General features: G+C 57.1%; 81 protein-coding genes and 27 pseudogenes (1 of these 108 only partly in view). 65 read left to right on the top strand and 43 right to left on the bottom strand.

Annotated features, from left to right (window positions below; genetic code table 11):
- The 4 genes and pseudogenes from P6U16_RS27825 to P6U16_RS27810 all read right to left on the bottom strand — a co-directional run.
- A protein-coding gene (locus P6U16_RS27825) for an MFS transporter (protein ID WP_277704902.1) crosses the window boundary here: on the bottom strand, positions 1-194 show its start. 1450 nt of this gene lie to the left of the window's left edge; only the first 194 of its 1644 coding nucleotides appear in the window; it begins with the start codon at positions 192-194; its stop codon lies beyond the left edge, outside the window.
- Between the two features lie 516 nt (positions 195-710).
- Complete coding sequence (locus P6U16_RS27820) at positions 711-1340, bottom strand: metallophosphoesterase (protein ID WP_277704901.1); 630 nt, start codon at positions 1338-1340, stop codon at positions 711-713.
- Positions 1337-2869 carry an alkaline phosphatase family protein gene (locus P6U16_RS27815; protein WP_277704900.1) on the bottom strand — a complete coding sequence of 511 codons (1533 nt, stop codon included), beginning with the start codon at positions 2867-2869 and terminating at the stop codon, positions 1337-1339. The genes P6U16_RS27820 and P6U16_RS27815 overlap by 4 nt, the downstream gene beginning before the upstream one ends.
- Positions 2859-3604: pseudogene (locus P6U16_RS27810) on the bottom strand (DeoR/GlpR family DNA-binding transcription regulator). The gene P6U16_RS27815 and the pseudogene P6U16_RS27810 overlap by 11 nt, the downstream one beginning before the upstream one ends.
- A 630-nt stretch (positions 3605-4234) precedes the next feature.
- Here P6U16_RS27810 and P6U16_RS27805 point away from each other — a divergent pair.
- The 22 genes and pseudogenes from P6U16_RS27805 to P6U16_RS27705 all read left to right on the top strand — a co-directional run bounded on the left by P6U16_RS27805 (position 4235) and on the right by P6U16_RS27705 (position 32028).
- Positions 4235-5323, top strand: a complete 1089-nt coding sequence (locus P6U16_RS27805) for an ABC transporter substrate-binding protein (RefSeq protein ID WP_349017771.1) — start codon at positions 4235-4237, stop codon at positions 5321-5323.
- 73 nt (positions 5324-5396) lie between these two features.
- Positions 5397-6256: pseudogene (locus P6U16_RS27800) on the top strand (ABC transporter permease subunit).
- Positions 6253-7046: pseudogene (locus P6U16_RS27795) on the top strand (ABC transporter permease). Before P6U16_RS27800 ends, P6U16_RS27795 begins: the two co-directional pseudogenes overlap by 4 nt.
- Complete coding sequence (locus tag P6U16_RS27790; RefSeq protein ID WP_277704898.1) at positions 7043-8134, top strand: ABC transporter ATP-binding protein; 1092 nt, start codon at positions 7043-7045, stop codon at positions 8132-8134. Before P6U16_RS27795 ends, P6U16_RS27790 begins: the two are co-directional and overlap by 4 nt.
- 671 nt (positions 8135-8805) lie before the next feature.
- Positions 8806-10932, top strand: a complete 2127-nt coding sequence (locus P6U16_RS27785; RefSeq protein WP_277704897.1) for a prolyl oligopeptidase family serine peptidase — start codon at positions 8806-8808, stop codon at positions 10930-10932.
- Between the two features lie 355 nt (positions 10933-11287).
- On the top strand, positions 11288-12886 hold the full coding sequence (locus tag P6U16_RS27780; protein WP_277705060.1) for an ABC transporter substrate-binding protein: 1599 nt from the start codon (positions 11288-11290) through the stop codon (positions 12884-12886).
- A 5-nt stretch (positions 12887-12891) separates the two neighbouring features.
- Positions 12892-13833, top strand: coding sequence for an ABC transporter permease (locus tag P6U16_RS27775; protein ID WP_277704896.1), 942 nt, complete (start codon positions 12892-12894; stop codon positions 13831-13833).
- 1 nt (position 13834) lies between these two features.
- A pseudogene (locus P6U16_RS27770) lies at positions 13835-14714 on the top strand (ABC transporter permease).
- A gap of 1 nt (position 14715) precedes the next feature.
- Positions 14716-15721: pseudogene (locus tag P6U16_RS27765) on the top strand (ABC transporter ATP-binding protein).
- Positions 15718-16710, top strand: a complete 993-nt coding sequence (locus tag P6U16_RS27760; protein WP_277704895.1) for an oligopeptide/dipeptide ABC transporter ATP-binding protein — start codon at positions 15718-15720, stop codon at positions 16708-16710. The pseudogene P6U16_RS27765 and the gene P6U16_RS27760 overlap by 4 nt, the downstream one beginning before the upstream one ends.
- Before the next feature lie 509 nt (positions 16711-17219).
- Positions 17220-18383 (top strand): M20 aminoacylase family protein, encoded by a 1164-nt coding sequence (locus P6U16_RS27755; protein ID WP_277704894.1) that lies wholly within the window; start codon positions 17220-17222, stop codon positions 18381-18383.
- Between the two features lie 71 nt (positions 18384-18454).
- The gene (locus P6U16_RS27750) at positions 18455-19327 is read left to right on the top strand and encodes an extracellular solute-binding protein (RefSeq protein WP_349017762.1); all 873 of its coding nucleotides are present in this window, start codon (positions 18455-18457) and stop codon (positions 19325-19327) included.
- Between the two features lie 98 nt (positions 19328-19425).
- The gene (locus tag P6U16_RS28645; RefSeq protein WP_349017761.1) at positions 19426-19557 is read left to right on the top strand and encodes a hypothetical protein; all 132 of its coding nucleotides are present in this window, start codon (positions 19426-19428) and stop codon (positions 19555-19557) included.
- Positions 19558-19646: 89 nt separating this feature from the next.
- Positions 19647-20769: pseudogene (locus P6U16_RS27745) on the top strand (ABC transporter ATP-binding protein).
- Between the two features lie 17 nt (positions 20770-20786).
- Entirely contained in the window at positions 20787-22562 is a 1776-nt protein-coding gene (locus P6U16_RS27740) for an ABC transporter permease subunit (RefSeq protein ID WP_277704893.1), read from the top strand.
- A 173-nt stretch (positions 22563-22735) separates the two neighbouring features.
- On the top strand, positions 22736-23950 hold the full coding sequence (locus P6U16_RS27735) for a Xaa-Pro peptidase family protein (RefSeq protein WP_277704892.1): 1215 nt from the start codon (positions 22736-22738) through the stop codon (positions 23948-23950).
- 75 nt (positions 23951-24025) lie between these two features.
- Positions 24026-25153 carry a DUF2817 domain-containing protein gene (locus P6U16_RS27730; RefSeq protein WP_277704891.1) on the top strand — a complete coding sequence of 376 codons (1128 nt, stop codon included), beginning with the start codon at positions 24026-24028 and terminating at the stop codon, positions 25151-25153.
- A gap of 91 nt (positions 25154-25244) precedes the next feature.
- Complete coding sequence (locus P6U16_RS27725; RefSeq protein ID WP_277704890.1) at positions 25245-25952, top strand: hypothetical protein; 708 nt, start codon at positions 25245-25247, stop codon at positions 25950-25952.
- 841 nt (positions 25953-26793) lie between these two features.
- Positions 26794-27965: pseudogene (locus P6U16_RS27720) on the top strand (Xaa-Pro peptidase family protein).
- A gap of 37 nt (positions 27966-28002) precedes the next feature.
- Entirely contained in the window at positions 28003-29436 is a 1434-nt protein-coding gene (locus P6U16_RS27715) for an amidohydrolase family protein (RefSeq protein ID WP_277704889.1), read from the top strand.
- 220 nt (positions 29437-29656) lie between these two features.
- Positions 29657-30583, top strand: coding sequence for a LysR family transcriptional regulator (locus P6U16_RS27710; RefSeq protein ID WP_277704888.1), 927 nt, complete (start codon positions 29657-29659; stop codon positions 30581-30583).
- A gap of 275 nt (positions 30584-30858) precedes the next feature.
- Positions 30859-32028, top strand: a complete 1170-nt coding sequence (locus tag P6U16_RS27705; RefSeq protein WP_277704887.1) for a M20 aminoacylase family protein — start codon at positions 30859-30861, stop codon at positions 32026-32028.
- Positions 32029-32264: 236 nt separating this feature from the next.
- Here P6U16_RS27705 and P6U16_RS27700 read toward each other — a convergent pair.
- The 4 genes and pseudogenes from P6U16_RS27700 to P6U16_RS27685 all read right to left on the bottom strand — a co-directional run bounded on the left by P6U16_RS27700 (position 32265) and on the right by P6U16_RS27685 (position 38449).
- Positions 32265-33636: pseudogene (locus P6U16_RS27700) on the bottom strand (CapA family protein).
- A 448-nt stretch (positions 33637-34084) separates the two neighbouring features.
- A complete protein-coding gene (locus P6U16_RS27695; protein ID WP_277704886.1) occupies positions 34085-35386 on the bottom strand; it encodes an aspartate ammonia-lyase in 1302 nt (433 codons plus the stop codon).
- 82 nt (positions 35387-35468) lie between these two features.
- Positions 35469-36877 (bottom strand): annotated as a pseudogene (locus P6U16_RS27690) (aldehyde dehydrogenase family protein).
- A 169-nt stretch (positions 36878-37046) separates the two neighbouring features.
- A pseudogene (locus P6U16_RS27685) lies at positions 37047-38449 on the bottom strand (aspartate aminotransferase family protein).
- 186 nt (positions 38450-38635) lie between these two features.
- Here P6U16_RS27685 and P6U16_RS27680 point away from each other — a divergent pair.
- Positions 38636-39100 carry an Lrp/AsnC family transcriptional regulator gene (locus tag P6U16_RS27680; protein ID WP_222054207.1) on the top strand — a complete coding sequence of 155 codons (465 nt, stop codon included), beginning with the start codon at positions 38636-38638 and terminating at the stop codon, positions 39098-39100.
- 288 nt (positions 39101-39388) lie between these two features.
- Here P6U16_RS27680 and P6U16_RS27675 read toward each other — a convergent pair whose 3' ends face one another.
- On the bottom strand, positions 39389-39850 hold the full coding sequence (locus tag P6U16_RS27675) for an Lrp/AsnC family transcriptional regulator (protein WP_277704885.1): 462 nt from the start codon (positions 39848-39850) through the stop codon (positions 39389-39391).
- A gap of 127 nt (positions 39851-39977) precedes the next feature.
- Here P6U16_RS27675 and alr point away from each other — a divergent pair, with 127 nt between their 5' ends.
- From alr to P6U16_RS27660, 3 genes and pseudogenes are all read left to right on the top strand, one after another.
- A complete protein-coding gene (gene alr, locus P6U16_RS27670) occupies positions 39978-41111 on the top strand; it encodes an alanine racemase (RefSeq protein WP_277705050.1) in 1134 nt (377 codons plus the stop codon).
- Positions 41112-41136: 25 nt separating this feature from the next.
- Complete coding sequence (locus P6U16_RS27665) at positions 41137-42387, top strand: D-amino acid dehydrogenase (RefSeq protein ID WP_277705049.1); 1251 nt, start codon at positions 41137-41139, stop codon at positions 42385-42387.
- A gap of 29 nt (positions 42388-42416) precedes the next feature.
- Positions 42417-42796 (top strand): annotated as a pseudogene (locus P6U16_RS27660) (RidA family protein).
- Positions 42797-43284: 488 nt separating this feature from the next.
- Here P6U16_RS27660 and trbI read toward each other — a convergent pair.
- The 12 genes and pseudogenes from trbI to traI form a co-directional block, all read right to left on the bottom strand.
- The gene (gene trbI, locus P6U16_RS27655) at positions 43285-44607 is read right to left on the bottom strand and encodes an IncP-type conjugal transfer protein TrbI (protein WP_277705048.1); all 1323 of its coding nucleotides are present in this window, start codon (positions 44605-44607) and stop codon (positions 43285-43287) included.
- Between the two features lie 11 nt (positions 44608-44618).
- Positions 44619-45095 carry a conjugal transfer protein TrbH gene (trbH, locus tag P6U16_RS27650; RefSeq protein WP_277705047.1) on the bottom strand — a complete coding sequence of 159 codons (477 nt, stop codon included), beginning with the start codon at positions 45093-45095 and terminating at the stop codon, positions 44619-44621.
- Positions 45096-45099: 4 nt separating this feature from the next.
- Positions 45100-45945 (bottom strand): annotated as a pseudogene (gene trbG, locus P6U16_RS27645) (P-type conjugative transfer protein TrbG); the annotation flags it as partial.
- 16 nt (positions 45946-45961) lie between these two features.
- Positions 45962-46624: a conjugal transfer protein TrbF gene (locus P6U16_RS27640; protein WP_277705046.1), complete on the bottom strand. Its 663-nt coding sequence runs from the start codon at positions 46622-46624 to the stop codon at positions 45962-45964.
- Positions 46625-46641: 17 nt separating this feature from the next.
- A pseudogene (gene trbL, locus P6U16_RS27635) lies at positions 46642-47829 on the bottom strand (P-type conjugative transfer protein TrbL).
- Positions 47823-48050 carry an entry exclusion protein TrbK gene (gene trbK / locus P6U16_RS27630; RefSeq protein WP_277705045.1) on the bottom strand — a complete coding sequence of 76 codons (228 nt, stop codon included), beginning with the start codon at positions 48048-48050 and terminating at the stop codon, positions 47823-47825. Before trbK ends, trbL begins: the two are co-directional and overlap by 7 nt.
- Positions 48047-48855 (bottom strand): annotated as a pseudogene (gene trbJ / locus P6U16_RS27625) (P-type conjugative transfer protein TrbJ). Before trbJ ends, trbK begins: the two are co-directional and overlap by 4 nt.
- Positions 48827-51293 (bottom strand): annotated as a pseudogene (locus P6U16_RS27620) (conjugal transfer protein TrbE). Before P6U16_RS27620 ends, trbJ begins: the two co-directional pseudogenes overlap by 29 nt.
- A 10-nt stretch (positions 51294-51303) precedes the next feature.
- Complete coding sequence (locus P6U16_RS27615) at positions 51304-51603, bottom strand: conjugal transfer protein TrbD (protein WP_277705059.1); 300 nt, start codon at positions 51601-51603, stop codon at positions 51304-51306.
- A 57-nt stretch (positions 51604-51660) separates the two neighbouring features.
- Positions 51661-51999: pseudogene (gene trbC, locus P6U16_RS27610) on the bottom strand (conjugal transfer pilin TrbC); the annotation flags it as partial.
- Positions 51989-52960: a P-type conjugative transfer ATPase TrbB gene (gene trbB / locus P6U16_RS27605; RefSeq protein WP_277705044.1), complete on the bottom strand. Its 972-nt coding sequence runs from the start codon at positions 52958-52960 to the stop codon at positions 51989-51991. The pseudogene trbC and the gene trbB, both read right to left, overlap by 11 nt.
- A pseudogene (gene traI, locus P6U16_RS27600) lies at positions 52957-53595 on the bottom strand (acyl-homoserine-lactone synthase TraI). The gene trbB and the pseudogene traI overlap by 4 nt, the downstream one beginning before the upstream one ends.
- A gap of 376 nt (positions 53596-53971) precedes the next feature.
- Here traI and repA point away from each other — a divergent pair.
- From repA to repC, 3 genes and pseudogenes are all read left to right on the top strand, one after another.
- A pseudogene (gene repA / locus P6U16_RS27595) lies at positions 53972-55161 on the top strand (plasmid partitioning protein RepA).
- Between the two features lie 84 nt (positions 55162-55245).
- A complete protein-coding gene (gene repB, locus P6U16_RS27590; RefSeq protein WP_277705043.1) occupies positions 55246-56241 on the top strand; it encodes a plasmid partitioning protein RepB in 996 nt (331 codons plus the stop codon).
- A 156-nt stretch (positions 56242-56397) separates the two neighbouring features.
- The gene (repC, locus tag P6U16_RS27585; RefSeq protein ID WP_277705042.1) at positions 56398-57627 is read left to right on the top strand and encodes a plasmid replication protein RepC; all 1230 of its coding nucleotides are present in this window, start codon (positions 56398-56400) and stop codon (positions 57625-57627) included.
- Positions 57628-58269: 642 nt separating this feature from the next.
- On the opposite strand, the gene P6U16_RS27580 is transcribed toward repC, so the two are convergent.
- The gene (locus P6U16_RS27580; protein ID WP_277705041.1) at positions 58270-59763 is read right to left on the bottom strand and encodes a hypothetical protein; all 1494 of its coding nucleotides are present in this window, start codon (positions 59761-59763) and stop codon (positions 58270-58272) included.
- 226 nt (positions 59764-59989) lie between these two features.
- Here P6U16_RS27580 and P6U16_RS27575 point away from each other — a divergent pair, with 226 nt between their 5' ends.
- Positions 59990-60364, top strand: a complete 375-nt coding sequence (locus tag P6U16_RS27575; protein ID WP_168300219.1) for a VOC family protein — start codon at positions 59990-59992, stop codon at positions 60362-60364.
- A 131-nt stretch (positions 60365-60495) separates the two neighbouring features.
- Here P6U16_RS27575 and P6U16_RS27570 read toward each other — a convergent pair.
- Positions 60496-61359 (bottom strand): annotated as a pseudogene (locus tag P6U16_RS27570) (site-specific integrase); the annotation flags it as partial.
- 139 nt (positions 61360-61498) lie between these two features.
- Between P6U16_RS27570 and P6U16_RS27565 the strand changes: the two are divergent.
- Together P6U16_RS27565 and P6U16_RS27560 are read left to right on the top strand one after the other, a co-directional pair.
- Positions 61499-62637: pseudogene (locus tag P6U16_RS27565) on the top strand (RHE_PE00001 family protein).
- Positions 62638-63110: 473 nt separating this feature from the next.
- Positions 63111-63740, top strand: coding sequence for a hypothetical protein (locus tag P6U16_RS27560; protein WP_277705040.1), 630 nt, complete (start codon positions 63111-63113; stop codon positions 63738-63740).
- Between the two features lie 526 nt (positions 63741-64266).
- Here the strand turns inward: P6U16_RS27560 and P6U16_RS27555 are convergent.
- Positions 64267-64731 (bottom strand): LuxR C-terminal-related transcriptional regulator, encoded by a 465-nt coding sequence (locus P6U16_RS27555; RefSeq protein WP_277705039.1) that lies wholly within the window; start codon positions 64729-64731, stop codon positions 64267-64269.
- 879 nt (positions 64732-65610) lie between these two features.
- Between P6U16_RS27555 and P6U16_RS27550 the strand changes: the two genes are divergently transcribed.
- The 3 genes from P6U16_RS27550 (at position 65611) to P6U16_RS27540 (ending at position 71010) form a co-directional block, all read left to right on the top strand.
- The gene (locus P6U16_RS27550) at positions 65611-66576 is read left to right on the top strand and encodes a hypothetical protein (RefSeq protein WP_277705038.1); all 966 of its coding nucleotides are present in this window, start codon (positions 65611-65613) and stop codon (positions 66574-66576) included.
- 166 nt (positions 66577-66742) lie between these two features.
- Positions 66743-67672, top strand: coding sequence for a PD-(D/E)XK nuclease family protein (locus tag P6U16_RS27545; protein ID WP_277705037.1), 930 nt, complete (start codon positions 66743-66745; stop codon positions 67670-67672).
- Positions 67669-71010 (top strand): UvrD-helicase domain-containing protein, encoded by a 3342-nt coding sequence (locus P6U16_RS27540; protein ID WP_277705036.1) that lies wholly within the window; start codon positions 67669-67671, stop codon positions 71008-71010. The genes P6U16_RS27545 and P6U16_RS27540 overlap by 4 nt, the downstream gene beginning before the upstream one ends.
- Here P6U16_RS27540 and P6U16_RS27535 read toward each other — a convergent pair.
- The 7 genes from P6U16_RS27535 to P6U16_RS27505 form a co-directional block, all read right to left on the bottom strand.
- Positions 70994-72412 (bottom strand): AAA family ATPase, encoded by a 1419-nt coding sequence (locus P6U16_RS27535; protein ID WP_277705035.1) that lies wholly within the window; start codon positions 72410-72412, stop codon positions 70994-70996. The two genes, P6U16_RS27540 and P6U16_RS27535, sit on opposite strands and share 17 nt — an antisense overlap.
- Positions 72399-73316 (bottom strand): AAA family ATPase, encoded by a 918-nt coding sequence (locus P6U16_RS27530; RefSeq protein ID WP_277705058.1) that lies wholly within the window; start codon positions 73314-73316, stop codon positions 72399-72401. Before P6U16_RS27530 ends, P6U16_RS27535 begins: the two co-directional genes overlap by 14 nt.
- Positions 73316-73477 carry a hypothetical protein gene (locus P6U16_RS27525; protein ID WP_277705034.1) on the bottom strand — a complete coding sequence of 54 codons (162 nt, stop codon included), beginning with the start codon at positions 73475-73477 and terminating at the stop codon, positions 73316-73318. The genes P6U16_RS27530 and P6U16_RS27525 overlap by 1 nt, the downstream gene beginning before the upstream one ends.
- Before the next feature lie 200 nt (positions 73478-73677).
- Positions 73678-74112 (bottom strand): AAA family ATPase, encoded by a 435-nt coding sequence (locus P6U16_RS27520; RefSeq protein ID WP_277705033.1) that lies wholly within the window; start codon positions 74110-74112, stop codon positions 73678-73680.
- A 198-nt stretch (positions 74113-74310) separates the two neighbouring features.
- The gene (locus P6U16_RS27515; protein ID WP_277705032.1) at positions 74311-74757 is read right to left on the bottom strand and encodes a GNAT family N-acetyltransferase; all 447 of its coding nucleotides are present in this window, start codon (positions 74755-74757) and stop codon (positions 74311-74313) included.
- A gap of 226 nt (positions 74758-74983) precedes the next feature.
- Positions 74984-75703 carry an RES family NAD+ phosphorylase gene (locus P6U16_RS27510; RefSeq protein ID WP_277705057.1) on the bottom strand — a complete coding sequence of 240 codons (720 nt, stop codon included), beginning with the start codon at positions 75701-75703 and terminating at the stop codon, positions 74984-74986.
- On the bottom strand, positions 75684-76073 hold the full coding sequence (locus tag P6U16_RS27505) for an MbcA/ParS/Xre antitoxin family protein (RefSeq protein ID WP_277705031.1): 390 nt from the start codon (positions 76071-76073) through the stop codon (positions 75684-75686). Before P6U16_RS27505 ends, P6U16_RS27510 begins: the two co-directional genes overlap by 20 nt.
- A 140-nt stretch (positions 76074-76213) precedes the next feature.
- Here P6U16_RS27505 and P6U16_RS27500 point away from each other — a divergent pair, with 140 nt between their 5' ends.
- From P6U16_RS27500 to P6U16_RS27485, 5 genes are read left to right on the top strand one after another with little or no spacing between them, the layout of a single operon-like run.
- Entirely contained in the window at positions 76214-76873 is a 660-nt protein-coding gene (locus P6U16_RS27500) for a multiubiquitin domain-containing protein (RefSeq protein ID WP_277705030.1), read from the top strand.
- Complete coding sequence (locus P6U16_RS28640; RefSeq protein ID WP_349017768.1) at positions 76833-77099, top strand: DUF6791 domain-containing protein; 267 nt, start codon at positions 76833-76835, stop codon at positions 77097-77099. Before P6U16_RS27500 ends, P6U16_RS28640 begins: the two co-directional genes overlap by 41 nt.
- On the top strand, positions 77006-77599 hold the full coding sequence (locus tag P6U16_RS27495) for a DUF6791 domain-containing protein (RefSeq protein ID WP_349017770.1): 594 nt from the start codon (positions 77006-77008) through the stop codon (positions 77597-77599). The genes P6U16_RS28640 and P6U16_RS27495 overlap by 94 nt, the downstream gene beginning before the upstream one ends.
- Entirely contained in the window at positions 77584-78033 is a 450-nt protein-coding gene (locus P6U16_RS27490; RefSeq protein ID WP_277705028.1) for a hypothetical protein, read from the top strand. The genes P6U16_RS27495 and P6U16_RS27490 overlap by 16 nt, the downstream gene beginning before the upstream one ends.
- Positions 78030-78434 (top strand): DUF6527 family protein, encoded by a 405-nt coding sequence (locus tag P6U16_RS27485; protein WP_277705027.1) that lies wholly within the window; start codon positions 78030-78032, stop codon positions 78432-78434. The genes P6U16_RS27490 and P6U16_RS27485 overlap by 4 nt, the downstream gene beginning before the upstream one ends.
- A gap of 235 nt (positions 78435-78669) precedes the next feature.
- Here P6U16_RS27485 and P6U16_RS27480 read toward each other — a convergent pair whose 3' ends face one another.
- Positions 78670-79413: a hypothetical protein gene (locus tag P6U16_RS27480; protein WP_277705026.1), complete on the bottom strand. Its 744-nt coding sequence runs from the start codon at positions 79411-79413 to the stop codon at positions 78670-78672.
- Between the two features lie 491 nt (positions 79414-79904).
- On the opposite strand from P6U16_RS27480, the gene P6U16_RS27475 reads away from it, so the two are divergent.
- Positions 79905-80147 (top strand): hypothetical protein, encoded by a 243-nt coding sequence (locus tag P6U16_RS27475; RefSeq protein ID WP_277705025.1) that lies wholly within the window; start codon positions 79905-79907, stop codon positions 80145-80147.
- Positions 80148-80165: 18 nt separating this feature from the next.
- Here P6U16_RS27475 and P6U16_RS27470 read toward each other — a convergent pair whose 3' ends face one another.
- On the bottom strand, positions 80166-80336 hold the full coding sequence (locus P6U16_RS27470) for a hypothetical protein (protein ID WP_277705024.1): 171 nt from the start codon (positions 80334-80336) through the stop codon (positions 80166-80168).
- Positions 80337-80525: 189 nt separating this feature from the next.
- Here P6U16_RS27470 and P6U16_RS27465 point away from each other — a divergent pair, with 189 nt between their 5' ends.
- Both P6U16_RS27465 and P6U16_RS27460 read left to right on the top strand, forming a co-directional pair.
- Positions 80526-81854 (top strand): DUF6602 domain-containing protein, encoded by a 1329-nt coding sequence (locus tag P6U16_RS27465; protein WP_277705023.1) that lies wholly within the window; start codon positions 80526-80528, stop codon positions 81852-81854.
- 679 nt (positions 81855-82533) lie between these two features.
- On the top strand, positions 82534-83700 hold the full coding sequence (locus P6U16_RS27460) for a hypothetical protein (protein WP_277705022.1): 1167 nt from the start codon (positions 82534-82536) through the stop codon (positions 83698-83700).
- Here P6U16_RS27460 and P6U16_RS27455 read toward each other — a convergent pair.
- Complete coding sequence (locus P6U16_RS27455) at positions 83678-83908, bottom strand: hypothetical protein (RefSeq protein WP_277705021.1); 231 nt, start codon at positions 83906-83908, stop codon at positions 83678-83680. The two genes, P6U16_RS27460 and P6U16_RS27455, sit on opposite strands and share 23 nt — an antisense overlap.
- An 18-nt stretch (positions 83909-83926) precedes the next feature.
- Between P6U16_RS27455 and P6U16_RS27450 the strand changes: the two genes are divergently transcribed.
- The 3 genes from P6U16_RS27450 to P6U16_RS27440 are packed head-to-tail and all read left to right on the top strand — an operon-like array spanning position 83927 to position 86936.
- Complete coding sequence (locus P6U16_RS27450) at positions 83927-85111, top strand: hypothetical protein (protein ID WP_277705020.1); 1185 nt, start codon at positions 83927-83929, stop codon at positions 85109-85111.
- Positions 85112-85131: 20 nt separating this feature from the next.
- Positions 85132-86022: a hypothetical protein gene (locus P6U16_RS27445; protein WP_277705019.1), complete on the top strand. Its 891-nt coding sequence runs from the start codon at positions 85132-85134 to the stop codon at positions 86020-86022.
- Positions 85989-86936 (top strand): hypothetical protein, encoded by a 948-nt coding sequence (locus P6U16_RS27440; protein WP_277705018.1) that lies wholly within the window; start codon positions 85989-85991, stop codon positions 86934-86936. The genes P6U16_RS27445 and P6U16_RS27440 overlap by 34 nt, the downstream gene beginning before the upstream one ends.
- 344 nt (positions 86937-87280) lie before the next feature.
- On the opposite strand, the gene P6U16_RS27435 is transcribed toward P6U16_RS27440, so the two are convergent.
- Positions 87281-87721 carry an RbsD/FucU domain-containing protein gene (locus P6U16_RS27435; RefSeq protein WP_277705056.1) on the bottom strand — a complete coding sequence of 147 codons (441 nt, stop codon included), beginning with the start codon at positions 87719-87721 and terminating at the stop codon, positions 87281-87283.
- Positions 87722-88081: 360 nt separating this feature from the next.
- Between P6U16_RS27435 and ugpC the strand changes: the two are divergent.
- The 10 genes and pseudogenes from ugpC (at position 88082) to P6U16_RS27385 (ending at position 99649) form a co-directional block, all read left to right on the top strand.
- A pseudogene (gene ugpC / locus P6U16_RS27430) lies at positions 88082-89142 on the top strand (sn-glycerol-3-phosphate ABC transporter ATP-binding protein UgpC).
- Positions 89143-89227: 85 nt separating this feature from the next.
- Positions 89228-90887 (top strand): annotated as a pseudogene (locus P6U16_RS27425) (sugar ABC transporter substrate-binding protein).
- 204 nt (positions 90888-91091) lie between these two features.
- Entirely contained in the window at positions 91092-92120 is a 1029-nt protein-coding gene (locus tag P6U16_RS27420; protein WP_277705055.1) for a sugar ABC transporter permease, read from the top strand.
- 80 nt (positions 92121-92200) lie between these two features.
- Entirely contained in the window at positions 92201-93061 is an 861-nt protein-coding gene (locus tag P6U16_RS27415; RefSeq protein WP_277705054.1) for a carbohydrate ABC transporter permease, read from the top strand.
- Between the two features lie 143 nt (positions 93062-93204).
- Entirely contained in the window at positions 93205-94185 is a 981-nt protein-coding gene (locus tag P6U16_RS27410) for a sugar phosphate isomerase/epimerase family protein (RefSeq protein WP_277705053.1), read from the top strand.
- A gap of 56 nt (positions 94186-94241) precedes the next feature.
- A complete protein-coding gene (locus P6U16_RS27405; protein WP_277705017.1) occupies positions 94242-95306 on the top strand; it encodes a substrate-binding domain-containing protein in 1065 nt (354 codons plus the stop codon).
- A 64-nt stretch (positions 95307-95370) separates the two neighbouring features.
- Positions 95371-96886 (top strand): annotated as a pseudogene (locus P6U16_RS27400) (sugar ABC transporter ATP-binding protein).
- Positions 96887-96912: 26 nt separating this feature from the next.
- Positions 96913-97893 (top strand): ABC transporter permease, encoded by a 981-nt coding sequence (locus P6U16_RS27395; protein ID WP_209856260.1) that lies wholly within the window; start codon positions 96913-96915, stop codon positions 97891-97893.
- Positions 97890-98765, top strand: a complete 876-nt coding sequence (locus P6U16_RS27390) for a MurR/RpiR family transcriptional regulator (RefSeq protein WP_037168216.1) — start codon at positions 97890-97892, stop codon at positions 98763-98765. Before P6U16_RS27395 ends, P6U16_RS27390 begins: the two co-directional genes overlap by 4 nt.
- Positions 98762-99649, top strand: a complete 888-nt coding sequence (locus P6U16_RS27385) for a ribokinase (RefSeq protein WP_209856263.1) — start codon at positions 98762-98764, stop codon at positions 99647-99649. The genes P6U16_RS27390 and P6U16_RS27385 overlap by 4 nt, the downstream gene beginning before the upstream one ends.
- Positions 99650-99975: 326 nt before the next feature.
- Here the strand turns inward: P6U16_RS27385 and P6U16_RS27380 are convergent, their stop codons facing one another.
- Complete coding sequence (locus P6U16_RS27380) at positions 99976-100788, bottom strand: NYN domain-containing protein (protein ID WP_277705016.1); 813 nt, start codon at positions 100786-100788, stop codon at positions 99976-99978.
- Between the two features lie 303 nt (positions 100789-101091).
- Entirely contained in the window at positions 101092-101295 is a 204-nt protein-coding gene (locus tag P6U16_RS27375) for a cold-shock protein (RefSeq protein WP_011654114.1), read from the bottom strand.
- Between the two features lie 164 nt (positions 101296-101459).
- On the opposite strand from P6U16_RS27375, the gene P6U16_RS27370 reads away from it, so the two are divergent.
- The gene (locus tag P6U16_RS27370; RefSeq protein ID WP_277705015.1) at positions 101460-101825 is read left to right on the top strand and encodes a type II toxin-antitoxin system RelE/ParE family toxin; all 366 of its coding nucleotides are present in this window, start codon (positions 101460-101462) and stop codon (positions 101823-101825) included.
- 30 nt (positions 101826-101855) lie between these two features.
- Here the strand turns inward: P6U16_RS27370 and P6U16_RS27365 are convergent, their stop codons facing one another.
- On the bottom strand, positions 101856-102179 hold the full coding sequence (locus P6U16_RS27365; protein ID WP_018480196.1) for an XRE family transcriptional regulator: 324 nt from the start codon (positions 102177-102179) through the stop codon (positions 101856-101858).
- 551 nt (positions 102180-102730) lie between these two features.
- On the opposite strand from P6U16_RS27365, the gene P6U16_RS27360 reads away from it, so the two are divergent.
- The 3 genes from P6U16_RS27360 to P6U16_RS27350 all read left to right on the top strand — a co-directional run bounded on the left by P6U16_RS27360 (position 102731) and on the right by P6U16_RS27350 (position 104893).
- A complete protein-coding gene (locus P6U16_RS27360; protein ID WP_077107123.1) occupies positions 102731-102910 on the top strand; it encodes a hypothetical protein in 180 nt (59 codons plus the stop codon).
- 24 nt (positions 102911-102934) lie between these two features.
- Positions 102935-103591, top strand: a complete 657-nt coding sequence (locus tag P6U16_RS27355; RefSeq protein ID WP_277705014.1) for a hypothetical protein — start codon at positions 102935-102937, stop codon at positions 103589-103591.
- Between the two features lie 345 nt (positions 103592-103936).
- Positions 103937-104893: a cysteine synthase family protein gene (locus P6U16_RS27350; protein ID WP_277705013.1), complete on the top strand. Its 957-nt coding sequence runs from the start codon at positions 103937-103939 to the stop codon at positions 104891-104893.
- A gap of 90 nt (positions 104894-104983) precedes the next feature.
- Here the strand turns inward: P6U16_RS27350 and P6U16_RS27345 are convergent, their stop codons facing one another.
- From P6U16_RS27345 to P6U16_RS27335, 3 genes and pseudogenes are all read right to left on the bottom strand, one after another.
- Complete coding sequence (locus P6U16_RS27345; protein WP_277705012.1) at positions 104984-105970, bottom strand: molybdopterin-dependent oxidoreductase; 987 nt, start codon at positions 105968-105970, stop codon at positions 104984-104986.
- Positions 105971-105974: 4 nt separating this feature from the next.
- Positions 105975-106996, bottom strand: a pseudogene (locus tag P6U16_RS27340) (carbon-nitrogen hydrolase family protein).
- Between the two features lie 64 nt (positions 106997-107060).
- Positions 107061-107444, bottom strand: coding sequence for a Rid family detoxifying hydrolase (locus P6U16_RS27335; RefSeq protein ID WP_277705052.1), 384 nt, complete (start codon positions 107442-107444; stop codon positions 107061-107063).
- Between the two features lie 179 nt (positions 107445-107623).
- Between P6U16_RS27335 and P6U16_RS27330 the strand changes: the two genes are divergently transcribed.
- The gene (locus tag P6U16_RS27330; RefSeq protein ID WP_277705011.1) at positions 107624-108544 is read left to right on the top strand and encodes a LysR family transcriptional regulator; all 921 of its coding nucleotides are present in this window, start codon (positions 107624-107626) and stop codon (positions 108542-108544) included.
- A 164-nt stretch (positions 108545-108708) separates the two neighbouring features.
- Positions 108709-109913, top strand: a pseudogene (locus P6U16_RS27325) (aminotransferase class V-fold PLP-dependent enzyme).
- 444 nt (positions 109914-110357) lie between these two features.
- Here the strand turns inward: P6U16_RS27325 and P6U16_RS27320 are convergent.
- Both P6U16_RS27320 and P6U16_RS27315 read right to left on the bottom strand, forming a co-directional pair.
- Entirely contained in the window at positions 110358-111980 is a 1623-nt protein-coding gene (locus tag P6U16_RS27320) for an FAD-dependent oxidoreductase (RefSeq protein ID WP_277705010.1), read from the bottom strand.
- Between the two features lie 106 nt (positions 111981-112086).
- A complete protein-coding gene (locus tag P6U16_RS27315) occupies positions 112087-112506 on the bottom strand; it encodes a MarR family transcriptional regulator (protein WP_209856445.1) in 420 nt (139 codons plus the stop codon).
- A 551-nt stretch (positions 112507-113057) separates the two neighbouring features.
- Here P6U16_RS27315 and P6U16_RS27310 point away from each other — a divergent pair.
- From P6U16_RS27310 to P6U16_RS27300, 3 genes and pseudogenes are all read left to right on the top strand, one after another.
- Positions 113058-113150, top strand: a pseudogene (locus tag P6U16_RS27310) (hypothetical protein); the annotation flags it as partial.
- A pseudogene (locus P6U16_RS27305) lies at positions 113135-114286 on the top strand (aminomethyl transferase family protein); the annotation flags it as partial. The pseudogenes P6U16_RS27310 and P6U16_RS27305, both read left to right, overlap by 16 nt.
- 134 nt (positions 114287-114420) lie before the next feature.
- Complete coding sequence (locus P6U16_RS27300; RefSeq protein WP_277705009.1) at positions 114421-115311, top strand: methylenetetrahydrofolate reductase; 891 nt, start codon at positions 114421-114423, stop codon at positions 115309-115311.
- The last annotated feature ends 32 nt before the right edge of the window (positions 115312-115343 follow it).

Raw genomic sequence — 115343 nt, 5'->3', positions numbered from 1 at the left:
GTCGACGCGGCCTGCACCAGGGCAACCATCAGGTCGGACGCCGAAATGGTCACCATCAGCCAACTGATGGCCACGGTTTGCACGAGCCATCCGAGACTGGATATTTGCGAGGCCGTCCAGATCGCGCGAAACGCGGGATTCCGGAGAGGAGCCAAGGTGGTCGAAACACCGGATTGCGGATCGGAATGCTGCATTTCGTCGTGTCTCTTTCAGACCCCTAGAATGTCCCTGGGACCCAGCAGAGTACCCGTCACCGGAGGGCGGATTTCGCCGTTTTCCACTCATTCGCCGCAGGAACTCTGCATAAAATGCCATAAATCTCCGCGATGGCTCGATAGTATGTTATAACATACCCGATAAGACACCTTATGGAAATTTTAGGTGTTTCAAACTCAACCGAAGGCGGGCTTGATCCGTGGTGGTCGTAGACGCAGATTATCCAACGCTCCAACGCTCCAACGCTCCAACGCTCCAACGCTCCAACGCTCCAACGCATCAAGCGACTTGTGTTGGATAATCACTTTTAACGGTGAGGAGGTAGCGAGTTTCTCCCTCTAGGATTACGCAATTGAGAACTCCGCGGGTGTAAATTTCCGTATCAACGTTGATTCTGTTCGGCAGGCTTTCTACTTTTTGAGCGGGGGTATGTCCGTGGACCACCACTTTCCCAAAATCTTTTCTTGACTCCAAGAATTTGTATCGAATCCAAGTCAGATCATGATCGGTCTGTTGATCGAGTGGGAGATCTGGATCGACGCCCGCGTGGGCAAAAAGTAGTCATCAAGTTCAAAGTGGCTCGGTAAAGAACGAAAGAACGCCATGTGTTCCGTTGGCAGGTGGTTTAAGAATTGACGACGGACATCTTCAGCAATCAAGGGGCTCTCGATGCCGGCTTCAATTTGCGACAAAGGCACCCCATAAGAGAGCAAAGTCTGTAGTCCTCCTTTTCGGCCCCAGAGAGGAAGAACGGTACTGTCTTGCGCAAAATCGATAAGCCACTGCTCATGGTTGCCCCTCAATAAAACACAGTCAAAATTACTGCTCTTGCGCAGTTCACAAAGCATTTCAACCACGAGCTTGGAATTTGGGCCACGGTCAATATAGTCGCCGAGAAATATAATTATGGGGTTTGCACTCGGAAATTCTGCCATATCTTCCCGAATCCTTCTCACCATAGAGTTGAGATGAGCATCATAGCCATGGATATCAGCGACTGCGTAGATCCGGCGAGAGGTCATTGGTGTTTGCGCTTTGATCCGAAAGTGCTCCCAATCCCCTCTCCCGAAAACCACTTCTAACGGTGTTCTGATGTTATGCGCGAGCACTTCGGCATTGGTCATTCGGCCACTCCGACACCAGCATTTGTCGTAGCGTCATTCGTCATAACACCTTTCTCAACGCTTGCTTCGTTCAGGTATATGCGGTCACCCAACTTGGAGACACTGAGCACGGTTGGTTTGATACTTCCCGACGATCGTATCTCCCTATTGGTGACATCGCTCAAGACAGACCTGTCTTCAGTAAGCTCTCTCAGGGGCCTCCCGGTCATTGATGCTGGGCATGGAATACCCAATAAGGTCAGGACAGTTGGAGCGATGTCTGTGATCGAGCTTGGCGTATCCGCTATGAGTCCCTTCGCCAATCCCGCTCCATAGGTGGCGAGAACTGCCGAGAGTTCCGCGCTGTGGAGCCCACCATGTGTCCCGCCGCCAAGTCGTAGGTCATAGTCTCCCGCGTCAAAATAGGCGCTACCAGGAATTCCCGCCACACTCGTGTCGTTTCTGCTCGCGAGATTGATAACTAGGTCGGGTGCGCGAGGGCCTCCGGCACCAATGAGTTCAAGCGCTAACGTGTTGGCCAAGGAACCATCTGCAGATCCCGGCTCAGTGGCAGGAGTGAATGCACCACCGAACCATTCTTGTTCAGCCACGAAGGCCAGGATGTCTTCGAGAAGTACAGGGTCAAATTTCCGCATCCAAATTCCCGCGGCGCGACCGGGTCTCACCAGAACATCGGTCGCGTCGTCTTCAAAGGACGAGTCTGCTGCAAAACCGGCGTTGCGGAGCTCCTGGGCAATCGATAACAACCCGCTTATGGTTACGTGTCCATGATCGGAGACGACGAAAATGCTGATCTCATCCCGTTCCGGCTGAGCGGCGTACCAATCGAGTAGCTCGCCAACCACATCATCGCAGTGCCTCATCTTCTCATAATGTTGGGGCGAGCCGAGCCCGTGCAAATGGGCGGCGCTATCGACTTCGGTGAACCACAAGATGGAGACGGCAGGCTGATAATTTGGCCATGCCTCTTTTCGAAAAACCTTAAAGGCGGTTTGCGGCCCATCAGCCGACATGCCGCCCGAGGGAATCTTGAGGCTTCGGTGAGTTTTCGCGGCGAAAGCATGGGGAAAGGATGTTTGGGGATGCTTTACGTTAAATCCGATCTGCCCGCGCTGTTGCCCCTTCCAGTTTAGCGCCGACAAGGCTCCAGGACCGCTGGAGGTGATGACTGCGAGCTTCCGTTGAGCGCCACTAAGGATATCTCCGAGTGATGTCGCTGTGACCAACCGCCCTCCAAGCCGATCATCGGCAGCATACCAATCATGTGTGGTTTCCGTGAAAATCTGGGTGCGATCGGCGTCTCTCACGTAAAACTGATTGCCAAAAATTCCGTTCGCCTCGGCATTCGCGCCTGTGACGAGAGCGGTCAATGCGCCTCGCGTCTCGCTTGGAAAAACGGTCCTATGTTTCGTACTCCAAGTTCCGTTTCGTCCCAATTGGGCAAGATTGGGCATCGTCTTGTCATTGACCATGTCCGGTCTCAAACCATCAATGCCAAGAATAACGACATGCTTTGATTCACTGCCCATTTGGTTCGGCCTCCGCATTGATAGGATATATCACTCTAGTGCCGAACTCTTTGAAAGCGCTTGCGAATTCCTTGGGCGGAGCAAGGTCCGTAACTATAGTTCCGATTTCAGACAGCGGGACGGAAACATAGGTGCCGGAGGCGCCAAACTTGCTGTGATCGGCAATAAAGATCCTGCGGCGGCTCCTCTGGCAGAGAAGGCGTTTGAGATGTTGATAGTATTTCTCCGCCTCTACCAATCCATGCACAGGATCGATTCCGTAAGTGCCAATAATGGCGGTATCGAATACACATTCGGAAATGGCCTCAAGCACCTGCTGGCCTACCAAGGTTCCGTCCGTGTGGTTGTATTCTCCACCGGTCAACACAACGCGATGCTTCGCCCCCCATGGAGGGCTTCCGCGATCGCAGGCATATTGGTCATCACGGAGATTGGCGGACCGTCATTGAGCGCTCGCGCCACGGATTGCGCCGTACTCCCTTGGGTCAGGAATATCCATTCATTTTTCTCGATCAATCCCGCCGTCAATGCTCCAATTGAGGCTTTCTCGGTGCTTAGGCTGTTGACCCGCACGTTGATGGGCGCCGATCGCACAGTCGGCATGGCGCCGCCGTGGACTCGGTGGACGAGTCCTTCCTTCTCCAGGGCTGCGAGATCGCGACGGATGGTTTCCATCGACACCGAATATTGTTCCGCGAGCCCGGCAATGCTGATGCTTTCTCCGGCATCGATCATTTCCGTTATTGCTTGCAATCGGCTAGCCGCAGGCAATTTGCCTATTCGTGGGCTTCGAACTTCTGTCATCGGCTAGACACCTTAATCAGAGTGTGATTATTTTTGAGAAATAATGATATTTTGAGGAGGCCATGTCAACACGTCGGACGCGACATGAAAGAGCTTCAGCGAAAGGCTCGGACGTCTTGGGTTTGCAAGGGCACAGGTCGCAAGATAGGTCAGAAACCGAAGATGCGCTTGGTGAAAGTTAACATTTGTCACGTTTTCAGGTCGTTGAATGGTGCCTTCCTCTTATAAGACCATATTTTATCACACAACCCGCTTCGCTTTTTTGAGATTGTGTGATCGCCAAATCTCGGATAACGCCGCCACGTAGAGCTTTCCTTCTGTTATAATGAACTTTTCTGCTCATTTCTCCGAGCGGCAGGTGTTTAAATGAGAATCAATTGGCAAGCCGAGCAATTTCTCTTGACGAATTCAAGTACACAAATTATCATTTTTACTCACAATACGTCACATTGGTGTCATGCGAAGTCAATAGCCTAGCTGTCGTCAAGGCGGCTTCATACGGGTGCCTACAGGCCGGTTTATTTGAACGAGAACTAGGAGAGAATGATGCTTGTGAACAGAATTGTATGCTTGCTCGCCAGTGCGGCGACGACGGCGCTGGCGGTCGTTCCCACCGCCTCGTTAGCACAGGATCTGGATGCCCTTGTCGCGGCTGCCAAAGCCGAAGGTCAGTTGACGGTTATCGCCGTTTCGCATGATTGGTGCGGTTATGGCGCCCTCATTCAGGGCTTCAAGGACAAGTACGGACTTGTCGTAAACGAGCTCAATCCGAACGCCGGCTCGGGTGAGGAACTGGCCACGATCAAGGCCAATATCGGCAACAAGGGACCGCAGGCGCCCGACGTGATCGACATCGGCGCGGTGTTCGGCCCCACCGGTATGGAAGAGGATCTGTTGCTGCCCTACAAGGTGAAGACTTGGGATTCGATTCCGGCAGCCGTCAAGGATAAAGACGGCCACTGGTACGGCGATTATTACGGTGTGCTGTCGTTTCTGGTGAACAAGAACGTTGTCAAGAAAAGCCCTGCCGATTGGGCGGACCTGCGCGACCCGATCTACAAGAAGAGCGTTTCGGTGCCAGCCGATCCGAGGACGGCGAACAATGCGATCCTGAGCATCTACGCGGCGGGACTGTCGACTGGCGCCAAACCGGGTGCCGATGCCGCCAAGGCGGGAATAGAATTCTACCGCCAACTCAACGAAGCCGGCAATCTTGTTCCGACCTTCGGCACCGCTGCCGCGATCGCAAAGGGCGAAGCGCCGATCACGACGCGTTGGGACTTCAACGGCATCACCTACAACGAGGGCTTCCACGGCAACCCACCGATCGAAACGATCGTCCCCAAGACGGTGACTGTTGCGGGCGTCTACGCTCAGGCGATCAGCAAGCATGCACCTCATCCCAATGCTGCGAAACTCTGGATGGAATATCTGTATTCCGACGAAGGACAGATCGGCTTCTTGAATGGCCTGTGCCATCCGATCCGTTTCGACCACATGCGCAAAACCGGCGTCATCACCGATGAAATGGTCGCCAAGCTTCCTCCCACCGGGGACAACCTCGTATTCCCTGAGCTTCAGCATCTGGTCGAAGCCGGCAAGGTTGTCGCTGAAAGCTGGACGACGACTATCAATGTCAAGAAGAACTGACGTGGACGGACCTGAGAGCGGACTTGTCGGGTCGGGGTATCCCCGACCCGACAAGCTGTCGGCCACCCTGAAAATGTTCGCGCAAAAACAACCAGACTGGTCCGCATTGATCGGAGTAGCACCGTTCTTTGCTTTCGCCGCTGTGATGATGATTGCACCAACAGTTGCGCTAGTCGCCGACGCCTTCGTTAACCGGCAAGGCCAGTTAACTCTGAAGAATTTTGTTGATCTGAACACGCCTGAGGTCGTCGCCGCGTTTGCGGAATCCATAAAAATATCCTCGGCGTCTGCCGTGCTCGGCGCGTTAATCGGCCTCGGTCTCGCTCTCGTCGTTGGGCGGGGTGTCAGCAATTCCCGGGTCCGTTCCATCGTGATGACCTTTTGCGGAGTGGCTTCCAATTTTTCTGGAGTTCCGCTTGCCTTTGCGTTCATCGCGACGCTCGGGCGTCTCGGCCTAGTCACGACGGCACTCAATACGATCGCGGGCGTTGACATTTATGATGCCGGTTTTGATCTGGCGAGCTTTTGGGGCCTGACGATCACCTATCTCTTTTTCCAGATTCCGATCACGATTACCATCATGATGCCCGCCATCGACGGACTGCGGCGCGAATGGCGCGAGGCTGCGGCAATTTTGGGCGCCAGATCCTGGCACTATTGGAGGTATATCGGCCTGCCCGTCCTGTGGCCCAGCCTGCTCGGGACACTGGCTCTCCTTTTGCGAATTCCTTCGGTGCCATTGCGACGGCCTACGCCCTCACCGGCTACGCGGTGAACATCGTGCCGATTTTGCTCTATGCTCAAATCCGTGGCGATGTGTTGCACAATGAAAGCCTTGGAGCTGCGCTGGCGCTCGGCATGATTGCGGTCATGGCGCTGGCTAACACGATCTATCTTGTCCTCCGCGCTCGCTCTGAACGATGGCTGAAATGAAGACAAATCTACGCCTCCTTCCTTGGATATGCCTGTCGCTGGGCGCTCTTTTTTCCTGTTGCCGCTGATTGCAACGGCAGAGTTCTCGCTGAGCCTTAGACGCGAGGGCTACAGTTTCGACGCGTATCGTTACGTATTCTCCGATCCGGATTTTGTTTCGAGCTTCGGCTATTCCGCGCTCATCGCGGCATGCACTATCGTCGTCGGTACCGTTCTCGTCTTGCCAACTGTCTATCTGGTGCGCCTGCGTCTTCCATGGCTTCGGCCGGTCGTCGAGTTCATTGTGCTGCTGCCTCTGATCGTTCCGCCGATCATATTGGTGTTCGGTTATCTCAGGATGTTCTCTTCGTCATCGCCCTTTCCACTCACGGGAACGGCGCGCGGGTCCGATATCTTATTGATTTGCGGCTACGTGACCTTGACTCTTCCTTATATGTATCGAGCCATCGACACAGGACTGCAAGCAATTGATGCCCGCACCCTCACCGAAGCTGCGACGATCCTTGGCGCCCGGCCGGCCACCATTCTCATTCGCGTTATTCTGCCGAACATATTGGTTTCGATAATGGCGGGCGCTTTCCTGACGTTTGCTGTCGTCATCGGCGAGTTCGTCATCGCAAGTCTTCTCACACGGCCCGCCTTCGGCCCCTATATTCAAAGGGTTGGCGTGGCCAAGGCCTACGAGCCGGCCGCGCTGGCGATTTTGTCATTCATCATTACCTGGATCGCCATGGGGTTGATCCAGTTGATGGCCCATTTTTCTCCCAATGTGCAAAGAGAAAATAGATGAATTTGATCGATCCAGCCGTCAGAGCCGGCGTGACCCTTCACCTTTCTCAGATTACGAAACGCTTCGGCAGGCACGAGGTGGTCAGCGATCTTGATCTGGAGGTGCGGAAGGGAGAGTTTATCTCTGTTCTTGGACCTTCCGGTTGCGGAAAAACCACTGCTTTGCGTATGATTGCAGGATTTGAGCATCCGACGACTGGTCGAATTCTGATTGATGGGAGAGATGTTTCCAGGTTGCGTCCAGACCAGCGCAACCTTGGAATGGTATTCCAATCTTACGCGTTGTTTCCGAATATGTCGGTTGCCGCCAATGTCGGTTTTGGTCTCAAAATCGCAGCCATGGCAGACCGAAACATTCAAAGGCGCGTTGCTGAAATGTTGGAACTCGTCGGCTTGACAGGTTTGGAGCGGCGCTTTCCTTATGAGCTTTCGGGCGGCCAGCAACAGCGCGTGGCTTTGGCACGAGCGTTGGCAACAAAACCAGCGATGCTCTTGCTTGATGAACCGCTCTCGGCGCTTGATGCAAAGATCCGTCTTTCTTTGCGGGAACAGATTCGAGACGTCCAAACTGAACTCGGTATTACTACGCTCTTCGTGACACACGACCAGGAAGAAGCATTGTCGATGTCTGATCGGGTTGCGGTCATGAACAGCGGAAGAGTTGAGCAGTTTGGCACGCCACTTGAGATTTACAATCGTCCTACCACGCGGTTTGTCGCATCATTCGTTGGAACGCTTTCTATTCTCAAGGCAAGGCTATTGGACCCTGCGAGAGGGGTGGTGGAGGTCGCAACCGCGACTTTCAAAAATCTGGAAATCCCACGGGGTGTAGCGCGGGGTGGCCATCTCTCACTGGCAGTCCGGCCAGAAGCAATACGCTTTGGGGTCTATAAAGGAGACGTCATACTGAGGGGCAAGGTCATAGGTGTTGGCTTTTATGGTTCCGTAATTCGGGTTCGCCTGATCGTTGGCAATGAGACAATTACGATTGACACCTTTAACACGCCGTTGTCCTCCCCGCCGTTGCGTGGGGAGGACGTTGATATTTCGATAGACCCCAAAAGCGTGTTCGTGATGCGAGCCGAATAATACGCGCTTGGGAATTGCCCAACTCCAAATGCGTTTCAGCACTACTCATCATCTGAGAATGTTGCACATGAAATTGTAGCAGGTGCGACCGACCGATCTTGATGTCGGCGATACAACCAGGACGTCGAGGAGTGTCTGGGTGTCCTTTGGGTGATGAAGGACGAAGCGATTGGAGTTACGCCAGATCCGATATTCCTGGCGGCTGCCCGCAATGTAGCTTCAGCGCGGCCCGCATGAGCTGCATGTCAGGAAGCCGATCATCAACGCAGGAGAATCAAGGAACTCGAAGACGAACTTGGCGTCTTCCTGTCTGATCGCTCGGCAAAGTGAGCGCGCGCGCCTGATCTTCGTGAGCTTTAACGCGCACGTCCAACGGGGACCCGCATGCGTTGCGCCCTCTATAAGCTCGCCGTTTCAGCAAATACCATCTGGCTTCTCGATGGCTGGAATATCGATTTGGTATTTGCCAAGTCTGAATTAGCTCTCCAATTTCTGGCAATGGACCAGTCCTAGGCTGCCCGGTCCCCAGCTCTACAACATCAGCAGATGCAGAGACCGCGAGCTAGGCCGGCTGAAGACTCGACGCTCAATGGAGACACATCAATGAAAACTGCGCACTATTTGCGTAAAGCCGGCGTCATCGTCGCCATACGTCTCATGTCGGGAGACGAATGATGGGAGAGCAAATTTTGCACCCGCCGCTTCCCCATGCCGAGGCGCGAATCCGCGTCCTTCATGAAGATGTCACAACTGATAAGTTCGGCTGGCTTCGCAATCGCGAAAACCCCGATGTGTTCCAGTATCTTGAGGCAGAGAACCTTTACGCGGAACAGGCGACAGCCCACTTAGCGGAGATCAAACAGCAACTGGTTGCCGAAATTGACGGGCGTAAAGCCGGCGGCGGTAGTCATCCTGTTTTGACAGTCGGTCCCTTTGAGTATTTCCGGATGCAGGAAGATGGCCTGCCTCATCCGGCATGGTGGCGCCGGCCAGTCGCGGGAGGCCCTGACGAACTTGTAATCGACCCTAATTCGATCCCGGGCGCGGCTGTCTTCTTCACGCTTGGCATTTTTGAACCAAGCGATGACGGACGCTATCTAGCGTATAGTTTCGATGTCGTTGGCAATGAGGGCTTCGAACTTAGAGTGCGGGACGTCTCTGGCGGCCAAGACGTGTGGCGAGGCCCGGCGCGGGTTGGTCAGGCAGTCTGGTCCGCCGACAGCCAATCACTCTTCTTCTCACAGGAGCGCAGTGACAGGCGTCAGCATGATCGGATCGTTCGTCTGGATGTGGAGGCCAGCAAATCCGAGGTTGTCTTCGAAGAATCCAACGAGCGGCTGGCAGTAGTTATTCGGCGATCGCACAGCGGCGCTTGGCTGTTTCTCAACGTGGTCCCCGGTTGTGACAACACGCTACGCGTTCAACGAGGTGCCGCTGAAGTGTGGTGTCTCGCGTCGAACGATCCGAGAGGGAAGTGGCGCCGGATTGTGACACGTGATCTGGGACACCAGGTTTATGCTGAACACTGGAACGACAGTTTCCTGTTTCGTGTAGACGACAACGGTCCGGACTGGCGAATGGTAAGCGCGCCGATAGCCGACCCATCGCCGGCGCATTGGAAAGAGATTGTCCCTCATCGAGCAGGAGTGACCCTGGAGGAGGTACACGTATTCGATCAGGATCTGGTTTCATTTGAGCGCGAAAGCCTCAGACCTCGGCTTGTCGTGTATGGCCGAAAGGGAGAGGTTAAATCCGTCATCGTTCCCGAGGAGACCACGTGCACTTTGAAGGTCGGAGTTTCGGCAGGAGGCTCCTACTCGGTGGCGCGGCATCGTTTCTACAGCTCACAGTTGGTGTACTCTGTCAGTTCGTTTATTAGGCCGGACACGTACACAGAGTACGATATGGCAAACGGCCGATCGACAATCGTTTATCAAGCCGATGTCCCCAGCTACGACCCCTCTCAATACGTTGTTACGATCGTCATGGCGAACGCAGACGACGGGGTTCAGGTGCCGATCTCATTGATCGCTCGCCGGGACCGGCAGCCCGGCGGCCCCGTTCTCCTGAACGTCTACGGCTGTTACGGCACGACAAGGTGGCCCTCATTCTTCTCCGCACCCTCATGCCTTCACGAGCGTTTGAGTCTTCTTGATCGAGGAATTGCATTTGGCATCGTGCACGTACGAGGGGGCGGAGAGTTCGGGCGTCGCTGGTATGATGTGGCCATTCGTGATCGAAAGACCGTCACTTACACAGATCTGATCAGATGTGCCGAGGCTCTCGTTGAACAGGGGTACGCTGGGCGCGACGGAATTGTCATTGAGGGAAAAAGTGCCGGCGGAGGTACCGTGTTGGCTACGGCCGCATTGCGACCTGATTTATTTCGGGCCGTGATCGCGGAAGTTCCAGTTGCCGACATCATCGACACCGAGCTGGATTTCAACATGCCCTTCGCGTTGGCGGAGACAGCAGAATACGGAGATCCGCGCGTTCCGGACGAGTACAGGTACATGCGCGCCTACGACCCATACTACAACCTTGACGCTAATAGACCACTCCCTCCAACTTACATTGACGCCGCGCTCGATGACAGTCAGGTACTCTTTCATCAACCCGCGAGGTACGTCGCACAGCGCCGCTCCTGCACGCCTAACCGCGACCCTGCGCTCGTCTTTAGGACCCGCATGCTCGGCGGTCACTCCGGATTTTCACACGGACCCGCGGTAGTGGAAGAAGCCGCATTCCGCCAGGCTTGGATCCTTTATCAACTCGATCGTGCAGCTAGCTCGGGGTGAAACGACATACGGGCCATGCGATACTGACGTCCTGTGTCTCGCCAGCGCCTTCACCGCATCTCAGTCGACTAAGGTATGCGGCTAGCGCTTTGTCATACGACGAAGTTTGGCTCGATACATTTCGACATTCATGATCGTCTTTCACCGCAAGCCTCTGAAAGATATCAGCGATCTGGTTTCGATATGACCACATATCGAAACTCTATTTGTCAATTCCATTCGGCATAGCCAGTTTGCTCGCCGGAGAGAGGCGCGCCATCAACACCGCTCAACGACACATAGTCCGCGTCGTTGCAGCTAGCGCAATTCAATCACGGACAAGATGAAATCAAAAACAAGTTGGGGAATTTTGACGATGAAAATCTCTCGTAGAAACGTAATGAAAGCGAGCATGGCTATCGGAGCGGCAGCGTCGTTCCCGTCCCTGCTCCGCGCGCAGGCATCGACTGGAGGAGAACCAGTGAAATGGTCCCACGGCGTGCCGCAGGCCTTCGATCCTTACACGACGACAGACGTAGATATCGGCGATTACGCCTTTGGTGTCTACGATATGCTCTTCGGCCTCGATTCAAAGCTCGTGCCACAGCCGCAAATGATCGGGGATTGGAGCGCTTCGGACGACAAGAGGACTTACACCTTCCAGCTTCGAGACGGACTGAGTTGGCACGACCACACAAAGGTTACGGCTGCGGATTGTGTTGCCTCAATTCGCCGTTGGTTCCAGACACCAGGTGGAAGTCTGGTACAGCAGCGGGCGCAGGATGTTTCCATAAAGGACGACAAAACCTTCGTCATCACCCTTAAAGAGCCACTTGGTTTGTTGATTGATCAACTGGCACAAGTCAGCACCTATCCGCTGTTCATCATGCGCGAAAAGGATGCAGATCGTCCGCCGAGTGAAGCGGTTACCACACACATCGGATCGGGGCCATTCAAGTTCAACGAGGAGCTTTTTGTACCCGGGGCTAACATTACGTTCGACAAGTTTGAAGAGTATGTTCCCCGCAGCGAGGCCCCCGACGGACTTGCAGGTGGCAAGATCGCCAGAGTCAATCGTGTCATCTGGAACGACTTTCCGGATCAGCAGACGGCCGTTTCGGCCTTGCAGGCCGGAGAGATCGACTTCCTAGGCGCGCCTCCAGCCGATCTTTACCCGGTGATCGAGAGTGATCCGAACCTTGTGCTCGAGGATCTGTACAAATCCGGTTACAACTATTTCCTCCGAATGAACTGCCTGCAAAAGCCGTTTAACAACGTCAAGGCGCGGCAGGCGATGCTGCATCTCATCAACCAGGAGGCGTTTCTTCGCATCATCAATCCATCGCCACAATACAGTCGTCCCGTCAAATCGCTGTTTGGTACCGGTACAGCTTATACCAATGAAGCGAACACCGATTGGTACAAAGAGGGTGGTGACGCGGAGGCGGCCAAGCGGCTTTTTGCGGAGGCCGGCTATGCTGGCGAAAAGGTCGTTATCCTCGATCCCACCGACTGGGGTGAAGCGCACAATGCTTCGCTGCTACTCGCATCGGAAATGCGCAAAATAGGGATCAATGCGGAGCTTGCATCGACTGACTGGGCTGGCCTTGTTACCAGAAGGGCAAAGAGGGTTTCTGTCGACGAAGGTGGCTGGAGTATTTTCATTTCCTCCGCCACAGATTTCCAGTTTGGCGATCCGACAACTGCGGCCTGGATGGCTATGAACGGAGAGGAAAGTTGGTTCGGCTGGCCTGAATCAGCCGAATACGAGGCGTTGCGTGCCAAATGGCCCGACGTCGAGACACTCGAAGAACGCCAAGCCCTCGCTCGCGAGATGCAGCAGGTTTGGTGGAATTACGCGAGCTTGATAAGCTTGGGCCAGGTTATATCACCCGTTGCACACAGGAAGGACTTGACCGGCCTTGTTGGTCTGAAGACCGGCAATGTTCCGATGTGGAATATGCAAAAGGGGTGAGTCTTTTGGTCTACTACATCCTTCGCAGGTTGATCTCGGCCATCGTCGTCATGGCGATGGTCGGGATATTCATCTTCCTTCTCATCAGGCTAACGCCTGGAGATCCAGCAGCCATCATTGCCGGGCCGACTGCTAGCGAGCAGATGGTCGCCAGCGTTCGAGAGCAACTGGGGTTAAACGAGCCGCTGCCAGTACAGTTCGGACAGTGGGCACAAAACACACTGCGCGGCGATTTCGGTACGTCGGTCTTCGCCGGGCGTCCGGTCGTTCAACTCATGAAACAGAGGATGGAACCGACGCTATCAGTGGCGCTTTTGACATTGTTCGTGTCAGTAGTGGGCGGAGTGACGTTTGGCATTCTTGCTGCTTGGCGCGCGGGAGGTGTCGTCGATCGCGCGCTAACCGTATTTTCGGCGCTCGGTTACTCTCTTCCGGTTTTCGTGGTCGGCTATTTCCTCATTTATGTGTTTGCTATCCAGACGCGACTGCTCCCGGTTCAAGGCTACGTGCCGATCGGCCAAGGCCTAGGGCCATGGTTCGCTCATCTCATCCTCCCGACTGTTGCGCTAAGTCTTCCCTATATCGCCTTCATTGCTCGAATCGCGCGGGCCAGCATGCTCGAGGTGTTGTCGGAGGATTACATGCGCACGGCCGCTGCCAAGGGGGCATCGCCATACTCCATGCTTTTTCGTCACGCTTTGAAAAACGCGGGGGCACCTATCGTCACTGTGATCGGTCTTAGTTTCGCCTATATGATTGGCGGGGTCGTACTCACCGAAACGGTGTTCAATATCCCGGGAATTGGCCGTCTCGTAGTCGATGCGATCAACAACCGAGATTACCCGGTCATTCAAAGCGTACTTATCGTCATCTCAGGAATATACGTCCTGATTAACTTGGCGGTCGATCTTGCTTACACGCTGATCGATCCCCGGATTCGGTACTGATATGTCTTTTGCAATTTCGTTACCAAACCCCGGGCAACGGGGTCGCTTTCGAGTCTCACACCTCGCCCGCCATGCTCGAAGACACCCGCTAGTTCTGATCGGCGGTGGTCTCCTGGTAATCCTGATCGCTCTGACGCTCGCAGCTCCACTTTATGCGGGAGATCCGTTGAAAATGGATCCGTTTGTCCGCCTGCAACCCCCTCGGCCGAATATTGGTTGGGGACGGATAACCTGGGTCGGGATGTGTTCGCTCGGACCGTTTACGGCGCGCGGATCTCTCTCACGGTCGGATTGGTATCGGCGCTAGTGGCCGCATCCGCCGGGCTTCTGATCGGTGTACTCGCCGGCTACATTCGAAGCTTCGACAACGTCATCATGCGCGTGATGGACGCTTTGATGTCGATCCCAACGTTCTTGCTTGCAATCGCGCTCATCTCGCTCACGGGGACGGGAATTGGCATTCTGATTATAGCGATCGCCATCCCACAAATTCCGAGCGTGACGAGAATGGTAAGGTCAGTGGTCCTAAGTGTGCGTGAACGCGCATATGTCGAAGCCGCTGTTTGCGGCGGAGCACGGCTGCCGAAGATTCTGTGGCGCCATATTCTTCCAAGCACTCTTCCACCGCTCATGGTCCAAACTGCGGTTGTTTGTGCGGACGCGATCATGACAGAAGCCGGGCTGAGCTTCTTAGGCGTTGGCGTACCCCCGAAATCTCAAGTTGGGGGAATATGATCTCCAGCTCTCGGCTGTACCTATCGATTGCTCCTTTCACCATATTCGCACCGGGTATCTTTCTTGCGATCACGGTTCTGGCGGTAAATCTGTTTGGGGACGGTCTCCGCGACTTGTTCGATCCTCGTGCGAAAAGGCGGAGCTGACATGCATATTCAGAAAGATTTTGATCGGGAGATCCTCCTTGATGTCCGGGATCTTGAAACGCACTTCTTCGGCGAAGAAAGCGTCACGCACGCTCTCGGCGGGGTTAGCTTTCAAGTAAAGAAGGGGAAACGCTCGGAGTAGTCGGCGAATCCGGTTGTGGCAAGAGCGTGACGGCGCTGTCCATTATGCGGCTACTGCCGAAGCTCTCCGCCAAGACGATGGGCGGTGAGGTCCTCTTTCACGGTCGCAATCTCTTGGATCTGCCCGACCGCGAGATGCGTAAGATCCGGGGGATAAAATCGCTATGATCTTCCAGGATCCTATGACGAGCCTGAATCCGGTCTACACTGTCGGTCGCCAGATTGCAGAGGCAGTCGAAATTCACACCGGTGCCTCCCGTTCTGAGGCCCTGGCAAGGGCCGTCGATATGCTGCGCCTCGTCCGCATTGCGGACCCCGAACGGCGGGTAAGCAATTATCCCCACGAGATGTCCGGCGGCATGCGCCAGCGTGCCATGATTGCCATGGCACTTGCCTGCTCACCTGAACTCTTGATTGCCGACGAACCGACAACGGCGCTCGACGTCACCATTCAGGCGCAGATCCTGCGGCTGATCGTCGATCTGAAGGAGCGCATGGGAACCTCGGTTATGTTCATCACCCATGACCTAGGCGTCGTGGCCGAGACCTGCCAGCGCGTCATAGTGATGTATGCTGGTCGGATCGTCGAGCAGGCAACGGTCACGGATCTCTTCGCGCGGCCCATGCATCCGTACACAAAAGCTCTCATGCGCTCGGTCCCAGACAGGCGGCGCGGGAAAGAGCGCCGTCTGCCGGAAATCCCAGGCATTGTGCCGAGCCTGCGGGAGCCTATCGTCGGGTGCAGCTTTGCGCCGCGTTGTTCGTTCGCGACCGAAGTCTGCCGGGAGAAAACGCCAGCTGTTAAAGAATACGGCGCGGATCACGCGGCCGCCTGCTGGCATGCAGAAGAGGTAGTGAGCGCATGAGTGGCCCTTTGTTGCAAGTCGAAAAACTGGTCAAACACTATCCGCTCGGTGGCGGGATCTTCAATAAAGTTCCACCAGTCGTGCGGGCGGTCGAGGATGTGTCCTTTACCGTCAACGCAGGCGAGACACTTTGCATTGTTGGCGAATCAGGATGCGGAAAGTCGACAATCGCACGGCTCTTGATGCGGCTTGTTGACCCGACAGGTGGCCGCGTCCTGCTCGAGGGAAACGATATTGCCAGTCTCAACAAGAACGAACTTCGGGACTGGCGCCGACGCATGCAGATGGTCTTCCAGGATCCCTACTCGTCGCTGAACCCGCGGCTAACGGCCGGTCAGATTATCACAGAACCGGTCGAGAATTTTGAGCGTCTGAACCGCAGAAAGCGTGAATACCTTGCGGCGGAGCTCCTGCGAAAGGTGGGCCTTGCGCCCGAGATCATGCATAGGCTTCCCTCGGAATTGTCGGGCGGTCAGCGCCAGCGGCTCGGAATTGCGCGCGCGTTGTCGCTCAAACCCTCAATCATCATCGCCGACGAGGCAGTCTCCGCTCTCGACGTCTCCGTGCAGGCGCAAATCCTCAATCTTCTCATGGACCTCCAAGAGGAAACGGGGATCGCCTTCGTGTTTATCTCGCACGATCTTGGTGTTGTGGAGCATATTGGTCATCGAGTAGCGGTCATGTATCTCGGGCGGATTGTCGAGTTGGCAACTTGCGAAGCGCTATTCGCCAACCCAATACATCCTTACACCGAGGCTCTAATAGCGGCCGCCCCTATACCAGATCCCACAAGGGTTCAGTTGGAGGCGCTAGTCGAGGGTGAAGTGCCGAGCCCGGTCAGCCCACCGAGCGGGTGTGCATTCCACCCGCGCTGCCCGCTCGTACAAGACCGCTGTCGTGTTGACGTGCCCCCGCTGGTGTCAATGCCCGATGGCCGCGCTGTCGCCTGTCACGTCCGCGCGCCAGCGGGCAAAATCGAGCACAATTAGCCTGGTACCCCTTAACTTGCCGGGGGCTTTGCGTAGCGTCGTTTCGACGAGGTCTTCGCAACTCGCCCAATCAGAATTAGCAGCCTGAAGAATCCCCAAGGATGTCTGGTCGATACTGCCGGGCATAGTGCTGCCGGTTGTGTAGCGATGGCGCACAGAGCCAGTCCGGGCGGAGCTTGTCTTCGACCTCGAAAAACTGGTGGTACCTCGGGAGGAGTGCGTCACACCCTCAGGCAAGGCCCCGACCGACTCCCTCCAGTAGCGTGCCATCTGGTTTCCAGATGGCACTTATATTGAGTCTCTATTTGCCTAGGACAGCCCGCGGAGGCACGTTGGTAAAAAAGGGAACCAAAATCGCGGGTATATGATCCGCCCAAGCCCACATGTCGCCTGGAGCCTGGAGCCTGGAGCCTGGAGCCTGGAGCCTGGAGCCTGTTCAGTGAACATCGTGGCGGATCCGCGGCCAAGGGATTTTTTCGTTTAACGATCCAAGATCAAAAGGATAAACGATGCGCGGCATCGAAAACTTCGAAAAACTTAGAGACGAAGCGACGGAATGGCGCCGGTATCTTCACGCGAATCCTGAGCTGGATTATGACGTCTACGACACCGCAAACTTCGTTGCCGAGAAGTTGGCTTCGTTCGGCATCAATCACATAGAAACCGGAATAGCGCAGACCGGTGTTGTTGCCGTAATCCAGGGAAACCTAGGTGACGGTCCGACAATCGGGCTGCGTGCCGACATGGACGCGCTACCAATATTGGAAGCCTCGGGCAAACCGTGGGCATCTAAAACTCCCGGAAAAATGCATGCATGTGGTCATGACGGCCATACTGCAATGCTTCTAGCGGCGGCGAAGTATCTGGCGGAGACGCGCAATTTCAAAGGCGCTGTCGCCCTTATATTTCAGCCAGCCGAGGAAGACGGCCGGGGTGCAGAGAAGATGGTGCAAGAAGGCATCATGGACCGCTTTGGCATCTCCAAGGTCTTCGGAATGCATAACTACCCCGGACTGGAGGTTGGCAAGTTCAGTATTTGCAGCGGCCCGATTCAGGCCGGGCTCGACGAATTTGACATAACGGTTCGGGGCAAAGGCGGCCACGCCGCCACGCCTCACAAAAACATCGATCCCATCGTCATCGGCGCCCAAATCGTTCTCGGCCTCCAGACTTTGGTTTCGAGGAACACCGATCCTCAGGAGGCCTTGGTCATCTCCGTGACCAAAATCCATGCTGGAGAAGCCTATAATATCATCCCACAGCACGCAGTTATTTGCGGGACTGTCCGGACACTTTCGCCGGCCCTCCGCGACTTTGCAGAGAAAGGGATTTTCGAAGCCGCCCAGGGTATCGCCGGCGGGTTTGGCGCGGATATCAATTTTGCGTATCGCCGTCTCGAACCTGTCACTGTGAACCACGAGGCCGAGACGAAGATAGCGGTTGACGCAGCACGCGATCTGGTTGGGCACGGATCAGTCAATGACCTCATCAAGCCAGGTATGGGATCGGAGGACTTTGCTTACATGCTGGAGGCGCGGCCAGGTTCTTACATCTTTCTTGGCAACGGTCCGACGGCCTCCGTCCACAACCCCGAATACGACTTCAACGACGATGCTTTGCCTTACGGCGTTGGCTACTGGGTGAACTTGGTTGAAAGGGTCCTGGCGCCGTAGCCAGACACTGCCTGCCGCAGAACTTCAGAACCTCGTCAATAGTGGCGGGGAAAAATAGAGGGTGAACGAAGATGAGCATTTTGATCAACCGCAGACGAATTATGCAGGCGTCCTTCGCCATCGCCGTCGCAACTTTGGCAACGCCTGTTGTTAACGCCTCGGCACAGACAGCCGGGGAGGTCCGAGTGCTGACCTACGGTGGGCAGCTCGGCAAATATGTGATCGAAGCCTACGCCAAACCATTTGAAGCTGAAACCGGCATCAAGGTTATCCCGGTGACACAAGACTTCGAGTTCGCACAGCTCGAGCTGATGCAAAAGACGAATAGCGTAACCATCGATGTCGGCCCTATGAGCCAAGGTGCGGCCCTGCAAGCTGCCGAGAAAGGCTATCTGGAGAAGATTGACTACTCGACTTTCAGAAAGGAAGATATCGAGGGCCTTGTCCCGAATGTGAAACAAGACTTCGGCGTCGGCTTTTTCTTCTACACCTACAACCTGGTTTACAACACCAAGAAATACCCCGCGGACAAAGCGAGGCCCACCAACTGGGCCGAGTTCTGGGATACCGAGAAGTTCCCAGGCGTCCGATACCTGGTGTCGGGTCAATATGGTTCGGAAGGTCCTTGGGAAGAAGCACTCCTGGCTGACGGCGTCGCTCCGGACAAGATCTATCCGATGGACATCGACCGGATCTTCGCCAGCCTTGACAAGATCAAGCCTCACGTCCGCAAGTGGTGGACGGCCGGATCTGAAATCCAACAGCTGATGCTGAGCGGAGCCGGCGACGTCATGATGTCTTATGACGGCCGCGCAGCATCCGCGATTGCCCAGGGCGCTGCATTGGAGCTCAATCGAAACCAGGCGAAAATGACTTGGGATTACTGGGTCATTCCAAAAACAGCCCAAATGCCGAAAATGCCCAGAAGTTCGTTGAATTCGTAAGCCGTGCTGAGAACCAGGCAGCTTTCGCTAAGCTCTATCCGGAAGGCCCCACCAACCGGAACGCATTTAAGCTAATATCCGAGGAGCTTGGTCTCACGTTGCCCAGCCATCCAAAGTATCTTGAGAAGGCGATCCTTCTGAATGGTGCCTGGTACTCGGAAGTTGGCCCCGATGGTCTCTCGAATATTCAGCGCCTTGTGCAGCGCTGGAGCGACTGGGTCATTCAGTAAGCAGCGCACGCTCGAAGCCAATGTGTCGCCCGGCGGCACATTGGCAACGCAACACAGGCGTCTTTGCGCCACGAATAGAGGATGGCAGCATGTCTCAGTCTGCTCACCTGCGGTCGGATGAATACCCCGTCGCGAAACTGCCAAAACAGGCAACTACCGAGGATCAGAAATTGGAAGACCGCGTACCCGCCCAAATTGAATTTCGTGACGTCACTGAAAATGTACGGCCCGATCGCAGCGGTCACCGAGCTTTCACTCACGGTACGGCGAGGCGAATTTCTGACCATTCTGGGTCCAAGCGGCTCGGGTAAAACCACGGCGCTGATGATGCTGGCGGGATTTGAGTCCCCGACGAAGGGCGACATTCTGATCTCAGGCAAGTCCGTTGCAGCCGTGCCTTCATACGGCCGAGACCAAGGCATCGTCTTTCAAAGTTACGCACTATTTCCGCACCTGACGGTCCGACGAAATCTTGAGTTCCCGCTTGAAATGCGGGGCGTGAAGGCGAGCGAGCGGGCTCCTTTGGTTGAACGCATGCTCAAGCGGGTTCACCTGGACGCATTTGGTGAGCGCATGCCCTCGCAACTCAGCGGCGGTCAGCAGCAGCGCGTCGCTCTTGCGCGCGCCCTTATTGCTGATCCTCCGATCCTTCTCTTGGATGAGCCACTTGGCGCCCTGGATAGAAACCTCAGAGAACAGATGCAGGGGGAGATCAAGGGTCTCCATCGCGAGTTTCAGAAAACCACCATTTGCGTCACGCATGACCAGGAAGAGGCGCTCACGCTTTCGGACCGAATTGTGGTGATGAGGGCGGGCAAAATCGAACAGCTGGACACGCCTGAAGCACTCTATGACCGGCCAGCTACTCGCTTCGTTGCCAACTTCTTGGGAGAAGCAAATGTTCTGGATTCACCGGAGCTCGGCTTCAACGATCAGAACTTCCGCGGAAAAGTGCCAATGGTTCGACCTGAGCGCGTGCGGATCTCTGCGGTAAATTCCCCTGCACCGGCTGAGCTTGGTCAGAGCCAGGTCGTCACCGGGATTGTAGAAGAAATGATCTACGCCGGCCCGCTGAGGAAATATCAGGTCCGTGTCGGAGACAAATCCTTGATCGTGCGCCAACACGTGGCGTCTGGCCAAGAGGTCTTTGCACCCGGTGGATCGGTGCGTCTCGACTGGCTTCGGGCGGACGTCCGTCTGCTCGATGAATGAACCGGGGAGGCACACAGATGCAAGTATTTCAAAGAATTGGCCGTGCTCCTATAATCCTCGTACTACCGGCTCTGGCCGTCCTGCTCATTGTGTTCGGCGTACCAACCGTCCAGCTTTTTCTTGAAAGCCTGAACGCACCTAATTTCAGCATTCAGAACTATTCTTCGTTCCTGGGGCAGTATGCCAACCTTCGGGTCTTGCTCCAGACGCTGGAAATCAGCGCAATAGCGACGGTCATCTGCTTGTTGGTCGGGTATCCTACGGCATACCTGATCTCGACAGCGTCTAAGCGCGCGCGCATGGTCCTGATCGTTCTCGTCGTTATTCCCTATCTAACAAGCGGTTTGGCGCGCACCTATTCCTGGGTCGTTATCCTCGGGGACAATGGCTTGATCAACAGCGCCCTCGTGAATTGGGGCCTCATATCCAGCCCTCTCCCTCTGATTTACAATCGCGCGGCTGTCTATGTCGGCATGGTCCATATCATGCTGCCGATGATGATACTGCCGCTCGTGAGCGTAATGCTCGGCATCAACACATCCTTGATTGCGGCTGCCAAAAGCATGGGTGCGAAGCCATCGACAGCCTTTTGGCGGGTTTATTTCCCGTTGAGCATGCCGGGTGTTCGAAGCGGAACGCTGCTGGTCTTCGTAATCTGCCTGGGCTTTTACATCACGCCAGCGGCGTTGGGTGGCTTAGGAGACGCTATGCTCTCAACCTTTATTGCCTCCCAGGTCTCGACCGGGTTCAATATGGGTTCAGTCAGCGCCTCTTCGTTCGTCCTTCTGGCGATTGCCGTAGTGATGCTCTCTGTATTCGGGCTGAATCTCTCGGGAACACAAGACAGTGCTCCGAAACTGAGAAAAGGTTTCATGGAACGGTTTAGCCTGCTTCGCGTGGTCAAGCAGTATCTGAATGAGCTTTCGGTCGCTTCAAGATCCAAGCAGTGGTCCAAGGCACTTTATCAGGCTCAAGGCGATGGCGGATGGTCGCGTTTTGCCGGCAGCCTCACCTTGACGCTCGTCATTTTTTTCCTGCTGTTTCCCGAAGTCGTCGTGATCATCATGTCGTTTAGCAGCGATGCGACGCTACAGTTTCCTCCGTCCGGTTTTTCGCTTCAGTGGTATGGCAGCTTCTTCGGTGATGAAGCCTGGTATGGCGCGGCCTGGACCAGCATCAAGATTGGTCTGGCCGTTGCGGCTCTGTCGACAGTCTTAGGGACCTTGGCAGCTTATGGCCTTAGCCGGATCGCGTCCGATTTTCGAGGTTGGCTGACGATGGCGATCCTCGCCCCAATCACAATACCCGTCATAGTCGTCGGCGTGGCGAGCTACTTCGGCCTGGTAAATCTAGGGATTATTGGAACTGAGACGGGGATCGTACTTGCCCATACGATTGGCGCAATCAGCTACGTCGTCGTTATTGTTTCCGCGACTCTCGCCAATTTCGACCGTCGCTTGGAGCAGGCGGCGAAAAGTATGGGAGCTAGACCTTTTACCGCTTTCATGCGGGTTACACTCCCTCTGATCAGACCGGGGATTATTGGCGGCGCGCTCTTCGCATTCATCCATTCGTTTGACGAAGTAGTCGTGACGTCCTTGGTCAGCGGATATTCGGTCCGAACGTTACCACTGAAAATGTGGGAGAACATTCGCAACGAAATCGATCCGACCGTGGCCGCCGTGGCGTCTCTGCTAACCCTTCTGCCGATCCTATGGATGATCGCGCTTTACGTTACTTGGTGGCGCGCCAGGAGCAGTTCTCAGAATACGGTCCTTGAGGCTAACGCTTAAGAAACAGGCCTCCGTGGCGGGAATAGTCTTGAATTCCCGCCACCAACCTCTCGCTCGTCTTGTTTCGCGGTGTTCGCCAAGCCTCTCGAGCGGCCGATAAATTCGAAGCTTTTCACCAGGGAGTGGAAGCAAATTTAGATCAAATGGAGCCAGTCTCTCGCTGCGAGAAGCGGATGACTGTTTCCAAGTCCGAGCCAACAGGAGCCGCTATGCCAGCCCTTTATTTCACCGAAACCGAGTACCAGGCGCGCCTTGCCGCTACAAAAGTGGAAATGCAGGCGTCAGGAGTTGATACCCTCATTCTTTCTGATCCGGCCAACATCTTTTATCTGACAGGCTTCGACGCATGGGCATTTTATGCGCCGCTGTTTCTTGTCGTCGCCGCCAACGAGGATCAACCAATCTGGATCGGCCGGTTCATGGACGCTGTTTCGGCTCGCGATACGACCTATATGCGCGATGAGAACATCTGCGCGTATCCAGACAGTTTTGTTCAATCGACCACCTCACATCCCGTTCAACCGGTATCGGAGATATTGAAGGAGCGGCGTCTCGACAAAGGTGTAATCGGCGTCGAGATGGGGGCGTATTATTATACTGCCCGTATCCACGCCGAGTTTGTCAATTACCTTCCGAACGCTCAGTTCCAGGATGCCGAACTCTTGGTCAATCGCGTACGGTTGGTGAAGAGCAGCGCAGAGCAGACCTACATGCGTCAGGCGGGTCAAATAGTAGATGCCGCGATGTCGGCGGCAGTCGAAAAATGCGCCCCAGGTGTGCGCGAGTGCGACGTGGTTGCAGAGATATACAAGGCGCAGATTTCTGGGCTTCCTGACGCCGGTGGCGTTTATACCACAAGCCCTCCGCATTTTTGTGCCGATGAACGCGTGCGAACCCCGCACGGCCTGTGGACGGATCGCCCTTTGAAGAGGGATGCGCCCCTCAACATCGAGATCGCGGGATCGCGCCTTCACTACCATTGCCCGATGACGCGCACAGTATTTCTGGGCCAGCCGCCGGACAGCTACCGCCGGCTTGCCGCGGCGGTGGTCGAGGGATTGAACACAACGATGAGCAGCATCCGTCCAGGCATGGCGGCCGAAGAGGTCGAATTGGTATGGCGCGGGTCGATCGCAAAGCACGGTTTCGAGAAGGAAGCACGCCTCGGCTATTCGATAGGTCTAGGTTTTCCGCCGACATGGGGCGAGCGTACGGTCAGCTTGCGTCCGGGAGACAAGACGGTCTTGCAGCCGGGCATGGCATTTCATTGCATGTCGGGGCTTTGGCTCGATGACACTGGCATTGCGATCACGCAATCCTTCCTGGTGACCGAGGAAGGAAATGAGCCTCTGACGCAGTTCGAGCGAGAGTTGGTTTCCATCTCGTAGCCTCGTGGAGTGAGGTTCTTGTCCAGCCGGAATGGAATGCTTCGCCTGCGCCATAGTGGTCGCGGATTTCTGAGCTTGCGCCACATCCTGTGGCGCCAGCGCACCCCACCCCATAGTGATAAAGACGCCATGAAGAACCTGTTTTCGGAAACCTATTTTGAAGCCCGCACGCGTTTTCTGGACGCTACAAAGGTCGAAACTTATCCATCGGGTTATCGTGGACCTGACGGCCAGCCACTATCTACGGATGTCGCCTATCTCGGCGACCCCGATGCAGACAACGTGCTTGTTTCTATCGCAGGCACGCATGGTGTGGAGGGCTATTGCGGATCCGCAGCGCAGTTGTCCCTTCTTCGGTCGCTGTTGGCGGATAGCCTCGGGGGATCTGTTGGCATTCTCTTAATTCACGCCTTGAACGCATATGGCTTTGCCTGGGATCGCCGCGTCACTGCCGAGGGATGCGACCTCAATCGGAATTTCGTCGATTTCTCCAAACCGCTGCCGGAAAATCCGGGCTATGACGAATTGGCAGATCATCTCGTCCCATCCGACCTCTCAGCCGAAAGTTTGGCAGTGGCAGAGCGAGCGATCGCCGAATTCCGGGCGACCCATGGCGAGACTGCGTTTCAGACCGCGCGGAAGAAAGGCCAATATTCCCGACCCGAAGGCATGTTTTTCGGAGGTAAGCACCCGTCAGAGCCGCGGCAAGTCCTTGAGAAAATCTGCATGGATTACAGGATTGCAGAGCGACAAAACGTGATCATCGTCGATTATCATACAGGGCTTGGGCCTTATGGTTACGGCGAGCTCCAAACCGAAACCTCCTCGGGTCTTGAAGGCTATCGTCGAGCCCTCGAGATCTTTGGACCATCTGTGACGTCGCCGGACCTCGGAACGTCATCGTCAGTCGCCATCACGGGTACGCAAGACGAGTTCTGGCAGGGTGAGCTGGGCAGCCGGCACACCTATGTGTGCCTGGAGTTTGGCACCTTCAGCCCGGACAAAGGCCGCGAAGTCCTCCGCAACGATCATTGGCTTTTCGCGTACCACCCCGATCAAGCCAACACCGAGATTGGGAAACGTATACGGAACGCCACGCGGGAACACTACAACCCCGCACGGCCGGACTGGCAGGAAATGGTCCAGTCTCGCTGCGACCAGGTCCATCGCCAGGCTCTTGCAGCGCTGACGCAGGCGAAATGATGCCACTGAATCCGTAGGTTTAGCCGCCAGTTGCCCGCGAAAATTGATCTCGCTCTAGGCAGAACGAAGTTCTCAGTTTTGGAGGTGGAAAGTGGAAAAGACCCTGGGTCTCCTTCTTTTAGAAAACCGGCCAATCACCCATGCCGGGGCGCTTTGCAATACGAATACATTTTCGTTTCCAACCCTGCAAACTGCTGTCCCAGGGGCCACGGTCAGAACTGTTATAGACGGGGATGAGGATATTCTTGACGCCTATATCCGTTGCGCTCGACAACTAGAGAAAGATGGCGTGTCCGCGATCACCTCAAATTGCGGTTTTACGGCGCTATTCCAAAGTGAGCTTGCAGGGGCTGTGAACGTTCCGGTCGCCCTGTCGAGCCTGTCCTTGGTGCCGTTCGCTGCGACAACTGTTCCCAAGGGCAAGAAAATCGGCATTCTTACCTATGATGCCACGCGGATGGGAGAAAAACACTTTGCCGCGGCGGGATGGTCATCGGCTCAGATCGATGTCGCCGTAGCCGGCATCGAAGGGTCTGAGACGTGGAGGCGATTGGCGGAGCCCATTCCGGACCTACCGGCTTCAGCCATCGTTGAAGATGTGTTGATAGCCACACGAGCACTGCTTCAGCGTGAGCCTGACGTTGCCGCACTTGTGTTTGAATGCGCTGCCTTCCCGCTGGCGGCCGACGCCGTGCGCCGTGAGACCGGCTTGATGATTGCAGACTATGTCAGTCTGGCGAAAATGCTCATTGAAGTCAGCCCAGTCAGGGATCGACACGGCGGCGATCAGTCCCCGTGACATCGCGGGTGCTCAATACCCTCACAAGCCACTGGTGCGAACATGTGTCAAGAACGAGCCTCAGTCAGCAACGGCATCCTTGGAATTCTGGATCTTGAGCCAGGATTTAACCCAAACGGCTCACCTGTGTCTGGGTCCTTGCATGACCCATCGATATTCGCGTTCCCGACCATTCGAGAGACCGTTTCCGGGGCATGGGCGGATGTTGTCGTTCGCGGTGATCCATCCCTGGAAGGACCTTACATCGCAGCAGCGCAGCGCCTTTTCGGCCGTGGATCTACAGCGATTACAGCAGACTGTGGCTTTTCCATTCGGCACCAGGCCGCAATTGCGGCTGCTGTTCCCGTTCCGGTTGCTGTGTCAGCCCTCTTGCTGACACCAATGATCGTTCGACAATTGTCCCGCGGAGCAAAGCTTGCCGTCCTGACTTTCGATTCCACTCACTTTGGGGCTGAACTGCTTGGCTTGTCTGATCCAGGTGACATTTCTCGGGTAGTTGTTGGCGGAATCGAAAACACACCAACTTGGGAAAACGAGATGAAAAGACCGCCGGTGCGGACAGACCTAAGTGTCCTGCGAGAGGATGTCTGCTCGTGCGTGGAGCGGTTGCGGGAGAAACATCCTGAAATCCAGGCATTATTGCTCGAGTGCACCATGTTCCCGCGTATTGCTCAGTCACTTCGCCAATCCACCGGGCTGCCAGTCTACGACGTCACGACTTTGAGCAGAATGCTCATGGAGTCCGTCACCCCGTGATCCTACGCTCGGGTGTGACTCGAAACGCTGGTCTTAAACGCGCGACTGATCTGTCAGCAAAAAGTTCATATAAAGGATGACCGTCATGACGATAAGCAAGGCACCACCGGCGTTCCCTCGGGACGAGTATCTGCGGCGTCTTACACTGGTGAAATCTGAAATGGCGCGGCGAGATGTCGAGGCGCTCGTTGTGTCCGATCAGCACAACATCACTTATCTCACCGGTTACACCGCTCGATCAGCCTATGTGCCACAAGCCTTAGTGGTTCTTGCGGCGGAGGAAGAGCCTGTATTCATTCTGCGACGGATGGATGCCCCGGCTGCTATGCACCAGTGCTTTATGGAGAGGGACAAAATAATTGCCTATCCAGAGGAGTTGATCGCTCACCCGGAAAAGGACGGATACGACGCTATTATCGACTACGTCCAGGAAGCGGGCTTTGCAGACAAACGGATCGGCATTGAGGAATTCAGCCTTTCCACCCTCACCGCCGAGAAATTCAAGAAACGGTTGCAGGCATCCAGGGTCGTCGACTGCACGAAAGCGGTCACCTGGATACGTCTCATCAAATCCGATCTTGAGATCGAAATTATGCGAGATGCGGCGGCAATTTCAGACGCAGCGATTGTCCGCGCAGCAGAGGTCATTCGGTCCGGAGTGCGCGAAGCCGATGCCTGCGCCGAAATCGCCTCCGTCCTGATCCGAGGCGTCAACGGAAAACCGGGCACGCGGCTCGAAGAAATAGCGATCTGCGCGACGCCACGAACGGGAACATGTCATATTCCCTGGACCGAAGACTCTTTCCGTCAAGGTTCGCAAATCAACATCGAACTTGCCGGATCCCGCCATGGCTACTGTGCTGCGCTCATGCGCACCTACTCAATTGGTACCCCATCAGATCGCCTCCGGAGGGTCCATGATATCCAGCTGGAAGGGCTTGATGCTGCGCTCGCGGCTGTTCGGCCAGGAGCGACCTGCAGCGACGTTGCGAACGCGTTTTATCGGACAATCGAGAAAAGGGGCTGAAGAAGGAATCCCGTTGCGGCTACGCCCATGGGATCGGCTGGACTGAACCGACAGCGAGCTTGCGCGACGGCGACATGACCGTGCTTCAACCAAACATGACCTTCCATTTAATGCTTGGAAACTGGATTGATGAAGAGTTCGGCTATGTGATCAGCGAAACATTTCGCGTCACCGGGACCGGCGTCGACGTCCTAACCACCGCTCCAAGAGAGATAATCCAGGTTTCGTGAACTGTAGGTCATGCATTGAAAAACGAGGAGGCTGCAAATGACAGAGCATCCAAAAGACCCGCACGCCGGCTCAACGACCGGAGGTCAGAAAACCGGTTCAAACAAGACCGGCTTGTATCATCTGGAGCACCTACCCTTATTCCTCTCAAGGCAGGAACCGGAATTTGCGGCAATATTCGAGGCAGTTGATGCGCTGCCGATTGACGACACGCATTGCCATGTCATCACCGATCAGGACGCGATTACGACGCCCAAGCGTTACCTGGAGCGCATCTCATTGGCAGGAATGCCGATGGCGGCATATTTTCCAAAGGGCGTCTACACCGAGTGGCTCAACGGGGACGAAGCCAGGAGGCATGATCTGAACAGAATGTATGACATTCAGGGCAAGGTAGATGCGGTAACGGGTGACATTTCCCAAGGGATTTTCATCAAGTTCTTGGTCAAGGAAATGGCCCAGTTCCTCGGCTGCGAGGCGACACTGGACGCAGTCATCGAGGCCCGGAATGACCGCGGCAAGAACTATTGGGCGTATGTGAACAGCCTTTTTCGCGACGTCAACTACGAAAACATCATGCTCGAAACCGGCTACCACGAGGACCGGGGAGGTGAAGCAATTTCCCGCTTCGAGGAGGCGATCTTACCCTGCCGGTCAAACCGGATCAGCCGCATTGAAGAGATTCAAAGGGAGTTTTTTCATCTCGACATTTCATTTGACGAGTTCGAGCAGCGCTACATCAAGAGGCTACACGAGACTTTAGATGGCAACGGCAACTTCGGGAAGAAATCATACGGGATGAAATCTTACCTCCTGCCGTTCATTGGTCTTATCCGGCCGCTGCACGACCGCAATCCTGCAAAGGTATCCTGGGAGGCGCTGAGAGGTTCTTTCAGCAAGTTGCCCGATATGGACCGCGAGTCTGCCGCAGAAATCACCAAGGATTTGCGCCGCTACACATTCACCCTCGCTCTTGAGGAGTGTCTCAAGCGAGACATGCCCATGCAGATTCACGCGGGTGACGGTGAAGCTCCTGACGTGGTCCTTCGCAATCAGGACCCGTTTTTCTTGGAAGAGGTTGTCCGGTTTGACCGCGACAACATGATGCGCATGCCTAAAATTATTCCGCTGCATGCCGGCTATCCCTCGGTCGGTAAGGCCGCGTGGCTCAGTCACCTTTACCCCAACTGCTATTTCGAACTCTCGATCATGACGCCTCACGTGCATCAGAACTTATATCAGCGATATATGCAGGTGATGGAGGTCGTCCCGCTCTCGAAGATCCTGTTTGCGAGCGATGCATACCATATCCCGGAATTGTATTGGCTTGCTGGTCGGTGGGGCAAACGATACCTGGCAAAGGCCCTCACTGATTATGTCGTCGGCGGAAGCCTGTCAGTGGAGGAAGCCATCGAGGCTGCCAGGATGATACTCTACAAGAACAATCGCAAGGTTTACGGACTCGACAAGTAGGCGGTGCTTGGGTCGTTATGGCCTCCCAACGATCGAAAGCTTCAGTAATCGTTTTTTCAGATGGACAATGGACAATGCGGCCTTTCGAGCCTCTGCCGCCATTGGAAAACTTCTGAAAGCTCGTATTTTTTGTGCGAGCGGAGAGAAAAATTCAGAAGTAACTTCCTATCCATCTCGTTTTGCGATACTAGTATCGCTCATCGAATGAAGGACGCCAGACGTGGATTTTAAGAAGTTAAAATACTTCGTTGGCATAGCCGAGGCAGGCGGCTTTACGCGAGCCGCGGAGCATATGAACGTCGCACAAAGCGCACTCAGCCTTCATGTCCGTGAGATGGAGGACAATTTAGGAACAAAACTCCTCGTACGCGAGCGCAGCGGCGTTACACTGACACCGGCTGGAACGCGATTGCTGCACCATGCGCGCATCATTTTGAACCAGGTAAGTATCGCTGAGGAGGAGCTCACAAGCAAACCGAAGATACCTGTGGGTGAGGTGTCCATCGCGCTACCATCCGGACCCGCGCGCTTTATGGCACCAGAGCTACTCAACATGGCGAACGAGCGATTTCCCAAAGTTTCGCTCAAGATTGTTGAGGGGATGAGCGGTTCGATTGAAGAAATGATGCTTGCCGGCCGATTCAACCTTGCCGTCTTCTACACCATGAAAGATGACGGTTCGTATTATGACGTCCTGGCCGAAGAGGAATTTTGTTTGATAATCCCTCCGGGCAGCCCTCCTTTCGAAAATACTATCTCCCTTGATCAGCTGAGCGCGTATCCCCTGGCTGTCCCCATGAATGTTACAAGCGTCCAGAGAGCTGTGACTGACGTAGCAAAAATGCACAACGTCCTGTTGGACGTCCGGTACGAGATAGATTCGCTCTCGACGATTATAGACATGGTGGCGGACGGCAAAGCTCACTCGATCTTGACGCCTTCGGCGGTCCAGCGCGAAACGTCGCTTGGCCTTGTACGAATGGCCAAGATCGTGAATCCCTCAATATCGAGGTCGGTGGTCCTTGCGGTGAATGCACGAGATGAGCGCTCGGCTGAAGTTGCTGCCATTCGAGGCCTGCTTCCGAAGGTAGTGCGGCAACTGATCAAGGATGGGAGGTGGCAGGCCAGACTGCCGCAATCACAGTGACTTTGTCAGGAACTGAACCATGATGTCGGCATCGACGAAGGGATATTTTTCTGGCTTTGCTGCAACAGGAACTGGTCAATCCGAAGCATCGATCGTAGCCGCGAAATGCCCACCCTCTCTACAGCTTCCGAAGCCGGGGCAACTTCAAGAGCCAGAACTCATCCATAACGGATCAAGATTTATTGTATCGAAAGTCTGAATTTGACGCGCTGCTTCGTTTGACGGAACCATGATCCGGCCGATCTCAGCGGTGAAGCAAGCCAAAGGAAATCACCATGCACGATCTTAAAACCTTCAGGCCCTTGGTGAAAGTGGCGACAAAATGGCGCCGCCACCTCCACCAGTATCCAGAACTGGATTATGATCTGCATTCAACCGCGGCTTTCCTGGAGGAGATGCTGCGATCGTTCGGCGTCGATCATATCGAGACCGGCCTTGCGGAGACCGGTTTGGTTGCACTGATTGAAGGAAATCATCGTGGTGGCCCGACGATTGGCTTAAGGGCGGAGATGGATGCCGTCCGAATCGAGGAAAGATCGAAGAAACCCTGGGCATCCAAAACGTCTGGAAAAATGCACGCGTGTGGACACGATGGCCATATGGCAATGTTGCTTGGCGCGGCGAAATTTCTCGCTGAAGCCCCAAATTTTGGCGGCACCGTTGCCTTGATCTTCCAGCCCGCTGAGGAAAACGCGCTCGGCGGGCAGCGCATGGTTCAAGAAGGCATCATGGATAGGTTTGGAATATCCCGCGTGTTCGCTATGGACAACTCGCCAGGCCTTGATGTTGGTAGGTTCGCAATCTGCGACGGCCCGTTCATGGCAGCGCTGGATGAATTTGATATCGTGATCAAGGGTCAGGGAGGACATGCTGCCAGCCCTCATCGAAACATTGATCCGATAGTGATTGCAGGCCAAATCATTGTGGGCCTCCAGCCGTTAGTCTCTCGATCGACGAACCCGCTCGAATCGTTGGTCGTCTCGATTACCAAGATGCACGCCGGCGAATCCTACAATGTAATACCGGAGACCGCGACTTTGTCCGGCACTGTCAGAACATTGAAGCATGAGCTTCGAGGCTTGGCTGAGACGCAAATTCCTGCCGTAGCGCGCGGGATAGCAAGCGGATATGGCGCGGAGATCGAATTTAAATACCGCAGGATCGATCCAATCATGACCAACTCTCCTGAGGAGACGAACCTTGCGATCAGCGCCGCGCGCAATCTGGTGGGTCCAATCTGCGTAGATGACCAGTTCGCACCGGTCATGGGATCGGAAGACTTCGCGTTCATGCTCGAAGCTCGACCCGGTGCTATGATTTTCATTGGCAACGGTTCGACGGCTTCCCTCCATAACCCAACATACGACTTCAACGATGAGGCTCTTCCCTACGGGATCGGATACTGGGCGAACCTTGTAAAGACAGTCTTACCAGCTCCCTTGTGATAGCGGAGCTCTTTTGCTGTAGCTCCGTGAGTTTGACTTTTAGATGAATCCTGTCGGCCAGATATACCGCTTGCCAAAAAGGACATCGAACGCGGCCACGCGCGGCCGTTCGTCGTGCAAGGACCTTCAGTTTGCAGGAGAGACACTAATGAACGAGCCATTCCGGTTCTGCTCCGTGACATATTGTGCGCCCCGTCTTTAAACAATCCTCTCTTGCCGTTGGTTCGGTGCGGGACTCACGGAGCGATCACTCCAACGCCGTTTTCTATTGTGATCTCAGTTCCAAATGGTTTCGATAGGTCCTGGAGACGCTCCAGAATTCGGCTTGCTTGCTGGCCAACAGCAAGGCGGGGAACACCGCGATTTGCAAATCTAAGTGCGTGCCCCCAGTTCAATCGGATAGAGCCGTAATTCGGCAAGCTGGTTGTCCTGAAACCGGCTCACTGCGATAACGCTTTCGTAGAATATCGGATCGGAAAAACCCGCATCCGTCTCATATCCTTCTGCCATTTCTGCCAGCGTCACTTCCGCATCGGTGTCGGTCCGCGGGTCCTTGCCGTATCCTGCGAACATGTCGGCACACACCGGTGTCCGGAGGTCGTCCATGATGAAGTTGCCGACGCTGTAGAAGATCGGCCGGCCCTTGTAGATCTCTATGCCCCTCAATTGGTGCGGTCCATGAACAATGTATGCATCGGCCCCTGCATCAATCATTTGACGTGCAAACGCTTGTTCGTAATCGGGAGGCTGATGGCTCCAATTGCCTGGCTCATGCCCATGATTGGTGACGATGCAGAAATCGGCGAACTGCTTTCCCTGCCGAGTGTTGCGCAGAATGTTGGCGACGTCGGTTGGGTTGGGTCGGTAGCTGTAACCGGCGTGGTTGCCGGTCATGTACGTCGCTCCAGCCAGCTTAAGGCGGGTTGGATCGCTTTGGCCAGGCCGATAATTTGGCAATGCATCACGTACTTGTCTTAGACTTTCAAACATTGCCGGAGGAACTACAATCTATTCTTCGAGACGAAGGGGATTAAGCCCAGGTCTGCCCGGGGCCTCACCGGCCGGATCGCATGCACGCGACATTGGCGTAAACGTTGAGGCACATGATACCAGCGCCACCCGACCTCGCGGGGTCTCCAGGAAACGGGCAGCACCAGCCTGTGCCAGGTTTTCGCCAACCCCAGCGTAAACAATTCCATTCTGATCGAGCGCTCGGCATGTCTCGCGCATGCCCTCAACTCCCCACTCGAATGAATGATTGTTGGCATAGCTCACCAGGTTGAAGCCCATGGACTTCAGATCAGGCCCGAGAGCGGGCAGGCTGATGTGATAGGCGCCACCGTGCTCCGCCTGTGGACTTCCTTTGAACGATCGGATGTCCAGGATGTTGGTTTCCATATTCCCGAAAGTAGCATCGGCCTTGCGAAGGATGTTGACGATCTCACTAAACCCGGGATGGTGTCCTGTTGTGAGTGGTCGCGTCACGATCAGGTCGCCAACTGCCACCAGCGTGAAGCCATCCGTAACATTTGTCTCAACGCAGCCATCTACGTCGTAGCGGCCCGGCTGAACCGGCCGATTATCATCATGCCCAGAATTAACCACCAGTTTTTCCGTCACGAATCTATCCTCAGTGCCGTTTATTGCGTTGAATTGAAAAAACGACCGACTATCTGAAGGCCAATCGGCAAGCCTACGTCGTTGTGGGCTAGCTTGCGCTGCTCGGTCTCCTCCGAGTTGTTCGAACCCACGTGGCGCTGTGACGGTTGCCGACCTTCAGTCGGCAAAAGGGAACGTCTGCTTGCGCTAGATGCGATGCAGTCCCCAGCCGCTCGCAAGGCCAGGTAAAAATCAAAATCAGCGCTCACCAAATTCTCCTTTTCACTCGTGCCCGCAGACCGGCTTTGCAAAATAACGCAGCCCCGCGAGTTTGCGCGAATCCCTGCCTTCGCTAAATCGTCAGGCCATCCGAAAAGAGGCTGCCGCCGAAGCAGATTCGACGACAGCCAATTTGCCCCGGGAGGGCGGGGAAACGCGGACGTACTCCTTGCAGGAGTCAACTCGCCAATCGTGCTTTTACGAGTTCGGCCGCTGCCTCGTAGCCAATCGAGGTCACGAGTTCTGTTGCGAACGCTGTGCTATTCTTCAAGTTGGCTTCGCATTGTGCGGCGTTGGCCTGAACCCCTTCGACGCATGTTCTCGTAAACGTTCTGATCGCTTGCTTGAGGAGCTCCATGGCGTTGTGGATACTGAAAATGATCACCGGCTCCATGGCGTTCAGCTGAAGCTGCCCTGCTTCGGCCGCCATGCCTACCGTCGCATCCATGCCATACACATAGAAGCAGACTTGGTTCATTGCTTCTGCAGCAACCGGGTTGACCTTCCCAGGCATCAAAGAAGAGCCCGGTTGAAGGGATGGCAGCACGATCTCGCCAATACCCCCGCGCGGACCGCTTGATAGCAGCCGAAAATCATTCGCGATCTTCGAAAGCTTTGCCGCGGTTCGCTTCAATAGCCCCATTTGAAGCATGAATGCACCCATGTCCCAACTTGCCTCCAGCAGGTCTTTTGATCCGACCACTGGCAATTGCATGTTGCAGGATAAATTCTCGATCGCGCGCAGTCGGTAGGATGGGGTGGCTGCGACTCCCGTTCCGATTGCTGTACCGCCGAGGTTGACCTCCAGGAACAACCGCTCTGTCTCATCGAGACGGTCACAGTCTTCCAGAAGCGTGGTCGCGAACGCTGCAAACTCCTGTCCCAGCATCATCGGAACAGCGTCCTGCAATTGTGTTCGTCCGAGCTTGCGGATATCTGCAAACTCTCTTGCCTTGGAGTTTAGGGCCGCGGCGAGATCGGCGAGGGCATCGCGCAGTTGGCGGCTAGCGGGAATCACGGAAAGCCGGACGGCGGTCGCGTAGGCATCGTTTGTTGATTGGGACCGGTTGACGTCGTCATTTGGATGAACCAAACGCCCCTCGCCCCTGACTCCGCCCAGCAATTCGCTCGCACGATTGGCCAATACCTCGTTCATGTTCATATTGGTGGAGGTGCCCGCCCCGCCTTGGAATACGTCGACGAGAAATTCGTCGTGGTGTTTACCCGCCAGCACTTCCTGGCAAGCCAGCACGATCGCGTCTCGCCTTTCGCTCGAAAGCAAACCCTCGTCACAATTTGCTTGTGCAGCAGCCATCTTTACGTGGGCGAGTGCCTGTATGACGGACGGCATGCTTTTGATGGGAATGCCCGAGATCGGGAAGTTAGCGAGTGCTCTGGCCGTCTGAGCGCCATAATATCGATCTGCCGGCACGCTGACCGCGCCAAGGGGATCGTGTTCGATACGAGTGTCATTAGACATTGTTGCCTCGATTGGTCAGGCGGCGTTGCCTCGGGAAGCTCAGGATCACGAAAAACTCAGCGCCAGTTCTAGCGCCAAAGTATCATCCCCGATTGATACAAACGACCTTTGGCTGGGTCATGTCCTCGTAGGCGAAGCGAACACCTTCGCGGCCCATGCTGCCGTATTTGAAACCGCCGAAGGGCATGGCATCGAAGCGGTAGTCAGAGCTATCGTTGATCATCACACCGCCTGCCTCAATCCTGTTCGCTGCGTCGAGCGCAACGTTGATATTGCTGGTGAAGATGCCGGCATGGAGGCTGTATTCGGGATCATTTGCCATCTCGATGGCTTCATCTATGGTGTCAAACGGAGCCAGCATGACAACGGGCGCGAACACTTCCTCACTCCATAGCCCGCATGCCCGGGGTGTGCCTTCAAGCACCGTTGGATGATAAAGAGAACCTTCACGACGATGACCGCAGAGCAGCGTGGCTCCCGCGGCAATCGCGTCATTGACAGCAGTTTCGGTGCGTTCGGCCGATTGCACCGAGATCATCGGGCCGACATCGGTGTCGCCGCGCAACGGATCGCCGGCCTTGAGTTTTTGGTCCCAGCGACGAAGGCGTCGCGGAAGCGTTCATAGAGAGCTGCCTGTACCAGTATGCGCTGGGCGCCAATGCAGTTTTGGCCAGCCGCCCAGAACGCGCCGGAGACGCAGCCCTCGACCGCCTTATCGAAGTTGCAGTCATTCATCACAATGACGGGGGCATTGCCGCCCAATTCCATCGCCAGCTTTTTCAACCCCGCCGCGCGGCTGATGGCTTCGCCGGTAGCAAATCCACCGGTAAACGACACCATGCGGACATCGCGGGATGTGATCAAGGCAGTGACGAGTTCCCTGTCACCGTGCGCAATGGTGATGACATCGCGCGGCAGACCAGCTTCCAAAAGGGCATCGACGAGATTGACGGCGGAGAACGGCGTCAAATTCGACGGCTTCAGTAGCACTGCGTTGCCGCCTGCGATCGCCGGACCGAGCTTGTGGGCGACCAGGTTCAGCGGATCGTTATAGGGCGTGATAGCGGTGATGATACCGAGCGGTTCCCGTGTGAACCAACCCTGGCGCTGTTCTGATCCGGCAAAGGCATCGAAGGGGATGATCTCGCCTGCGTTGCGTTTTGCTTCCTCGGCAGAGAGTTTTAGCGTATTGACGCAGCGACTGACCTCCTTGCGCGCCTGAACGATCGTCTTTCCGGCTTCGCGTACGATGGTCTCGGCAAAGGCATCGCAGCGGCGCTCGATAAGTTGTGCAGCACCTTCGAGGATGCTTGCCCGCTTGTGCCGCGGCAGGTTGCGCGAGAGTTCGGCCCCGCGACGGGCACAAGCGATGAGTTCGTCCACGTCGGATGCCTCCGTTGTGTCGATCGATCCGATCAGAGTGCCGTCAAACGGGCTGTAAACAGATACGGGCGGCAGGCCCGCTTTGATATGAAGTTTGGCAGCGGTCATAGGCCAACTTCCCTTTCTCTGATGAAGCGCCGGCATGAGCGGCGGGTATGGTCTTTGAGCAGGGTGAGGTTCATCCCTCTACCCTGTGCCCATTTGACGTGCTCAACGGCGACAATCTGATTGCAACTGGCTGTTCCGCGATGGCCCGGAAAGCACAAGTCGCTGACGTTCAGATCTTCTGGCCGTCGCGCACCAGTTCGTCCATGACCGAGCGCACGGCCTTCTCGGCAATCGAGACGATCTCGTCGATTTCTTCCTTGGTGGTGACCAATGGCGGTGCGAAGCCGAGGATGTCGCCATGCGGCATGGCACGGGCGATCAGGCCGCCGTCGCGAGCTGCCTTCGAGACGCGAGCACCAATCTTCAGCGACGAGTCGAAACGGGTCTTGTTTTCGCGGTCACCGACAAACTCGATGGCACCCATCAGGCCAACACCCCGCACCTCGCCGACGATTGGCAATTGCGCGAATTTTTCCTTGAGCTGCGCCTGGAAATAGGCGCCAACATCGCGGGCGTTCCCCGGCAGATCTTCCTTCTCGACAATGTCGAGTACGGCGTTGGCCGCAGCTGCGCCGATCGGATGGCCGGAATAGGTATAGCCATGCGAGAAGGCGCCGACCCTGTCGGCCCCGTCTTCCAGCACCTGATAGACCTTCTCGCCGACGATCGCGGCCGAGAGGGGAAGTAGGCAGACGTCAGGCCCTTGGCAACCGTGATCAGGTCCGGCTCGATGCCATAATGCTGCGAGCCAAACATGGAGCCGGTGCGGCCAAAACCGGTGATGACTTCGTCGGCGATCAGCAGCACGTCATGCTTCTTAAGGACGGCCTGGATGGCTTCCCAATAGCCTTCCGGGGGCGGCGTGATACCACCGGTACCAAGCACAGGTTCAGCGATGAAGCCGCCGACATTGTCAGGCCCAAGCTGTTCGATGAGCTGGTCGAGCTCAACAGCCCGGCGCGCGGAGAATTCCCGCTCGGTCTCGCCTGGATTGGCGCCCCAATAATGATGCGGCACTCCGGTATGGGTGATCTGCGGCAGCGGAAGGTCCATGTGATCATGGTAGAAGCTCATGCCGGTCATCGACCCGGAGACGACGCTGCAGCCGTGGTAGCCGCGCTCGCGTGAGATGATCTTCTTCTTCGTGGGCTTGCCGCGCAGATTGTTGTAGTACCAGACGAGCTTGGCCTGGGTCTCGTTGGCGTCCGAACCGGACATGCCGTAGAACACCTTGCTCATCTTGCCCGGCGCCATCTTTACCAGACGGTCTGACAGGATCGCCAACTCGTCGGTCGTGTGAGCGGCGTAAGAGTGGTAATAGGCAAGCCGGTAGGCTTGGCGGGAGATCGCGTCGGCTACTTCGGTTCGGCCATAGCCGACATTGACGCAGTAAAGGCCGGCAAAGCCATCAATGAGCTGATTGCCGTAGGCGTCCTGGATCCGGATGCCCTTACCCGTCTCGACAATCGTCGGCTCGCCAAGCTTGCCGCTGGCAAAGTCCTTCAGCTGCGTGAACGGATGCAGGACCGAGTTGCGGTCCTTCTCTGCGATGTCCTTAATGTTGATGGTCATTGTGAGCCCTTCCGTAGCAAGATGATGTGAAGCGGCTGAAGGCAGCGTGATATGCTCCGCTGATTTCCCGCATCTATATTCGATGGTGGCAATATGCTTCCAAATCGATGCAGATTGACGGCGGAACTGATGCCGTCTATGCAGAAAACCTGCGAATATGAACGCTAGCTGCAGGATTTCTCGCCCATGGAACTCGACCGCGCTGACATGGCGCTCCTAAACGCCGTCCAAAAGAACAACAAGCTCACGTCCGAGGAACTGGCCGAACGAGCGCACCTATCGCCGACTGCCTGCCAGCGCCGGCTCAAGCGCTTGCGCGCCGAGGGCGTTATCGAGGCTGATGTTTCAATCGTATCCCCGAAGGCAGTCGGCAGGCATGTAACGGTCGTTGTTCTGGTATCCCTTGAGCGAGAGCGGGCTGACATCATCGATCGCTTCAAAGCAGCAATCAAAAACACACGCGAAGTCATGATCGGCTACTACGTGACCGGCGACGCGGACTTCCTGCTTGTCGTTACGGCAAAAGACATGGAAGATTACGAGCAGTTCACGCGACGCTTTTTCTACGAGAACAATGATATCAAAGGGTTCAAAACAATGGTCGTGATGGACCGCGTGAAGGCCGGGTTTGCCTTTCCGATCGAAGACTAAGATTCTATGTTCCTAAGCGGTTCGAGATGCGGTCTTCTTGTCATGCGGCGTGCTTTTACAGACGACTATCTTCCATCTCGCCAAGTGAGGCCATGCCGCCGCTAATCCGCATTGCCAATGTCAGCGCGTCCATGTTGGAGTACCTGCACGGCTGTTCTTATAGTTCAAGGCTACGGGCAATCTGAGAGGAGCCGGTCAAACTCAGCCCCGACACTGCTGGCAAAAAGTTCGCTATGCCGTCGCGCTACGTCCATTACCCGCCCGGCGGATTACAGCTCGTAAATGCTATCATTTCTGCTTCGAGCGCGCCGCCAAAACATCTCGGATCGAGAAGCTCGAATGGATCCGCAGCACGCCAGGCAAGGTGGACAAAACCTCTTTGTGTATGCGCTCGAAGGCACCGGCATTCTCGACATCCACCCTTAGCATGTAGTCCGACCCACCGGTCATCAGGTAGCATTCCCTGATTTCGGGATGCCGGCGCACGGCTGCCTCGAACTTGTCGAGATACTCCTCCGTCTGCCGCTCAAGCGTGATGTTGATGATGACCGCAATGATCGATTCCGACTGCGTCGCGTCAATGAGCGCCGTGTAGCCACGAATTACACCCGCTTGCTCCATGAGCTTGATGCGCCTGAGACAAGCCGATGGAGAAAGGCCGACTTCCGCGGCAAGCTTTGCGTTGCTGGTCCGGGCGTCAATCCGAAGCAACCGCAGTATGTTGCGATCGACATTGTCCAAAGCCAACATGAAATAAACCTCCGAAATGTGATCGGATATGCCACCAGTGGGGCCTTTTTGAAACTATCCACTACAAATAGGCGGACAATTTCGCACGTTCTTGCATATCTTCGCTTCCACGAAAAGGGAGATGAATATGGGCAGCGTCGCTGTTTTGCCAGAGAAAGAAGTGAGGCCACCGATCGAGGGCGCGAGCGGCTATCTGACTGTCAATCTTTCAGCACTGGTACGCAACTACGCCAAGCTCTCGACACTTGTGGCGCCGGTGCAAGCTGCTGCCGTTGTAAAAGCCGATGCGTACGGTCTCGGTGCACAACGCGTATGCTCCACGCTCTATGAATCAGGCTGCCGTCACTTTTTCGTCGCCCAGTTTGACGAGGCTGTGGAACTGCGTCCGGCCTTGGCTGCGGATGCAAAAGTCTTTGTGCTCAATGGCTTGCAACCCGGCAATGAGGAAGCCTGTGCTCAACGCGACATTATCCCGGTTTTGAATTCGCTAGAGCAGTGGCGACGTTGGACAGCAACAGCAAGACGCCGGAAGTGGAATCTTCAAGCCGTACTACAATTCGATACAGGAATGTCGCGACTTGGCGTGCCACCCGAAGAGCGCAGCCCTTTGGCAGCTGAGCTCGCGGGTCAGGTAAGCATCGAGATCCTTTTCATCATGAGCCACCTAGCATCGGCCGACGAGTTAGACAGCGATCAGAATGATGATCAGCTTGTCGAGATGAAGCAAATTTCGAAGGAGTTTCCGTGTTTCGACATTTGCTTTGCAAACTCCGGCGGCATCTTCCTCGGGAAGGATTATCACGGTCAACTTGCACGCGCAGGAATCGCCCTTTACGGCGTTTCACCGAGCATCGGCATGCCAAATCCAGTTGAGCCAGTCGTTGAGCTTAACGTTGCAGTGGTTCAGACGCGTACCGTACCCGCCGGCGCGAAGGTCGGTTACAGCGGTGCTCACATCGCGGAGAGGGACACACGCCTTGCCACGATCGCTGCAGGCTATGCCGATGGTTTGCCGCGGAGCCTGAGCGGTCGCGGCGTGGTTTACTACCAGGGAAGGCGCCTGCCGATCGTAGGACGGGTGTCCATGGACAGCATCACGATCGACATTACTGCACTACCGGAGGGCACCCTGTCTTTAGGCAGCCTCGTCGAGGTGCTGGGCCCGCATCAGGCGCTTGAAGACCTGGCACGCGACGCCGGTACGATCTCCTATGAAATCCTTACCGGTCTCGGCAACCGCTACCATAGACAATATCGTTGAGAGCCGCAGGCTCATTGGGGACACTATGAAAGTTATCGTTCTGGGCGCCGGCATTGTCGGCGTCACCTCCGCATACCAGCTGGCAAAAGCCGGTCATACAGTCACCGTTGTCGACCGGCAGAAAGGTCCGGCACTTGAGACAAGCTTTGCTAATGCAGGCGAAGTCTCGTTCGGATACTGCTCGCCTTGGGCAGCACCAGGTATCCCTATAAAGGCTTTGAAATGGCTGTTCATGGAACACGCGCCGCTGATCCTTCGGCCAAAGATCGATGGCGCCATGCTGTCATGGCTCGTAAAGATGCTCTCGAACTGCACTTCCGAGCGCTATGCTATCAACAAGAGCCGCATGCTGAGGTTGGCTGACTACAGTCGTATCTCCCTCGCTGCCCTACGCAAAGAGACTGCTATCGAGTACGACCAACGTATGCAGGGCACGCTCCAACTCTTTCGTACGCAGGCACAACTCGATGTCTCCGGCAAGGACGTTAAGGCGCTTGCAGCCGACGGCATTCCCTACGAGGTTCTTGATCGTGACGGCTGCGTTCGCACTGAGCCGGCATTAGCACATGTCCGCGACAAGATCGTCGGCGGTCTGCTGACGCCAAAGGACGAAACTGGGGACTGCTTCAAATTCACCAACGAACTGGCCAAAAAGGCAGAGCAGCTTGGCGTCCGGTTTTCCTGGAGTACCGAGATTAACGGCTTGGATGTCGAGGCGGGCCGTGTGCGTGGCGTTGTGACGAAATGGGGAACCCTGCCAGCAGATGCGGTTGTCGTGGCACTTGGCAGCTACTCTCCTTTGCTTCTCAGACGCCACGGCATCAAGCTCCCTGTCTATCCGGTCAAGGGCTACTCCCTGACGATCCCTATCACTGACCCCAAGCGCGCGCCGGAATCGACGATCATGGACGAGACCTACAAGATCGCCATTACGCGCCTGGGCGACCGTATCCGCGTCGGGGGCATGGCGGAAATCTCCGGCTATACGAACGACCTGGGCCTAGCCCGCCGGAGCACCCTCGAGCATTCCGTCATGGATCTGTTTCCCGGTGGCGATGCAAAAGAGGCGACATTCTGGTCGGGTCTTCGCCCGATGACGCCGGATGGAACGCCGGTGATTGGTCCAACAAAGATTGCGGGCCTCTTTCTCAACACTGGACACGGCACGCTCGGCTGGACAATGAGTTCTGGCTCAGCCCGCGTCATCGCTGATCTCGTGTCCGGACGAAAGCCCGAAATCGATGCAACGGACCTGGCGGTCAGCCGATACGCCTAAACCATAACCAAGAACCTGGAGGACGAAACTTGATCGAACAAATATCCACGACCGACGCACCTGGAGCAGTCGGACCATACTCACAAGCAATCAAGGTCGGCGATCTGCTCTTTGTTTCGGGGCAACTGCCAATTGATCCGGCCACAAGCGAGTTCAATTCGGCCAATGCGGTCGAACAGGCCGAGCAGTGCCTTAGGAACCTTCAGGCGATCGCCAAGGCCGCCGGCACTGAATTGTCAAAGACGGTCAAGACGACGGTATTGCTCACCGATCTGGCTGACTTCACTGACGTCAATCGCGTTTACGCGAGCTTCTTCTCAACCCCTACCCAGCACGCGCGTGCTACGAGGTAAAGGCCCTGCCGAAAGGCGCGAAGGTCGAGATCGAAGCTGTCATTTCCCTGATTTGATGGACCGCGGCAGTTAAGTACCCAGCCGGAGCGATGATTAACATCGCTCCTTGGCTACGATGGCGGCGGTCGCCACCCGGGGGACTGTTGGGTTGGCGCATACGTCAAGATTGCGACGCATCACTGGTTCGACGAGCGTGGTGTCGCCGCAGTGGCGCAGCGGATATCGCCAACGCGCCACCGAGCAACTGGAAGGCCTCGGACTCGCCGCCGCGCTGCGTCTTTGCCCTCAACAGTTTGCCGCAGAATAGTCTGACCTCCCAAGCCTCTGCGAATAAAGGGCCGCTAGAAAACTCTAGCGGCTTTTTTCAGCTCTGCGTGACGGGAACGACCACAATGAAGCGCGCCACTCAAGTTTAATAAGCGTGACAGGCATAGTTTGTTGCCTAGTACATCCACCGTTCAACCGTTCAGGTGATAAGTAGCAGTCGAAGGGGCTGTCGTTTACTCTTATGGCCAATCCAATCTAACACTGTGGCTTGCTACAATCATGGCCGATAGTTGCCTGGAAAAATGATGTCCTGATCAACGAGCACATTGAACTTGTAGCCAGGCCGAATTTCGAGCGTCGGCTGAACATCCATGTTCCGCTGAATCGTCTGGTCAGCAACTCGGCCGAACGTTTCGGCAAAATTCCGTCGTGTCGCATCCGAGGCGGTGTCCTGGGTGGCGAGTGTCGAACTCTGTGGAACAGCCATGTCGATGCCTGTTCCGATCAGGGCGATGAGAACGGCTGAGCCAAATGTTCGGAAATAATGGTTGTTCACCTTATCATTGAAACCGCCATACCCTTGCGCATCCGTCCCCGACATGCCGCCAATCTGCAGTGTCGAGCCGTTCGGGAAAATGATGTCGGTCCACACGACCAGAACGCGTTTCTGCCCGAAGGACACCTTGCTGTCGTAACGACCGAAGAGTTTCGTTCCCTGCGGGATCAAGAGCCGATGGCCGGTGGCGCTATCATAGACGTTCTGGCTCACCTGCGCGGTGATCCGGCCGGGAAGATCGGAATTGATGCCAGTAATCAGTGTTGCAGGGATGACCGAGCCGCGCTTCAGCTCGAAGGGCGATTGTTGAGGCACGACACGGTTCGGCAGGTAGCCAAGCTCTTTCAGGTCGGCGTTGAAGAAGTCTTCCTTTGCGCCTTGCGCATTGGGATCGACGTTTTGACCACCGAGCCCTGCGCGAAGCGCGGCCGCATAGAGATCGGGTGTGTTTCCCGTGTTTGTCGATTTTGTCGTCGCCCTTTCTTCCGCGTCCGCAGTGGCATCATTCCTCTCCGCCCGCGCTTCCAGCTTGCTGCGATCGATGGCAAGCGGAGCATCGTAAGCCGCGTTGTTCGCCTGCAAGCGAGCCATGCGCTGGCGCTGCTGCTCCCGCAAGTACTGTTCCTGCTGTTCCCGCTTAAGCCGGGCACGCCAAACCTCTTCCGCTTCGAGGTCTTGACCGCGCTGTTGCACCTCGCGTTGCACCGGCTGCGGCGTGAAGGGATCGTTGTCCTTTTCATCGGCTTGTTTTGTCTCGACCGGCGTCGGCTGGAAGGTGGTCTGCTGCTGCGGCTCTCCGATAATACCATCGGTGACGCCGCGTTTGATCTGGTCGGCGAACGTTGATGCGGGATTTCCCGAAGTCGTGTCCAGGCCGTTGTCCTTGCCGAAGTATAGCCCGCGCGAGGCAAGCCCGTAAAAGATCACGCCAAGAAACGCGACCGCCAGAACGATAATGACGACGATCGGCAGGCGGTTGATCCGGCGAATGGCGGAGGCGGCTTGGCTGTTTTGCGCGCCGCCGAGATTGAGAGATTGCACCATAGGATTCTCCCTCACCCGCGCCGCATCAGCGAGAGTGCACTCGCTGGAGTCGCGCCACTCGCCGTTACGGAATAAGCGCGGCCGAGTTCGACGGTGTTTGTCGAAAGACGGGCGAGCACTTGACCGTCTACGGCCAAGATCACATAGGCGAGTGGGATGACTCTCGTACCGCTATCGGTTTTCTGATCGGTGACGACGGCGTAGCCCCATCCCTTCAGCGCCGCTTCCAGTGCCTGACCGAAGGGCGAGGTATCCGTTTTCAGCGCGACGGTCGCCTTCCCCGGACCGATCTGCTCGGCAAAGCGGCTCACCATATCGCCGGCGATGGCGCTTGCCGCCGGGCCGGAGATTTCTGGCGGTGCGCTGCTGGCCACGATGCCATCGGTTCCGATCGACTGGCATCCGGAAAGAAGGATGGCGAGGCTGCAGGCTGCAGTAAAACTGCGAATGGCTCGCAAGAGGCGCGAATGGGAGAGCACGACGTTCATTACCTCCTCCCCTTCTGATCGTCACTTTCTCCTGTTTCCAGCCGACGCCGGAGACAAGCACCGCGCGATCGACATGGTAGTCGACGACCATCATGTCGCCCTTCATCCGGTAGTTGACGATGCGGTTCTGCCCACCGGAGGTCACGAACAGAACAGGTGCATCCTGACCGGAAATCGAGCGTGGAAACTGGATGTAGGTTTTGAGCCCGTCGGAATAGACCCGGGTCGGCCGCCAGCCGGCCCTGCCCGAAACGGAGTAGCTGAAGTTCAACTGCTCGGCGGGTATCCCTGCACCCGGGATGGTGCTGGCCTCCAGCCGGGCATTGACGTCGGCGAGCTTTGTCGAAACATCCTCGGGATATTCGAAGCCGACACGCGCCATATACTGCGTCGAATGGGACTTGAGCTGAATGTGGTAGGTCCGCCTGGATGTCGTCACCACCATTGAGGTTACAAGACCTGGCTCCGAAGGCTTGACGATCAGATGGATGGCCTGACCGCCGGCAGCGCCCGAGGTCGCCGGTTCGACCTTCCAGCGCACCGTGTCGCCGACGAGCACGTCGCGGACCACCTCGCCGCCTTGCAGTTCGATATCGCAGACCTGAAGCGGCGAGCAGACAACGGATGGTTGGACCTCGCCATAGAGAAAAATCACCTTGCCGTCGGCGCCCTTGGTGACCAGACCTCGCGACGCGCGCCACTGGGTGGAGATGCCCATGCCTTTTGCTTCGTTGGCGGTGACGCCATCGGCTGCTGAAGCATGGAAGGGAATGTACAGTGAAGACGCTAACGTCGCCGAGGCGAGAGCGCTTGTCAGGATGGTCCGTGTTCTTTTGAGTGGGATGATCATGTTCGGGCCATGCCTTTCAAAGCTGTGCTGTCCAGTCGAAGTCGCGGAGATAGAGACCGATGGGGTTCACGCGGATGACGCCCTCGTCCTGCGGCGGAGTCAGGGTCACGGTGGCAATGCCGCGGAAACGGCGGACTGCGGTTTCCTTCCCGCGCCGGTCACGCTCGAATTCGGTCCAGTCCATCTGATAGCTTTGGTTCGACAGCGCGACGATATTGTTGACCTCGATGGCAACGGTCGAGCTCTTCGCTTTCTCGAAGGGCGAGTTCGAGCGGAACCAGGCATTGACCTTCTCGGTCGCCGGATCGGATGTCCTGAGCAAGCCATACGTTCGGTCGATATACTGTTTCTGCACGACCGCATCTGGTGTCACGCTCCGAAAGTTAGAGACGAAGCTGCCAAGGGTGGCGCGCACCACCCGCGGATCGGCATATTCGATCTGCTGCGGGAAGCCGGCATTGACGGCCGTGCCGAGCTTGTCGACTTCGACGATATAGGGAACGAGCTTCACCTGAGTGCTCTGGTACAGCGCGTAGCCAAAACCAATCACGGCCATGGTCATGCCGGTGATGCCGACTATCCGCCAGGTGGCAGCAGCCTTCACGTAGGAGCCGTAGCGCTCGTTCCATTCACTGCGCGCAGCCAAATAGGGGTTATCAAGCGGATCGTGTCCGGCCATGGATGATCGGCCTCCAGTTACTTGTTCTCGTTGATCGGCGGTGTTGGAAGAGTCGATGCGGTCCGACCCGACTGCTGGTCGAGTTTGGCATTGGCGAGCCCGAGCAGCGAGCCGGCATAGGCACCGGGTGAACCGACCGCCTTATCCTTGGCCGCCGAGCCGACCGCGTTTGCCGTACCACCGATGCCTGCCTCCATGCCGCGCATCGCGGCACTGCCAAGGGACGCTCCCCTGCCCTTGCCGCACTCGCAGCCTGAAACCCCCTGCTGGCTGCCGCCGTCGCCAGAAAGCCGGCACCCGCCGCAAAGGATGCGGCCTGTCCGCCATGGCGAATGGCTTCCATTCCCCGGAAACGGAAGCACCCTGAACGACACCCTGCAGGATCGGCGGTACATACATGGCCATGACGAAGATCACGACAGAGATGCCGGCAATCGCCAGCGTGGTGATGAACTGCTCTGATGTTGCTGTCGGAGCCTCGGCGAGGCCCAGCAGGATGTCGGAGCCGATCTTGGCGATCATCACCAGCGCCATCAGCTTCATACCGACCGAGAAGGCATAGACCAGATATTTGATGGCAAAGTCCTTGGTATAGGACGTGCCCCCAATCCGAGCATGATCATGCCGGCGAGCAGGCCGACATACATCTCGACCATCACGGCGACGAAGATCGCAGCAACCAGCGAGAAGCAGACGACCACCACGACCATGGCAAAGACGGCGGCGATCGCCAGTGCGTTATCCTCGAAGAGGCCAAACTTCGCCTGTTCCGACATCTTGGTCGCAACGCGAATGCCGGCGTCAAAAATGTTGGCGGGCGAAGCCGACCCGCCGCCGGCGCCGATCTGGTAGAGGCTGTCGACGACGGCCTTGGCAAAGGTCGGCCCCTCATTGAGAATGAAGGCGAACAGCCCGATGAACATGATGCGCTTGACGAGCTCGGCAAACCAGCTGTCGAGCGAGGCGGCATTGATCGCCAGCCACACGGCAGCGATTCCGATCTCAATGCCGGCAAGGATCCAGAACAATGAGCGCGCCGCATTCATGACCGTCGTCTCCCAGCCCTTGGCTGCGGTAACAACGGAATTCTCCAGTGTAGTGAGAACCTCACCCTGTTGCGCCAGGGCCGGCGTGCTCGCGATGAGGACGATGCCGATCGCGACGAAAGCGAGTTCCAGGCGCCGGGAAGTAGGAACGATCACCATCGCGGCTTCATCTCCTGGCCGCCGCGAATGTCGCGGGTGGCGTCACCGCCGAAGAATTTTTCCCGGTGTTCGAGGCGGTCTACATCAGAGGCGGGTTGCGTCGAGGCTTCGCCAGCTCCGGACATTGGAACCGGATGTGGCTGCACGATCCACGTGAAGATGCCGGCGCTAACCACAAGCGCGGCAACTACCGCGAGGATGATGATGACACGGAGGCTCACCAGCGGGGCTCCATCGTCTGCCCGCCGCGGATGTCATGCTCGGTTCCGCTGAAGAACTGTTCACGGCGCGCCTGGGCGAGATCCTTTTGCGCCTGCTCCGACTGAAACCATGTGCCCATCATGGTCATTTGCTGGGATACGAGGCCACGCAGTTTTTGCATCTGCGCGACCTGCTGCGCGGCGATCTGGTGTCCAACCTGCAGTGCTTTCATTTGCCCATCGGCCGTCTCCGACATCGACCGCAGCGATGACATCGTGCTTTCCTCGCTTGAGAACTGCTCGGCCGTTAGGTTTGCGGCCTTCAAAGATCCTGCAATCGTATCGCGGTTGGTGTCGGACCAGTTCTGGTACGTCGAAGAGAAACTCGCTCCGTCAGGCAGGTTACTTTTCATCTGGGCAAAACTCTGAAACCGCTGCTTGAGCACGTCGTCGATATTGCCCATCGAGAAGGCGACCCCTGCCCCTGAGCCACAACGCTCTGCAGGTTCTGGAGATCGCTTTCGACCTGACCCCAGATGTGGTTCGGCAATTGCGCCGTGTTCTGCAGCATGTTGTTGTAGATGTTGATCTGGTTCTGGATCTGCTCGGCCAGCTGCGAGATCTGGGTAATCTGGTTGTTGACCTGCTCCGCCGACTTGCCGACAAGCGAGATAAGCTCGGCATTGTTTGCGAGCTGTGTCCATTCGGTCGCTTCGCCGGTCACCCCGCCGGCACGAGCCGGAAGCGGCAAGGTAATCGCAAGCGCGGTCGCAATGACGACGACCGTGTGGTGCGTTTCAAGATGTCGGGAAAAGTGTCTCGGCATGGGCGATCCCCTTTGCTGGAGCCAATGGAGGGGCCATGCGGCCCCGTGTTCGGAGTGCAAGCTGCGGATGCGCTTCAGGTCTTCCTTGCCGGTCGCCCCGACGAAGGAGAGCGCGACAGGGCCGAGCGCCATGTTGAAGAGCCTTCGGCCCTCCGGCGAAGCGACGTAGTATTCTCGTTTCGGCGAGGCCGTCGCGACGATCTCGATTTGCCGTTCGTTAAAGCCGATGCGCTCATAAAACTCGCGCGTGCCCGGCTCGCGCGCCGCGCCATTCGGGAGGCAAATCTTGGTCGGGCAGGATTCCTTCAGCACGTCGATGATTCCGGACCGTTCCGCGTCCGAGATCGACTGGGTGGCGAGCACCACGGCGCAATTGGCCTTGCGCAGCACCTTCAACCATTCGCGGATCTTGTCCCGAAACACCGGATGGCCGAGCATCAACCAAGCCTCGTCGAGAATGATCAGGCTGGGCGCGCCGGTCAGGCGTTTCTCGATGCGCCGAAACAGGTAGGTGAGAACGGGAACGAGATTGCGTTCGCCCATGTTCATCAGTTCCTCGATCTCGAAGCACTGGAACGCGCCAAGCGCCAGGCCGTCCTCCTCGGCGTCGAGCAACTGGCCCATCGGACCGTCGACGGTATAGTGATGCAGCGCGTCCTTGATCTCGCGCATCTGCACGCCCGAGACGAAGTCCGACAGCGAGCGGCCGCGGGATTCCGCCATCAGTGCCAACTGCCTGGAGATGGCGTTGCGATAATCGGGGTTGATGGTCACACCCTGCAGCGCCACCAGCATCTCGATCCACTCGGAGGCCCAGGCGCGGTCGCCGTCGGTCGACAGCTCTGCCAGCGGGCAGAAGGAGAGCGCCTTCACCTCACCATTTGCCCAAGGGCCGACATCGCCGCCGATCTGGTAGTGATCGCCATCGAGGCACAGCGTCAGCGGCAGCATCGAGCCGCCCTTGTCGAAGGCGAACACCTGGGCGTCTGCGTAACGCCGGAACTGCGCTGCGATCAACGCCAGCAGCGTCGACTTGCCAGAGCCGGTCGGCCCGAAGATCAGCGTGTGTCCGACATCGTCGACATGCAGGTTCAGCCGGAACGGCGTCGATCCGGAGGCCACCTGCATCAAGGGTGGCGAGGCCGGCGGATAGAATGGGCAAGGTGCTACTGGACTGCCCGACCAGACGGAATTGAGCGGGATGAGGTCGGCAAGATTGCGGGTATTGATCAACGGCTCGCGGATATTGGCGTAGGAGACGCCTGGAAGACTGCCGAGAAAGGCGTCCGTGGCGTTCAGCGTCTCGATGCGGGCGCCAAATCCTTCGGCCTGGATCAGCCGGCGGATGGCCTCGCACTTTTCCTGGAGGCGGGTGGGGTCTTCTTCAAAGATCACAATGACCGGCGTGTAGTAGCCATAGGCGACGAGCTGCGAGGAGGCTTCGGCAATGGCGTCCTCGGTTTCTGCCACCATCAGCATGGCATCCTGATCGACCGAGCGGCTCTGGGTTTGGAAAAGCTGGTCGAAGAACGGCCGCACCTTTTGCTGCCACTTCTTCCGGGTCCGTTCGAGGCGCGTTCTTGCTTCCTCAGCGTCGAGGAAGACGAAGCGGGAGGACCAGCGATAGGTGAGCGGCATCCGGTCGAGTGTGTTGAGGATCCCCGGCCAGCTTTCGGCCGGCAGACCGTCGATCGCCACCACGCCGAGAAAGCGGTTCTCTACCATTGGTGTCAGGCCATGCTGCAACTCGGCCGTCACCAGCCAGTCGAGATACATGGGGATCTCTGGCAGGCGAACCGGATGGTTCTCGCCGGTCACGCAGAAGCGAATGAACTGGAAGAGCTCGTCGTAGCGCGCGACACGGAACCCACCGCGATCCGGCGTTTCCCGTGTCATCATCCGGCGGATCGAGACGACATTGGCGAGATACTGTTCGACCTCACGAAACGAGGTCAAAAAGCTTTGCAACACCGTGTCGGCATAGGTAGCGGAACGGCTGGCCGCATCCGAATAGACATACCGCGTCAGGCCGGAGCGCCGCTGCTCTGGTGGACGCCATGTCAGGATCAGCGCATGCCGGCTCTCGAAATGCCCCTCTCCTTCTGAAAATGCGCCCGCCGCTCATCGTCGATGGCGCGTGTGACAGGATCAGGAAAATTAGAGTCCGCCTCGGTCGGGTAATCACCGGCCGGCACCCTGATGGCCTCGACCTGGATCATCCAACCGGAGCCGAGCCGAGACAGGATGGCGTTGATCTGGCGCGACACCTCGTTGCGCTCGGCGTCGGTTGAGCTCTCGCTATCCGGACCCGCGAAATACCAGCCGGCCATCAGCGAGCCATCTTTCAGCAAGATGACGCCGTTATCGACGAGGCCGGCATAAGGCACGAGATCGGCGAAGGATGGTCCGGAATGGCGGAGTGATTTGAGGGCGACCATCTGAAGCCCCTCAGAACTTACGCCACGGCGACGAGGTCGCGCGATAGAACGTCTTGTAGGAGATATGGCGGAGATAAACGCGCCGCATCAGGGGATCAGCTTTCGCCATCATACGCAGCGCCCCGACCGCGACCAGCCAGATCGCGATGCCGAACAGCGCTGCATACCAGGTGAGCACCACGAAAATCAGGATGACGGCGGCAAGCGCTGTCAGCAGCACCAGCTCACGATCGGCACCCATCAACAGGTTCGGACGCGATAGCGCCCGGTGCACGCGTGAGCGTGTAAGAGCGGAGCCCACCTCAGCCATGAGCCCCTCCCCTTCTGTGGACGGCGTCATCGTCGGATCGGGAGTGCTTTGCTCGGCCTGCGCATGGGCCTCGCCGATCGATGCGCCGGTCGCGCCGAAAAGGGCAACGATCTGGGTGGCCCCGAGCAGGACGCCGCCAACGAGTGCGACATAGCAAAGCCTTCTCGCGAAATCATTCAGCTCGCCCCCGAAGATCAGCATGGCGCCGGCAATGGCAACGGCGGCGAGCGCGATGAACCCGGCGACAGGCCCGGTAATCGATTGCTGGATTTGCTCGAGCGGCGCTTCCCACGGGAGACTGCCGCCGCCGGAAGAGGCGAGCGCTGGCTGTGTAAGGCCGATTGTAACGGCGGCCAGTGCCGCACAGGTGAGAAGAATATTGGTTCTACGCGACATGGCTGTCCTCATCGATCTGGGCATAGTGTTCGGCCTGGTAGCGGCCATTGCGGTATCCCTCGATGTGGATGACCTCGCGGACCCGCCTCCCCTTCCCCGTTCGCTCGATAGAAACGACGAGATCGACGGCCTCGCCGATCACCTCCTGCATCGGCTGCTGGCTGGCTTCCGCCGTCAGCTGCTCCAGTCGGCGCAGGGCTGACATCGCCGTGTTGGAATGGATCGTGGTGACGCCGCCGGGGTGGCCGGTGTTCCAAGCCTTGAGCAGCGTCAGGGCCGCTCCGTCACGGACCTCGCCGACAATGATGCGGTCGGGACGCAGGCGCATCGTGCTCTTCAGCAGGCGGGCCATGTCGATGGCATCGCTGGTGTGCAGTGACACGGCGTTTTCGGCCGCGCATTGAATCTCGGCGGTGTCTTCGAGGATGACCATCCGATCGTCCGGGGCGGCAGCCACGATCTCCGCGATAATGGCGTTGGCGAGAGTGGTCTTTCCCGATCCCGTGCCACCGGAGATCACGATGTTCATTCGGGAATCGATAGCGCTTCGAATGGCAGATGCCTGGGCTTCGGTCATCACCTTCGACTTCACATATTCCGTGAGCGGGATCAGACGCGAGGCACGACGGCGGATCGTGAATGCCGGTCCGGACACCACCGGTGGCAACAGCCCCTCGAAGCGGTGTCCACCGATGGGAAGTTCGCCGGAGATGATCGGCCGTTCATCGTCGGCCTCCGACTGCAGGGCGTGGGCGACGCTGCCAATAACGACTTCAGCGGCGGCAGTGCTCATCGCTCCGGCTGGCGCCACGCCGTGCCCCAGCCGTTCGATGAACAAGCGGCCGTCGGGATTGAGCATGATTTCGACCACCGTCGTATCATCAAGCGCGACGCAGAGCTGGTCGCCAAGTGCGTCCTGCAGTTTGCGGACCAGGCGGGGATGGGAGCGGAGTTGGGTCACGCAGCGCTCCGGATCTGCCGGCTGTGATCTTCGGCGGCGATCGAGCGGTAACCCTGCGGGCAAACTCGTTCAAAACTTGTCCGATTGGCTGGCAGGGTTCCGGCGACGGCCACGGTATTGCCGATCGCCACAGGATCGCCAAGCCGCTTCATCGGCCATCCGGCCCGGTTCAGGATGCGCTCGAAGCGCAAGTCAGTTGCCGTGACGATCTCGTTGTAGCCGTTTGCCATCGACCACTCGATGATCCCGGCAAACATGGTGAGCGTCGCGAGATGGAGTTGTCCCCTCCCCTTCCCGCAGCCAAGGACGTATCGACGCAAAAGCGCGAGCTCTCGGCCATGCTTGCGGACGCATCTAGTGAACCGGTTCCTAGCAATTGCGGGAATGTCCGCTCCAGCATGGTCGGCCCCAATGCCGGCAGCAGGCGCGCGCAGCCGAGCGACCCTTTGGCCGTCTGTGACCGCAAGGATATAGGTCGGGTTGAGAGCGTCGTATTCGTCACGCTCACCCGCGTCGGTAATGGAGACATCCCATTCGAGGCGTTCGCCAAAGACTGCGGCCCGTAAGCGGTGCATCTGTCTCAGCGGATTGGAATGATCGACATATCGATCTGGCGAAATGGTGAAAACCTGCATCTTGATCTCCGCATGACGTGGACATGCCGGAGAAAGATCATCTGAAAAGGCGTGTGACTATCTGCAGATCTGCAGACGGTGATTCTACCGAGCCGTGGCCGGATATCCGAACGCGGTGCGACAATACGTGTGCAAAACTTCAGTCAAACTCTGCAGATCTGCAGTTATGGTGTGCTGTACGAAAACACGAGAATCTGCCTAAGTATTCGAAACCTATTGGGGATTCGGCTTGAATGCGGAATCCGTGATGCGCGCGTTAACTTCTTGTTAACCTTAAATCCCTTGCAGCGGCGCGGGAATCGCGGGATAGTTTCGCAAATGATGGCTCTGTGGCCATTTTTTCGAAAATGAAGCCCTCCGGGATATAGTTTGCAAAATGAGCCATCCGCAGCCCAACAGATTTGATATCGAGATTGCCCAGCAGGGAGCAAAGATCTCAAATGCGTTGCATATGCTGCGCAGCCAACAATATCCCCCGGACGCTAAGAAGGGATTACGCAAGTTTCAGCTGGGAGAAGTCGCGGACTTCATCGGGGTCACTCAAAGCCATCTACGGCAAATCCACTTGGAGGGCAAAGGACCCGAGGTTGAGTCGGTCGGTGGTCGGCGATATTATACAGCTGATCAGATGTTGGAGCTTCGAGACTATCTTGAAGCCAATAAAAAGTCCGACAAGCGATATTACGTTCCCCGGCGTCGTGAAGGCGAGCCGATGCAGGTCGTGTCGGTGGTAAATTTCAAGGGCGGAAGCGGAAAGACTACGACCGCTGCGCACCTTGCACAATATCTTGCGCTCACCGGCCATCGCGTACTTGCGGTCGACCTCGATCCACAGGCATCGCTGACGTCCCTGTTCGGGATTCAGCCAGAACTTGATGACACGGCCTCTCTGTACGAGGCGCTTCGTTTCGATGATGAGCGGAAGTTCATTTCGGAAATTATCCAGCCAACCAACATTCCCGGCCTTGATGTAGTTCCTGCAAATCTGGTCCTACAGGAATATGAGTATGACGTGCCCCTGGCAATCTCCTCCAAGAAGGGAGAGGACGGTCGGTTGTTCTACATGCGCATCTTCAATGCGCTGAAGCAGGTAGACGACAGATACGACGTGGTCGTTATCGATTGCCCCCACAGTTGGGATACCTAACGATCACCGCGCTTATGGCTTCGACAGGCATTTTGATCACTATCCATCCCCAGATGCTGGATATCATGTCGATGAGCCAGTTCCTGATGATGTTGGGCGGCATAATGGGTCCGGTCGCAGAGGCCGGCGCCGAGATGCGTGTCGAATGGTTCCGCTATCTCGTCACGCGCTTCGAGCCGACGGACATCCCGCAGGCACAGATGGTCGGGTTTATGCAATCAATGTTCGCCCAGCAAATGTTGCGAAATCACGTTCTAAAATCGACGGCCATCTCAGACGCTTCGATAAAGAAGCAAACCTTGTATGAGGTAGAGCGAGGCGATTTCGTCCGTTCTACCTATGACCGGGCAATGGAGAGCTTGAACGCGGCCAACGGCGAAATCATGGAACTAATCCACGGCGCATGGGGGCGGAAATGACGTATTTGTCAGCCGTTTTTTCGCGGGGATTTATATATCATATCAATCCTTTGTCGACGTTGAAAGCGAGTTTGGAGGCCGGCTATGGCGCGTGAAAATCCTTTTGCGAAACTGGACATGGCATCCATCGCGTCTAACCAGACACCGACAAAGCCTGGCTACGGCATGACGGGGGCAGCGAAGACTGTCGTTCGCTCCATTGAGGACCTGGCGGAGAACACCAAGAAGCTGATGGAAGGCGAGGTGATCGTGGATCTGGATCCGCGATTGATTGACGTTTCCTTTGTCGCCGATCGCCTTTCCGACGATGGCGAGGAGTACCAGGAGCTCAAGCAGGCGATCAAGGAGTCCAGCCAGACAACGCCCATTTTGGTGCGCCCCAGTTCGTCAGATAGTCAACGCTTCATGGTCGTCTTTGGTCACCGCCGTCTCAAAGTTGCCAGAGAGCTTGGAATTCCGGTCAAGGCAGTTGTCAAAAAACTAGACGACATCACGTCCGCAATCGCCCAGGGGCAAGAAAATTCCGCCCGTTCAAACCTATCGTTCATCGAGCGTGCGTACTTCGCACAGAACCTGCTTGCGTCCGGAATGACGAAGGATGTGGTTCGCTCGTCGCTCGCGATCGATGAGGCGATGCTTTCAAAAATGCTCGGTGTCGTGGAGGCCGTCCCAGCCTCGATCCTCAAGGTGCTCGGAGCGTCCAAGAAGATCGGACGCGACAGGTGGCTGAGCCTCCGTCAATTGCTTCTCGCCCCTGCCCTCTTGAAGGTAGCCACAGAGCGTACGGCAACCGCCGAGTTCATCGAGCTGACGGAGGACGAGCGGTTTGAAGAACTTCATGACTACCTGAAGCGCTACAAGGTCAAATCGGCTGCAAAGAAGCCCAAGGCCGTTGTGTCCGGGAAAGATTGGACCTCGAGTGACGCTTCACTGAATTTCGTGATGAACGCCAAATCGAAGAAGGTTGCGATCGAGCTTTCGAATGTCGAAGCGAAGCCCTTCAGCGAGTGGCTTTCAGCCCACATGGATCGTTTGTACGACGAGTACAGAGGATCGAAGCAGGAAAACAACGGAGACTGAACCGCAAAAGAAAAAGGCCCCCAAACGGTAAACCGTGGAAGCCTCTCTCGTTATCTGTAGCAAGATCGAGAATCGCATTTCCCGGAATCACAGTCAAGAGTCTTGGCACCGATTTGGTGAGCAGATTTCTTTTGCCTAAAGAAAGGTGAGAGAGAAATGCAGACGGGACATGTAACGACGCCCTTTGGGCGGCGGCCGATGTCGCTTGCCTTGGTCAAAGGCCAAATGGCGATCGCGGATTCAAATCCAGGCGCACGTATTGAAAAGTGGAAAGTGTTTCGCGACGTTTGCGAGGCGCGGGAACGCTTCGGCCTACAGGATCGAGCGCTGGCGGTTCTCGATGCGCTTTTGACGTTTTATCCCAATGGGGAGCTCGACGCTGAACACGGGCTTGTCGTGTTTCCGTCCAATGCGCAGCTATCCGTACGCGCTCACGGGATTACGGAAACCACACTCCGCCGGCAGCTCGGGTCACTTGTCGATGCCGGACTTATACAGCGCCGCGACAGTCCAAATGGGAAGCGCTACGCGCATCGCAATCGAGACGGTGAAATCGAGCAGGCATACGGTTTCGATCTGACGCCGCTTTTGGCTCGCGCCAAGGAGATCGCGGTACTGGCGCAGGACGTCGCGGCGGAACGCATGCGCTTCCGGAGAGCCAAAGAAGCGATCACGATCTGCCGACGGGATGTGCGTAAGCTAATCTCGGCTGCGGTAGAGGAGGGTGCGTCAGGTAACTGGGGGGACGTGGAAACGATGTATGTCGGTATCCTCGGACGGCTTTCGCGCTATCCAGACAGAGCACAGGTCGAAAAGACGCTCGATGAAATGGAGCTTCTACGCGAAGAGGTACTCAACATTCTGGAAACTCAGTTAAATACCAAAAATATGCATGGCAATGCCATCCAAAATGACCGCCACATACAGAATTCAAAATCCGAATCTATAAATGAATTTGAACCTAGCTCCGAAAAAGAGCAGGGCGAAAGCTTGCAGGAGGAGCCACAGACGAAGAGTGTGAAGCGTGAAGGGCCTAGCCGAGTTGTTGAACCGATTAACTCGTTTCCGTTGGGCATGGTTCTTCGAGCCTGCCCACAAATTTTGGACTATGGGCCAAACGGCGGCATATCGCATTGGCGCGAGCTGATGACAGCGGCCGTGGTGGTCCGCTCAATGCTCGGCGTAAGCCCATCAGCCTATGAGGAAGCTTGCGAGGCCATGGGTCCTCAAAATGCCGCAGCGGCGATGGCGTGCATTCTGGAACGCTCAAACTTCATAAACTCGGCCGGCGGTTATCTACGCGATTTGACCAGGCGCTCGGCGCAGGGCGAGTTTTCACTCGGTCCGATGCTGATGGCGCTATTGAAGGCAAACGGAGAGGGGTAAGACGGGCGGGATGACACACAACGGAGCGCCCTGATGGGTCCACACTGCTGTTTGCTCCCCCGACGCACCTGGAAAAAGTTTGTCTTGTCAGCCGTTTTTTTTGAAGTTTCCAATTTGTTTACAGCAGCTTACAGGGTTTGAGTGGAGTGGCGCTGGACGGTTCACCGTCTCCGGGCTTCGCTACGTTCGTTCATAGCAATCTCTATCTCGACTCGCGGGATCGAGAGAAGAGCCCTAGGAACTCCCCTGGCGCTCCGTCTGCCTTAGTGACCAAGGCCTCCAGAGGATCTCCAATACGTAATGCCAAGAGGTCGTAAGTGAACCAGTCGGCAAATGCGCGCGATGCTGTTGCGACAGTGTCGCGGGCCAGCCTCGTGCCGGTGCCACCCTGGTGGAAAGCTAAAGCGGAAACGAGGTGTGTCGGGATCACTGGGACACCTCGACCGCCGAGCATCGGACCCTGAAAAAGGAACACTGATGAATTGGTTTGTTTCATCAGGTCGCTCATTTGGGTGACTTTCAATTGGAAAGAATGATGCCACCGAACATTCGTCTTCAACGACTTATCGCGATATAGTCTTTTCGCCTGGACCAGAGTCACTCGTCGTCCAAGGGACCGGCCATCGAGAAGCGGATCGACAATTAGGCACAAATCCGCAGAGAAACTTTTGCTTTCTTGATGCCAGCGGCCCCTTCTTCCGCCTTGTCTACGGTTCGATAACGCATACTGACGCTTGCGCGGCGCGGTGAGGATGCCGCTCTCGCAATCGCTTCTAAAGAAAGGTCCAGTGCTGCAAATCCAGTTGAAAGTGACTCAAACATCATTGCCAGCAACTTCTCTTCACCCTCCTCGCTGTGATCGAGGTATTCCTTACCGAAGCGCATCTCCACTGCGCTTGCGGTTTTCTCGATAAGCCGTTCGGCGATCCGATCACCAAGCCAGGTTTTGGGCTGCTCCTCGTTAACAGGGAAATGAACGCCAATCTCTGCAAGGCTCTCCATCAAACTACCGCCTGCGCTTGGCAGGGATACGTCCCGCTCTAGGCGCGCTCCGAAGGCCGCTCGCCTGACCGCGTCTGCCCCGTATCCGACCATCCTTTGTGGATGACCGGAAAGATCTCTCATGAAATCCTTATCCGCTGGTCGCACTAGCCTCGTTACCGCGAACTGAGCGAAGTCGGTTGCCCTCCCGCTAGGGAGCCACAGTAGGAGCTCGATCGCAGCGAGCCGCAAATTCTGATCGTGAGCGCACGCGTCAGCAATGCCGGCGACATAGGCAGCCCGGGTCTCGGCAGACCGGCTCAGCAGGCCCGCTGAAGAATAGGTTTCATCCTCTTCCAGCAGATCGAGGAGACCTGCAGCCAACGCGCGAATTTCGGTCTCTTTCAGCACCTGTCGATCAAGCTCGGCAAAGGCCTCGGCATTTTCTGTCGAGGTTTTGGACGGATCGATCGACTCGCGATCTGTGAAAGGCTGCTCGGCGTGCTTTGGCGCTCCCAGAACGATCGCAAACAGCTTGATCCAAGGCGTCCATCCAAGGCTCCGACCCGCGGCGGAAAACAGAACGACGTAGACGTGCTGCCAATCTGACCGCGGATCCTGTCTGAAGCGCTTTATTGCAGAGACGAGAAGCACTCGAACCTTCTGAAGTGATTGAACTTCAACCAGGCGAAGGGCTCGGCACGCGCTGTCTGGTGAAAAATGGTTGTCGTGGGCGATCCGTGTGGAGAGGACGGACAGGAAAGTGGGATCCTCAGCGAGGATCGGAAGCGCCTCAAACATCGCAGTCGAATAGAGATTGGAGAGCGCGATCTCGGACAATGGAACCGCAAAGTCAGACCAGCGGGGAATGACGTAAGCTGCGACCAACTGCCTGAGGGTGGCTGCCCGCTGGGGATAGTTATACCGATGCCGTCCGATTTCAGTAATCAGCGCGCTGACGACGGCTGGGCTTATCAATTCGTCAGCGCCGGGGCGTGTGATCTCACCGACTGCTTGTTCCATGTGATCGAGCGTGATTTCAATCCGGTTGCCGATGCTAAGTTGACGTCGACCAAAAGTTCGATGCTCCGGACAAAGAATGGCGATAGCACCTTCTAGATTTGGATAATTCGTCTGTCCCTCAAGCTTCGGCATGGATCAACCTCTCATTTGCATTTCACAGCTGCGCACCCGCGATTTAGCATCTAATAGCCGATGAGCTGTGTGTGAGCGATAAAACGCCGGCGACGTTTTCCTTTATGTTGACGCACCGGTTTTTTGGGACTCTTTGAAAATATCGAATGCGCGAGAGATTGTCCGCTCAAAGCAGTTACGTTACCCGATGTCTGGCCCTTGTTGGGTGCCTTATTGGAGATAAAGCATGTTCACCCACGTCATGATTGGAAGCAACGACTTGGAGCGGGCCAGAAGCTTCTATGATGCCACGTTCGCTGCATTGGGAGGCAAGCCCGGCGAGATGGATGCGAGAGGCAGACTGATCTATGCCCGCGAGGGCGGCCGGCTGATGATCACGAAACCGATCGACGGTAAGCCGGCGACCGCGGCAAATGGTGGGACCATAGGTATCGCCGCGGCGAGCCGCGACCACGTTCTAGCGTGGCATGCCGCCGGAACCGCGTACGGTGGCACAGCGATCGAGAGCTCGCCCGCGGAGCGTCCGAACGGTTCATTCGTCGCATATCTTCGCGATCCTGACGGAAACAAACTGACCGCGCGGTCTCAGCCGACGAAATGAGACATGCGTAAGCAGAGCCAGTGAGCAGCGCTATCGGTGTTCTAGCAGGCGAGTAGGCGTGGGAACGTCGGCTTTGCGGGATTTCGGAGAGGCCAGGCCATATCTACGACCGCGTCGGCAGACGTCGGTCTTTAAAGAAGTCGCGCAGCTCGCCCGCTGCGCCGAGTTGCGCTGTTGTAATAGCTGGAGGCTTGCTGAACCGATCGATGGCGGGATTGCTCCATGGCTTCGGGCAGCGGAATACCTCTGTTCGCCGCTTCCGTCAGGTATCCTGATCGCAGCCCGTGCGCCGAAAACTCCCCAGGCTCCAGCCCGGCCAGTTCCACCCGCAGCTTGATGATGGCATTGACCGACTGCGGATCGAGCGCCCGCTTCGAAACCGTCCCCCAACGTCCGATCCCCCGAAACACACTGCCACTCTCGATCTTGGCCACCGTCATCCAGGCATTCAGCGCCTCCACCGGCCGACCGGTCAGATAGACGATGTCGTCCTGCTCGCCGGTGGTGGTTTTGGTGCGGCCGAGATGGATGGCAAGACAGGGGAGGGAGGGCCGTCCGGCACCTCGATCGGCGGCGCGACGGCCAGCTGCTCCACACGAAGCCCAGCGATCTCGCTGCGCCTTCGGCCGCCGGACGCAAACGCGACCATGAGGATCGCCCGGTCCCGCAGATCGCGCAGGCTGTCGGTCGCGCAAGTCGACAACAGTTTTGTCAGGACGTCACCGGTAACCGCCTTGGCGCTCTTGCGACCCCGCGTCCGGGGAACGGCGCGCACGGCAAGGCGAATGGCGGACTTGAGGGCAGGCGAGGTGAAGGCGCCGTCTAACCCGCGCCATCTGGTCAGCGTGGCTCGTCGCGGCGCTCCATCGGCAGCACGGCGGCGATGGTGTCGAGCTCTTCGACGCGCCGCTCGACGGCGGTGAGGGATGTCTTGGATTTGGCCACGGATGCTCCAAAATCGCTGGTTTCGGCGGCCTCCAGGGCCGTGATTTGCCCCGATTCTTGCTGATTTGCGGCCGCAGATCAACTACCATCGATAAGCATTACTTATCGATGGTTATGACCTCGACCCACGAAACTATGCGGTGACGGACACAAACTATACACTGGTGTCCGTATAAGAAATCATTTACCATGATTTCAATGTCTTACGATTTGGCGAAATTGCCCATCCAGACCCTGCTGCGGCCGATATCGGACGCGGGCTCAGCTTTGTCCCGTCTCGACGAGCGCATTGCCCGTTCACCGGTCGGTGAGGGTTTTGTCGAACGCTCGCATTTCACCGACGCCTGCGCTTCGCTGTGGATCGATGGCGAACTTGTCCACCTCGAGGACCTCGTCCTCCACGACGCCACGAAGGATATTCGCACGCCGACCCACGAGCTGACCATCGCCCGCGATGTTCTGCGCACCCGCCGGCGCATTGCTGCGCAGCCAGCTGGCTGGGCGCTCAGTCCCGATGGCCTGCGCTCCCTCCGCGGGCACGACTTCGCCGCCGGCGCGCCTGCAGCATCTTCGGGTGCGAACGGCAAAACGGCGGCCGCAACGCAGTCAGATGTCGATGCGGCCGGAGACCATGACGATCTCGGTGTGGGGCTCCCCGGCGTCGACTACGCCGCCATTGACGCGTTGCTTGCCCGGTCGGACGCTGCCATCGAAGAGGCGAAGAAGCCCGGCCGCGCCGGCGCCTCGGAAAAGGATCCGCTGGTTTACGATCTCGACTGGGACGAGGACGAGCGGCTGGAAGAATGGCGCGGCGTGTTGCGGCAGACGCAAGACCTACCCGCAGTGCTGCAGGCGGTGGTCACCCTCGATGCCTGGAATGAATTGTCGGTGCTGCAACATGCGCCCTGGCTCGGCCGGCTGCTGTCCGCCTCACTCCTGCGCCAGGCCGGCATCACCACCGGCGCACATCTCGCGGCGATCAACCTCGGCCTGAAAACTGTCCCCGTCGATCGCCGCCGGCATCGCGACCGGGAGGCCCGGCTCCTCGCGATTGCGCACGGTTTCCTGGCAGCCGCAGAGCTCGGCCTTAAGGAACATGATCGACTGGCGCTGGCGCGAAAAATGATGGAGCGAAAACTGGTCGGGCGGCGCACGTCGTCAAAACTTCCGGGGCTGATTGAACTGGTGATGTCGCGGCCGCTGGTGTCGGCCGGGATGATCGCCAAGGAGCTTGCCGTCACGCCGCGGGCGGCGCTGCGCATTGTCGAGGAGTTGGGTTTGCGCGAGATGACGGGGAGGGGAGGTTTCGGGCGTGGGGAGTTCTGTAGCCGCGATCGCGGCCAGTTTAATGGCCTTTCCCGCCGCGCCTCCCATAGTCGACTAAGCCGTTGAGAACAGCGAAATGGCGAGCGTCTCCTAGCGCAATAATCTGCTATTCGTGAGCTCTCTGGCAGCGGGAGAAGGGTCCATAAGCGATGAAAAACATATTGTGGACCGCTCAACGGCACGGGCATGATTGGATCGATGCGGACGTAACTGCCGCGATCGAATGGTTTACATCACTCGTTCCCTCCGCAGAGTGGGAGCGTCGCATGGCTAATGTTGATGCTGTATTTGAGTCTGCAAAAGGCGACTGGGCGGAGGGACGAAGGACGCCGCTATTCGATCCGAAGGACCTTGTTGGTTGGTACATCCACCAAGCTAGATGTTATGCGGATCCGGCCCGGCGACCTAATTTTTCGAGCCTGAGGGATTTAGGATCGCGCCGGTTTTCAGGCGTCTTGGTCAGCTGCTTCCATCCTTGAAACAGATCATAGGCGCCGAGGAACGAGCCTCTCGTCTCATGCAAGAGGGCAGGGCTCAGCCGGACGATGCGATTTACGAGATGTTGATTGCAGGGGCATACCGGCAAAGAGGCTGGCAACAAGTCTCGTTCGTTCCTGAAACGCCAGGGCTTCGAAAGCAGCCCGACATTTTCGTGAAAAGAGGCCGAAGTGAGTGGGCCGTGGAGTGCAAACGTGCCGGCCGGTCTGGGTACGCCCGCGACGAAAAACTCGCGGGCGAGCGTATGTCCGCGGCCGCGCACGAAATTTCGAGGCAAGCTGCACGGCCTCTCGTTATCATGGTTCATTTTCGAGCTGAACTCGCGGGACTCGGCGACAACTATCTCGCAGAGAAGGCGGTGGCCTTCACGGGGGGCAGCTCGCACTTCTCGTGGGCGGACGAAGGCGGCACGGGAGTTGTCGTGGAGGTTCCTTGGCATGCGCTGCGTCAAGTCCTCCGAACAGATGACATCTATTTTGGCGGCAGCAGAATGATTGAACTGGTGCTTGGCAACTATAACCACTCGGTCGACTATAACATGGCAGGGGACTGGAGCCCTGCCGAAGGTCGCCCCTGCACGCCGCATCTGTACATCATCTCAGCTTAGTCGCTTGGAAAAGTGAATCGTTTGAAGCGGCTCGAAGAAAAGCACAGCACTTTCGTGGCGTCGTCGGAAGAGCTTCAGAGCAGCTGCCCGGCGATCGTCCTGGCGTGATACATGTCGGTTATGAAGCGTCAGGTGGAAATTCTGTCGATGGTTTGCGACATCAGCTTAACAAAAGCGAAATGAAATCCTTCGATGAAGGAAAGAGCCGTCTGCGTTGGGTCTACGGGAATTACTTCATGCCTGAACGCGTAACCGACCGGAACGAAAGCGCGGCAATCAGCGAGACAATGGCTTGGTATCCAATAGGGTCGTCAGGTACCCGAGAACCCTTGAAAAGCCACATGCTTTTCGTGGACGAGGACGGGAAACCTAGAATGCATTTTTTCGCTGAAGCGCTATACGATTTTACCGGACGGCTGCGCTCGACATTCATTTAGACGTTTGACCGCTCGAATTCTGAAATGCCTCTTGCCGACGGCGCTCATCCAATTTTCGGACGAGGCCGATGACGCGCATGAATATTGTTCTAGGTATTTGGTGTGTCCGACAGGATTTGACTACGAATACCTGCGACGTACCACTTGACTGTGTGCTCCGAAATTCCAAGCATTTCCGCAATGTCGCGTTCAGTCTTTCCCGACGCTACTGCTTCCATCACTTCCCGCTCGTTCTTGGTAAGCCTGCCAATCCAGACAGCTTCAAGCATATTCTTTTCGGCGGCTTTGGATACTTTTTGGAAATGACTATCGATCGCCGCGTCCAGCGCTTTGGCGGAGGAAGCCAACTGCGGGTCATCATAGGTCGCAGCCGGACCTATGTTCGACGTAACGATGGATGCCAGTGTCGGAATCAATAGCCCGCCATCGATTAGCTGCCGAATTGCCTCGCCACGGCTTCGAATCCGGTGTGCGAAAGACCAATCGTCCACAGCGCGAAGCTCGGATTCCGTGAGCATGATTGTAATTCGCTGATCTTTAAGCTCTTTTTCCATGCACGGAAAATATCATAACTTTACACAGTTTATCAACCCCATTGACGGCGAGAGAGCTTGGCTTTATAAAGTTAATAACTTTAGCAACTTAATAGGGCGGGTTATGACGCTGCTACAAATTGCCTACCTCATGATCGCTTTGTCCTACGGCTTAGCCGTGTTCGCTCTTTTTCTCGGGCATTGAAGCCGAGAGATGGCCTGGCACGAGGAAGAGCATGTCCGGGTGAGATCATGTTGCTGGTCAGGGTCTACGAGAATTGGATAAGGTAACCGTGAAGCAATGCGGGGCCTCTTACCGTTCGAGGAATTCATGACGCTGAGAACAGTTCTAGTTGACGGTCCACTGGCTATGCGTATGCGCAGGTTTCAGGCTGCTGAGGCTCACGCGCTTGGGTGTCAGATTCTGACGATACCTTTAATGGCAGCTCGGCTCGCTGGTGGTTTTGTCGTGCCTGCCTCTGAGGAGAGTTTGCTTTCATCGATCAGGGCGGCTCTGGACGAAGATGGCTTTGAAGAGCTGGGTAAGGTCTCTGACCTGCCCGGGATGGCGCGAGCTGTACTAAAATCGCTGAATACTTGGTGGCTCTCTGGGCTTTCCGTGCACGACCAGATGAAAGGCGCACGCCTTGCCGACTTTGGGCTCCTTGAGTGCCGTGTCCGCAAGGGCCTGCCCCCGGAGTGCTGGTTCCACCGGATCTTGTTTCTGCGGCGGCGGCTCGGGTTCAGTTCGGCCCTGCGATTTTCGGGCCGATCGACATAGACGGGATCGTCGACATTGCGCCCGTCTGGCGTCCGCTTATCGCGTCACTCGCACGCCTTTGTCCTGTGCGATGGATCGGATCCAAACATAGCCAGAGGGGCTGGTTTGAAGGGGAAAGTGTGACCCGCGAATTTATCACCGTTCAACGCTCTGCCGCGGAGGTCTGTGCCGATCCTCGGAGCGAGGCGATGGAGGCTCTTCGATGGGCAAGGGCTTTGCTTTCCGGAGGCGGTATTCGCGCCAACGAGATCGCCATTACCGCGACCCAGCCCACCGTCTGGGACGACCATTTCCTTGTCCTTGCAAGGGAGGCTGGGCTGCAGCTGCATTTCACCCACGGCATCCCGGCGCTTGCGACCCGAGAAGGGCAAGCCTGCTCGGCTCTCGCCGATATCCTTTTGAAAGGTCTCAGTCAGGAGCGCGTCCGGCGGCTGCTGCGACGTCTACCGAAAACGCCTGCTAGAGACGCGATCCCGGACGACTGGGTAGCTAAGCTGCCACGCGGAGCCGCTCTCACCTCTCTAGAGAACTGGCGTCACGCGCTCGAACTCGGTCGCGCACACCGTAAGGACGGCGAACGCGCCGAAACGGGCCTCCTCGATGTGCTCTCGGAATTGTCGAAGGGAACAGACGCGGCTGAGTCGTCCGGTCTCCTCCTCTTACGGGGCAACTCGCTTGCCCTTTGGCAACAGGCCTTGCGGCAGGCGCCGGCACGGGCGGTGGATCTTTCTTTGCAGTCACTGCGTGTCGCCGATGGGCTCGATCCCGGCAACTCCATCGTTTGGGCTCCGGCCCGCCATCTCGCAGCCCTGCCTCGTAGCCACACACGCATGCTCGGTCTTACGGGTCGATCTTGGCCAAGGGCTGAAGACGAAGATCCGTTGTTGCCCGGTCACCTTCTTGAGCGGCGGCGGCTGCGGCCCGTTTCTATAACCGAGGAGGACCGGCGTCACTTCGAGATCATTGCCGAGCAGTGTGAAACCCTCTCTGTCCCGCGCCCAGCGAAGTGCGACCGGCACTGTTCAGGCTGCCAGCGCGCTCTGGCCCGCGCAGAGCGCCGTTCTGGGCCGCAATCGTATCCCTGAACATGCCTTCAGTGAAAGCGACCGATTGTTTGCACGCCCGGCGGACGCAGGCAAAAACCCTCAGGTCAGATCCAGCCGTGCGAGTTGGAGGAATTGGCAGGATGGAGAACGGCATACGCAGCACGACGGAGCGATCCGGCCAAACCATCCGGCGATTGATGCTGCATTGAGTGATGTCCAATCAAGCACGTCCCTGCAGCGGCTTCTCTGTGATCCCCTGGGCTTTGTGTGGGAATATGCCCTTGGTTGGTCCGTTGTACGTCTTGAAACTGAACCGTTGTCGCTGGATCAGCGCGCTTTCGGAGAGCTTGTGCACGGATTGATCAGCGGGGTGATTAATGACCTCAGTACCAGAGGTAGCATTGGCAACAGCACTGGCGTCGATATTGCCAATGCCCTGGAAAGACAGGTTGGAATTCTAAAGCATTCGTGGCCTCTTTTGCGGGCCGTGCCGCCGGGCTTGCTGTGGCTTCACACAATGGAGGAGGCACGAAAACGAGCGTTTCGTGGGCTTGTTGACCGGCCGGTCGGCTGCAACAGCATCACCTGGAGCGAAATTGCGTTCGGAGATGCCAAGGAGGCCACAAAGGGTCCCTGGTCCAACAGCTTGCCCGTGCAAATTGGCCAGTCGGGACTCGTGCTTCGAGGTCGGCTCGACCGGCTCGACATCGAGGGTTCTACGGGTACTGCTTCGATTACCGACTATAAGAGCGGGTCTGCCCCTGCGAAGGCCTCGGCCGTTGTTTTTGGTCAAGGTGCGGAGTTGCAGCGCGTGTTCTACGCGCTCGCCGTTCGGGCGTTGCTTCCTGAGGCGCGGCGCGTGGTGTCTTGCCTTACTTATCTGGCGAACGAGCCTGCAGCTTCCTTCGAAATATCGGCTGAAGATCTCGATAAGGCGCTGAGCGCCGCGGCGGGGTACACAGCGGCAGCTGCCGATATCCTGCGTGGAGGACTTGTGGCTCCGGGACGACCAAAGTCGTTCTTCGATCAATTAACGCTGGCGCTTCCGGCAGACAACGAGGCGTATCGCAAAACGAAGCAACGCGTGTTTGCCCAGGCGAATGCAAGCCTCGACAGGCTGTGGAGCAGCGTATGACTATCCCGGATATCGCGGCGCGACGACAGGCCCTCACCGACTTCGAAACCAACATGCTGGTTGAGGCAGCGGCCGGAACGGGGAAGACCTCGCTTATGGCAGGCCGTGTCGCGCTCATGCTGGCCAACGGATTTGATCCCGCAGGCATTGCCGCGATCACCTTCACGGAGCTGGCCGCAAGTGAACTCGAGCACAAGATTCGCTGGACCGTAGGAGAGCTTCGGGCCGGCCGCACGCCGCCTGCGTTGGGCGGGATCGTCAACCTGCCGCTCAGTTCGGAGCAGATTTCCCATCTCGCCGCTGCTGCGCCGCGGATCGATGAAGTCACAGCAACGACCATTCACGGTTTCTGCCAGGCCGTCCTTCAGTCTCACGGGCTGGATGCTGCTCTCGATCCTGGCGCCCGCGTAGTTGACGAAAGTATCGCCAACTCGATTTTCGACGAGGTCGTGTCAGCTTGGCTGTACAAGCGACTCGACAGACAGGATAGCGATGAGGATCCGATTGCCGTCCTCTCGAAAGACGACCCGCTCACAATCATCAGGCAGGTCAGAGAGCTTGCCCATCTTCGGCAGTCTCACTTGGACGCGAGCGCTCCACCCCCATTATTGGATGAGCGCTTGGACCTCGAGCTGGCTCAGACGGTGGAAGACTTTGCGAGATGGTATGCAGTCTCTCCGGGCGACGCATGGACAGCCGATCTCATCGGCGATCTGCAAATCCTTGCCACCTTCCTGGCAGGGAGCTTTGCAACGAAACAGAGCTTTGCGCAGCTATGGCACTTTGCGCACCCGCCGCGCATAAACATGATGCGCAAGCGATCTATCGATCTATTGCCGTACAAGCGTTTATCCGCATGGCGTGGTGCCCACGGGGCCGAGCGGGGCGAGGTGCTGGGAAGAGAGGCGGCCGCGCATTATGATCGTGTCGTGAAGGCCTACAGAGCGCTGGTCGGATGTTTGGCACAGGCCCTCATGGCATCACTCTCCTCGTCGCTCGACAGTGTGCTCTATTCCTATGCGAAGCGTAAGCGCGAATCCGCTGTGCTCGACTTCGACGACCTCCTTCGCCTAGCGCGTACGCTGATCTGCGGAAACGAAGCGATCCGCAACTCGGTCGCGGTACGCTATCCCTACCTTCTGGTTGATGAGTTTCAAGACACCGACCGCCTCCAGGCAGAGATGATTTTCTGCCTGGCAGCCGAGGCGTTGCCCTCCCAGTGGCATAAGGCGGTACTGCGAAAGGGATCTCTTTTCCTCGTCGGTGATCCGAAGCAGGCAATCTATCATTTCCGGGGCGCCGATGTGGAAGCCTATCGCCTTGCAAAAGAGGTGATGATCAGCTCAGGGAATGGCGAGGTGATCGAGGTCACCGCAAATTTTCGTTCCCGTGCGCAGATAATCGATCACGTTAACACTGCCTTCAAGGACGTCCTTAACGCTCCCGATCAACCTGGTTTTGTACCTATTGCGTCCACGCGCCGCCTTGAGGCTTTGGCGCTGCCGGCCGCCGCAAAACTGACGGTCGACGTCTTGCGCGACGCCTCAGCTGGGGACCAGCGGGAGGCTGAGGCGTCTGCGGTGGCAAGGATCTGCAAAGGGCTCATCGGGTCGCTGAGGATCATGGAGCCCGGAAAGGGTGAACGGCTGCTTCGCGCGGGAGACATCGCGCTGCTTGCGCCGACCTCTGCCGATCTTTGGCGCTATGAGCGGGCTCTGGAGGCGGAGAAGATCTCTGTCGCGTCTCAAGCTGGAAAGGCCCTGTCCCGACGCCAGGAGATGCAGGACCTGCTTGCGCTTGTGCGGACCCTTGCCGATCCGTTTGACACTCTCGCCTTCGGCGCCTTGATGCGAGGGCCGCTGGTCGGATTGTCTGACGAGGAACTCCTCGACATTACCGCGACCCTGCCGCCAAATGAGAATGGCCGAAGATGGTTCCATCTAAGAACGTCTCCGGGGGACGTTGCCCATCCGCTTGCCCGGGATATTCTGGAACGACTGCAGGGGCTCTCCAGACTCGCCGCAGAGACTACACCGATGCAGTTGCTCGCCTTTGCGATCGAGCGCTTAAACCTTCGCGTGGTGATGGCCGCTCGTCACGGCAGCCGCAACGCCCGGGCACTTGCCAATCTCGATGCAGTTGTTGAGCTGGCCCGCCCCTATGCTGTTCAAGGACTGCGCGCATTCGCACTCGACCTGCAGCAGGGATGGGAGGCAAAACGAAGGCAGTCGGAGGGGCGCATTGACGCGTCGGAAGATTCGGTGGAACTGGTGACGATGCACAGCGCCAAGGGATTGGAGTGGCCAGTCGTTATCCCGATAAACTCCTCGACACAGTTCAAGCGCGAGGATCAATTTGTCTACCGGCAGTCCGACGAAACGCTGCATTGGATCATCGGTGGTATCGCGCCACCCGATCTTGCTGGAGCGCGCAAGGAAGAGGCGGAGCGGGAAGCGCGACAGCGCGAACGGCTCTGGTATGTTGCGGCAACACGCGCAAAGGATCTTCTGATACTCCCGCATTTGCTTGGCGCACCCGATCTGTCCTGGTCAAGAGTAATGGATCTCGGGCAGGGCCGGCTTCCCGAGATTGACCTAAGCGTACTGCCGTCTCCAGTTGTCATTGCGCCCACCGTCGTTGTGAATACTCAGACGGAAGACGTCTTTGCGGCCGAGCGCGAGCGGGTCGCAGCGGCTGTGCCCCCAATCAAATGGACAAAACCGAGCGATCATGACCCTGACCGCACCATGGATCTCGGCGAACCATTTGTGCTTGGCGAGGGGAGCGACGGCATCGCTTTGGTCGAGGGTGCCGGCGTGGTTCGTGGCAATGTGCTGCACAAGCTCATGGAAGAATTACTAACTGGGGAGCTTACCCCCGACGAAACAGCGGTCGTACAGCGCGCGACTACCTTAATGGTACAACTTGCGTCATTGCTCACTGACAAAGATCGAGCGCTTCCCGATCCGCAGGAGCTTGGCGCCACAGCGCTGCGCACGTTCCGACTCCCTGAACTCCGGCCACTTATGCTGAGTCTTGTCCCGGAGTATGCTTTATGGATGGCACGACCGTCGGGGTATCTGGCGGGCAGGGCAGATGCCGTGTCATTCCAAGAGGAAACCATTTCGTGCGTCATCGACTGGAAATCGGATATTCGTCCTTCAGCCGCCACCCACGCCGATTACACCTCGCAGCTCGCCGAATATCTAGAAGTGACCGGAGCGCCAAGAGGTGCGATCGTCTATATGAGTCTTGATAGGGTTGTATGGATCGAAAACCCTGGCGTGCTGAACGAGCGCTCCGAGGGTTCCGCTGTTCCCATCATGCTCCCGGATTAAGGATGGGGGACCGCGAGCAAACAAGTAACCGCTTCGAACCCCTTGTCATGGCAACATACAGGTTCTTCGCATCGAGCCCGTCGGCGTTGAGAATGACAGAGATTTCGGCCTCAAGACCCTTGAGCAAAAGGGTGCTGCCTACCGAGCGCTTTGCGAGCGGTCGTCCAATGAGGCGTGTCTGCTCGCGGATCGTAATCGTTGCTTCGCTCAATGAGGGGCCGCCAGTTGAGGCGCAGAGCTGAAGCGCTCGTTGCGCGGCGTAAAGCACATTTGGGCGATAGCACCGAACACCGCCAGCGCGGTTGATCGCGGCGAGAAGTTCTCCCGCTCGCTCGCAGGAGCGCTCAGCATCGAACAGCATGGCGTGAGTCTCGATGTCCGTCGGCGCGCGGTCGATGGTGCCGTCTCGCATTCCACGAATATTGTCCACCAGTTCGTCGGCGCTAAACGCGCTCATCAGGCTCTCGGCAAATTTGGCCACCGTTTTCAGGGCATTCGCCCCATCTAGATCCAGATTACTGCCAAAATCCGTGAGATCTTGTAGGTTGACCGCTTCGACGGTGACGGCGCCGGGTATCTGACTTGCGAAACGACGTTGCCCGCGCGGATCGGTACTATCACCGATTATCAGCACCTTGGTGTCTCCCGGCGCGTCAACGGCGCCGGCTCGCAACCGAATGCCGTCATCGTGTATTCCGTCAAGTGGGACCCACTCAACCCCAGCCGGAGTGGTCCTGAGATCTATCGGCCTGCCGGCAACAAGTTCCGCTCTCAGAGCGAGCAGCCATTCTCCGAGCGCTTCAGAGCCGGCGTTGATCCAGCGCCATGGAGTCGACAATTCCCCTACAACGGGAAAGAACTTGAGCACTTCGTCCTGCCAGAGAGCCAGTCGGTCGTCTCCGAAGCCGAAGATCGACTGGAGATTGTCGCCCAATACGACCGTGGGCAACGTCTTGGCTGCCCAGCCGACCACGTAGTGCTGGCGAATGGAGCAGTCCTGATATTCATCCACGAAAAGCCGGTCATAGCTCGCGGCGAGGATGTCATTGATGTGCCCGGCTTTGATCAGACCGAAGGCGGCTTCCCGGATCACGGGGTAACTCGGTCTTGCACGCGTGATTATCGAAGGGTTGTGGCCTGCTCGATCCGGGAACGTGGAAATCAACCTAATCGCCCAACCATCGATCGTAGCAAGCCGGTATGAGCTGGGCTTGACGCCCGCGCGATCCAGGCGTCCCCGAAGCGCGGCGACGCCTGCGTTGGTATGCGTTAGCACGAGGATTGGCTTGTCGCCCGCATGCCGTCCCAGGGCGTCGGCAATCAGTTGGGTCTTGCCACAGCCCGCAGGGGCGATCACCAGCCCGCGCGGGATCGCAAGCAGATCAATCTCAACGCCCGCCATCTGCGATCCAGTCCAGCAGCGCGTCGACCACACCCGTCAGATCGTCGTTGGATTTGGCGAAAGCAGGCCCGACGATGTCACGTCCGGCCCGCTCCATGACGCTGAGCGTTTTGAACCAGCCATACTTCGCAGCCGCGTCACCCAGAAATTTGCGGCTGTCCGGTTCGAGATCACCGACGAACGCCTCGATCTCAATTGCCTGGAGAGTCTTCGCTTCCTTGGAGATGGTTCTGATGTGGGCCGCGACCAGCGTCTCTTTTACCTCGACTGCAAGGGTCAGCAGCTCCATCGCCGCGCTCTCTGGCAAGCTCGCAAAGAGTTCCTGCTCAAGCGCACGTTCGTTCGTCCAAACAAATATGCTGCCACCGGCCCGTATAAAAGCTTCTTCCAGGGCAGCCGGCGCTGCCTTGTCGCTATCGCGCAAGATGGCGGTTCTATATCCCAACGACTGAAGGGCCAGTGCCCGAGCAAAAGTCTCGTCGCCGTTACCATTCACGAGCGCCGCGCCGCATGCCGCAAGTGATGTCTCGCCCTGGCCTGTGAAATACTGATCCAGTCCGCGGATGAGCCCGATCTCGCTCGCCCCCTCGCACACTACAATCGACGCTGCCAGCAGCGCATTGGGTTGTAACCGAATCGTGCCTTGCACGTCACCTGCGTTACTCGCGCGAAGTATCTCGTGACCGGCAGCGCCACGTCTGACGATGTGCAGTTGCTGCGCCGACAGCTCGACGATAACGACCGGTGAATGGCTTGTCATGAACACTTGCAATGGCGGATCACTATCCTTCGCACCCAATGCACCGAGAAGGCGCATGATACGATGTGGTTCGAGCCCATGCTCCACTTCGTCGATAAGGATCATGGAAGAGCGCTGTGAAGCCTCCCTCTGTAGTCCTGCGATTAGGAGCCGGGTCGAACCGAGACCGAGCGCGCGAAGCGGTACACCGTCCTCGTCGTGCAGCGAGATCGCACCCCGGAGAATGTCACCGAACCCGCATCGATAAGCGCCCTGACCGATGCCCCGACTGGCACGCCGAGCTGCAGCGCGGCCTTCGTGATCACGGCAAGGGGTTCCTCAAGCTCTTCGGTTTCCTTCTCATTGAACGCCTCACGCAGTTCACGAGCAGCGTTGGACAGCTCCTTTGACGCGTCAGCGCGTTCCTCCGAGATTTTGTTGAGGACGGAACCCCTCCGCCAAGTAAGGTTGCTCTCGCTGGTGTTTCCAAGCCGCGTGGGCGCAAGTCGGGCCCGGTCGGCCCAATTCAGGTTGCGGGTTCGTGACGCAGCGGCAGCTCGTGGCGACACCAGCGTCCACTCAGGCTCGAGGTCACTTTGGACGGTAAGTCGCAAAGTGAGTGCGGTCTCGAGCCCGGCACCCGGCTCAGTCTCAATGGTCCCGCTTTCCGCGTCAAAGCCGACCAAGAATTCACCGTATGTATCGATGTTTTTAGAGGCGCTTCAAGCGCGCCCAGCGTTATCGCGATGCGTATTGGGGTGTCGTAGTTCAGGCCGTGAAAATCCGCATCGGTGAAGGTCAGCGAGCGGCGCGCGCCAAGGCAAAGATCGATGGCATCAAGCACCGTAGACTTCCCGCTGTCGCCAGGGCCGATCAGGCAATTGATGCCCGGCCCGGGGAGCCAACGCAGCGCCTTGATCGCACGGAAATTTTCAATCTCGACGACCCGTATTAACGCCATGTTCCGCCACTGCTGTCAGGGGTTGTATCCTGACATGAGTAAAACACCTAAAATAGACGAAGTGCCAGTGGTTTCGGACATTTACTTTGCTGGGCGGTCAACCGAGAGGACGAATAAGGGATGCCATAAAAAGGCACCCAATAGCGTACGCCACCCATTTAGATGCATGTCAGCAATCGCGAAATGTTCCGGCGTCTATCAAGCCGAGGCTTCCGCGACCTCCCCAGGCGGTACGATCGCATACTGATATACCGTTACATCATTCCCGCTTCTCGCATTTCGAAACGACACTGTTCTCATGAACCCTTCGGATAGGAAAAGCCCTTCACTCGGCTCATTTCCTACCCGGATACTGCATTGCGCGATGCGGCAGTTCATCTCTTTGGCTTTCGTCAGCGCATCTTTCACTAGGCCTCGACCGTATCCTTGTCTCTGAGGCAAATCCTCCGACACGCTTAAGTGCAAAATCTCCGCCTGATACCACTGGACATGCTTCACCTCGATACAGGCAACCACGGCGTCCTTCTTCAATCGAAAGATGAAGTTGGCAGCGTTTTTGAGTACACCGTCAGCCGTGTAGAGTTTGGTAAGCGCATTTCTAGCGTTGATCAGTTCGGCGATCTGTTTGGCGTGGGACCGAATCATAGGTGTGTCCAGCTCTGGCTGATAGATTGATCTGTAACGCTCATAAACCGGTCAGTAGAATAACCCGCACCAGGCCTTGGCAGAGTCTATTCCTACATTCTGGACGAGTTCGGGCTCAGAACGTCCGACGTTCGGACAAATTCCAAAATCCAACCAATCGGGGACTTGGCGGAGTACGCGGAACCTAATCGCAATAGACTCCTCAGGCCATGAAAAACCGTCCCAGCTAGGCCGCCAGAATTTGCTCAGTTCCACTCAACTCGTCCGGATGGTACTCAGCGCCCGAGCCGAATGAATACACGACGCGGACCCGGCTCCCATCCCACACAAACTTGAAATGGTCACGCTGTACCGCGCGCTGCAGTACGTCGGCCTTGAGAACGCTGACACACATCCCCGATGGCCGTTCGGCAGGTCTGAAGAGCACTCCGTCGAAGCCAGCCTCAGCGATCTGAGCGCCAAGTCGGCGGCGCTCAACGAGATCGAGTCTAGGATCCCAATCTAGTCCGTTTGCAAATCGCCCCTTAACCTGCCGAGACAGTTCGCGCATTTCCAAGCCGATCGGCGCTTCGGTAGTCCTGCTGAGGAACAGCTCCCGCTTCCTGACCGAGATCACCAGTGCCGTCTGCATTTCCGCGGCCAGCTCGAGTGCTGGCCGGTCGGCGTCGAAAAAACGGGTGCCCTCGGGGTTCAAATAGGTGAACGGTGCATGATTCCAGTTCTGTAGAAGTGGCCCGTTGGCATCAACGATCTGAGCTCCCTTTGTTATTCGGTCGCGCTCGCGCAGACGAGGGTTGGTGATCGATTCGATCTCGGCGAACTGACTGCTGCGACCGCTTGCGACGCGTGCAAACACATCGACTGTTGGAAAACGCGACGGAATCAACGCGTAGAAAGTCTGATCGATATCAATCGAGGCAATATTGTTACGCGCCACGCTGGGCATCCACGTACTGACGGACACGGTAGATGTCTATGACTTGGCCGCCACGCATCACATCAAGCGCGCTCTGACCGTTGAAGTAGTCATTGGGGCGGCGGATCCATCCGTCGGCGGCGCGTGTGTCAGGAAGAAGAATTTCTAGCGCTTTGTGAATTGCTAGTAGGTGGGACACGCGCTCAACTGTATCCCTCGGAATCGATCCGCCCTCCTTCTTCCATTTGAAGAACGTCGATCGGCCAGGGGAGCCGAGTAACAGCAACTGGTCCTCGGTCGACAGCTCCCACAATTCTGCCAGTCCCTGGAACGCTTCCATAGGTGCCGGAATCGCAGATCGCCCGTCGCCCGTATGAGCGATAGGTTCAATTTTTGCCACGCAAATTCTCCCATTAGTCCAAATTTAGACTTGCAATGATAATTGGTCTTGATATAGACAAGTCCACATCAAGACTCATTCGCAACCTTAGTCCATGGCGGACTTCGGATCAAGAGTCCTAACGATAAAGGAGCACTGTTATGGCCCAAGGTCACAACAAGTTTGAGTTCACCGTTAACGGTGCCCTGCACGGGACCGGCGACAGAATCATTGACGGCAACCAGATTCGCGAGATCGCGGGGCTTCTGCCCGCGAGTAGTTTCGTCCTTATTCAGATCGTCGAAGCAACTGGCCGCTCGATTGGACTGGAGGATGAGGTGAAATTCGATAGCAAAGAGAAGGCCGTTTTCCTTTCGTGGCCGGGCGACCGTATCTACACCTTCACCGTTGACGAACGCGGCTGGGAGTGGGGCTCGGGCACGATCTCAGCGGCTGACGTTTACCGCTATGCCGGGATAGATGAAGATCTCGAGTTGATCCTTGACAGTTCGCACGATGCGATCATTCCCGCTGAAGGAGAGGTTACGCTTAGTGAAGACGGCGTCGAACGCATTCGCAGCCGTGAGGCGAAGACAGTGACTATTAAGGTCAACGGTCGACCTCGCACTGTGCCCAAGCAAAAGCATTCGTATCGCGAAATCGCGCTTCTTGCTTACCCCGACGCCAACTTTGAGAATTTCAAATACACCATCACGTACCTCAAAGGTGTTCACGGCGCGGAAGGTGACCTGGTCGAAGGTGAAAAGATCGAAGTCAAGAATGGGATGGTCTTCAATGTCCGCCGATCTGATAAATCGTGATCCTCATCTAAAGCGGCTGCAGGACGAGGGGTTTGAGCTCGAGATGCGTGATCTCGTTCTCATCGTCCACAGCGTGCCCTATGTTAAGCGGGATATGTTGCTTGGTCGGGGAAGCTCGTTTGCACCGTTTCGCTGGATGCTGAAGGTCTTACCTCTGTCCCGCAGACAGACCACACCATGTGGTTTTCCGAAGAGATGCCATGCCATCGCGATGGCACGCCGATGACCAATATTATCAACAACAGCACAGAAACGACAGTTGGATCGGATATCAAGGTTCGCCACTATCTCTCGTCGAAGCCGGAAGGTACTGGCCTGTACGCCAACATTTACGAAAAGGTGGTTAACTACGAGTCTCACCTTGGCTCTGCGGCGCGGTCACACGACAAGACAGCGAACGCGCGTACGGGGGGCATTGTGGCCAGCTCAGAAGACGACAGCCCTTTCGCAATTCCCGATTCTGCAGCAGCTCGCTACGGAATCGTCCTCGCTAATCGCAAGATTAACGGCCGCATTGCGATCATCGGCCTCGGCGGAACGGGTGCCTATTTACTTGACCTCGTCGCCAAGACGCGTGTTTCCGAGATCCACATCTACGATGATGACCAGCTTCTCAACCACAATCTATTTCGCTCCCCTGGCGCTCCCGAACTGGAGCTGGCAAAGGAGTTTCCCGTAAGGTCTCGTATTATGCGGCTCTTTATTCGCGCATGCACAAGGGCGTGAGGCCGCACCCAATCAAAGTGACGGCTGACAATATCGGTGAATTTTCGGGTTACGACTTCGTGTTTGTCTGCGTCGACAGGGGCTCGTCGCGGCAGGTAATAGCCGCAGGGTTGGTTCGCCTTGGGATTCCGTTCGTTGATACTGGCATTGGTGTTGGGCTTGAAGGGAACACGCTCGATGGTTGCGCGCGCGCAACTTTCGTCGCCCCTGGGACGCCGTGGCAAGACGTGGCGACCCATCTTTCGTTCGGTGACGACGAGGAAAAGGACGAAGTGTATCGCACCGATATCCAGATTGCAGAGCTCAATTCTTTGAACGCAATCTTGGCGATTATGCGTTGGAAGCGCTGGCTGACGTTCTATCGTGATGAGCGCAACGAGAAGAATGCGATCTACATGATCGAGGGCAACTGTATCATGAATAGGAGCGTATGATGCCCAAAGTGGATCGTCTTACCGCAGTCTTCGTCGAAAATATTCCGGAGCAACTTGAAGATGGTGTTCTGTACGTGTCGCGTGAATCGCACGTGGCCCTACATAATTGCGCCTGTGGTTGTGGGGAGGAGGTCTCAACGCCGCTTGTTCCAACGGAGTACGCCCTTGTCATGGAGGACGGGGGCGCATCGATTTGGCCATCGATTGGCAACCACGACTTCACCTGTGGTTCACACTACGTGATCAAACGCGGCCACATCCGGTGGGCCGGCAAGATGTCTCGCGAACAGATTGAGGCCGGACGAGCCCGTGATCGCCTGCTCAAGCGCGGTGCCCAGCCGACGGGGCTTAAGGCCATCCTGGCATGGTTCAAGCGTCTATGGGCCAAGTTCATCGGCTAACACCGTTTGGGCCGGCCGGAGTTTTTGGTCGGCCCAAGCCAGCGCCGTTATTCTAAAAAAGGCAAGCCGTTGTTGTGATAAGCGATTTACGGCTCGGCGAACCGCCAGCGCCTGGATCTGCTTGGATGCGTCATGCCTTGACGAGAAGCTCGCCCAGGCATGCGCCGCCAGGACGAGCTTCTTGTATTCGAATGGTCTGATCACAGTCAGACGCTAGTGCCGATACCCTTGGTCATTACGCTTTTCCTTGGTCGGTGTGAAATTGCTCGCGATATTTGGTCGCAAACCAGAACATGCCGGGCTCTGCGGAAATCGACGGGCATTCGCCTGGGCTGTAGTCGAAATCGGCGAAGCCGGGATCGCACTTCTTTAGCTCGCCGTAAAACCAGCGTGCGTTATCATCGGACTCGCAGGTCGACGCGATTTCCAGACCATTTACGGCAAGCTGGAAAATCCAGGGATGGGCCTCGAGGAATTTCCTTATCTTCCCGAGAACGTTATTCGCCCGGAAGAATGAGACGCTGCTTTCCGGGGTGCGAACGACACCGTCGGCGCCCTTGTATCCGGCTTTTGCCTGTTCTTGGATGATCTGAACCCAGTTGACAAACAGCAGCGTCTGCAGGCGGAGCGTCTCGCTCCGCTTTTCAGGGTCAATCTCCGAGGCGAGCATCTCGTCGGCGAGAGCAATGGCATCGGATGCGATGCTTTCTGCCTTCTGAAACCACAGCGGCCATGTCTCAGCGCCGCCGAACCACGACGCCTTCTTGGCGGAGTGATGAGCCTTCGAGAAATTCGCAAGGACACGCATGTAAGCGTGCTGCAGGCGGAGAACAGGACTCTTGACGTCTTTGTAGTCGTTCAACCAGCCTTCAAGCCGTATAATTGCGTCGACAAGCTCGGGGAGCCTGGATTGGCTTTGGCACGGCTGAATGCCAAGCGTTCCCGATTCAGATAATCGCTCGGCAGAAGCCGAGGGCATTTCTCGGCATGAACCAACGCAATATTCCTAAGCGTACCGGGTTTGCAGCGCGCTGCACGCCTTGGCAAGGTCGTCACTTCTCTGAAGAATTTCGGATCCGTGCCAATAGATGCCACGGTTTCCTCCAAGGTGGAGTGTCGAAAACGAAGTTCTCGAAGGTGGCCGATAACCGTCATGCTGCTCATGATGTCTCCTCTCATAGGATGCAGACGCTCTCGCGAGACGTTCGCAGCACTTTCAATTTAGGTCGGTTATGACCCTCCTAAAAGGGGCTTACTCGTCTTTAGACCCGATCAGCGGGGGTGTCCGAATACGGCGATGCGCCATGAGGCAGCGCCCCTGTTGGGCCTCTGGGAGGGTCTAGGCACGCGGCGAAACCCTGCCTGCGCACGCCAGACGGCGTTCCAAAAACGAGCTTTGATCAGACTGTTCGCAAAAAGCGAGTGGCCACGGAATTCCCCGCGGTCAAACTCAAATAATGGAGTTGCCACATGCGCAGGTTTCTCGAGGCCCTAAAGAAGGGCATGAAAGCCATCTTGGACACCAAAGTCGCCAACACCGTCATCACACTTGCAGCCCAGGCGCTCGCCCGAGCGGTACTCAAGCGCGTTTTTTACGGCACGGCGGCGACCAGTATCGTCGGCTTAGCCGCACTCCCGGTGATCACGCCGTACCTCCAGGCCAGTTGCCGTCTATGCTGCCAGATCGTGATCATCTGCAGCGGCAGCGTGTGATCGATCGGAGAACTCCAATTAGAGGTCGACGGGGAAGGCGGTATTTGCCGCCTTTTCTGACTCCGAGGTGTCGCGACCGGCCGGCGTGAAATCCTCGATATGGGCGATCGCAGACGCTGGGGAGTTCAAACCCATCGCGATCGTCAGCCCCATCATGGTTGGGCCGCCGTAGCCACGGCGGCCGGGCACATCCGCCGCGCAATCCAACACTCGTCGCGGATCGATGGACAGAAGTGAACGACTAAATTTGTTTTCGGGGGTAAGTAAGTGGATGACGCACAGGTTCGACAATGGTGTCGGGTATGGCAATGATAAGCATTGTAACGCTGCGAATCGGGTAACTTCTATCGGATGTTTTCCAGGTTGACGGGAGTGAGAATGAAACGCGGAGATGTGTTTATTTTAACGACTGACTGCTGGGACAAACAGCGTCAGTTCACAATCTCTGACGTAGGTCCAGAGGGCAGGGCGATGGAGATGAGCGAAGAGACCTTCAAGACCTACAATCTCTCGGATCTTGACATGAAGGCGGCAATCTTTCGGCCGCAACGTGGATCAAGCGGCTGGTCGAACTACGACGCGGTCCGCGATCTCTCTTCAAAGATCTTAGGCGAGCGCGGAAAATTACAACAGCCTGATCTTGAGGCTTCGTTAATCGAGCGCACAAAGTTTCCAGAGACCTTGATACGGGGATGCCTCAGGCTGTTGACGGGAGCCGGCTATCTAGAAGCAAAGCCGAAAGCTGAAATCTACTATTTCTCTTTGACTGCGAGAGGGAGAATGACCGAGGCAAAAAGTTCTTATGCCGCATCTTTTGCACACGAAACTGCAATGCAGGCAGAGAGGATCGGCCAGCTAGTTAGCCATGGGCCGACTGTGGGTTCATACCGTGAAGAATTGCTTCGAGAGCTCCTGCAGAAGCATATTCCGAAGCGCTTTCACGCCGCAACGGGGTTTATTTTCGGCCGTGGTAAGCAGTTGGACATTATCATCTATGACCAGATTGAATATTCCCCATTGTTCCAAGCAGGTAATTTGGTGGTGGTCCCCGAAGAGTCCGTTAGGGCCGTGATCGAGGTCAAATCAACACTCAGCACAAAAACTCTCCGCGAAGCTTTAGTGGGCTTAAGCGCTGTCAAGCGCCATGTGTATGAAAACGAACAGCCGATATTCAAGGGTATATTTGCCTACAGCTTGAAGGGGTCTGTGAAAGGAATGGTCAAGACCGTTAAGGACTTCTACCAAGAGCAGACGCTAGAAAATATGAACGAGACAGAGTCGATAGATCAGCCTTGGGACGTCGTTGATGGAATTTGTGTTCTTCGGAGGTTGCTAATTTCAGTCGACTTCAACGAAATGGAAACCGATGTGGGCCAAATCTATCCAGCCCCTTTCGTGGCCGCGGTGGAAAGTTCGTCGCTGCGAGAGTTTCAGGCTGCGAGGTTTTTCGATAGGCTTTCGCGGTACCTCCGTTATCCTTTCGGGGGAGCAAGACTGGATGCAACTGGGTTGGGCACTATGTTCGGCGACCAGCTCTGGGCTAGTTCGGTTGACTTAATTCACGACGGAGCTTGGGGATCCTATCTGTTTGACGAATTCAAAGACCATGCCGAGCGCTTCACAGAGGAGCTCGAAATCTATCGGGAGTGGCTCGAAGGTTCGGCCTGGCGTCTCCCTCAAACCGGGATTCGCCGAAGGACTGAATGACTTTCACCAGTGCTTTAGGACATTGCCTTGCCGCGGAGAGATTTGACAAACCGAGCATACAGGAAGTTGGTAGCAAGGCCGAACGTTACGATGACTGTTCAAGGTTGGAATCCTATTGCTATCAGCAATCTATTCACCGGTCTCTAGTTTGAATCTGTTCAAGAGCTTTAAGGTTCGTCAGGTGTCGCGCCCGTTGCTGACATTTACGGTTATTGCGTTCAACGACGGCCTTTCTCCTTCGTTTAAGCCATTCGCACGGGATTATTTCTTGTCGTAAAGCGGCCCTTCAATTCTTGCGCACTGATCGGTTCCTCCCCTTTTGTTTTCCCCTCGCTCCACTGCAGCCGTAATTTCTCAACATAAAGCAAGCTAACTTCTGACTTTATCGCAGGTACACATTAGACTTGGTGGGCAATAAGCGGCAGCTTTGATTGGCAGCGGTCGGTTGCAGCAAGTTGTGCACTACTCGTTACCTCAATACTGCAAATACCCGAAACTATGCTAGCTGTTGGCCATGACTAACGCACTGATTCCCTTGACTGGCGTTTCCTCTGATTTCGTGGATCTCGGACGAACTCTGAGCGACATATCACTGGGAAACGGTCTCTCAGATGACACCGACCTACAGAGTATGTTGGGACGCGGGCGGGGCCGTACATGGGGCCAACTCATCAGCGAAATGCGGGTAATCGTCCTTGCAGTGGCCGGTGCAGGCAAGACACGCGAAATCGAAGATCTTGCACGACGACTGCGCGCTGACGGCAAGCCGGCTTTCTTCATTCGTCTCGAACGGGTTGCCAACCACTTCGAACTGGCCTTCGAACCAGGAATGCACAAGTCGTTTCAAGACTGGCTCGCTGGTGGTGAGGAAGGTTGGCTGCTGCTGGACTCGGTAGACGAAGCCCGGCTCCGCCACCCCGCCGACTTCGAGCTCGCCGTCTTAAGCATGTCGTACATCCTCGCAACCGTCGGTGCGAGCAGCAGGGCGCACATCATCCTGACAAGTCGCATCGGCGCATGGCGCCCCGTGACCGACTTGGTCCTGTGTCGCGACCTGCTTCCGCACCCTACGCCGAGATCAGGGCGCCGGACCATCGTCGAGAACCCGGACGACAGCACCCAAGATGGGTTCGAGACCGTCGAAGATGCAGATGGCAAGGCCGAAGAGATCGCCCCCGGTTTCGCGGTTGTCGGACTCGAGGAGTTGACCGACGTGCAGATCGGCAAGTTCGCGGCAGCCAAAGGCATCAGCAATACCCACGCCTTCCTTGAGGAGATCGAACGAAAGGACGCGACTGCTTTCGCTCGTCGCCCACAGGATCTGGAAGACGTCGTTCAGTTTTGGCGCGAGAACGGTCGGATCGGGACTCGCTGGGAGATGATGTCCGCCAATGTGGCCCGGCGACTGACCGAGCGCGACCAAACCCGCGCAGAAGCGGCGAAGCTCTCCCCGGAACGCGCCCGCGAAGGGGCTCGGACGCTGGCCGCTGCGACGACCTTGAGCGGTGTTCAGGTAATTCGAGTTCCTGACGGTGCCTCCGGGCTCGATGAGGGTATCGACGCGTCAGGACTCCTGCCCTCTTGGAGCAGCGCAGAGATCGGCATTCTCCTTCAGCGCCCCATTTTCGATCCCGCGATCTACGGAACGGTTCGTTTCCATCATCGATCGGTGCGCGAGTTCCTTGCAGCGGAGTGGTTTGCAGATCTCCTTGCTAAAGCCCCCTCCCGGCTTGGGTCGGAACAGCTCTTTTCCGGAAGAAATTCGGCATCGAGATCGCAACTCCACTGCTTCGTCCGGTGCTGCCCTGGTTGGTGGCGCAGGATCACGGTATCCGCTCGCGCGTGATGGAGTTGGCGCCAGAGGTGGTCTTTGAAGGGGAGATCCAGGTCGACTCCCACTCGATGATCGCCGACGCATCCTCGCCGAAGTTTGCGAGCTGCTGGCTGACGGCGCTTCTGGCCGATCGGCCCTGGACTACGCTGCTGTGCAGCGTTTCGCCGACGATGACCTGGCTGAAGACGTCAGAAGCCTCCTGCGGCAATACGCGGACCATGAGGAAATCGCCCCTTTCTTGCTCCGAATGGTATGGCTCGGACGGCTCCGCGCCGCACTGCCGGAGGTGCTCAAGTTCGCTACCAATATCGCCGATCATGGCCACAGAAAGCTGACGGCGTTCAAGGCACTCAGGAGCATTGCCGACGAGGAGACCTTGGCCGCCGTCAGAGCGGAGTTCCTCCTAGGGCCGGGTGAACGACCCAGGCGCCAAGTGGCGGAAATCCTCTCTGGCCTTGGTGGTTCTGCGGGTGACGTGGCCTGGTTCCTCTCCGCGGCGGAACGGGCAGAGCCGAAGCGGAAGCACAGCGTCGATTATCTGGCGTCCGAAGCCAAAGCGTTCGTCGGTCGCGTCACCCCCGACGCCCTCCCGGATCTGATCGACGGCATGGCGGCCCTCCTTAGCCGCTCGCCGGTGGTGGAGCGCCGATACAACAACATTTCGATACGCTTCGAATGGCTACTTGCTCCGGCGGCCCGTGCTGTAGAGCGGCTCATCCTCGAACGCAGTCCTGCGGCATTCTCGCCAGTGGCGCTGTCGATCATCAGAAAGGTCAGTGCGGCCCGAATCTACCAGAGCGAGGGAGTGACCGCGGAGAGAGACGAGCTTACCGGACTTGTCGCGGACTGGAGCGAGCTCAATTGGGCTCAATTCTGGTACGACGTCGAGCAAATGCGCGCCGAGATGGCCCCAGGCAAGCGGCTATTGGAATGGTGGCGTCCCAGCAATTTCGGAGCGGCGTGGAAGTTCACCGGTGATGATTTCAACGTCGCATTGGACGCCATCACTTCCAGAGCGTTGATGGATGATCGGATGGTTGCCTTGTCGCTGGCGTTCGAGCTCTATCGGACGAACGGGCGCCCTCGCAAGCGGCTCAACGCGCTGAAAAAGCAGCCGTCGACCTGGAGCTTGCGGCCCGGCTGCACCTGTTTCTGCACCCGCTGGCAGACCCGGAGATGCAGCAATACCGGGCCAACGAGCGACGGCGAGCGAAACGCCAGGACAAGCAGAAGGAGCAGGAGACGGCCAATCTTGCCCGCTCGCGCGAGTACCTCTCGGCCAACTTGGGCAGCATTCGCAGCAATCTCGCCGCGCATCCCGAAAGCGCTGCAGATCAGCGTGCGATTCACTACCTCTTTCACCGTATGCGCGACCGGCGAGATGTCGCGAACCGATGGTCGGACTACGATTGGAGCTCATTAAGGGAGCAGTTCGGAGACTCGGTGGCCGAGATGTTCCGGGATGCGGCACGAGGGTATTGGCGCCACAACCGGCCTCAGCTCCACAATGAGGGAGCGCCCGACAATCAGACGCCTTTCTCCACCATTCTTGGCTTGACCGGGTTGGAGATCGAAACATCGGAGTCGATGGCGGTATTGGCAACCTTGGCTGCCGAGGAGGTCGAGATTGCGGCCCGCTATGCCGTCTCGGAACTGAATGGGTTCCCGAGTTGGTTCGCCACACTGTTCGAGCACCATCCTCAGGTCGTGGCCGACTTCTTGTTTGTGCAGATACGGTACGAAGCATTCTCTCTGCCCAAGGATAGAACGGGCGATGATATCCTCAGCGATGTTAGTTGGACCGGCCAATGGGCATGGAGCCGGCTTGGGCCGATGCTTCTGAGCCTGCTCGTATCCGGTGAACCTCAGAGCGCCAAGGCACTGGGCAGCATACTGAAGATCCTAAAGGGCTCGAGCGTCGCTGACGGGCAACTCGCCGCCATGGCACGCTCCCATGCTCTCGACCCGACTTCCGCAAATCCCGGCCACTGGTTCGCCTCGTGGATAGGCGTCGACGCTGATGCTGCGATCGCCGCCTTCGAAGAGCGTTTGAGCTCACTGAACAAAAAGAAGCCACTGACTTGGCAATGCGAACTGCCGTCCGAGTGTTCGGCAATCGATTCGATGAACCTGGGATCGCTAGGGAAGGCTTCCTCCAGCCTTTGTCGTTGGCCTCGCTTCATGAGATCCTCCATCGGCATATTCGCCGCTCTGAAGACATCTCCCGCGGCAACTCAGGTGCCTACAGCCCTGATTTGCGGGACCATGCGCAGGAGGCGAGGGACTCGATCCTGGAGAGATTGCGGGACGCGCGCGGCAAGGAGGCTTTCCTAGCCCTCAAAGCCATTGTCGAGGCCGAGCCCGAACGCCCCTGGCTGCGACGTTTGCTGAACGAAAAGGCATTGCGCGAAGGGGATATCGAACCCTTTGCCATGGACGATGTCCATTTCCTGGCAATTAATTTCGAGCGTAACCCACGAACGCCTGACCAACTGGCGGAGACCGCGTTGCTTCGGCTCTTGCAGATCAAGCAAGGTGCGGAGGTCGCGCGGAACTTGTCTGGGGAGGCGATGAACGTCGGAAATACTGAAGCCGCATCAGCCTACTTGGCGTCGGCAATGTCGGGTTCAAGGTGCTCTTCTTACGCAGTGCTCCACAAAAACGGCACCAAATGGTTGGATGTCGTCGACATCGGCCACGCTAGCCGGCATCGAGTGTGCTGCGCCGTGGTTCCATATGGAAATCAGGTCGACACCGAGACTTGGCTGAAACCTGAGGAAGGTCAATCCAGCTCTCGCCGAAGGACCTTTGCCCTAATCCGAACGGCCCGGAACCAGGGATGGAGATGGCCTTGGGCGCAGGAGCCTGACCTCACCAAAGCGAAAGAGGAGGTGGAGGACCATTGGCAAACCGTCGAGCCAAGAGAACCGTTAATCGATGACGTAGACGTCATCACCATCGACCTCACCAATGTGAATTCGGCGGTAGCACCTAGAGACGTTTTAGATCGAGCGCTGGACTTCATGCGGTGGCGTCTCGGTAGCAGCGTGTTGAAGCTTGGTGCAAGCATCGCCATACTTGGAGCGACCTCGCTTACCGGTTGGGGGCAGATCGTGGTCGAAGCCATGGCCGCTCAAGTCTTTGAAGTCGAGTTGCATCTCCCGGAGATCGCTGCGTGGATCGGGTGGGCGTTGATTGGCGTCGGCGTAACCGTGGCGATAGTTGGCCACTTCCTCCAGAAGAAGTAATGGGCACCCAGACATCGCGCTTTCGATGCTCGAAGTGCAGTTTCTGACTGAAGCGCTTTGGCATGCTCAATGTCGTTCCCGAGGCTCAAGCGGTGCGGGGTTAAAGGAAGCGGTAAAGTCGTCGGTTCGAGAATATAGACGAATTGGCTCGCGCGGCACGAGCGAATAGTCTCAAAGCGCATCTGCTGTCCATCCGCTGACACCAAAAGTGACCAGTTCGCTATCGGCCCCGAATCGGCCGGTTAACCCAGACCAAGCTCATGTCCGGGCTAGAGAATTTGACACGGATGGAAGTTGTAACAACAGGGGTGACGGTTCTGATCCGTTCAAGGCGGTCAGTTCGACTAAATGACACCTTTGCTGAAAATGAAGCATCCGTACGGACCGGGATCCGAGGTTCTGACGATTGCGAACGAGTTTTTCGCCGCCTCGTAAAATGCGAAGCGTTCCAACGCCTCCATCTCGACCGCTCGCTCCTCAGCGCAATCGACAACCGTCTGCATGGCGGAAAAGATTGGCATTTGCTTTTCCGGATCCCCGACAACCTGCATCCGTTTCACAGGTGCGTCAATAAATGTGTCGAGCGGAAAGAGCTTTAGGATTGCTTCCGCTGCGCGCACGAGACCGCAGCCAGAGACGTCAATGAGGCGGCCATAGGTCGTCTGTCGAGCGATGGTCTGGGCGGGATGGTTGACATCGCATAGGACCAATTGGTCTCCGTGTCCCATCAACATCAACGCGTGGATCAGTTCAGCGTTGATGAGCGGATCTATTCTTTTTAGCACCCGGTATCTCCCTTGCTGCAGGCACATTCTTCACAGAATATATTCTAATTGTGATGTTTGCAAATCCTGCTTTGCGGGATGAACAGTACATCTCCATCGGATGGCGGGAGGTATTGGCCTGTTGCTCCTGGGACAATGCCGGAAGAGGCTGCGAGAATAAGAGGCGGAATAAAATAATTTCGAACCCGTAGATAAACGACTTTACAAAAATATGTTATTATGTGAAGTTTCTAACCGAATGACGACCCTCCCAGGGCGGACCGGACGGCGGTGGTTGTGGCTGGATGCGACAACTACCGCCTCCTTCTGGAGGGACGATCAAACGTCGTGAGGAGCGCGACGCACGGGGAGGAGTTCGCATTGGCATCTATGGATATCGTGAACGTCGGCAAAGCCTACGGAAGTCTGACCGTTATCCACGGGGTTTCGGTGGAAATACCCGATGGCGAGTTCGTGGTCCTGGTCGGCCCTTCGGGCTGCGGCAAATCCACGCTTCTGCGCATGGTCGCGGGCCTGGAGCCGATCACATTCGGCGATATTCGCATCGACGGCCAGGTGGTGAACGATCTGCCGCCAAAGGATCGCGACATTGCCATGGTGTTCCAGAGCTACGCTCTCTACCCGCACAAGACCGTCGCCGAGAATATGGGCTTCGCATTGAAAATGCGTGGAGAGCCCAAGGCGGATATCGACGAACGGGTGAAGAAAGCGGCCGAGATCCTCGATCTCGTTCCCTATCTCTCGCGCTATCCGCGTCAACTCTCCGGAGGCCAAAGACAACGTGTCGCCATGGGACGGGCGATTGTCCGCGACCCCAAGGTGTTTCTGTTCGACGAACCGCTTTCCAATCTGGATGCGAAGCTGCGGGTGCAGATGCGCGCAGAGATCAAGGAATTGCAGCGGCGGCTTGCGACCACGATGATCTATGTCACCCATGACCAGGTCGAAGCGATGACGATGGCGGATCGCATCGTTGTCCTGCGGGACGGACGCGTCGAACAAATTGGTTCGCCGCTCGAGCTTTATGACAAGCCGGCCAACACTTTCGTTGCCGGTTTCATAGGCTCGCCGTCGATGAACCTGCTCAAAGGCCTCATCCGGACATCCGGGGCACCCTTTTCGAGACCGACGACGGTATCCGGCTGCCGCTTGTTCGCGCACCGGAAGGCTCCGACGGCCGACCCGCGTTCTACGGCATCCGGCCGGAGCATTTCGCACTTGGCGGCGAAGTGACGGCCAACGTCACTGTCGTGGAGACGACGGGATCGGAGACGCAGGTCTTTGCCCGGATCGGCAACCAGAAGGTCATCGGCGTCTTTCGCGACCGGGTGGAGGATCAATCCGGCCAGCCAATGGCGATGTCGCCAAACCCGGCATCCGTGAATCTTTTCGATCTGAAAACCGGATTGCGGCTCGATTGAGGGCCGCTTCGCCGATGCTCCGCGACGCAGGGGCTCGGCCGATACCCATCACGTGTGGTGATTTGTTCAACGGGAGGAGTGAATTATGAAAGTCAGTGATTTCGAGAGAATGATGGCGATCGGCCTGAGCCGCCGCGCCATTTTGAAGACCGGCGCCAGTCTGGGGGCTCTTGCCGCCGCCGGCACCATTCTCGGTGCTGTCGGCAGCGCCAGCGCGCAGGACGCGTCCTTGCGCAGCCAGATCCTGCAGATTCCCGGCGTCGGCAAAGGGTCGCCGACCGATGCGGATTGGCAGAAGGTCGGGGGACTGTGCCTCGGCGCGACCAAGAGCAGCGTGAAGCAGGGTGAATTCGCTGGCGTCGAACTGTCTTTCATGGGTCTCAACAACCAGAATCTTCACAATGTGATCTTCCGCGGCTTCCTGAAATCCTGGGAAGACTACACCGGCGCCAAGATTTCGTGGATCGATCTGGCGCAGGCGGATTACAATCCGCGTTTGCAGCAGGCCATCGCCACCGGCACGGTGGATTTCGACATTCTCGAAATGGGCGCGCCGTTTGAGGGCGACGTCTGCGGCAAGGGCCTGGCTTCGGAGATGCCGGACTGGGTCAAAGCCCAGATCGACATGGACGACTATGTCGACTACCTCAAGGCGCCGGTCGGAACCTGGGACGGCAAGACGTATCGTATCTCGGTTGATGGCGATTGCCACAACTTCAACTACCGCGCCGACTACTTTACCGATGCCGATCTGGCAAAGGCCTGGAAGGACGAGGGGCACGAGGGCGAGTGGGGCGTGCCCAAGACCTGGCAGAAGGTTCAGGAAGTCACCAAGTTTCTCAAGGGCAAGACGATCGGCGGCCTGGAAGCGATCGGCTATCTCGATGCGCCGAAAGCCTGGGGTGGGTTCGGCTTCTATTTCCTCGGCAGCCGCGCCACCGCCTATGCCAAGCATCCGGACGACAAGGCCTGGCTCTTCGACGTTGATACGATGAAGCCGCGGATCAACAACCCGGCCTGGGTCCGGGCCATTCAGGACGTGATCGACGCGTTGCCGTCGGAGTCTGGCGATCAGCTCAATGCCGACCCTGGCACCACCGCCTTCCAGCAGTTCCTGGCTGGTACCGGATCCATGGTTTCCTGGTGGGGCGATGTCGGTTCGGGCGCGCGCACCAGCGACACGTCGGTGATCGGCGACAGTGTTGCCTTCGATATCCTGCCCGGTTCGGATGACGTCTATAATTCGAAGACCGGCCAATGGGACAAGCTGCCGAGCGGTCCGAACCACGCCCCGAACATGGCCTACCTCGGATGGGGCGTTTATGTCATGGCCCGGGTCGACAGCGACGAAAAAGAAGAGGGCAGCCTGGAGCGCCGCCGCCCATCTCGGCGGCAAGGATCTGGCTCTGTGGATGGCAGCATATCCGTCCGGCTTCCAGTGCTATCGCAAGAGCCAGTTCGAAACGAGGGAATGGGTCGAGGCTGGCTACGACGAAGCCTTCATCTCGAGCTACCTCGCCTCGCAGTCAAACTCGTACAATCACCCCAATGCTGCCATCGAGCCGCGCATCCCCGGCATCTTCCAATATTATAGCGTCGCGGAAGACGAGTTGGCCAAGGTTTTCGCCGGCCAGATGACAGCCCAGGAGGGGGCGGATGCGATTGCCGTTGCCTGGGAGAAGATCACCGACCAGCTGGGCCGCGACAAGCAGATAGCCCTCTACAAGGCATCGCTCGGCGCCTGAGCCTGAGGTCAATCGCCTCAAAGGCTCACCTGCGGGGTTCCGGCGGCATGATTCTCCCATGCCGCCGGAACCGCAGAGACAATTTTCAAACTTCGGCCGTGAGGGTCTGCTGCCATGTCTCAGTCAATGACGCTGGTCACGAACGAACCGTTTGCAGCGCGCCGTGCTGCTCCTGCCGGAAAACATGTCCTGCTCGGCAGGGCTATGCTGGCATTCGCGACCGTCGCTTTCCTCGCCGTCCTGGCGCTTCAGTCGCTTGATGCCATGGGCGTCACCGCGTTGGGCTTTGAGAGCTGGCGCCCTCTCCTCTACGTCTATCTCATCTGGGCGGCGGTCTTCGGCGTCTCCCAGGTGATGATCCGCGGTGAGGCGGGCGAGCGTGCGGCCTTCATCCTTCCGGCGGTTCTTTTTACCGTCGCCATGGTGATCTTTCCGACCATCTTTGGCCTCTACATCGCGTTTACCGATTGGAACCTCAGTGCGGTCGAGGGACGACGCTTCAACGGCCTCGACAATCTGCGCACGCTTTTGGCTGATGCCTATTTCTGGAATGCACTCTTGAACATGGTCTACTATGTTCTGGCGGTTCTCATTCAATATGCGATCGCCTTCGGCCTGGCTCTTCTCCTCAACGCGGAGATCAAGGCCCGCAAGTTCTTCCGCGTCGCTTTTCTGCTGCCATTGATGCTGAGCCCGGTCGCTGTCAGCTGGATGATTGGCAAGTCGCTGATGGAGTACCGTTTCGGTCCCGCAGCGACACTGGCGCGCTATCTGGGTTGGGATAATCCCGCCTTCTTTTCGACCCCCTGGCTGGCGCGGTTGTCAATCATGGCCATGGATGCGTGGGTCTCCATTCCCTTCATGATGGTTCTGCTGCTGGCGGGCCTGCAGGCATTGCCCGCGGAAATCAAGGAGGCGGCACGGGTCGATGGCGCCACCGGCTGGCAATCGTTCAAGGAGATAACCTTCCCCCTGATGCTGCCGGTGAGCATGACCGCCTTGATCCTGCGCATCATATTCGAGCTGAAACTCGCCGACATCGTCATCAATGTCACGGCAGGCGGCCCGGGTGGCGCGACGGACACGGTATCGAGTTTCATCTTCCGGGAATACCGGGACCGTTCCAACGTCGGCTACGGCACCATGCTCGCCGAAGTCTATCTCGTCATCATCATCGTTTTCGTCGCGCTCATCCTGAAATGGGCAAGCCGGTGGATGCAAAGAACAAACTGAGGGCTGACACGATGTCGACAGCACATGAGGCAATACGTCCAGAAACGCCCGCACGTCTTAGCTTCGCGGTGCCCGGCTTCATGACGCGCAGCATGTTGATCTATGCCGCCCTGGTCTTTTGGGCTTTCGTTTCCCTGTTTCCGATCTACTGGACGGTAACGACGTCGTTCAAGACCGCGGTGAACGTGACCCAGGGCCATCTCATTCCCTTCGTGGATTTCACGCCGGACTGGAAAGGTTGGCGTTCGCTCGGCCTGTCGCCCGACACGATCTTTGAGCAATCGACCGTGCGCGACGAGTTCATTCGGCGCTTCTTCAACAGCATCGTCGCGTCGGCCGGCGCCTCGCTTCTCGCCGTGATAATTGGATCGCTTGCGGCCTACGGCCTCAGCCGGTTTTCCTACAAATTCCTCTGGATGCGCAACAAGGACATCTCCTTCTTCTTCCTGTCGCAGCTCATCCTGCCACCGGTCGTGCTCGCGATGCCTTTCCTGGTTCTCTACAAACAACTGATGCTGCTGGACTCGCTTGTCGGCCTCATCCTGGTCTACACGCTGATGGTGCTGCCGATCGTCATCTGGATCATGCGCGACCAGTTCGACACGATCCCTCTGGAGCTGGAGCAGGCGGCGCTTGTCGATGGCTGCTCGATCTGGGGCGCGTTCCTGCGGATCGTCGTGCCCATTGCGCTGCCCGGTATGGTCGCAGCCTTCATCCTGTCCGTTATTCTCTGCTGGAACGAGTATTTTTTCGCAGCTCTTCTGACCAGTACCGATGCCAAGACATTGCCGGTGATGGTCGCAAGCCAGACCGGATCGCAAGGCATCAACTGGTGGTCGATGGCAGCGATCGCGAGTGCTGCCATTCTCCCGCTCGTGCTCATCGGCATATTCCTCGAGCGCTACATCGTTAAGGGCCTGACGGCGGGCGCGGTGAAATAGCGCGGCGCCTCCCTTGCCGACCGAAGACGAGCACGTTCGCCCGAATTGGTGCGCCGCACAACATTTCACAACTTTACAAAATAATATTATTGTGTGAAGTAGATCGCAACGCCAAACGATGTGAGCCCAGTCCAGTGACCCCATTGAAATTCGCCACCCGCCTCAACTCCTTTGCCTCCCGGCCGCAGGCCGAATGGCCTGATCTTTCCGGGAAGCCGAGTGTCAAGCAGATGGTCGCCCGTGCTGCAAAGGTCGATGGATTGACGGATCTCGATCTCAATTATCCCGATCACGTCTCCGAAGATCCGAGCGAATTGGCACGGCAGATCGGGGACATGGGCCTTGCGATCAACGGCTTTGCGATGCGTTACTACACCAATCCTGCTTTCAAGATTGGCGCCTTCACCAACCCTGATGCAGCGGTTCGCCGTGAAGCCATCGACCTCACGAAGAAGGGGATCGACGCGACCCGTGAAGCCGGCAGCAATCTGATGACCATCTGGCTCGGGCAGGATGGGTTCGATTACGCGTTCCAGGCCGACTATGCAACCTTGTGGCAACACGAGATTTCGGGAATTCGTGAAGTTTGCGAGCATGATCCCGATTGCCAGATCAGCATCGAGTACAAGCCGAACGAGCCGCGCTCCTATAGCCTGATGCCTGACTGCGCCACGACGCTGCTGGCCATCAAGGAAATCGGCCTCCCCAATCTTGGTGTGACGCTGGACTTCGCCCACGTGCTCTATGCCGATGAGCAGCCGGCCTTCGCGGCGGCGCTGATAGCGCGCTACAGCCGGGTGCTCGGCGTCCATCTCAACGACGGTTATGCCAAGCGTGACGATGGGCTGATGGTCGGCGCCGTTCATACACAACAGACGATCGAACTGCTGCGCCAGATCCGCAAGGACGGTTATGACGGCGCGATCTATTTCGACACATTCCCGGATATGACCGGTCTCGATCCGGTCCACGAATGCGAGGTGAACATCCAGACAGTCAAGCGGATGCTTGATGTCGTGGACCGCCTTGAGCAGGACAATCGCCTGTCTGGTGCGATTGACCGTCAGGATGCCGTCTCCGCCCAATCCATCATTCAAGAAGCGATGCTTGGCGCGAGGGCTTGAACTCCAACACCGCAGCACGCCGGACGGCGTGTGAATTTCACACTCGGGAGGAACCGATGAAGACATTTTTGAAGACGACCGTTGCCGCAGGTCTGGCTGCCAGTTTCCTGTTCAGCGCCGCCGTCGCGCAGGACCTTGCACCACTCAACTCCGACACCGAAAAGGACCGCATGGACTGGTCGCAGCTCGAAGCCAAGCTCGGCGCGTTTCCCAAGCTGCCGGAAGGCACCAAGGCTGGTGCCGTGTCCAAGACGCTGACCAACGAATACTGGCGCTCGCTGGGTGAAGGCTACACCAAGTTCGGCGACAAGGCTGGCGTGCCGGTGGTCTATCAGGCAGCGCAGAGCGAAGGCGACCAGCTCGGTCAGCTGACCATTGCCGAGGGGCTGATCACCCAGGGATATAACGTCCTGCTAGTCTCGCCGCAGACCGATGCGAACCTGCAGCCGGTCATCGAACAGGCGAAGGCTGCCGGCATTCCGGTCGTCAACGTCAACGATGCCGTCATTCCGCAGGCGGAGCACTATGTCGGCAACGTCCAGCGCGACAACGGCGTGCGCGTGGCGAAATGGTTCATCGAGAATCGTCCAGAGGGCGGCAAGGTCGCCATCGTCGAGGGCCAGGCCGGTGTCTACGCCGCTGTCCAGCGTACGGATGGCTTCAAGTCGACGATCAGCGAAGGCGGCAAGTTCGAAGTCGTCGCCAGCGTTCCGGGCAACTGGGATCGCCAGACATCCTATGACGCCGCAACCAACATCCTGCAGCAGCATCCCGACCTGATCGGCTTTTATGCCAACAATGACGGCATGGCGCTCGGCATCGTCGAGGCGGTCAAGGCGGCCGGCCTGCAGGACAAGGTTGCCGTGTTCGGCACGGACGGCATTTCCGATGCCTATACGTCGATCAAGGCCGGCGAATTGACGGGCACCGTCGACAGCTTCCCGGTGCTGACGGGCGAGGTAGCTCTTGAAGCCGCCTTGCGTCTTGTTGCCGGCCAGAAACTGCCCCGCGTCGTCGCCACGCCGCAGGCGCTCATCACCAAGGACAATGTCGCCCGCTACCAGGGCGAGGGCGTCGATGTCCGTGCCGTGCTGATGGAAGACGCAGCTGCTGCGAAGTGATCGCCAACTGACGAAGATGCCGGCCGTTCTGGCCGGCATCTCTTGCGAATGGAAGGGTGACGCAATGACACCGAGACTGAGATTCGAAGCGATATCCAAGAGCTTCCCGGGCGTGAACGCATTGTCCGACGTTTCCTTCGACGTCGCGCCCAGCGAAATCCATGGACTCCTCGGTGAAAACGGCGCGGGAAAATCGACGCTGCTCCGCATCCTGTCTGGCGTCTTTCGCCCAACCTCCGGGTCGATGTTTGTCGACGGCGAAAATGTCTCCTTTCGCAAACCGATGGATGCGCGTGGGGCCGGCATCGCCATGATCCACCAGGAACTGCAGCAGGTACCGCATCTGAGTGTCGCACAAAACATGTTCCTCGGTCATCCGCTGACGACCGTGGGCGGGCTGTTCGTCTCGAGACGAGAGCAGGAGCGGCGGGCTGCCGAAGCATTGTCGATGATCGAACCCGGCATCGATCCCGCAGCCCCAATCTCTTCGCTCAAGGTGGCGCAGCGCCAGATCGTCGAGATTGCCCGGGCATTGCTCGACCGCGCCAGGATCATCGCCATGGATGAACCGACATCCAGCCTGACCCCCAGTGAATTCGAACGGCTGGCCGAGGTCATAACGAAGCTATCGGCCAGTGGCGTGACGATTATCTATGTCTCGCACAAGATGGACGAAGTGTTCCGCATCTGCCAGCGCGCCAGTGTCATGCGCGACGGCAAGCTTGTCGGTGCGGTGGATGTACAGACGGCTTCCCATCAGGACGTCATCACAATGATGGTGGGGCGCGAGCTGATGCAGGAGCAGCATGTCTCACACGCGACCGCGACGGTGAAACTCGAGGCGCGGGGGCTCTCGTCGCTGACGAAAATCAGGGACGCATCGTTCAAACTTCACCGTGGCGAGGTTCTCGGCATCGCCGGGCTTGTCGGATCCGGCCGGACGGAACTCCTGCGCCTTCTGGCGGGAGCTGACAGACTGACGGCAGGCGCGATCGACATAGACGGCAAGACCGTGAACCTGCGCAATCCCCGCGACGCCATCTCGGCCGGCATTGGTCTCGTTCCTGAAGAGCGCAAGCGGGGGGATCATCCCCGTCCGCTCGGTCACCATCAACATGGCACTTGCCTCGCTCGGAAGCTTCTCCAAAGCCGGCATCATTCAGGGCGGCAAGTTGCGCAACACGGCTCAGGACCTGCTGCGCCGCGTCAATCTCAGGCCTTTCCAGTTGGACAGACCGATCCGGCTCTTCAGCGGTGGTAATCAGCAGAAAGCGATCATCGCCCGCTGGCTGGCAAGCAAATCGCAGATTCTCCTGTTCGACGAGCCGACCCGCGGCATCGACGTCGGCGCCAAGGCGGAAATCTATCACCTGATCGAGGCGCTGGCCGCCGATGGACATTCCATCGTGGTGGTCTCTTCAGAACTGCCGGAAGTCATCCGGCTTTCCGATCGGGTCCTTGTCATGCGGGACGGGCAGATTGCTGCGGAAATCGCGCGCGCTAACCTCACCGAAAGCGCCATCGTGGCGCATGCCATTCCCGGTGCAAATACCGGCCGCACGCCAGCTCCGGCCGCCTAGGCGTGGACGAAATAAAGGAACACGTTATGAGCAACTCACCGGCCGCCGCCGACACGAAACTCTCGCCCGCATTCGGCCGCTTCTCGTTTTCTTTGAGAGACGCCGGCACGCTGATCGGCCTCGTCGTCATCATGGCGGTGTTTGCGACATTGGTCCCTGGCTTCCTGTCGGAACGCAACCTCGTCAATATCCTGCAGCAATCCAGCATCAACGCCTGTCTGGCACTCGGCATGACATTGGTGATCATATCGGGCGGTATCGATCTGTCCGTTGGGCCTACCGCTGCGATATCGGCGGTCATCACGGCGACCCTGCTTCTTTCCGGAACCCCGGTTCCGCTTGCGATCCTGGCGGGCCTCGGGATCGGCATGGCCTGCGGTTTCATAAACGGAGTCCTGGTCGCCTATGTCGGGCTGCAGCCCTTCATCGTCACACTCGGAACGTTGAGCACGTACCGCGCACTCGCGCTGATCTATACGGGCGGCAATCCTGTTCTTGGCATCCCGGCGGGTTTTCGATCGCTCTTCAATGGAAACCTGTTCGGTATTCCGATGCCCGTTCTGATCGTTGCCGTCGTGGCGCTGGCCGCCTGGGTCTTGCTCAAGAAAACCCCGATCGGCGAATATCTTCTGGCCGTCGGCGGTAATGAGGAAGCAGCCTACGTCGCCGGTGTCCCAATCGCCCGGACCAAGATCACGGCCTACGTGATCTCCGGTGGACTTGCCGCTCTTGCGTCCCTGATATTGATCGGGCGCCTGGGTGCTGCCGAACCGATCCTCGGCAATCTCTGGGAGCTTGATGCGATTGCCGCCGCGGCCATCGGCGGAGCGTCCCTGATGGGCGGCAAGGGCAGCATCCTGGGAACGATCCTCGGCGCCATCATTCTCGGCACGATGCGCAACGGTCTGACGTTGATGAACGTCCAGGCCTTCTATCAACTGCTGGCAACCGGTCTTATAATCCTCGTCGCGATGATGATCGATCGCGCCACGAGGGGACGAGAATGAATACCGAAAACTTCGACACGAAGGCCGTCGGCCCGCGTATCCGCATGATGATGCCCTTGCTGACGCCGCTTGAAGCAAAGGTGGTCGATACGGTCTTTGCGTTGCGCGACTTCAGCGACGACACATCGCTGAAACAGATTGCCGACGATGCCGGTGTTTCGGAAGCCATGGTGGTGAAGATCACCAAGAAACTTGGTTTTGCCGGATATCGGGATTTCCGCGCGGCGGTCAGCCAGTATAACCGCCAGCCCACGGCCGAAATGCATCAGGAACTCTCGGTCGACGATACGTCGCAGGAGATCGTGCAAAAGGTCTTTCGGACCTCGATCAACGCCCTGGAAGAAACATTGTCGATACTCGACATGGAGGCGTTCGACAGGGCGGCGGATCTGATCCATCGCGCCAAACAGCGCGATTTCTATGGTGTGGGCGGCTCCGCGCAGATTGCACGGGATGTGTCGCACAAATTTCTGCGGATCGGCGTGCGCGCCAGCGTTTTCGATGACTTGCACATGATGCTGATGTCGGCGTCGCTGCTGGTCGACGGAGACATTGCGATCGGCTTTTCCCATTCGGGCAATACCACGGCAGTGATCGAGGCGATCCAGCTTGCCCGGCGAAACGGCGCTCGCACGATTGCTATCACCAACTACAACTCGTCCGCGTTGGCGCAGGCGGCCGACGTGGTGCTTTGTTCCACAGCGCAAGGTTCCCCTTTGATGGGCGAGAATGCCGCCGCGCGGATTGCGCAGCTCAATATTCTTGACGCCGTGTTCGTTGCCGTTGCCCAGCGTGACTACAAAGCTGCCGAACGCAATCTCGAGCGGACCATGTCCGCCGTCACGTCCAAACGAAAAGATCGACTCCCATGACAACTGCACCCCTCGTCACCGTCTTTGGCAGCCTCCACTACGACATCGCCGTGATGGGACCGGCCCGGCCGCGCAAGGGTGAAACAGTGACGGGGACATCATGGCATCCGAAAAGCGGCGGCAAAGGCGGTAACCAGGCCGTTTCGTCGGCACGCACGGGTATTGCGACGTCGATGATTGGGGCGGTTGCCGATGACGAATTCGGGCGGTTTCTCATTGAAAATCTCGATCGTAAAAATGTCGATCACACCTTCGTTCGGCGCGATGCGTCGCACTCCACCGGCATGAGCGTGGCGATCTTCGATGCCGAAGGAGACTATGGCGCAGTCATTGTCTCCGGAAGCAATCTCACCCTTGGCGATGGAGACGTTGCAGCCGCCCGGGATCTTTTGGACAGGACGACGCTGCTTGTTTTGCAGAGCGAAATCCCGGATGCTGCCAATGTCGCAGCGGCGAGAGCCGTCAAACGGGCCGGAGGTCGTATCCTAATCAATGCTGCGCCGGCACGACCGCTGTCTGTCGATCTTCAATGCCTCGTTGATATCATCGTCGTGAACGCCATCGAAGCCGAGATGCTAACGGGACTTCCCGTCGTCGAAACGCTCGATGGCGCACTGCAGGCTGCCAAGACGCTGGCCAATGTCTTTCCGGAGGTTGTGGTAACCGCAGGTGGCGCGGGTGCCGCCTTTGTAAATCGCGAGGGGGACGAAATCCTCATTGAAGCAGTCAAGGTCGATACTAGAAGCACCCACGGCGCCGGTGATGAGTTCATTGGCGTGCTGGCGGCGGAAATTGCGTCCGGGAAAACGATGGCAGATGCGCTTCAGAAAGCAAACATGGCAGCTGCCAAGTTGGTGAGTACACCTGAAAAAGATCGTGTTTGACGCGGCTGATCTTTAAGAAGCTGCCCCAAAAAGAGCTGAATGATTTTAGCCAGTTGTGGGTCCTTCGGATTTGCAAAGATTCGGTGGAGATCACTATGGCCTGGACTGAAACCACCCGGCGGAATTATGTCCGCCGGACGCTTCGATATGCAAGCGACGTTAGTCTACGGCTCGTAATAGGGGTTGCTATTCATTCGTCGTCTCATGATGAGGCGTGCAGCATGTAGACTACGTCGTCAAGGAACGATGGAAGGAGGCTTTTCCGCTGGACCTCGATCCGGGAGAGGCGTTCCTCGATGCTCTAGCGTGCCGTCGGAATGCTCCTTTCACCTGTTGGTCGCGGTGGATGCCGGTTTGAGATGGATGAGGACGCCTTTCTGCGTCTTGCCGGATCGGTCGATGTCGAATTTCCCCGTCGCCTCGACCAGTTCGCTGAGACGGGCAAAGCCGTAGTTTCTGGAATCGAATTCGGGTGACTGCTTTGCGACATGACTGCCGACAGCACCGAGATTGACCCAGCCGTCTTCGTCGGCGGTGGCGATGACGGCTTTGGTCAGCATATCGATCAGGTTCTTGTCGATCTTGCTCTTTATGGGGGTTATCGGGACAACCGGCGCAGCGGCTTGGACCGGTTTCGCCTTCTTGGCGGCCTTCCGAGCGGGCTCTGCTGCTGCAACGACAGCAGCCGGTTCTTCGACCGACGCATTGAGCACGTCGAAATAGACGAACTTGTCGCAAGCAGTGATGAAGGGACGAGGGGTCTTGCGCTCTCCGAATCCGTAGACGGTCACACCCTGTTCGCGGATCCTCGCTGCAAGTCTGGCGAAATCGCTGTCACTGGAGACAATGCAAAATCCGGAGAAGCGTCCGGTGTAGAGAAGATCCATGGCATCGATGATCATCGCGCCATCGGTGGCATTCTTGCCGGTGGTATAGGCGAACTGCTGGACCGGCTGGATCGAATGTTCGAGCAGGCATTCCTTCCAGCCGTTGAGATTGGGTTTGGTCCAGTCGCCATAGACACGTTTGACGCTGGCGGTTCCGTAATTGGCGATCTCGGCGAGTAAGCCTTTGACAATTTTGGGCGTTGCGTTGTCGCCGTCGATGATCAGCGCCAGTGTTGCGTTTGCCTCTGCCATCGGATCGTTCCTTTTCCATAATCTCATTCGAGAGCTTAGCGGAAATAGACGACACGGACGGTTTCGACGACGTCCCTGTCAGCGTCAGCCTGGTGCGATCGTCTGTTTCTGATACCAGCGTTCGACCGGAAATCTCGCGTCTTAGGGAACGGGCTCTGTATAGTCTCCAACTCGGGATAAGTGCCCGACTTGCACATCAATACTTTGAAGGTGAAGAGCCGTAATTTTCAGTAAGCCCCGTAGAGCGCGGACGAGACCAGCTTGCCCAGATTTGACGATCAGGCTGGTCTCGCGGCCGACAGGTCAGAGCACGCTAACGTTCTCAGCCTTCGATTTTCCGGTCTTGCGGTCCTGGCCAACTTCGAAAGTGACCTTGTCACCTTCTCTCAGCGACCCGCCTTGCTGCAAAGCGGACACGTGAACGAACACGTCCGTTCCGCCCGTCTCCGGGGTGATGAAACCAAATCCCTTATCATCGTTGAAAAATTTAACAGTACCGGTTGGCATGACAGTTCCTTTTCAAATTTCGCAGCCGTTCACTCAAAGCTGTGTTAAAGTTGCATATCTGGGTGTGCTTTGCATCCAGGCAAACCTAACCCCGCTTAGCGGGAGAAAGAGAGTCCTATAAGCAATGAGGAATTTGAAACTAGATGTCCAAGAAATTTAAGTTTGTGAACGACGGCGCCAAGCGCGCCTTTATGGACCTTCCGACCGATATTAGAATCAATTTTTCAGGCGAGATCCGAAGAGTTCAGGAGGGAGAGGACCCGCTGGATGACTTCAAGGTTCTCAGAGGCGAATGGAAGGGCGTCATCGAGCTGCGCGAGAACGGTTCGCCCGCCTATAGAGCCGTCTACTGCGCAAAACACCTCGACACCGTCTACATTCTCCACGCCTTCACCAAGACCAGCGAAAAGGCTGATCAGAAGGAAATGGACACTGCACTGTCCCGCTACAAGGAGATGATGGCCGAGGTCCGGGAAGTGACCCAGGCTGAAGCGAAGGCGGCTAAAGACAAAAAACCGGCGAAGAAATAACACTCCGAAACTGGAGCAAGGAGAGGCCGGTTATGCGGCCTCTTTTTGTTTTTCTTCGACACGGCAAACCACGTGATGGTTGCCATCAAGCGACGGCTTGAAGCGATAGCCGAGGACTGCCAGGTAGCCAAAAAGCTTCTGGACCGAAAGGACGGCGATCTTACCGCGCACGAGTTCACTGACGCGCGACTGCGGGATGTCGAGCGCGGCGCCGATATCGGCGTTCTTCCAGCCGCGCTCCTTGAAGATGGCGACCAGCGTGTTGACAAGGTCCGATCGCAACGTCAAATCCGCAGCTTCGATCGGATCGTCCGTGATCGCTTCAAAGATGTTGTCGTATTCAAGCTGTGTCATCGCACAATTCCAAACTTCAAAATTACAGAATTCTGTAAATATGCCAAAATGACGGAGCCGTCAAGTTGGCGACGCTGAATCGTGCGAACCCGGTGCGGAACGCCGCAACGCCATCGCCCTTGGGCCGGGCAGGTGGCTGAGCTAAAGTCTTGCTGCCAGCAAGTCTTCACCGTTCAAGCTTTCATCCCTGATGCCCGTCTCGGCGGGGTCGTTCGAAGCGCATCAGAAGCGACTTTGGCAATCCCGCTGCCATACGGAAGGCAGAATTCACCCAATGCTATCCGGGGTTTTTGACCGCCGACGGATCGAATGATCGGATGGTTGGCCTACAATTCGGACCGGATCAACGAACGCTCCAAACCATTGGCATTTCCGATCCCGCTCTCTTGTCTGGCATCCCTAATCCAGTCCCGTCGTTGGACGGTCAACCCACGAGGGGTTCGCAGTTCCTGCGACCTCTCTGGCTGCGCCGCCGAGGTGACCGCGGCCGGGCCTGGACCAAACGGGCGCCATCGAGCGGGGATCGGCCCCGCCAACGGATGGAGCCTAACATGTCGGATCTCAGCCTCGCACAAAACCACGCATTCGATCTTGCCCGGACCCTGATGGTCCCGGTCACCCTCTTCGAAATAGACGGCGAAATCGGCGTCATGCCTTCCGCCGAGTATGACGGCGACGAGGACGCCATCATCAATATCTATGACCCCTTTGCCTATGGATCGGCTCATTGAGCCGGTCACCCCTTCGGGGAGCGCGTGCCGCTTGCGCTGATGCGCACGCAAGGGAGGCTTCGCCGCGAGCTTGTCCCGCAGATCTGCACATTGCGAACCGCGCCCTTGCACGCTTCCATCTTCGCGGCCTGGGCGCTGATGGCACTGATAGTGAGGAAAATTAAAGAAGAGAATATGGAAAAGAACGACATCGAAGAACTGCGCGCCTGGGTGGGCTGCGCAGCGTTCCTTGAGCATGAGGGCTTCGCAATAGACAGGAAAGAGAGCACACGCCGGGCAGTCAAATTCCGGCGCGGCGACGACATCATCATCGTCATCCACGACGACAGGGGCTGGTTCGACGTTCGTTCGGACGCGAAGGGCGATGTGTTTGCTCTTGCAAGCTATCTGCGCGGAATCGGATTTACGGAGGCCCTGACGGTGGTCGGCGATCTCGTCGCGTTTCAGCCCACCGCACCGACTTGGGAGAAGCCTCTTCATCAAACGCAACCAATGGCTTCGGTCGCTGACCGCTGGAACCACCGAAAACGGCCGTGGCGCGCATCGGCGACGTGGAGCTATCTTCGACAGATCCGGGCGCTGCCATGGCAGGTCATCTCTGCTGCCATCGAAGCAAACTTTAGCAAGATTGTCCGCGTAATTCTAATTATGATCATCCCGAAAAGGAGCCCAGAATGTTGATCCCGCCAGTTTTGCCAAATTTTTTTGCCATTCGTGCGATCCGTTAAGGCCACGAAATCCTAGATTATCATGTATAGCTCAATGGGCCGGTTTTCCCGAGCTCGATCTAAGCCTTCGACTAATGGGATACGGGAAGTGACCGTTTTACTGGTGACGTGGAAGGCTACATCTTAAACTGCGGCGGCTGTCCAACGGGTTCACCCCCGAAAACCCTCCTACAACGCATACGGGCGCCATCGAACTTGGCACCGGCACAGTTGGCGCCCCATCGAAAGCTCAACGCGCGTCAAAAATTCGTGCAGGTGGCTCGCCCAATGGGCGCTAGACGATCAACCGGAAGGACAAATGAAACATGCAACTAAGCCCCCGCCACCTGTCGAGTCCGCGCTCAATGCTATTGGCAATACACCGGTGATACGCCTGCGTCGCGTCGTACCGGAAGGGAGTGCTCAAGTCTTTGTGAAGCTCGAGTATTTCAATCCGACAGGTTCCTATAAAGACCGCATGGCAAAATCCATCATAGAAGAGGCTGAGCGGCGCGGGGATTTGAAGCCAGGAATGACAGTAGTTGAGGCGAGTGGGGGAAGCACTGGGTCTTCGCTCGCCTTCGTTTGCGCAGTGAAAGGCTATCATCTCATCGTGGCTTCTTCCAACGCCTTTGCCATGGAGAAATTGCGTACCATGCGCAGCTTTGGCGCAACCGTTGATCTGATCCACAGCCCGTCAGGCGAAATTTCGGCCGATCTAATTCCGTCAATGATCCGTCACGCCCAGGAGGTCTCCAAGCGGTCGGACTGCTATTATTCGGACCAGTTTAACAACCGCGACGCCTTGATAGGCTACGAAGACATCGGCCACGAGTTGGTCACACAATTTCCAGACGGTATCGACGCCTTCTGTGGCGCGGTTGGCGTGGCCGGAATGACAATGGGCGTGGCGAGGATTCTTAAATCGCGCTCAGCGTCGGTTCGGATCGTGGTTCTGGAGCCGGCCTCTTCACCTGTCATCTCGGAGGGTTGGGCGGGAACCCACCATGTCGAAGGCATAGGGGTAGGCTTCGTTCCGCCTTTGCTCAGTCGGGATCTATATGACGAAGCGCGCAGCATTCCGGAAGAAGAAGCACGCGCTATGTGCCACCGGCTGGCACGGGAAGAAGGATTGTTGGTCGGCACGTCCACGGGCCTCAACGTCACTGCGGCGATTCGTTTGGCCAAGGAGTTGGGGCAGGGTAGGACGGTCGTCACGGTCGCGAGCGATACCGGTCTAAAGTACATGAACGGGAAGCTTTTTGCAGATTCCTGACAACGCGCGCTCGATGTTCCTTAGCACAGTTTTTGGAGCATCCTGTCAGCGCGGTAGGGAAGGTTCATAATCGTCACTACGGGCGAACACCTAGGCACCAATTTGAACTTGGACTGAGTGCACTGCGTTTCTTGCAGCCGATGGCGGCTGTCCTTCGCCAAGCTCGTTGGTGCAGCGACATAGCAGGACATGCTGGCCGGATGCTGGGACCCATGGCAACTCGAACCGCTGCCAACTTCTATCCTCGCGCGGACCTATGGTGGCTCTTTGCCACGAGCCTCCTCCATTCACGCTGACTTCCACGGTTGATATCTGACGATCTCCCCAAGCCCAACCCCATATTTTCGTTGGCACATCAGCCAACAGTAGATCGTGAGGGGATGGCGACACGATAACGGACTCAGGGGCGACGCTCCAAACTGGCTTCACCCCTGATGGCGTGGGATCGTTATAGAAGCGCGTCGTATAGGCGCCGCTCGCCCGCCGGTTCGCGGCCGTGATGGAACCAACCCACTTTACGGAATTCGTGCCGTACCAACCCGGCACAACCAGTCGAACCGGACCTCCACGCTCCGGAGTGAGCGGCCGGCCGTTGATCTCAAGTGCAAGAATAACCTCTTCTGCGAGTGCTTTCTCGATAGGCAGGTCTTTTTGATAGGCTTCTTCAATTTCGGCGTATTCGCCCCACTCGAGGCCGGACGTCCATACATATGACGCATCGGTGCGGATCTTTGCACGTTCCAGAACAAGCGATAGCGGCACGCCTTTCCAAACCACATTTCCGATCCTGCGCTTGGCGACTTTCGGGGCAAGAGGGCTTCCAGCGCATTCGTGAAATGACATGTACTCGCGCTGAGGCATGGCTTGAAGATCCGAGAGACGCAACCTCGTTGGGTTGTCCACGAGGCCATCGACATCGAGATGCCAATGGTCGGGGTCGATGTTCAGAAACCCCATATGCGTCACCAGAAAAAGATCGTCCTCCGGAGTGATCCAGGAGTTGAGGGCATGAACCCCTTCAGCCGGACCTTGGAAGGAGAAGCCCTTCTTTATCATGTGCATACCCGTCCGCATCATCGCCTTACTCCTCTAGGGCCGGTGCATCGAAGCGGGTTCCATATTCCTCCCGGCCTTCTTGGAACCGGATCGGTTTGCGGCGTGTCCGATTGACAGTGACGTCGAATATATCGAAGCGGTTGTAACCAGCAACGACGTCATGAAATCGTTTCGGTTCCACACACTCGTCCAGATCGATATGGGCATAACCGATACCTCCATCGATCATTTCATCACCAATTGGCGCACCAGTCGGCCGAAGAAAAAGCTGCTGGCCCGCGGGCCGGCATCTATGATCGCTGCGATTGTGGTGTCATCCAAAGCAACGGCTCTGCGTGTGCTTTCATCGAACCGACCGGCGACAACGATGCCGAAGCACTTGGCCTCGAAACAATGGGATGAGGCCCGGATGCGGTTGGCCGCCCGGTTGTCGTAGTTGTCGCTTTCTGTGGGAACGCGAGTGGGCCAGATCGGCGGATAAGTGCTGATATGAACCTGCTCGGCCTGCGTCATCAGACTGTAGCGCGCGAGTGGATTTGTGTTTTCCCCGCAAATGAGACCGCCAATACGGCCAATTCTTGTATTTGCGACGACCAAACCTGCGCCGTCGCCGGGATCCCAAACCAGTTTCTCGAAGAAAGTTGCGACCAGCTTTCGATGGTGGATCAGGATCTCACCCGTATCGGAAATCAGGACATTGCTATTCCACAGACCTGCGACACTTGCCGGGTTGCGCTCGGAGAAACCGATTGAAACGAAAACACCGTTGTCGGACGCCGCTTTCCGCACACGCTCGATTTCAGGTCCGTCCACGTATACGGAAGCATTCAAGAAGCGCTTGAAATGTTCGTGTGATTGGATGGGTGGGTAAAGTGCCGCCCAGACGGGAAACCCGGGAAGAAAGCTCTCCGAAAAGACCACGAGCGATGCGCCATTTCGGGCAGCCTCTGCGACTACCGAACAAGCAGCTTTCTCCCCGCTCGCCACTGGATCAAGATAAACCGGGGCGACATGAGCAGCGGCGGCTTTGAAATTCATGTTTCCCATCGACATTCCTCTACTCATGAAGTTTTGGCGATTAGCCATTTCGACAAGCTCGCCAATGACCGAGTCACGATTGCCGTTTTGCCGTTAGACCGATTTCAATGCGTGCACCAAGCGGCAGGCTGGCGCAGCCGATTGTGGTGCGGGCAGGGTAGGGCGATGAAAATCGCGTCGCGTAAATCTCGTTCATTTGAGCGAAGTCGTCCATGTCGGTGAGATAAACGTTGACGGATACGACATCATCCGGCCCGAGGCCTGCTGCCTCCAGGACCTGAAACAGATTATCGAAACACTGACGGGTCTGATCAGCAACATTTCCTTCGACAAGTTTGCCGGTGCTCGGATCAAGTGGAGTCTGACCGGAGCAGAACAGCAAGTCGCTGGCCCAGGTCGCGTGCGAATACGGTCCTACTGCCGCAGCGTTCGAAGCATTCACAGTTCGTCTTGACATGGTTCCTCCAAAGGCAGGTTCAAGCGGCGCCAACCTGCTGGCGGCCAGCATGTCCGCAGGGCATCTTGCTTCATTGCACGCTGCACGTTCAGCTTTACAGCCCTCGAAACTAACAGAACGAATTTGCGCGCCAATGCGAATAGGATGGACTACGCTGTGCAAAAATAGACGGGGATACTATGGCGACTGCAATCGATCATCTTGATTGGGACGATCTCAAACTCTTCCTCATCGTCGTCCGGTGCAAGAGCGTGACCGGAGCAGCCCGCGAACTGAAAGTCAGCCACTCCACCGTATCGCGTCGGCTTGCGCGTCTGGAATATACGGTTGGCGGCGCACTCGTCGAACGGACGAAGGACGGACTTTTGCTGACACCGGCCGGGCTGGTTACAATGCGGCGAGCGGAGGAAATCGAGAACGGCGTGAATGCGCTTCGAAGCGACGTGAGAAATCGTGACGAAATTCGCGGCACAGTCAGATTGGCCACCATGGAAGGGATCGCAACGCTTTATCTCTCCGAGCGCCTCGTTGAACTCAGTAGCCGGTACCCTGATCTTGACCTTGAGCTTGTAACATCGCCGCAAACGGTTCGGGTCGCTCGCCGGGAAGCGGATCTATTCTTAAGCTTCTTCAAGCCCCACGGAACGTCTCTTGACAGTCAGATGATCGGACGTTTCAAGACTGGCCTGTTCGCTTCGCAGGCCTATCTGGAGCGCAATGGCGTTCCGTCTCACGCGGCGGATCTTAGTGACCACCGCTTTGTTGGCTATATCGAGGAGTTGGTCCAGCTCGAAAGCGTTCTCTGGCTGGAGGAACTGGTACCCGCCCCGAAAATCGCGTTCAGTTCAAACAGCATGATGTCGCAGATGTTTGCCGCGTCTGCGGGCGCAGGTATCGTAGCCCTTCCCGAATTTGCACGCAGTCTGAACCTCGGTCTCGTTCCAGTGCTCGACGAGTTGAGCGGCGAACGTGAGATCTGGATGTCGGCACATCAGGACTTGGCTTATCTCCCGAGAGTGAGAGCCGTAAAGCAATTCGTGAAAGAGCAAGTTCGTCGAGACGAACAACGCTTGCTCAGAAACGCACCCTGGTCACGGTGAAATTACGCAAGTTGGTGCGAGCGGAGCAGTTCTGGCCTGCTGAATTAGCGGCCAGTCACACATAACGAGCAATTCTGCACAGCGGCTTGCGAAAGTATCGGCTGCCGCGACAATGCAAATTGCGTCAACAAGATAGCTGGCTCGATCAAAGGAAGGAAACCCTCATGTCACAAATCAGGGGCGACGCTCGCAAGACTTTGGATCTCCTTCGCCTGCGTGCTGATACTCCCGGCACAAAGAACAGAAACCATCTGAACAATGCTGGGGCGGCGCTGATGCCGAGCCCGGTGATCGATGCAGTGATCGGTTATTTGAACCGGGAAGGCGAAATTGGAGGTTACGAGGCGGCGGCGGAGGCCAACTCGCTGTTAGAGGGAGCCTATGACAGCTTGGCGACTTTTGTAAACTGCGCTCGCGACGAGATAGCGATCGCTGAAAACGCAACGATCGCCTGGCAGCGCGCATTCTATTCCCTCTCTTTTGGACCTGGGGACCGGATCCTGACGGCAAGTGCCGAATTTGCAGCGAACTACATCGCCTTTCTGCAGGTTGCCAAGCGCACCGGCGTATCGATCGAGGTCATTCCGAATGACGCCTCTGGCATCCTGGATCCGGACGCGCTGGTGAAAATGATTGATGATCGCGTTCGGTTGATTGCCGTTACCTGGATCCCGACCAACGGCGGGCTTATCAATCCAGCAGCAGCGATCGGTCGAATTGCACGAGACAATGGCATTCTCTATCTGCTCGACGCATGCCAGGCTGCCGGTCAAATCCCGATCGATGTTAACGCTCTCGGCTGCGACATCCTCACCGCTACTGGCAGGAAGTTTCTCCGTGCACCGCGGGGAACTGGTTTCATGTACATGCGCAAATCCGTCCTGGAAACGATCGAGCCAGCGATGATCGACCTTTATGGCGCGCCTTGGACTGCGCCCGGTCGATACGAATTGCGACCTGATGCTAGACGTTTTGAAACTTGGGAGAAGAACTATTCGGTTCGTCTTGGCCTGCGGACGGCAGTGGACTACGCCCTCGGCATTGGGCTCAAGAACATCGAAGAGCGTTGCAAACACCTTTCGACAGTGCTTCGCGAAGGCCTGAGGGGATGCGTGCGGTGTCCGTACATGATCTCGGAGCGCCACTTGCGTCCATCATCTCATTCACGGTTAAGGGCTGGGACTCGTCAGCCGTCTTGGCCCACCTGACTAGCAAGGGAATCAACGTCTCGGTTTCGCCTCCCTCCAGTACCCCCGTTGATGCCTACACGCGACAACTTCCGCCTGTCGTACGAGCGTCGCCACATTACTACAATTCGGAGGAAGAGATCGATGGCTTCCTCAAGGCGATTGCCGGTATTGCCTTGTAGCGGATCTGCTCGGCTGGCGAATGAAGCAGCTCGCTTCTAAGAGGCAGTTGATACGTCACCTCATATCAAGTCACGTTTCCAGTCAAAAGGTATCAAACCATGACGGGTTCTTAACTCGCCACAGTATCAATCGAAAGCCGCTGCCAATGGCGGCTATTAATGGTGCAGGTGCGAGGGTTAGCTATGGTGATCGGATTGCCTCGAGATCAATCGGCGCTTCCCAACGCAGATGAGTTCGCCGGCGGTGACTGCGCGCGAGTTTCGCCGAGTTCAGGAAGGAATTCATTCCTATCACGGACGACGGCTTTGCACCCTTCAGCTACTCTGCGGTCAATGTTATTTTAGGCGTGTGAGGTACTCCGGGTTGGAGCCTAGCTGCAATCGTGGCATGAATGTACTTTGGAACGGGTGAACACGCTCCAATTCAGGTTCTTTATTTTCGCCTCATCCGGCGGCAGGATCTTGGGGATGTGAGTACCCCAAGACTGTCTTGATGACTGTTGCACCGTGAGCGGGGTCATCACCACGCCAGGCGACGACTTGATCGGGTCTGATCAACACAAGGGGTTCACGATAAAGTTCGAGAAGTTGGTCAGACTCGATATCGACGACGGCAAGTTCCATCGACATCATCGAGGCTGCGGCGACCAACTCGTCGCCACTGCAGGTAGACGGACGAAGCCTGAGAAGTGTCCACTCGAACCCGAACCTGTCGAATAGGGATGTGTGAGGATCGAGCCACAGATGAGGCGCTCTTCCACCCGGCGACGCGGTGGGCGTGTAAACATCGGGAAGGTCAGGGGCATCATCGGCTGCTTCGGAAAAAATGACCGGGGAATTGTAACGAGCACCGAAAGTCACACCTGGAATGTTGAATTCTGCCCGTCCATGAGCTTCCAGATATGCGCCAGCTTCTTTGCGTATTTCCAAACCGAGGTCAGACTGCGTTTCCAGTCCGAGTTTTGGCGCGTAGTTCCCGATCGACTCGGCGAAGTTCTTGGCAAACCCGGTATTCCTGATCGCAACGGGTCGCCGCTCCTGTTCATATGTCTCGAGAAGTCGCGAAGATGCACTTTGCTTGATCACCGCAGCAAGCTTCCAACCTAGGTTGACCGCATCATCAACGGCCGTGTTATAGCCCAAGCCACCTGCGGGCGTGAAAAGATGAACTGCGTCGCCGCCGAGAAAGACCCGGCCTTGTTGAAACTTCACCGCAACCAGCGCATAGCCGGCCGTCCAGGTGCCGCGAGACAGAATTTCCGCATCAATTGGGTACCCCACCGCCGCTCGAAACATCTCGATGGCCTGGTCGTCGGAAATATCGTCTTCGCGCTCACCGTCTTTCAATTGGGTATGAAAGGCGAATTCGCCCTTACCATCGACCGCCGCCATAAATGCGCGGCGTTCGTCGTTGAATGCAACATTCATCCAAGCGGGTGGGAACGGAACGACGTCGTAGAACTGTGGGCACCGTAGGTAGAGGGCAAACATTTTACCGCCAAAGAAGTCCCGGACAGCACCGCCGTCGCCTTGGTAGCGGATGCCAAGCGCCTTGCGAACGGCGCTTCGGGCGCCATCCGCCCCGACAAGGTATTTGCACCGGACCACGCGCGTCGCTGCCCCCTCCACCTCACTGGCCGTGACAGTTACAGCGTCACCGGTGTCGTTGAATTCAGAGACACGCCAGCCGTAATTTATCGAAATCGGCGACAGTGCCTCCGCGTGCTCGCGAAGGACGCGCTCGACAAATTTCTGAGAAACTCTGTGGGGCAGTTCGGCCGCGCTCCACGATCCTGTCATCGTTAGGACGCGTTCCCGCGCCTCTTTGGCAGAGGGAAGACGAAAACGGGCCAGTTCGTGACGAGCGAAGCGTGTGAAATAGGCGATATCCGTCGGGAAATCCTCCGGCATACCCAGCGCACGGATTTCGTCTGCAAACCCAAGGCGCCGATAGTGCTCCATCGTTCTGGCCTGAGTGGCGTTTGCCTGCGGATTGAAGGCGGTCGACGCCTTCTCATCAAAGAGCACGGCAGAAATTCCCCGGCGGCCAAGCTCGTTTGCAAGCATCAGTCCAAACGGTCCGCCCCCGCAATGACGACGTCGAAAGCTTCACCGGTCACTTGTTACCCTCCCAAATCCTGTCTGCAGATTTAGTAAGGAAACCGGACCAAAGTCAACCGGCTAGATCGGGCTGTTTTCCCTGGCGAGCTTCGACATATTTCCCCAATGCCTCAACGAGCAGGTCGACCATTGCGACGCCGAGTTCCTCACGCATCTCATTCTCCGCGACTTCGAGGCTCTGATGAAATGCTTCAAGCCACTCGAACCCCTTCTCCGTGAAGCATACCAGCTTTGCTCGACCATCGGCTGGATCGGGCCGCTTTTCTATAAGGCCCGTGCGCTCCACTTGATCAACCAGCTCGCTCATCGACTGTTTCGTCAACGAAGCGCGTCTGGCGAGTTCGGTTAGCCTCGTTCCGTCCTCATCGAGGTTCCGGGTCAGGTTGATATGGGCCGAGGTCAGTTCCGCATGCCCGTGATCCTTGAGATGTTCAATAATCCTGTTTTCAAAAATTCTGACCGCCTCGTTCATGCGACGACCGATGTTGTTCCTGCGCCACGCGTTGCGTAAAGTCATTTTTTGCCACCTTCAGAGTCATCTTCTTCAACGAGTAGAGTTCATGCCCCTTTTTTCCAGCCCGAATTTCAAAATGATTGACACAGGCTAAAATAAAATCATATGGTCAGGCATCCGAACTAAATTGGGTTTGCGTTGAGCGTCGGATGGGGTCGTGCGTGGGAGGCAATTTTGCTCTGATCCCGTCTGAATTCTCCGAAATGCCTTCCGGGGTCTCTATGCGACGTGATGCGGAGGGCATCTCGCATACGGGTAAAGGTGTGAACTCGCTTGAAAAGCTGGCGCCGTGGAATGAAACGGAATGAGGAGGATACTTTCACAATGGTTAAGTCGAACGGCGGAAGGTCGCTGCAAAATCTGGTGGACGAGAAAAGCAATCTTGTCGACTATTTCTACAACGACACCTTGGCACCTCATTATCGGGCTCGAACCGGTTTGACCGCTGCGTTCATCCCCCGGAATTCACCAATTGGCGGGATGAACAAAGAGCTTGGCGGGAAACTGCAATCCTTTTCGATCAGTCTCATCACATGCCCGAGCTCCTGTTGAAGGGTCCGGACGCTTTCAAGCTGTTGCAGCGCCTCGGCATCAACAGCTTGGCAAACTTCACCAACGACCGGGCCAAGCAGTTTGTCGCATGCACCCCCGTGGGCATGTTATCGGCGATTGTGTCATCTACAGACTTGGCGACGAAACTTTCGAACTCGTCAGCGGCATGCCCGTCTTGAATTGGGTCCAATACAACGCCGAAAAAGGTGGTTACGACGTTACCATCGAGCGCGATGATCCAACGCCTTACAACCCGACCGGCAGGCGATGGTTTTATCGGTTCCAGCTGGAGGGGCCGAACGCCGGTCATATCTTCAATGCTGCTGTCGAGGGTGGAGCCCCCGAGATCGCGTTTTTCAGGACCGCGAAAGTGCGGATTGGCGGATGCGAAGTAATGGTGCTGCGCCATGGGATGGCGGGGCATCTCGGCGCCGAACTTTCCGGCCCCTACGACGATATGGAACGGGTGAGGGCTGCCCTTCTGGAAGCGGGTGAACAGTATGCCCTGAAGCAGGGTGGCACTAAGACATACTTCAGCACGATTTTTGAATTCGGCTGGATGCCCTATCCGCTGCCGGGGATCTACACCGGTGATGAACTTCGAGATTTCCGTGAATGGCTGTCGGGGAATGGGTGGGAGGCGAACGCCCAACTCGGTGGAAGCTTCGTTTCGGAGAATATCGAAGACTACTATGTGACGCCTTGGGATCTCGGCTATGGCCATATCCTCAAGTTCGACCATGACTTCATCGGCCGTGAGGCGCTGGAATCCCAACCGCCCGAGCAGCGGCGCCAGAAAGTCACGCTGGTGTGGAACCGCGACGACGTCACTGCAATCTTTGCGTCCGCACTTGGACAAGGCCCCCGCTACAAAGCCATAGATCTGCCGGTAGCCTATTATGGCTGGCCCCAGTTCGACGAGGTCCGCAGCCTGGATGGGGCCTTGGTCGGGCACTCATGTCATTGCGGCTATAGCAACAACGAAGGTGAGATGTTGTCGCTTGCCATGCTTGAAGGCCGCAGCGCGGCGCCCGGAACCGAGGTTACACTGACCTGGGGTGAACCTGGGGGTGGATCGCGTAAGCCGCATGTCGAAAAGCATGAACAATTCAAAGTGCGGGCCATTGTGGCGCCTGTTCCTTACGCAAGTTCGGTTCAGAAAATGAAGCGCGCGACAATCAGCTGAATGCGGCGGGCGTCGGTCCCACCTGCATTGGTGCAGGTGGGACCGGAAGGCGATGCCCTTGCGAAAACCAGTCACGCCACATGTGCGGTCGCGCGATCTGCGCCCTCCTGTCGGTAAACCAGTCGAGGATCCCCTTGTATGGATGCAAGCGGGGCGGGGTTATTATGGACATATCAGGCTTGAAGAGTAAGCGCCGGTATCTCGATGTCGTCGAGCGATTTTCGTTAGAGGTCACCGCGAAAGATGCTTCGCAGTTGTCGGACTTAGCTCCTGACATTCCAAAGGGCACGCTGATATCGGTACCGTATCTCCCGTCGGACAGCGGAAACGATCGTATCTCGGCGGCAAAGACGATACGCCAGTTCGGCTTTGAGCCTATGCCGCACATTGCGGCGAGGAGTATTGGCACCGAGGCCGAGTTGTCAGGCGCCGTGTCGGGCTTTGTTCGTGAAGCACAGGTCACTCGTCTGCTCATTCTTGCCGGCGATCTTGATCCTCCCAAGGGCGCATTTCCCGATACCGCAGCGATCTTGCGGAGCGGTGTCCTGCAACAGCACGCGATCACACACGTCGCTATAGCCGGGCATCCAGAGGGCCATCCCTCGCAAAGCGCCAGCGTGCTTACCGAAGCGATCTCGGAGAAACGCCGCATTCTCGAAGCGCTCGATCTTGAATGGTCGATTTTTACCCAGTTCACATTCAGTGCGGTTCCAGTGCTTGAATGGATCATTGGAATCCGCAGCAGAGGAATAACGGTGCCCATCCATGTCGGTATTCCCGGGCCAGCAAGTATCAGAACGCTGATGCGGTTTGCGGCGGTTTGCGGCGTCTCCGCCTCGACAGCGGTCCTTAAAAAATATGGGCTTTCGATCACCCATCTACTGTCAAGCGCCGGACCAGACGTTCTCGTCGACGACTACGCCGACGCAATGGTCGACGGAGTGTACGGCGATATCCGCCTGCACTTCTACCCTTTTGGTGGCGTTCGCAAATCTGTCGAGTGGATAAGAAGCTACCAGAGATGACAGCACCGTCATCGTATCTGGCGACGATTTGG

This window comes from Rhizobium sp. 32-5/1 (assembly GCF_029537235.1).
In the GTDB taxonomy this organism is placed as follows: Bacteria; Pseudomonadota; Alphaproteobacteria; order Rhizobiales; family Rhizobiaceae; genus Pararhizobium.
The sequence above is the reverse complement of the archived record's forward strand: the minus strand, read 5'-3'. Positions and strand labels throughout refer to the sequence as shown.

Excerpts from the sequence above, each read along its gene's own strand:
- P6U16_RS27405 (WP_277705017.1), top strand. The coding sequence starts at position 94,242 with ATGAAGACATTTTTGAAGACGACCGTTGCCGCAGGTCTGGCTGCCAGT.
- P6U16_RS27375 (WP_011654114.1), bottom strand. The coding sequence starts at position 101,295 with ATGCCAACCGGTACTGTTAAATTTTTCAACGATGATAAGGGATTTGGT.
- P6U16_RS27460 (WP_277705022.1), top strand. The coding sequence starts at position 82,534 with ATGCGGGTAATCGTCCTTGCAGTGGCCGGTGCAGGCAAGACACGCGAA.
- P6U16_RS27790 (WP_277704898.1), top strand. The coding sequence starts at position 7,043 with ATGAATTTGATCGATCCAGCCGTCAGAGCCGGCGTGACCCTTCACCTT.
- P6U16_RS27385 (WP_209856263.1), top strand. The coding sequence starts at position 98,762 with ATGACAACTGCACCCCTCGTCACCGTCTTTGGCAGCCTCCACTACGAC.
- P6U16_RS27365 (WP_018480196.1), bottom strand. The coding sequence starts at position 102,179 with ATGACACAGCTTGAATACGACAACATCTTTGAAGCGATCACGGACGAT.
- P6U16_RS27490 (WP_277705028.1), top strand. The coding sequence starts at position 77,584 with ATGCACAAGGGCGTGAGGCCGCACCCAATCAAAGTGACGGCTGACAAT.
- P6U16_RS27515 (WP_277705032.1), bottom strand. The coding sequence starts at position 74,757 with ATGATTCGGTCCCACGCCAAACAGATCGCCGAACTGATCAACGCTAGA.
- repB (WP_277705043.1), top strand. The coding sequence starts at position 55,246 with ATGGCGCGTGAAAATCCTTTTGCGAAACTGGACATGGCATCCATCGCG.
- P6U16_RS27735 (WP_277704892.1), top strand. The coding sequence starts at position 22,736 with ATGACTGTTTCCAAGTCCGAGCCAACAGGAGCCGCTATGCCAGCCCTT.
- alr (WP_277705050.1), top strand. The coding sequence starts at position 39,978 with ATGGGCAGCGTCGCTGTTTTGCCAGAGAAAGAAGTGAGGCCACCGATC.
- P6U16_RS27575 (WP_168300219.1), top strand. The coding sequence starts at position 59,990 with ATGTTCACCCACGTCATGATTGGAAGCAACGACTTGGAGCGGGCCAGA.
- P6U16_RS27420 (WP_277705055.1), top strand. The coding sequence starts at position 91,092 with ATGCTGGCATTCGCGACCGTCGCTTTCCTCGCCGTCCTGGCGCTTCAG.
- P6U16_RS28640 (WP_349017768.1), top strand. The coding sequence starts at position 76,833 with ATGGGATGGTCTTCAATGTCCGCCGATCTGATAAATCGTGATCCTCAT.
- P6U16_RS27345 (WP_277705012.1), bottom strand. The coding sequence starts at position 105,970 with ATGATGCGGACGGGTATGCACATGATAAAGAAGGGCTTCTCCTTCCAA.
- P6U16_RS27755 (WP_277704894.1), top strand. The coding sequence starts at position 17,220 with ATGCGCGGCATCGAAAACTTCGAAAAACTTAGAGACGAAGCGACGGAA.
- P6U16_RS27480 (WP_277705026.1), bottom strand. The coding sequence starts at position 79,413 with ATGCCCTCGGCTTCTGCCGAGCGATTATCTGAATCGGGAACGCTTGGC.
- P6U16_RS27485 (WP_277705027.1), top strand. The coding sequence starts at position 78,030 with ATGATGCCCAAAGTGGATCGTCTTACCGCAGTCTTCGTCGAAAATATT.
- P6U16_RS27465 (WP_277705023.1), top strand. The coding sequence starts at position 80,526 with ATGAAACGCGGAGATGTGTTTATTTTAACGACTGACTGCTGGGACAAA.
- trbI (WP_277705048.1), bottom strand. The coding sequence starts at position 44,607 with ATGGTGCAATCTCTCAATCTCGGCGGCGCGCAAAACAGCCAAGCCGCC.
- P6U16_RS27580 (WP_277705041.1), bottom strand. The coding sequence starts at position 59,763 with ATGCCGAAGCTTGAGGGACAGACGAATTATCCAAATCTAGAAGGTGCT.
- P6U16_RS27350 (WP_277705013.1), top strand. The coding sequence starts at position 103,937 with ATGAAACATGCAACTAAGCCCCCGCCACCTGTCGAGTCCGCGCTCAAT.
- P6U16_RS27760 (WP_277704895.1), top strand. The coding sequence starts at position 15,718 with ATGAGTGGCCCTTTGTTGCAAGTCGAAAAACTGGTCAAACACTATCCG.
- P6U16_RS27540 (WP_277705036.1), top strand. The coding sequence starts at position 67,669 with ATGACTATCCCGGATATCGCGGCGCGACGACAGGCCCTCACCGACTTC.
- P6U16_RS27820 (WP_277704901.1), bottom strand. The coding sequence starts at position 1,340 with ATGACCAATGCCGAAGTGCTCGCGCATAACATCAGAACACCGTTAGAA.
- P6U16_RS27695 (WP_277704886.1), bottom strand. The coding sequence starts at position 35,386 with ATGTCTAATGACACTCGTATCGAACACGATCCCCTTGGCGCGGTCAGC.
- P6U16_RS27380 (WP_277705016.1), bottom strand. The coding sequence starts at position 100,788 with ATGGCAGAGGCAAACGCAACACTGGCGCTGATCATCGACGGCGACAAC.
- P6U16_RS27320 (WP_277705010.1), bottom strand. The coding sequence starts at position 111,980 with ATGCTTGCAAACGAGCTTGGCCGCCGGGGAATTTCTGCCGTGCTCTTT.
- P6U16_RS27640 (WP_277705046.1), bottom strand. The coding sequence starts at position 46,624 with ATGGCCGGACACGATCCGCTTGATAACCCCTATTTGGCTGCGCGCAGT.
- P6U16_RS27815 (WP_277704900.1), bottom strand. The coding sequence starts at position 2,869 with ATGGGCAGTGAATCAAAGCATGTCGTTATTCTTGGCATTGATGGTTTG.
- P6U16_RS27715 (WP_277704889.1), top strand. The coding sequence starts at position 28,003 with ATGACAGAGCATCCAAAAGACCCGCACGCCGGCTCAACGACCGGAGGT.
- P6U16_RS27680 (WP_222054207.1), top strand. The coding sequence starts at position 38,636 with ATGGAACTCGACCGCGCTGACATGGCGCTCCTAAACGCCGTCCAAAAG.
- P6U16_RS27665 (WP_277705049.1), top strand. The coding sequence starts at position 41,137 with ATGAAAGTTATCGTTCTGGGCGCCGGCATTGTCGGCGTCACCTCCGCA.
- P6U16_RS27740 (WP_277704893.1), top strand. The coding sequence starts at position 20,787 with ATGCAAGTATTTCAAAGAATTGGCCGTGCTCCTATAATCCTCGTACTA.
- P6U16_RS27750 (WP_349017762.1), top strand. The coding sequence starts at position 18,455 with ATGAGCATTTTGATCAACCGCAGACGAATTATGCAGGCGTCCTTCGCC.
- P6U16_RS27395 (WP_209856260.1), top strand. The coding sequence starts at position 96,913 with ATGAGCAACTCACCGGCCGCCGCCGACACGAAACTCTCGCCCGCATTC.
- P6U16_RS27705 (WP_277704887.1), top strand. The coding sequence starts at position 30,859 with ATGCACGATCTTAAAACCTTCAGGCCCTTGGTGAAAGTGGCGACAAAA.
- P6U16_RS27360 (WP_077107123.1), top strand. The coding sequence starts at position 102,731 with ATGTCGGATCTCAGCCTCGCACAAAACCACGCATTCGATCTTGCCCGG.
- P6U16_RS27500 (WP_277705030.1), top strand. The coding sequence starts at position 76,214 with ATGGCCCAAGGTCACAACAAGTTTGAGTTCACCGTTAACGGTGCCCTG.
- P6U16_RS27335 (WP_277705052.1), bottom strand. The coding sequence starts at position 107,444 with ATGTCAAGACGAACTGTGAATGCTTCGAACGCTGCGGCAGTAGGACCG.
- P6U16_RS27330 (WP_277705011.1), top strand. The coding sequence starts at position 107,624 with ATGGCGACTGCAATCGATCATCTTGATTGGGACGATCTCAAACTCTTC.
- P6U16_RS27785 (WP_277704897.1), top strand. The coding sequence starts at position 8,806 with ATGATGGGAGAGCAAATTTTGCACCCGCCGCTTCCCCATGCCGAGGCG.
- P6U16_RS27475 (WP_277705025.1), top strand. The coding sequence starts at position 79,905 with ATGCGCAGGTTTCTCGAGGCCCTAAAGAAGGGCATGAAAGCCATCTTG.
- P6U16_RS27535 (WP_277705035.1), bottom strand. The coding sequence starts at position 72,412 with ATGGCGGGCGTTGAGATTGATCTGCTTGCGATCCCGCGCGGGCTGGTG.
- P6U16_RS27415 (WP_277705054.1), top strand. The coding sequence starts at position 92,201 with ATGACGCGCAGCATGTTGATCTATGCCGCCCTGGTCTTTTGGGCTTTC.
- P6U16_RS27455 (WP_277705021.1), bottom strand. The coding sequence starts at position 83,908 with ATGGTCCGCGTATTGCCGCAGGAGGCTTCTGACGTCTTCAGCCAGGTC.
- P6U16_RS27615 (WP_277705059.1), bottom strand. The coding sequence starts at position 51,603 with ATGGCTGAGGTGGGCTCCGCTCTTACACGCTCACGCGTGCACCGGGCG.
- P6U16_RS27780 (WP_277705060.1), top strand. The coding sequence starts at position 11,288 with ATGAAAATCTCTCGTAGAAACGTAATGAAAGCGAGCATGGCTATCGGA.
- P6U16_RS27510 (WP_277705057.1), bottom strand. The coding sequence starts at position 75,703 with ATGCCCAGCGTGGCGCGTAACAATATTGCCTCGATTGATATCGATCAG.
- P6U16_RS27315 (WP_209856445.1), bottom strand. The coding sequence starts at position 112,506 with ATGAACGAGGCGGTCAGAATTTTTGAAAACAGGATTATTGAACATCTC.
- repC (WP_277705042.1), top strand. The coding sequence starts at position 56,398 with ATGCAGACGGGACATGTAACGACGCCCTTTGGGCGGCGGCCGATGTCG.
- P6U16_RS27675 (WP_277704885.1), bottom strand. The coding sequence starts at position 39,850 with ATGTTGGCTTTGGACAATGTCGATCGCAACATACTGCGGTTGCTTCGG.
- P6U16_RS27390 (WP_037168216.1), top strand. The coding sequence starts at position 97,890 with ATGAATACCGAAAACTTCGACACGAAGGCCGTCGGCCCGCGTATCCGC.
- P6U16_RS27555 (WP_277705039.1), bottom strand. The coding sequence starts at position 64,731 with ATGGAAAAAGAGCTTAAAGATCAGCGAATTACAATCATGCTCACGGAA.
- P6U16_RS27520 (WP_277705033.1), bottom strand. The coding sequence starts at position 74,112 with ATGGCGTTAATACGGGTCGTCGAGATTGAAAATTTCCGTGCGATCAAG.
- trbH (WP_277705047.1), bottom strand. The coding sequence starts at position 45,095 with ATGAACGTCGTGCTCTCCCATTCGCGCCTCTTGCGAGCCATTCGCAGT.